The sequence below is a fragment of the Cellulomonas sp. Marseille-Q8402 genome, assembly GCF_965119525.1.
The window spans coordinates 342,736-458,078 of sequence record NZ_CBCPLX010000002.1 but is presented as its reverse complement, the minus strand read 5'-3'; the positions used below and the strand labels follow the sequence as shown (position 1 = coordinate 458,078).

Annotated in this window: 98 protein-coding genes (2 of these 98 only partly in view); 31 read left to right on the top strand and 67 right to left on the bottom strand. The window is 73.9% G+C overall.

The window, feature by feature from the left end:
* Positions 1-326, top strand: the 3' end of a protein-coding gene (locus ACWPWW_RS13105) for a LacI family DNA-binding transcriptional regulator (RefSeq protein WP_454050809.1). 712 nt of this gene lie to the left of the window's left edge; 326 of the gene's 1,038 nt are visible here — the last part of the coding sequence; the start codon falls outside the window, past its left edge; it ends in the stop codon at positions 324-326.
* A 14-nt stretch (positions 327-340) separates the two neighbouring features.
* Here ACWPWW_RS13105 and ACWPWW_RS13100 read toward each other — a convergent pair whose 3' ends face one another.
* Genes ACWPWW_RS13100 through arfA form a run of 4 tightly spaced genes read right to left on the bottom strand, consistent with a single transcriptional unit; the run spans position 341 to position 4,798 of the window.
* Positions 341-1,327: a glycoside hydrolase family 88 protein gene (locus tag ACWPWW_RS13100; protein ID WP_454050808.1), complete on the bottom strand. Its 987-nt coding sequence runs from the start codon at positions 1,325-1,327 to the stop codon at positions 341-343.
* 43 nt (positions 1,328-1,370) lie between these two features.
* Complete coding sequence (locus ACWPWW_RS13095) at positions 1,371-2,162, bottom strand: phosphatase PAP2 family protein (protein WP_454050807.1); 792 nt, start codon at positions 2,160-2,162, stop codon at positions 1,371-1,373.
* Between the two features lie 43 nt (positions 2,163-2,205).
* Positions 2,206-3,297, bottom strand: a complete 1,092-nt coding sequence (locus ACWPWW_RS13090) for an arabinan endo-1,5-alpha-L-arabinosidase (RefSeq protein ID WP_454050806.1) — start codon at positions 3,295-3,297, stop codon at positions 2,206-2,208.
* The gene (gene arfA / locus ACWPWW_RS13085) at positions 3,290-4,798 is read right to left on the bottom strand and encodes an arabinosylfuranosidase ArfA (protein ID WP_454050805.1); all 1,509 of its coding nucleotides are present in this window, start codon (positions 4,796-4,798) and stop codon (positions 3,290-3,292) included. Before arfA ends, ACWPWW_RS13090 begins: the two co-directional genes overlap by 8 nt.
* A 293-nt stretch (positions 4,799-5,091) precedes the next feature.
* On the opposite strand from arfA, the gene ACWPWW_RS13080 reads away from it, so the two are divergent.
* The 5 genes from ACWPWW_RS13080 to ACWPWW_RS13060 all read left to right on the top strand — a co-directional run bounded on the left by ACWPWW_RS13080 (position 5,092) and on the right by ACWPWW_RS13060 (position 10,454).
* Positions 5,092-6,438: an ABC transporter substrate-binding protein gene (locus tag ACWPWW_RS13080; protein ID WP_454050804.1), complete on the top strand. Its 1,347-nt coding sequence runs from the start codon at positions 5,092-5,094 to the stop codon at positions 6,436-6,438.
* An 84-nt stretch (positions 6,439-6,522) separates the two neighbouring features.
* A complete protein-coding gene (locus tag ACWPWW_RS13075) occupies positions 6,523-7,530 on the top strand; it encodes a carbohydrate ABC transporter permease (RefSeq protein ID WP_454050803.1) in 1,008 nt (335 codons plus the stop codon).
* A 16-nt stretch (positions 7,531-7,546) separates the two neighbouring features.
* Positions 7,547-8,407, top strand: a complete 861-nt coding sequence (locus ACWPWW_RS13070) for a carbohydrate ABC transporter permease (RefSeq protein ID WP_454050802.1) — start codon at positions 7,547-7,549, stop codon at positions 8,405-8,407.
* Positions 8,404-9,777: an arabinan endo-1,5-alpha-L-arabinosidase gene (locus tag ACWPWW_RS13065; protein ID WP_454050801.1), complete on the top strand. Its 1,374-nt coding sequence runs from the start codon at positions 8,404-8,406 to the stop codon at positions 9,775-9,777. Before ACWPWW_RS13070 ends, ACWPWW_RS13065 begins: the two co-directional genes overlap by 4 nt.
* Positions 9,774-10,454, top strand: a complete 681-nt coding sequence (locus tag ACWPWW_RS13060; RefSeq protein ID WP_454050800.1) for a DUF624 domain-containing protein — start codon at positions 9,774-9,776, stop codon at positions 10,452-10,454. The genes ACWPWW_RS13065 and ACWPWW_RS13060 overlap by 4 nt, the downstream gene beginning before the upstream one ends.
* A 3-nt stretch (positions 10,455-10,457) precedes the next feature.
* Here ACWPWW_RS13060 and ACWPWW_RS13055 read toward each other — a convergent pair whose 3' ends face one another.
* The 9 genes from ACWPWW_RS13055 to ACWPWW_RS13015 form a co-directional block, all read right to left on the bottom strand.
* Positions 10,458-11,168 (bottom strand): NADPH-dependent F420 reductase, encoded by a 711-nt coding sequence (locus ACWPWW_RS13055; RefSeq protein WP_454050799.1) that lies wholly within the window; start codon positions 11,166-11,168, stop codon positions 10,458-10,460.
* Positions 11,165-12,211, bottom strand: coding sequence for an LLM class flavin-dependent oxidoreductase (locus ACWPWW_RS13050; RefSeq protein ID WP_454050798.1), 1,047 nt, complete (start codon positions 12,209-12,211; stop codon positions 11,165-11,167). The genes ACWPWW_RS13055 and ACWPWW_RS13050 overlap by 4 nt, the downstream gene beginning before the upstream one ends.
* A gap of 80 nt (positions 12,212-12,291) precedes the next feature.
* Positions 12,292-13,335 (bottom strand): LacI family DNA-binding transcriptional regulator, encoded by a 1,044-nt coding sequence (locus ACWPWW_RS13045; RefSeq protein WP_454051815.1) that lies wholly within the window; start codon positions 13,333-13,335, stop codon positions 12,292-12,294.
* A gap of 149 nt (positions 13,336-13,484) precedes the next feature.
* Complete coding sequence (locus tag ACWPWW_RS13040) at positions 13,485-14,411, bottom strand: carbohydrate ABC transporter permease (protein WP_454050797.1); 927 nt, start codon at positions 14,409-14,411, stop codon at positions 13,485-13,487.
* Positions 14,401-15,372 carry a carbohydrate ABC transporter permease gene (locus ACWPWW_RS13035; RefSeq protein WP_454050796.1) on the bottom strand — a complete coding sequence of 324 codons (972 nt, stop codon included), beginning with the start codon at positions 15,370-15,372 and terminating at the stop codon, positions 14,401-14,403. Before ACWPWW_RS13035 ends, ACWPWW_RS13040 begins: the two co-directional genes overlap by 11 nt.
* A 16-nt stretch (positions 15,373-15,388) precedes the next feature.
* On the bottom strand, positions 15,389-16,666 hold the full coding sequence (locus ACWPWW_RS13030; RefSeq protein ID WP_454050795.1) for an extracellular solute-binding protein: 1,278 nt from the start codon (positions 16,664-16,666) through the stop codon (positions 15,389-15,391).
* 798 nt (positions 16,667-17,464) lie between these two features.
* The gene (locus tag ACWPWW_RS13025) at positions 17,465-17,563 is read right to left on the bottom strand and encodes a 30S ribosomal protein bS22 (RefSeq protein ID WP_003792170.1); all 99 of its coding nucleotides are present in this window, start codon (positions 17,561-17,563) and stop codon (positions 17,465-17,467) included.
* 215 nt (positions 17,564-17,778) lie between these two features.
* Entirely contained in the window at positions 17,779-18,024 is a 246-nt protein-coding gene (locus tag ACWPWW_RS13020; protein WP_454050794.1) for a helix-turn-helix domain-containing protein, read from the bottom strand.
* Positions 18,025-18,234: 210 nt separating this feature from the next.
* Positions 18,235-19,416 (bottom strand): acetoin utilization protein AcuC, encoded by a 1,182-nt coding sequence (locus ACWPWW_RS13015; RefSeq protein WP_454050793.1) that lies wholly within the window; start codon positions 19,414-19,416, stop codon positions 18,235-18,237.
* A 131-nt stretch (positions 19,417-19,547) separates the two neighbouring features.
* On the opposite strand from ACWPWW_RS13015, the gene ACWPWW_RS13010 reads away from it, so the two are divergent.
* The 5 genes from ACWPWW_RS13010 to ACWPWW_RS12990 all read left to right on the top strand — a co-directional run bounded on the left by ACWPWW_RS13010 (position 19,548) and on the right by ACWPWW_RS12990 (position 25,230).
* Positions 19,548-20,924, top strand: coding sequence for a TrkH family potassium uptake protein (locus tag ACWPWW_RS13010; RefSeq protein ID WP_454050792.1), 1,377 nt, complete (start codon positions 19,548-19,550; stop codon positions 20,922-20,924).
* A 133-nt stretch (positions 20,925-21,057) separates the two neighbouring features.
* Positions 21,058-21,693, top strand: coding sequence for a potassium channel family protein (locus ACWPWW_RS13005; protein ID WP_454051814.1), 636 nt, complete (start codon positions 21,058-21,060; stop codon positions 21,691-21,693).
* Complete coding sequence (locus ACWPWW_RS13000) at positions 21,690-22,871, top strand: ROK family protein (RefSeq protein WP_454050791.1); 1,182 nt, start codon at positions 21,690-21,692, stop codon at positions 22,869-22,871. Before ACWPWW_RS13005 ends, ACWPWW_RS13000 begins: the two co-directional genes overlap by 4 nt.
* 50 nt (positions 22,872-22,921) lie before the next feature.
* The gene (locus ACWPWW_RS12995; protein WP_454050790.1) at positions 22,922-24,154 is read left to right on the top strand and encodes a PP2C family protein-serine/threonine phosphatase; all 1,233 of its coding nucleotides are present in this window, start codon (positions 22,922-22,924) and stop codon (positions 24,152-24,154) included.
* 47 nt (positions 24,155-24,201) lie between these two features.
* Positions 24,202-25,230, top strand: a complete 1,029-nt coding sequence (locus tag ACWPWW_RS12990; protein WP_454050789.1) for a magnesium and cobalt transport protein CorA — start codon at positions 24,202-24,204, stop codon at positions 25,228-25,230.
* An 82-nt stretch (positions 25,231-25,312) separates the two neighbouring features.
* Here ACWPWW_RS12990 and mmsB read toward each other — a convergent pair whose 3' ends face one another.
* The 18 genes from mmsB to ACWPWW_RS12900 form a co-directional block, all read right to left on the bottom strand.
* Positions 25,313-26,494: a multiple monosaccharide ABC transporter permease gene (mmsB, locus tag ACWPWW_RS12985; protein ID WP_454050788.1), complete on the bottom strand. Its 1,182-nt coding sequence runs from the start codon at positions 26,492-26,494 to the stop codon at positions 25,313-25,315.
* Positions 26,491-28,029: a multiple monosaccharide ABC transporter ATP-binding protein gene (gene mmsA, locus ACWPWW_RS12980; RefSeq protein ID WP_454050787.1), complete on the bottom strand. Its 1,539-nt coding sequence runs from the start codon at positions 28,027-28,029 to the stop codon at positions 26,491-26,493. The genes mmsB and mmsA overlap by 4 nt, the downstream gene beginning before the upstream one ends.
* 105 nt (positions 28,030-28,134) lie before the next feature.
* Positions 28,135-29,274 carry a multiple monosaccharide ABC transporter substrate-binding protein gene (chvE, locus tag ACWPWW_RS12975; RefSeq protein ID WP_454051813.1) on the bottom strand — a complete coding sequence of 380 codons (1,140 nt, stop codon included), beginning with the start codon at positions 29,272-29,274 and terminating at the stop codon, positions 28,135-28,137.
* A gap of 414 nt (positions 29,275-29,688) precedes the next feature.
* Positions 29,689-31,197: an L-arabinose isomerase gene (gene araA, locus ACWPWW_RS12970; protein WP_454050786.1), complete on the bottom strand. Its 1,509-nt coding sequence runs from the start codon at positions 31,195-31,197 to the stop codon at positions 29,689-29,691.
* Positions 31,194-31,955, bottom strand: coding sequence for an L-ribulose-5-phosphate 4-epimerase (locus tag ACWPWW_RS12965; RefSeq protein ID WP_454050785.1), 762 nt, complete (start codon positions 31,953-31,955; stop codon positions 31,194-31,196). Before ACWPWW_RS12965 ends, araA begins: the two co-directional genes overlap by 4 nt.
* 38 nt (positions 31,956-31,993) lie before the next feature.
* Positions 31,994-33,613 (bottom strand): xylulokinase, encoded by a 1,620-nt coding sequence (locus ACWPWW_RS12960; RefSeq protein ID WP_454050784.1) that lies wholly within the window; start codon positions 33,611-33,613, stop codon positions 31,994-31,996.
* Between the two features lie 270 nt (positions 33,614-33,883).
* Complete coding sequence (locus ACWPWW_RS12955; RefSeq protein ID WP_454050783.1) at positions 33,884-34,909, bottom strand: LacI family DNA-binding transcriptional regulator; 1,026 nt, start codon at positions 34,907-34,909, stop codon at positions 33,884-33,886.
* A gap of 8 nt (positions 34,910-34,917) precedes the next feature.
* A complete protein-coding gene (proC, locus tag ACWPWW_RS12950) occupies positions 34,918-35,769 on the bottom strand; it encodes a pyrroline-5-carboxylate reductase (protein ID WP_454050782.1) in 852 nt (283 codons plus the stop codon).
* A 61-nt stretch (positions 35,770-35,830) separates the two neighbouring features.
* Entirely contained in the window at positions 35,831-36,163 is a 333-nt protein-coding gene (locus ACWPWW_RS12945; RefSeq protein WP_454050781.1) for a YnfA family protein, read from the bottom strand.
* 87 nt (positions 36,164-36,250) lie between these two features.
* The gene (locus tag ACWPWW_RS12940) at positions 36,251-38,401 is read right to left on the bottom strand and encodes an HlyD family efflux transporter periplasmic adaptor subunit (protein WP_454050780.1); all 2,151 of its coding nucleotides are present in this window, start codon (positions 38,399-38,401) and stop codon (positions 36,251-36,253) included.
* Positions 38,394-39,269, bottom strand: a complete 876-nt coding sequence (locus tag ACWPWW_RS12935) for a hypothetical protein (protein ID WP_454050779.1) — start codon at positions 39,267-39,269, stop codon at positions 38,394-38,396. The genes ACWPWW_RS12940 and ACWPWW_RS12935 overlap by 8 nt, the downstream gene beginning before the upstream one ends.
* A 38-nt stretch (positions 39,270-39,307) precedes the next feature.
* Positions 39,308-40,540: an ABC transporter permease gene (locus tag ACWPWW_RS12930; RefSeq protein ID WP_454050778.1), complete on the bottom strand. Its 1,233-nt coding sequence runs from the start codon at positions 40,538-40,540 to the stop codon at positions 39,308-39,310.
* Positions 40,537-41,274: an ABC transporter ATP-binding protein gene (locus ACWPWW_RS12925; protein WP_454050777.1), complete on the bottom strand. Its 738-nt coding sequence runs from the start codon at positions 41,272-41,274 to the stop codon at positions 40,537-40,539. Before ACWPWW_RS12925 ends, ACWPWW_RS12930 begins: the two co-directional genes overlap by 4 nt.
* On the bottom strand, positions 41,267-42,520 hold the full coding sequence (locus ACWPWW_RS12920; RefSeq protein WP_454050776.1) for an efflux RND transporter periplasmic adaptor subunit: 1,254 nt from the start codon (positions 42,518-42,520) through the stop codon (positions 41,267-41,269). The genes ACWPWW_RS12925 and ACWPWW_RS12920 overlap by 8 nt, the downstream gene beginning before the upstream one ends.
* 151 nt (positions 42,521-42,671) lie before the next feature.
* Entirely contained in the window at positions 42,672-44,228 is a 1,557-nt protein-coding gene (locus ACWPWW_RS12915) for a DUF7059 domain-containing protein (RefSeq protein WP_454050775.1), read from the bottom strand.
* 133 nt (positions 44,229-44,361) lie between these two features.
* A complete protein-coding gene (locus ACWPWW_RS12910; protein ID WP_454050774.1) occupies positions 44,362-45,018 on the bottom strand; it encodes a histidine phosphatase family protein in 657 nt (218 codons plus the stop codon).
* Between the two features lie 4 nt (positions 45,019-45,022).
* Complete coding sequence (locus ACWPWW_RS12905) at positions 45,023-45,475, bottom strand: hypothetical protein (protein ID WP_454050773.1); 453 nt, start codon at positions 45,473-45,475, stop codon at positions 45,023-45,025.
* Between the two features lie 56 nt (positions 45,476-45,531).
* Positions 45,532-47,826, bottom strand: a complete 2,295-nt coding sequence (locus tag ACWPWW_RS12900; protein WP_454050772.1) for a sodium-translocating pyrophosphatase — start codon at positions 47,824-47,826, stop codon at positions 45,532-45,534.
* A gap of 435 nt (positions 47,827-48,261) precedes the next feature.
* Between ACWPWW_RS12900 and ACWPWW_RS12895 the strand changes: the two genes are divergently transcribed.
* The 4 genes from ACWPWW_RS12895 to ACWPWW_RS12880 all read left to right on the top strand — a co-directional run bounded on the left by ACWPWW_RS12895 (position 48,262) and on the right by ACWPWW_RS12880 (position 52,368).
* Positions 48,262-48,798, top strand: a complete 537-nt coding sequence (locus ACWPWW_RS12895; protein ID WP_454050771.1) for a SigE family RNA polymerase sigma factor — start codon at positions 48,262-48,264, stop codon at positions 48,796-48,798.
* Positions 48,795-50,351: an outer membrane protein assembly factor BamB family protein gene (locus ACWPWW_RS12890; protein ID WP_454050770.1), complete on the top strand. Its 1,557-nt coding sequence runs from the start codon at positions 48,795-48,797 to the stop codon at positions 50,349-50,351. The genes ACWPWW_RS12895 and ACWPWW_RS12890 overlap by 4 nt, the downstream gene beginning before the upstream one ends.
* An 89-nt stretch (positions 50,352-50,440) precedes the next feature.
* A complete protein-coding gene (locus tag ACWPWW_RS12885) occupies positions 50,441-50,974 on the top strand; it encodes a sigma-70 family RNA polymerase sigma factor (RefSeq protein ID WP_454050769.1) in 534 nt (177 codons plus the stop codon).
* On the top strand, positions 50,971-52,368 hold the full coding sequence (locus tag ACWPWW_RS12880; RefSeq protein ID WP_454050768.1) for a hypothetical protein: 1,398 nt from the start codon (positions 50,971-50,973) through the stop codon (positions 52,366-52,368). The genes ACWPWW_RS12885 and ACWPWW_RS12880 overlap by 4 nt, the downstream gene beginning before the upstream one ends.
* 79 nt (positions 52,369-52,447) lie before the next feature.
* Here the strand turns inward: ACWPWW_RS12880 and ACWPWW_RS12875 are convergent, their stop codons facing one another.
* The 5 genes from ACWPWW_RS12875 to ACWPWW_RS12855 all read right to left on the bottom strand — a co-directional run bounded on the left by ACWPWW_RS12875 (position 52,448) and on the right by ACWPWW_RS12855 (position 58,056).
* A complete protein-coding gene (locus ACWPWW_RS12875; protein WP_454050767.1) occupies positions 52,448-52,783 on the bottom strand; it encodes an STAS domain-containing protein in 336 nt (111 codons plus the stop codon).
* 76 nt (positions 52,784-52,859) lie between these two features.
* Positions 52,860-53,579 carry an anaerobic ribonucleoside-triphosphate reductase activating protein gene (locus ACWPWW_RS12870; RefSeq protein ID WP_454050766.1) on the bottom strand — a complete coding sequence of 240 codons (720 nt, stop codon included), beginning with the start codon at positions 53,577-53,579 and terminating at the stop codon, positions 52,860-52,862.
* A gap of 10 nt (positions 53,580-53,589) precedes the next feature.
* Positions 53,590-55,407, bottom strand: coding sequence for a ribonucleoside triphosphate reductase (locus ACWPWW_RS12865; RefSeq protein ID WP_454050765.1), 1,818 nt, complete (start codon positions 55,405-55,407; stop codon positions 53,590-53,592).
* Positions 55,408-55,652: 245 nt separating this feature from the next.
* Entirely contained in the window at positions 55,653-57,272 is a 1,620-nt protein-coding gene (locus ACWPWW_RS12860) for a 5-oxoprolinase subunit B/C family protein (RefSeq protein ID WP_454050764.1), read from the bottom strand.
* A gap of 10 nt (positions 57,273-57,282) precedes the next feature.
* Complete coding sequence (locus ACWPWW_RS12855) at positions 57,283-58,056, bottom strand: LamB/YcsF family protein (protein ID WP_454050763.1); 774 nt, start codon at positions 58,054-58,056, stop codon at positions 57,283-57,285.
* 115 nt (positions 58,057-58,171) lie between these two features.
* On the opposite strand from ACWPWW_RS12855, the gene ACWPWW_RS12850 reads away from it, so the two are divergent.
* Positions 58,172-60,796 (top strand): DEAD/DEAH box helicase, encoded by a 2,625-nt coding sequence (locus tag ACWPWW_RS12850; RefSeq protein ID WP_454050762.1) that lies wholly within the window; start codon positions 58,172-58,174, stop codon positions 60,794-60,796.
* A 79-nt stretch (positions 60,797-60,875) separates the two neighbouring features.
* Here ACWPWW_RS12850 and ACWPWW_RS12845 read toward each other — a convergent pair whose 3' ends face one another.
* From ACWPWW_RS12845 to ACWPWW_RS12815, 7 genes are all read right to left on the bottom strand, one after another.
* Complete coding sequence (locus tag ACWPWW_RS12845) at positions 60,876-61,307, bottom strand: Rv3654c family TadE-like protein (protein WP_454050761.1); 432 nt, start codon at positions 61,305-61,307, stop codon at positions 60,876-60,878.
* A gap of 2 nt (positions 61,308-61,309) precedes the next feature.
* Positions 61,310-61,627, bottom strand: a complete 318-nt coding sequence (locus ACWPWW_RS12840; protein WP_454050760.1) for a TadE family type IV pilus minor pilin — start codon at positions 61,625-61,627, stop codon at positions 61,310-61,312.
* Positions 61,628-61,725: 98 nt separating this feature from the next.
* Positions 61,726-61,941, bottom strand: coding sequence for a DUF4244 domain-containing protein (locus ACWPWW_RS12835; RefSeq protein ID WP_454050759.1), 216 nt, complete (start codon positions 61,939-61,941; stop codon positions 61,726-61,728).
* Positions 61,942-62,173: 232 nt separating this feature from the next.
* Entirely contained in the window at positions 62,174-62,734 is a 561-nt protein-coding gene (locus tag ACWPWW_RS12830) for a type II secretion system F family protein (RefSeq protein ID WP_454050758.1), read from the bottom strand.
* Positions 62,727-63,278 carry a type II secretion system F family protein gene (locus ACWPWW_RS12825; protein WP_454050757.1) on the bottom strand — a complete coding sequence of 184 codons (552 nt, stop codon included), beginning with the start codon at positions 63,276-63,278 and terminating at the stop codon, positions 62,727-62,729. The genes ACWPWW_RS12830 and ACWPWW_RS12825 overlap by 8 nt, the downstream gene beginning before the upstream one ends.
* Positions 63,279-63,526: 248 nt before the next feature.
* A complete protein-coding gene (locus ACWPWW_RS12820) occupies positions 63,527-64,711 on the bottom strand; it encodes a TadA family conjugal transfer-associated ATPase (protein ID WP_454050756.1) in 1,185 nt (394 codons plus the stop codon).
* Positions 64,708-65,430: a pilus assembly protein FlpE gene (locus ACWPWW_RS12815; protein ID WP_454050755.1), complete on the bottom strand. Its 723-nt coding sequence runs from the start codon at positions 65,428-65,430 to the stop codon at positions 64,708-64,710. The genes ACWPWW_RS12820 and ACWPWW_RS12815 overlap by 4 nt, the downstream gene beginning before the upstream one ends.
* Before the next feature lie 170 nt (positions 65,431-65,600).
* On the opposite strand from ACWPWW_RS12815, the gene ACWPWW_RS12810 reads away from it, so the two are divergent.
* A complete protein-coding gene (locus ACWPWW_RS12810) occupies positions 65,601-66,464 on the top strand; it encodes an HAD family hydrolase (protein WP_454050754.1) in 864 nt (287 codons plus the stop codon).
* Positions 66,465-66,742: 278 nt separating this feature from the next.
* Here the strand turns inward: ACWPWW_RS12810 and ACWPWW_RS12805 are convergent, their stop codons facing one another.
* Positions 66,743-67,618 carry a Fic family protein gene (locus ACWPWW_RS12805; RefSeq protein ID WP_454050753.1) on the bottom strand — a complete coding sequence of 292 codons (876 nt, stop codon included), beginning with the start codon at positions 67,616-67,618 and terminating at the stop codon, positions 66,743-66,745.
* Between the two features lie 76 nt (positions 67,619-67,694).
* On the opposite strand from ACWPWW_RS12805, the gene ACWPWW_RS12800 reads away from it, so the two are divergent.
* The 6 genes from ACWPWW_RS12800 to ACWPWW_RS12775 all read left to right on the top strand — a co-directional run bounded on the left by ACWPWW_RS12800 (position 67,695) and on the right by ACWPWW_RS12775 (position 75,297).
* Positions 67,695-69,137 (top strand): malic enzyme-like NAD(P)-binding protein, encoded by a 1,443-nt coding sequence (locus ACWPWW_RS12800; protein ID WP_454050752.1) that lies wholly within the window; start codon positions 67,695-67,697, stop codon positions 69,135-69,137.
* A gap of 30 nt (positions 69,138-69,167) precedes the next feature.
* Positions 69,168-70,292, top strand: coding sequence for a 23S rRNA (uracil(747)-C(5))-methyltransferase RlmC (gene rlmC, locus ACWPWW_RS12795; RefSeq protein WP_454050751.1), 1,125 nt, complete (start codon positions 69,168-69,170; stop codon positions 70,290-70,292).
* 51 nt (positions 70,293-70,343) lie between these two features.
* A complete protein-coding gene (locus tag ACWPWW_RS12790) occupies positions 70,344-71,237 on the top strand; it encodes a formate/nitrite transporter family protein (protein ID WP_454050750.1) in 894 nt (297 codons plus the stop codon).
* Positions 71,238-71,834: 597 nt separating this feature from the next.
* Positions 71,835-72,761: a hypothetical protein gene (locus tag ACWPWW_RS12785; RefSeq protein ID WP_454050749.1), complete on the top strand. Its 927-nt coding sequence runs from the start codon at positions 71,835-71,837 to the stop codon at positions 72,759-72,761.
* Between the two features lie 121 nt (positions 72,762-72,882).
* Positions 72,883-74,904, top strand: a complete 2,022-nt coding sequence (acs, locus tag ACWPWW_RS12780; RefSeq protein ID WP_454050748.1) for an acetate--CoA ligase — start codon at positions 72,883-72,885, stop codon at positions 74,902-74,904.
* Positions 74,905-74,958: 54 nt separating this feature from the next.
* Positions 74,959-75,297 (top strand): hypothetical protein, encoded by a 339-nt coding sequence (locus tag ACWPWW_RS12775; protein WP_454050747.1) that lies wholly within the window; start codon positions 74,959-74,961, stop codon positions 75,295-75,297.
* Between the two features lie 78 nt (positions 75,298-75,375).
* Here the strand turns inward: ACWPWW_RS12775 and ACWPWW_RS12770 are convergent, their stop codons facing one another.
* From ACWPWW_RS12770 to ACWPWW_RS12755, 4 genes are read right to left on the bottom strand one after another with little or no spacing between them, the layout of a single operon-like run.
* A complete protein-coding gene (locus ACWPWW_RS12770) occupies positions 75,376-76,560 on the bottom strand; it encodes a glycoside hydrolase family 1 protein (RefSeq protein ID WP_454050746.1) in 1,185 nt (394 codons plus the stop codon).
* Positions 76,561-76,601: 41 nt separating this feature from the next.
* Positions 76,602-77,501: a carbohydrate ABC transporter permease gene (locus ACWPWW_RS12765; RefSeq protein WP_454050745.1), complete on the bottom strand. Its 900-nt coding sequence runs from the start codon at positions 77,499-77,501 to the stop codon at positions 76,602-76,604.
* 12 nt (positions 77,502-77,513) lie between these two features.
* Complete coding sequence (locus tag ACWPWW_RS12760) at positions 77,514-78,470, bottom strand: carbohydrate ABC transporter permease (protein WP_454050744.1); 957 nt, start codon at positions 78,468-78,470, stop codon at positions 77,514-77,516.
* Positions 78,471-78,474: 4 nt separating this feature from the next.
* Positions 78,475-79,749 carry an extracellular solute-binding protein gene (locus ACWPWW_RS12755; protein WP_454050743.1) on the bottom strand — a complete coding sequence of 425 codons (1,275 nt, stop codon included), beginning with the start codon at positions 79,747-79,749 and terminating at the stop codon, positions 78,475-78,477.
* 137 nt (positions 79,750-79,886) lie between these two features.
* Here ACWPWW_RS12755 and ACWPWW_RS12750 point away from each other — a divergent pair, with 137 nt between their 5' ends.
* The gene (locus ACWPWW_RS12750; RefSeq protein ID WP_454050742.1) at positions 79,887-80,966 is read left to right on the top strand and encodes a LacI family DNA-binding transcriptional regulator; all 1,080 of its coding nucleotides are present in this window, start codon (positions 79,887-79,889) and stop codon (positions 80,964-80,966) included.
* Between the two features lie 7 nt (positions 80,967-80,973).
* Here ACWPWW_RS12750 and ACWPWW_RS12745 read toward each other — a convergent pair whose 3' ends face one another.
* Positions 80,974-82,359: an NAD(P)-binding domain-containing protein gene (locus ACWPWW_RS12745; protein ID WP_454050741.1), complete on the bottom strand. Its 1,386-nt coding sequence runs from the start codon at positions 82,357-82,359 to the stop codon at positions 80,974-80,976.
* 26 nt (positions 82,360-82,385) lie between these two features.
* On the opposite strand from ACWPWW_RS12745, the gene mshD reads away from it, so the two are divergent.
* Genes mshD through ACWPWW_RS12725 form a run of 4 tightly spaced genes read left to right on the top strand, consistent with a single transcriptional unit; the run spans position 82,386 to position 87,330 of the window.
* On the top strand, positions 82,386-83,291 hold the full coding sequence (gene mshD / locus ACWPWW_RS12740) for a mycothiol synthase (RefSeq protein ID WP_454050740.1): 906 nt from the start codon (positions 82,386-82,388) through the stop codon (positions 83,289-83,291).
* A gap of 32 nt (positions 83,292-83,323) precedes the next feature.
* A complete protein-coding gene (locus ACWPWW_RS12735) occupies positions 83,324-83,761 on the top strand; it encodes a VOC family protein (RefSeq protein ID WP_454050739.1) in 438 nt (145 codons plus the stop codon).
* A 57-nt stretch (positions 83,762-83,818) separates the two neighbouring features.
* The gene (locus ACWPWW_RS12730) at positions 83,819-86,362 is read left to right on the top strand and encodes an RNA degradosome polyphosphate kinase (protein ID WP_454050738.1); all 2,544 of its coding nucleotides are present in this window, start codon (positions 83,819-83,821) and stop codon (positions 86,360-86,362) included.
* On the top strand, positions 86,359-87,330 hold the full coding sequence (locus ACWPWW_RS12725; protein ID WP_454050737.1) for an NUDIX domain-containing protein: 972 nt from the start codon (positions 86,359-86,361) through the stop codon (positions 87,328-87,330). Before ACWPWW_RS12730 ends, ACWPWW_RS12725 begins: the two co-directional genes overlap by 4 nt.
* 42 nt (positions 87,331-87,372) lie before the next feature.
* Here ACWPWW_RS12725 and ACWPWW_RS12720 read toward each other — a convergent pair whose 3' ends face one another.
* The 3 genes from ACWPWW_RS12720 to ACWPWW_RS12710 form a co-directional block, all read right to left on the bottom strand.
* A complete protein-coding gene (locus ACWPWW_RS12720; RefSeq protein WP_454050736.1) occupies positions 87,373-88,377 on the bottom strand; it encodes an anion permease in 1,005 nt (334 codons plus the stop codon).
* A gap of 6 nt (positions 88,378-88,383) precedes the next feature.
* The gene (locus ACWPWW_RS12715; protein WP_454050735.1) at positions 88,384-89,004 is read right to left on the bottom strand and encodes a DUF47 domain-containing protein; all 621 of its coding nucleotides are present in this window, start codon (positions 89,002-89,004) and stop codon (positions 88,384-88,386) included.
* A 342-nt stretch (positions 89,005-89,346) separates the two neighbouring features.
* Positions 89,347-89,952 (bottom strand): hypothetical protein, encoded by a 606-nt coding sequence (locus ACWPWW_RS12710; RefSeq protein WP_454051812.1) that lies wholly within the window; start codon positions 89,950-89,952, stop codon positions 89,347-89,349.
* A gap of 270 nt (positions 89,953-90,222) precedes the next feature.
* On the opposite strand from ACWPWW_RS12710, the gene ACWPWW_RS12705 reads away from it, so the two are divergent.
* Together ACWPWW_RS12705 and ACWPWW_RS12700 are read left to right on the top strand one after the other, a co-directional pair.
* Positions 90,223-91,680, top strand: a complete 1,458-nt coding sequence (locus ACWPWW_RS12705; protein ID WP_454050734.1) for a sugar porter family MFS transporter — start codon at positions 90,223-90,225, stop codon at positions 91,678-91,680.
* A 148-nt stretch (positions 91,681-91,828) separates the two neighbouring features.
* On the top strand, positions 91,829-92,587 hold the full coding sequence (locus ACWPWW_RS12700; RefSeq protein WP_454050733.1) for an ABC transporter ATP-binding protein: 759 nt from the start codon (positions 91,829-91,831) through the stop codon (positions 92,585-92,587).
* A gap of 623 nt (positions 92,588-93,210) precedes the next feature.
* On the opposite strand, the gene ACWPWW_RS12695 is transcribed toward ACWPWW_RS12700, so the two are convergent.
* The 15 genes from ACWPWW_RS12695 to ACWPWW_RS12625 all read right to left on the bottom strand — a co-directional run bounded on the left by ACWPWW_RS12695 (position 93,211) and on the right by ACWPWW_RS12625 (position 114,500).
* Positions 93,211-93,945: a hypothetical protein gene (locus ACWPWW_RS12695; protein WP_454050732.1), complete on the bottom strand. Its 735-nt coding sequence runs from the start codon at positions 93,943-93,945 to the stop codon at positions 93,211-93,213.
* 182 nt (positions 93,946-94,127) lie between these two features.
* A complete protein-coding gene (locus ACWPWW_RS12690) occupies positions 94,128-94,862 on the bottom strand; it encodes a hypothetical protein (protein WP_454050731.1) in 735 nt (244 codons plus the stop codon).
* Between the two features lie 182 nt (positions 94,863-95,044).
* The gene (locus ACWPWW_RS12685; protein WP_454050730.1) at positions 95,045-95,956 is read right to left on the bottom strand and encodes a hypothetical protein; all 912 of its coding nucleotides are present in this window, start codon (positions 95,954-95,956) and stop codon (positions 95,045-95,047) included.
* Positions 95,953-98,028, bottom strand: coding sequence for a hypothetical protein (locus ACWPWW_RS12680; protein ID WP_454050729.1), 2,076 nt, complete (start codon positions 98,026-98,028; stop codon positions 95,953-95,955). The genes ACWPWW_RS12685 and ACWPWW_RS12680 overlap by 4 nt, the downstream gene beginning before the upstream one ends.
* Positions 98,029-98,216: 188 nt before the next feature.
* The gene (locus ACWPWW_RS12675) at positions 98,217-98,483 is read right to left on the bottom strand and encodes a hypothetical protein (protein ID WP_454050728.1); all 267 of its coding nucleotides are present in this window, start codon (positions 98,481-98,483) and stop codon (positions 98,217-98,219) included.
* Positions 98,484-98,662: 179 nt separating this feature from the next.
* Entirely contained in the window at positions 98,663-98,971 is a 309-nt protein-coding gene (locus tag ACWPWW_RS12670) for a WXG100 family type VII secretion target (RefSeq protein ID WP_454050727.1), read from the bottom strand.
* 64 nt (positions 98,972-99,035) lie between these two features.
* Entirely contained in the window at positions 99,036-103,547 is a 4,512-nt protein-coding gene (gene essC / locus ACWPWW_RS12665) for a type VII secretion protein EssC (protein ID WP_454050726.1), read from the bottom strand.
* Positions 103,548-103,550: 3 nt separating this feature from the next.
* Positions 103,551-104,852: a type VII secretion protein EssB gene (gene essB, locus ACWPWW_RS12660; RefSeq protein ID WP_454050725.1), complete on the bottom strand. Its 1,302-nt coding sequence runs from the start codon at positions 104,850-104,852 to the stop codon at positions 103,551-103,553.
* Entirely contained in the window at positions 104,845-105,099 is a 255-nt protein-coding gene (locus ACWPWW_RS12655; protein ID WP_454050724.1) for an EsaB/YukD family protein, read from the bottom strand. Before ACWPWW_RS12655 ends, essB begins: the two co-directional genes overlap by 8 nt.
* Positions 105,078-105,575: a hypothetical protein gene (locus tag ACWPWW_RS12650; protein WP_454050723.1), complete on the bottom strand. Its 498-nt coding sequence runs from the start codon at positions 105,573-105,575 to the stop codon at positions 105,078-105,080. Before ACWPWW_RS12650 ends, ACWPWW_RS12655 begins: the two co-directional genes overlap by 22 nt.
* The gene (esaA, locus tag ACWPWW_RS12645; RefSeq protein ID WP_454050722.1) at positions 105,572-108,412 is read right to left on the bottom strand and encodes a type VII secretion protein EsaA; all 2,841 of its coding nucleotides are present in this window, start codon (positions 108,410-108,412) and stop codon (positions 105,572-105,574) included. The genes ACWPWW_RS12650 and esaA overlap by 4 nt, the downstream gene beginning before the upstream one ends.
* 565 nt (positions 108,413-108,977) lie before the next feature.
* Positions 108,978-109,688, bottom strand: a complete 711-nt coding sequence (locus ACWPWW_RS12640; RefSeq protein ID WP_454050721.1) for an alpha/beta fold hydrolase — start codon at positions 109,686-109,688, stop codon at positions 108,978-108,980.
* Positions 109,689-109,729: 41 nt separating this feature from the next.
* A complete protein-coding gene (locus ACWPWW_RS12635; RefSeq protein ID WP_454050720.1) occupies positions 109,730-110,761 on the bottom strand; it encodes a LacI family DNA-binding transcriptional regulator in 1,032 nt (343 codons plus the stop codon).
* A gap of 144 nt (positions 110,762-110,905) precedes the next feature.
* Positions 110,906-113,488 carry an ATP-dependent Clp protease ATP-binding subunit gene (locus tag ACWPWW_RS12630; protein ID WP_454050719.1) on the bottom strand — a complete coding sequence of 861 codons (2,583 nt, stop codon included), beginning with the start codon at positions 113,486-113,488 and terminating at the stop codon, positions 110,906-110,908.
* A gap of 202 nt (positions 113,489-113,690) precedes the next feature.
* Positions 113,691-114,500 carry a hypothetical protein gene (locus ACWPWW_RS12625; RefSeq protein WP_454050718.1) on the bottom strand — a complete coding sequence of 270 codons (810 nt, stop codon included), beginning with the start codon at positions 114,498-114,500 and terminating at the stop codon, positions 113,691-113,693.
* 231 nt (positions 114,501-114,731) lie between these two features.
* Here ACWPWW_RS12625 and ACWPWW_RS12620 point away from each other — a divergent pair, with 231 nt between their 5' ends.
* Positions 114,732-115,343, top strand: the 5' portion of a protein-coding gene (locus ACWPWW_RS12620) for a Cof-type HAD-IIB family hydrolase (RefSeq protein WP_454050717.1). The gene runs 261 nt beyond the window's last position; the window shows 612 of its 873 coding nt (coding positions 1-612); it begins with the start codon at positions 114,732-114,734; its stop codon lies beyond the right edge, outside the window.

The following is a 115,343-nucleotide window of genomic DNA, read 5'->3' as shown; positions in this document are numbered from 1 at the left end:
GGCTGCTCGGGCTGCCGCAGCCGCCCACCGCGGTCGTGGCGTTCTCCGACGAGGTCGCCTACGGGGCGCTGCGCACCCTGCGCCGCGCCGGGATCGACGTGCCGCGGACGGTCTCGCTGGTCGGGATCGACGACCAGGCGGTGTCGGACATGTTCGACCTGACCACCGTGCACCAGCCCGTTACCGAGCAGGGACGCACGGCCGCCCGGCTCGTGCGCGAGGCGCTGGACGGCTCGGGCGACGGCCGCACGCACATCACGCTCCCGACGCACCTCGTGGTGCGCGGCACCAGCGGCCCGGCGGAGAGCGCGCGCCGCGGGTCGTGACCCCGGGGGGGCGCTCAGCCCGCCGGCACCCGCCGGGCTGCCGCGGTCGCCAGCAGGTGGAACGCCTGCGCCTCCGCGGAGCGACCGGGGCGGTCGAACCCCGGCGCGCCGCAGACCTCCTCGACGACGCCCGACGGGCTCACGTGCGCCCGCGCCACGGCGAGCAGGTCGCGGCCGACCTCGGCGTACTGCGGGGGCAGCCACCCCTCGGCCACGCCGGTCAGGGCGGTGTACGCGAGCATCTGCCCGGCGTTGACCTCGGGGAACGTCGTCGGGTCGTCCAGGACGTCGTGGAACAGCCCGTCGGCGCGCCGGTGGACCAGGCAGGCGTCGACGAGCTCGCGCGCGGCCGCCGCGGCGCGACCGGCGAACCCCCGGTCCGCGACGCCGTGCACCGCCATCAGGTGCAGCGCCCGGGCGAGCGCCGCGGCGACCCACCCGTTGCCCGTGCCCCACCGGACACCGTGCGACAGCGCGCCCGCGTCCTCGTCCCAGATGTGCGCGTACAGCCCGGTGCCCGGGTCCCGCAGCCGGCGCGCGTGCCCGTCCAGCTGCCGCTCGGCCTCGTCGACGCGCCCCGCCAGCACGAGCAGCGGCACCGTCATGTAGACGGTGTCCACCCACACCGTGCGCTCGCCGACCAGGTGGAACACCGTGCCGTCGTCGGCGCGCGGCGCGCCCTCGGTGATCCAGCGCACCAGCCGGTCGAACGCCCGCGCCAGCTCCGCGTCCGCGAGCCGGGTCGCCGCCTCGTGGACGGCCTCGCCGACGGCGCCGGTGTTGACGGCGCTGGGGTGGCCCTCGACCTCGGCGAGGCGGCCCTCCGGCGTGGCGTGCAGCACCGCGTCCCGGGCGACGACCTCGGCCAGGTCCAGGAGCCCGAGGTCGAGGAAGGCCTGCCCCGCGACCCCCTGCTCCCAGGACCGGCGCTGCATCGCGAGCAGCGCCCCGAGCACGCGCTGCTCCGCGCGCGCCGCGGGCGCTCCGGTGAGATCCGTCATGGCTGCTCCCTCCGTCAGGTGCTCGGGCTGCTCGGCGGACCCGTCAGCCCGCGGGCGTGGCGCCGGCGTCGTCGCCCCCGGCGCCGGCCGTCATCCGCGCGGCCCGCACCGCGCGGCGCCGGTCCACGACCACCACGACCCCCAGCACGGCCACCGCGAGCGCGAACCCGGCGGTGACGTCCGTGAGGAAGTGGTAGCCCAGGTACAGGCGGCTGCCGGCGACCAGCGCGATCCCGACGCCGACGCCGACCGCCCACAGCACGAGCGAGCGCACGTGCGGGCTGCGGATCCAGATCAGGTACCCCGCCGTCAGCAGGAACGTCGCGGTGCCCACGGTGTGGCCCGACGGGAACGAGTACGTCGACTCCGACCCCGGCACGGTCATGGTGTCCAGCGGCGGCCGGGGGCGGGCCACGGCGGACTTGATCGCCACGGAGACCAGCGTGGAGAGCAGCATCGCCCCGGCGAGCAGCGCCGGCTGCCACCACGAGCGCGAGACCAGCCCCCACACCAGGCACGCGAGGACGACGACCACGGGCAGCACGCTCGGCCCGGTGACCGCCGAGACGGCAGACAGGAACGTCGTCATCGCGGGCCCGCGCGCGGCGACCAGCCAGTCCAGCACCGGCAGGTCGGCCTCGGCCAGGTCGTCGCCCTCGGCCACCGCGTCGTGCACGACGAGGAAGGTCACGGTGCCGAGCACGACGAGCAGGATCCCGAGGACGACCGCAGCGCGCGAGGTCGGGTCCCGCACCTCGTGCCGCCGGCCCCACACGGCACGCAGCGACCGCGTGGCGGTGGGGACGACCTGCCGGAACCAGGGATCGGGGGGCACCGGCCGATCCTCGCAGGAGCGGCGGGACGACGCCCGGCGACGGTCAGCCGTCCTGCTCCTCCCGCGTCGTGAGCACCGGCCAGCCGTCGGCGTCCCACGCGAGCTCGCGCAGCGCGAGGGTGGGCGTGCCGCCGGTCGCGGCGTCGTAGAAGTGGAACGCCAGCACCCCGCCCGACACGCTCTGGCCACCGGGGCCGACCATCTCCCCGGTGGTCCGGAGCAGCACGTCCCCGCCGTCGACGAGCAGGTCCGTGCCGTCGCGGGTCACGTACGGCCCGGTGACGTCGCGGGAGCGGCCGACGGCGATCCTGTAGGTCGAGTCGGTGCCCTGGCAGCAGGCGTCCTGCGAGACGAGCAGGTAGTACCAGCCGTCGTGCGGGACGACGGAGGGGGCCTCGATCGCGTGCGGGCTGCCGAGCCGGCTGGCCACACCCACGGGCGCAGCACCGGCGACGGGCAGGCCGTCGGGCCAGGCGAGCTCGACCACCTGGATGCCCGACCAGTACGACCCGAAGGTCATCCAGGGGGTGCCGTCGGCGTCCTCGACGATGCCGGGGTCGATGGCGTTGTAGTCGTCGGCGGGCTCGGACCGCCACACCTCGCCGCGGTCGGTCCACGCGTAGTCCGGGTCGTCCGGGTCGAGGGTCGGGCTGGTCCGCAGGCCGATCACGGACCGGTTGGAGCCGAAGGTCGACGCCGCGTAGTAGAGGTACCAGGTGCCGTCGTGCTGGTAGAGCTCCGGCGCCCAGTAGTTCACGACCCCGGGCACGGCCTCCTGCGCCCAGCGGGGCGAGTCGGACGGGCCCCACGCGGTGCCGAGGTACTCCCAGGTGGCGCCGCGGTCGGTGGAGCGGCGGACCTGGACGGCGCCGGCGTTCTCCCGCTCGTCGCCGGTGGAGTAGACGTACCAGGGGTCGTCGCCGTCCCCGACGACGAGCGCGGGGTCGTGCACGGTGACGTCCCCGGCCACCGGCAGCGCGGTGGCCGCGGGGACGTCACCGGCACGCGCCCGCACCGCGATCGCGGCGCCCCCTGCGGCCACGAGCGCGGCCGCCACCGCCGCCGCGACCAGGGCGGCACGGCGACGGGCGGGAGCGGGACCGCGGCGGCGGGCGGGAGCGGCGGCGTCAGGCACCGAGCCGGACCACGTTCCACGACACGGGCGGGACCCGCACGGTGAGCCGGCCGCCGTCGATCGCGGCGGTGTCGTTGGCCCGGGGCAGGACCGCGGTGTCGTCGTCCGCCGTGGCCGACCAGGTGTGGTCGGGGTTCGACAGGCTCGTCGCCTCGAGGACGCGCAGACCCGGGATGGAGCGGGTGTCGACCTCGAGCGTGACGGTCTCGGTGGTCGACCGGTTCACGGCGAACAGCGCGACGGCCCCGGTCTCGGGGTCGCGGGTGGCGACGGCGTCGACGATCGCGGCGTCGCCGAACTTCGCGGTCTCGTAGGTCGGGGCCTCGACGGCGACCTGGAGCACCTCGCCGCTGGCGTACCGCGACGCCTGCGCGAACGGGTGGAACGTGGTCTGCCGCCAGATGCGGCCGCCGGGCTCGGTCATGATCGGCGCGATCACGTTGACCAGCTGGGCCAGCGAGGCGGAGTGCACGCGGTCGGTGTGGCGCAGCAGCGAGATGAGCATGCTGCCGACGACGACGGCGTCCGCGACGTTGTACCTGTCCTCCAGCAGGACCGGCGCGACGGGCCAGTCGTCGCCCGACGGCGGGACCGACTCGGCGCGCTTCTGGTACCAGACGTTCCACTCGTCGAACGAGACGTGGATCCGCTTGGCGACCTTCTTGTGGGCGCGGACGCCGTCGGCGACGGCGGTGACGGAGTCGATGAAGTGGTCCATGTCGACGGCGGACGCGAGGAACGAGCCGAGGTCGCCGTCCTCCTCCGCGTAGTAGGCGTGCGCCGAGATCATGTCGACGTGCTCGTAGGTCTCGGAGAGCACGGTCTGCTCCCACTGGCCGAACGTCGGGATCGGGACGCCGGAGGACCCGCAGGCCACGAGCTCGAGGTCGGGCTGGATCATCCGCATGGCGCGGGCGGTCTCGGCGGCGAGCCGGCCGTACTCGTGGGCGGTCTTGTGGCCGATCTGCCAGGGGCCGTCCATCTCGTTGCCGAGGCACCACATGCGGATGCCGTACGGGTCGGCGGCGCCGTTGGCGCGGCGCAGGTCGGACAGCGCGGTGCCGCCGCGGACGTTGCAGTACTCGAGCAGGTCGAGCGCCTCCTGGACGCCGCGGGTGCCGAGGTTCACGGCCATCATCGGCTCGGTCCCCGACGCCCGGGTCCAGCGCATGAACTCGTCGACGCCGACCAGGTTGGGCTCGGTCGAGTGCCAGGCGAGGTCGAGGCGGCGCGGGCGCTGGTCGCGGGGGCCGATGCCGTCCTCCCAGCGGTAGCCGGAGACGAAGTTGCCGCCGGGGTAGCGGACCGTGGAGACGCCGAGCTCCCGGGTCAGCTCGATGACGTCGCCGCGGAAGCCGTCGGCGTCGGCGGACGGGTGCTCGGGGTCGTGGATGCCGGTGTAGACGCAGCGGCCGAGGTGCTCGACGAACGCCCCGAAGGTGCGACGGCGGACCGGTCCGACGCGGAACGCCGGGTCGATGGTCAGGGTGACGGTGGACATGCGGCGCAGCTCCCTCGCTGGTTCTACATCGTTGTAGGCGCATCGTGCCCAACCGGGCGCCGACGCGTCAACCACCGTACGGGACGCCCCGCGGACCGCTCGACGACCCGCTCCGCAGGCCGTGACCAAACCGTTGCTTGACCAGTCGCAATCGGGCGTGCCAGTCTCTGCAACGTTGTAGTGCAACGATGTAGAGCACGAGGTCAGCGCCGACCCAGCACCCCGGACCGCCAGCGACGGCGGGTCCGCAGGCGCCCGCGACCTCACCGATCCGATGTGGAGGCAATGGCGCAATGACCACGAAGACTCTCCGGGCAGCGGCCCTCGCGCTCGCCGGCGCGCTCGCCCTGACGGCGTGCGGCTCCGGCGGCGGCGGCGAGGACAGCGGCAGCGACACCCTGACGTTCATGTTCCGCGGCGGCGCGGACGAGAAGGCCGCGTACCAGGCGGCCATCGACAAGTTCACCGAGGACACGGGCGTGGAGGTCGAGATGACCGTCACGGACGCCGACCAGTACGCCACCAAGCTCCAGGCCGCGGTGTCGGGCAACAAGGTCCCGGACGTCTTCTACATCGAGCAGGCCAACCTGCAGTCGTACGTCGCGTCGGGCGTCCTGATGGACATCACCCAGCAGGTCGAGGACGCCGGGGTGGACCTGGACAACATCTGGCCGTACGGCGTCGACTCCTACCGGTTCGACGGCACGCTCCAGGGCACCCCGGACGGCGCCCTCTACGGGCTGCCGAAGGACGTCGGCCCGTTCGCGTTCGGCTACAACAAGACGATGCTCGAGGCCGCGGGCATCCCGCTGCCCGACCCCGACGTGCCGCTCACGCTGGACGAGTTCCGCGCCGTGACGAAGCAGCTGACCCAGGACACCGACGGCGACGGCGCGCTCGACCAGTGGGGCACCGGACTGAACGTCCAGTGGAACCTGCAGTCGCTGGTGTGGAGCAACGGCGGCGACTGGACCAACGAGGACCGCACCGAGGTCACCGTGGACACCCCCGAGTTCGCCGAGGCGCTGCAGTACTTCGCCGACCTGACGAACGTCGACGGCGTCACCCCGAACGCCTCCGAGGCCGCCACGCTCGACACCTACCAGCGCTGGATGGCCGGCGACATCGGCTTCTTCCCGGTCGGCCCGTGGGACGTCAGCGTCTACAACGAGCTCGACTTCGACTACGACCTGATCCCCTGGCCTGCCGGCAGCACCGGCGAGTCGGCCACCTGGGTCGGCAGCCTCGGCATCGGGGTCTCGAGCACGACGTCGGACCCGGAGGCCGCGGTCCAGCTGGCCACGTACCTGTCGACCGACGCGGACGCGCAGCAGACGCTGGTCGACGCGAACATCCAGGTGCCGAACCTCGTCGACATGGCCGAGGAGTGGGCGGCCGCGCCGGACGCCGAGCCGGCCAACCGCCAGGAATTCCTGGACATCGTGCAGGACTACGGCCGCGCGATGCCGGCGTCGTTCACCTACGGCGCCCAGTGGTACGACGAGCTCTGGGTGAACATCCAGCCGGTGCTCGACGGCGAGCAGACCGCCGCCGACTACCTGGCCGAGGTGCAGCCGAAGATGCAGGCGCTCCTCGACGAGTCCAACACCAACGCCGAGATGGCGGGCGGCGGGGCCTGACCCTCGACCCCCCGCCCCGCTGCGCCGGGTCGCCGACCCACGGCGGCCCGGCGCGGCGGGGGCCCGTCGCGAAGGAGCACCGGCATGTCCCACACCGCCTCGACGACCGCGCCGACGGCCGTCCCCGCCGCCGCGACCGCGCTGCCCCCGGGCGGCCGCGGCAGCGGCACCGACCAGGAGCGCGCCGACCAGCAGCACGCCCGGCTCGCGATGAAGCGCCTGCACCGCACCGAGCACCGCTGGGCCGCGGTGTTCATCGCCGCCCCGGTGCTCGGGTTCCTGGTCTTCACCCTCTACCCGCTGGGCTACGCGCTGTACGCCTCGCTGACGCAGTGGAACGGGCTGACCGCGCCGCGGTTCACCGGCCTGGACAACTACGTGCGGCTGCTGGCCGACCCGTACTTCCGCCAGACGCTGGGGAACACCGCGTTCTACCTGATCGGCATCCCGATCGGCCTGGTGCTCGCGCTGCTGCTGGCCATCGCCCTGAACCGGAAGATCCCCGGCCAGACGGCGTTCCGCACCATCTACTACGTGCCGGTCATCTCGTCGCTGGCCGCGATCGCCATCGTCTGGCAGTTCGCCTACAACGGCGACTTCGGCCTCGTGAACCAGGTGCTCGCGTGGTTCGGGATCGACGGCCCGGACTGGCTGCAGAACACCGCGACCGTGAAGCCGGCGATCATCCTCATGGCGGTCTGGAAGGGCCTCGGGTACTCGATGCTGCTGTACCTGGCCGCGATCCAGTCGGTGCCGCGGTCGCTGTACGAGGCCGCGTCGCTCGACGGCGCCAACGGGTACCACCGGTTCCGGTTCATCACGCTGCCGATGGTGCGGCCCGTGACGTTCTTCCTCGTCGTCACGAACGTCATCGCGGGGTCGCAGATCTTCACCGAGATCAACATCATGACGCCGACCGGCGGACCGGAGTTCAGCTCCGCCTCGATCGTCTACTACATCGTCCGGCAGGCGTTCAAGTACCAGCAGATGGGCTACGCGACGGCGATGTCCGTGGTGCTCGGGCTGATCGTCTTCGTCATCACCCTCGTCCAGTTCCGCCTCAACCGGCGCAACTCGTTCAGCATCGACTGAAGGGGCTCCAGCAACCATGAGTCGCACGACGCCGATGAGCGCCACCTCGCAGAACCGCCTCGTGAACACGATCCTGTTCGTCGTCCTCGCGCTGGGCGCGGTGGTGATGATCGCCCCGCTGCTCTGGATGGTCACCACCGCGCTGAAGACCAAGGCCGACGTGTTCGCGCTGCCGCCCGTCTGGATCCCGGACCCCCCGCAGTGGGAGACGTTCACGCGGATGTGGTCGGAGGCGCCGATCCTCTCGGGCTTCCGGAACAGCATCGTCGTGGCGGGCACCGTGACCGTCGTGGGGTCGGTGACCTCGTCGCTGGCCGCGTTCGCGCTGGCGAAGATGCGCCTCCCGCACAAGAACGCCATCTTCATCGCCCTGCTGACCGGGCTGATGATCCCCTACCCGACGCTGATGATCCCGCAGTTCGTGATGTTCTCGAAGATCGGCTGGGTCGACACGCTGCTGCCGCTGATCGTCCCGCTGCTGTTCGGCAACATCATCATGATCTTCTTCCTGCGGCAGTACCTGTCCAGCGTCCCGGACTCCATGGTCGAGGCCGCGAAGATCGACGGGGCGTCCTACCTGCAGATCTTCCGGCGGATGGTGTTCCCGCTGATCCGGCCGGCCGTCGCCGCGCAGTTCATCCTCTGGTTCATGACCATCTGGAACGACTACCTGGCGCCGATCCTGTACCTGAACACCGAGTCCAAGCAGACGCTGCAGGTGGTCATCGCCAACCTCAACGTCGAGTACGCCACCCAGCGTGACTACCCGCTGATCATGGCGGCGTCGTTCGTGGCGCTGCTGCCGATCCTCGTGGTGTTCCTGCTGTTCCAGCGGCAGATCATCGAGTCGGTCGCGCTGACGGGGGCGAAGGGATGACGGCGACCTGGGGCGCCCGGCACGCCCACGACCCCACCGCGGTGCGGGACGACGACGGCGCGTACTGGCTGTTCTCCACCGACGCGTACGCCGACGGCCCGCTGCCCCGCGCCGGGGTGCAGGTGCGCCGGTCCCGGGACCTCGTCGACTGGGACTTCCACGGCTGGGCGCTGGACGGCGTGCCGGCGGACGCGGCGGCCTGGTCCGGGGCGGACGGCCTGTGGGCGCCCGACGTGGTGCGGGTCCCGGCGGCCGTCGACGTGCCGGCGGACGCGCGCTGGCGGATGTACTACTCCGCGTCGACGTTCGGCTCGCGCACCTCGGCGATCGGCCTGGCGACGGCCCCGCACCCGGCCGGCCCGTGGCGCGACCGCGGGCTCGTGGTGACCAGCCGGCACGAGGTGGACGGCCCGAACGCCATCGACGCGAACGCCGTCGTCGACGCCGCGGGCCGGCACTGGATGGTCTACGGGTCGTTCTTCGGCGGCATCCACGCCCTCGAGCTCGAGCCCGCGACCGGGTTCGTGCGCGGCTCGGGCGACCGCCCGACGGCCGGGCCGGGCGCGCTGCTCGCGCGGCGCCCGCGGTCGGTCGACGGCGCGGTCGAGGGCGCGTTCGTGCTGGACCGACCCGGCGGCGGGTACGTCCTGCTGACGTCCTACGGCTCGCTCTTCGACACGTACCACCTGCGGGTGGCCGCGGGACCGGCGGTGACCGGGCCGTTCCGGGACGCCACCGGGCGCCTGGCGACCGACGAGTCCGGCGACCCGGACGCCGTCGGCACCACCGTGCTCGCCGGGCACCGGTTCACCGGCGGACCGGGCCGGCTCGCGCCCGGGCACGCGGCGGTGCTGACCGAGCCCGCCCCGGCGCACGAGGGCGGGGTGCGGCACCTGCTCGTGCACCACGTCCGGGACGCGGACGACCCGACCCAGCACGAGGTCCAGGTCCGTCGCCTGGTGTGGACCGCGGACGGCTGGCCGCTGGTGTCCCCGCAGCCGTGGGCGGGGGCGCGCGAGTCCGTCGACCCCGCCGGCTGGCCGGTGACGGCCGAACAGCTCGCGGGCGAGTGGGAGGTGGTCGTGCTCGCGCGCGGCGCCGCTCTCACGCCGTCCGTCCGGCGCACCGTCGCCGCCGCCGAGCTGGCCGGTGCGGCCGCGCACGGCGGCGGACGGTTCACGTGGAACCGGCCGGACGGCGGGGTGGTGCAGGCCGTGGCCTTCCCCTCCTGGGACGCGGTGCGGGACCGGCCGGCCCTGTCGTGCGCGGTGCTGGACGGCACGACCGGCGTCGTGACGGTGGGCACCCGCGTCGACGTCCGGGTCGACGTCCGCGCCGTCGTCCCCGAGCAGGCCGGGGCCGGGCGGTGAGCGCGACCACCGCCTGCGTCCCCGTGCACGACGGCGGCGAGGACGTCCCGGGCTGGGCCGGCGCGGTGATGCGCTGGCTCCGGGTCTCCGCGGAGCTGGTCGCGGTCAACCTGCTCGCGCTGCTCGGCACGCTGCTCGGGCTGGTGCTGCTCGGCGCGCTGCCGGCGCTCGCCGCCGCGGGCTCCGTCCTGGCCGCGAGGGCCGCGGGCGACCCGCCCGAGTCGGTGTGGCGGGCGTTCTGGTCCGCCTACCGGGCGGGTTTCCGGCGGCTGAACCGGCTCGGCGCGCCGCTGCTGGTGGCCGTCGTGCTGCTGGTCGCGGACGCGCTCGCGCTCCCCGGGCTCGCCGCGGCGACCGGCTCGACCGGACCGGCCGCCGTGGCCGGCGCCGCGCTGCTGCTGCTCGGCGCGGCGGTGCTGGTGCTCGGGGCGTGGTTCTTCCCCGTCGTGCGCCGGTACGACGAGCCGTTCGGCCGGACGTGGCGGTTCCTCGTCCTCGCGCCGCTGACGTCGCCGGGCACGACGCTCGCCGTGCTGGTGACGCTCGGCGCGCTCGGCCTGGTGGGCTGGCACGTGACCGTGCTGGTGCCCCTGGCCGGGGTCGCCGGCGCGCTGCTGCTCACCGGCGTAGTCGTCGACCGGCGGCTGGACCGGATCGACGCGACGGTCGGGGGCTGACGCTCAGCCGGCCCGGACCCCCGCCGCCGCGCGTGCCGTCGCGACCACCTGGCCCCGGCTCGACCCCGGGAACCGGTCGACCATCGCCCGCAGCTCGGCCGCGGCGACGTTCGCGCCGAACGCCTCGGCGTGGGGCTGCAGGCTGACGCTCGCCTCGAGCGACCCGGCGTCGACGGCATCGAACCCGAGCGCGTCCACCAGCGCCGCGACCTGCGCGACGGCGTCCGCGTCGTCCCCCGCCACCGCGACGGCACGCCGGTCCGGGTGGCCGGCGGGGCGCGGGCCCTCGTCGAGGTCGTGGTAGCCCATGTGGTTGAACGCCTTGACCACCCGGGCCCCGGGCAGCGCGGCCGCGACGAGCACGCTGGTCGCCACCGCCGGGTCGGCGAGGTCGGGGCGCTCGCCGTCGGCCTCCCACCAGTAGTTCATCGCGTCGACGACGACCTTCCCCGCGAGCGCCGCAGCCGGGACGTCGGGCAGCCGGCCGAGCGGGATCGCGAGCACCACCAGGTCGGCACGCGCCGCGACGTCGGCCGCGGTGGTCGCGGTCGCCCCGGGCACCAGCACCTCGACGATCATCCGGATCCGCTCCGGGTCGCCCGAGCCGGCGACCAGCACGTCGTACCCCGACGCGACGGCGAGCCGGGCCAGCACCGTGCCCAGCTTGCCCGCGCCGAGGACGCCGACGGTCCGCACCGTCCCGGCCGCGCTCACGCCACGGCCCCGGCGTCGTCGGCCAGCAGGTCGCGCACCATCGGCGCCACCCGGGTGCCGAACAGCTCCACGGCGCGCAGCCGGGCGCTGCTGCGGTGCGGGCCCGAGCTGTAGATGAGGTCGAACCGGCTGACGTCCAGCGCGCGCACCGAGGCGGCGATCTTCCGGGCGACCGTCTCCGGCGACCCGATGTAGAGCGAGCCGTCCTCGATCTCGTGGTCGTACTCCGCGCGGCGCAGCGGGGGCCAGCCGCGGAGCGCGCCGATCGTGTCGCGCATCTGCTTGTAGGGGCCGAAGAACAGCTCCCGGGCCTGCTCGTCGGTGTCGGCGACGAATCCCGGCGAGTGCATGCCGACCCGGCCCGTCGGGGAGCCGAGCTGCTCGGTCGCGCGCCGGTACAGGTCGACGTACGGGCGGAACCGCTCGGGCTCGCCGCCGATGATCGCCAGCATCAGGGGCAGGCCGTAGCGCGCGGCCCGCACGACCGACTGCGGGGAGCCGCCGACGCCGACCCAGGTCTCGAGCCCGCCGGCGGTCTTCGGGTACACGTCGGCGGCGTCGAGCGCCGGGCGGGTCGTGCCGCTCCACGTCACCGGCCGCTCGGCGAGCAGCTGGTGGAACAGCTCGATCTTCTCCTCGAACAGCACGTCGTAGTCGGCCAGGTCGTAGCCGAACAGGGGGAACGACTCGGTGAACGACCCGCGGCCGAGGATCACCTGCGCGCGACCGCCGGACAGCGCGTCGACCGTGGCGAACCGCTGGAACACCCGCACCGGGTCGTCGGAGCTGAGCACGGTGACGCCGGACGCCAGGCGGATCCGCTCGGTCCGGGTCGCGATCCCGGCGAGCACGGTCTCCGGCGAGGAGATCGAGTACTCCGGCCGGTGGTGCTCCCCCAGCGCGATCACGTCGACGCCGGTCTGGTCGGCGAGCACCGCCTCCTCGACCACCTGGCGGATCGCGTCGGGGTGCGAGAGCGCACGGCCGGCGTCGTCGGTCGGCACGTCGCCGAAGGTGTCCAGGCCGAGCTGCAGGGCGGTCATGACGGGTCCTCCATGTCGTCGACGCACCGATCGTGCGTCACGTGTGGTTGAACCGTCAACCACCCCGCGCGATTCCCGCGTCAGGCGACGACGCTGCCCGCCCGCGCCGCCGGGGCCGCCGCCCGCGACGCGCCCGCGGTCGACTCCCGCACGACGACCTCGAAGTCCGTCACCACCTCGACGTGCTCGGCCGGGGCGGTGCCCGCGACGCGCGCCAGCAGCAGGTCCACGGCGGTGCGCGCGATGGTCTCCCGCCCGGGTGCGACCGACGACAGGGGCGGGGAGGCGTACGCGGCGTCCTCGATGTCGTCGAACCCGATCACCGCGACCTCGTCCGGCACCGCGACGCCGCGGTCGTGCAGCGCGTGCAGCGCACCGATGGCGAGCGCGTCGTTCAGCGCGAACACGGCGTCGAACGCGGTGCCGGCGTCGAGCATCCGCTCCATCGCCTCGGCGCCGGTCGCCCGGTGCCACAGCCCCGCCTCCCCCACCAGGGCCGGGTCGAGGGGCAGCCCGGCGTCCGCGAGCGCCTGCTCGTAGCCCCGCACCCGCAGGGCCGCGGAGCCGACGGTCTCGCCCTCGTGCGCGCCGATGACGGCGATCCGGCGCCGGCCCGAGTCGATCAGGTGCTGCGTGGCGGCGCGCGCCGCCTCCACGTTGCTCATGGTCACGTGGTCCGCGGGCCCGCCGAAGATGCGCTCGCCCAGCAGCACCATCGGGAAGTCGACGGCGAAGTGCTCGCGGTCCTCCGTGCCCAGCGCGAGCGGGGAGAAGATCAGCCCGTCGGTCAGGTGCCGCCGCTGCCCGGACAGCACCTCCAGCTCCCGCTCCCGCGAGGCGTTGGTCTGCTCGATCAGCACGATGACGCCGTGCCGCTCGGCCGCGCGGATCACGGAGTCCGCGAGCTCGGCGAAGTACGGCAGGCTCAGCTCGGGGACCGCCAGCCCGATCATCCCGGTGCGGCCCTGGCGCAGGTTCCGCGCCGAGATGTTCACCCGGTAGCCCAGCTGGGCGATGGCCGCCTCGACCCGCTCCTTGGTCTCCGGACGGATGTACGGGTACCCGTTGATGACGTTCGAGACCGTCTTGATGGAGACCCCCGCGATGGCCGCGACGTCGTGCATCGTCACGCCCGCCTGGCGCCGCTTCCCCGCCACCGCCGCCTCCTGTCCCCGCTGCTCGCCCGCGCTGCCCCTGTGATGGCCGACCGCGCCGCGACCCAGGGTAGGGCCGCGGCGCGGTCGGGTGGTGCCGTCCTGGTCGGGACGCGGGGTCAGCGCCCGCCGAGCCCGGTCGTGGCGACCGCCTTGACGATCTGCCGCTGGAACAGCATGAACAGCAGGATCAGCGGCAGGGCCGCGATGACCGCCGACGCCATGGTCTGCGCGTAGATGGTGCCGTAGGCGTTCTTCACCGTCGACAGCCCGACCGGCAGGGTCATGAGGTCCGGGTTGTTGGTGACGATGAACGGCCACAGGAAGTTGTTCCACGCGCCGATGAACACGAAGATCGCGACCGCCGACACGATGGGCCGGGAGATCGGCAGCACGATGGACCAGAAGGTCCGCCAGTGCCCCGCCCCGTCCACCCGTGCGGCGTCCTCGATCTCCTGCGGCACCTCCGCGAAGAACTTGCTGAAGATGTAGACCATCACCGGCGCCACCAGCTGGGGCAGGATCACGCCCTGGTAGGTGTCGACGAACCCGAGCGCCTCCATCTGCCGGAACAGCGGCACGATGAGGATCTGCCCGGGCACCGCGATCAGCGCGATGGTCGCCGCGAACATCACGTTCTTGCCCCGGAACCTCGTGCGGGCGAACCCGTACCCGGCCAGGGCGCAGACCGCCACGGTGAGGATCGTGACCGACGCGGCGATCAGCAGGGTGTTGGCCATCCAGCGCGGCACCTCGCCGCGCTCGAAGACCGAGCGGTAGTTCTCGAGCGTGAACCCGCCGTCCGGGAACCACTGCAGCGGCACCGACTGCGCCTGCGCCTCGGTCTTGAACGAGGTGTCGACGGCCCACAGCAGCGGCAGCAGCCACGACACGGCCATGACGACGAGCAGGACGATCGCGAGGACGGTCGCCACCTTGCTGCGGCCGAGCACGAGGAACCGGGTGCGGCGGTTCTCCTCGCGCCGCTCGGTGTAGGTGCGGCGGAACCCCCCGGTGGTGGGGGCCTCGACGGTGTCAACGGCCACGGCGCTGCTCCTTCCGGCGGGCGGTGGTCGCGACCTGGAACACCACGGCGACCACGATGATGAGCGCGAAGTAGATGTACGACATCGCCGAGGCGTAGCCCATGCGGTAGCCGGTGAACCCGGTGTCGTAGATGTACTGCAGGATCGGCCGGGTCACGCCGCCCGGGCCGCTGCCGCCGTTGAAGGCGATGAACATCTGGTCGAACACCTTCAGCGAGGCGAGCACCTGCAGCACGGTGACCAGCACCGTCGTCGCACGCACCTGCGGCAGCGTGATGGACCACAGCCGCCGGCCGGCACCGGCGCCGTCGAGCGCCGCGGCCTCGTACATCTGGTCCGGGATGGCCTGCAGCGCGGACAGGTACAGCAGGAAGTTGAACCCCACCGTCCACCACAGGGTCAGCAGGGCCATCGACCACATGGCCACGTTCTGGTCCGTCAGCCAGCCGACCTTGTCCAGGCCGAGGCGGTCGAGCCAGTAGTTGAAGAAGCCGATCTCCGGCTGGTAGAGCCAGACCCAGATCTGCACGACGACGGCGACGGGCAGCATGTACGGCGCGAAGAACGCCAGCCGCCAGACCCACTGGCCCGGCAGGCCCGTGTAGACCAGCAGGGCCATGACCAGGGCGACCACGACCAGCGGGATCGTGCTCATCAGGGTGAAGACGACGGTGTTGCCCAGGGTGGACCACATGGTGGCGTCGCCGAACGCCTCGGCGTAGTTGTCGAGGCCGACCCAGCCGCCGTTGCCCATCAGGGACTGCTCGGTGAAGCTCAGCCCGAGGCCCCAGAGCGTCGGCACGACCAGGAACAGCACGGCGACGACCAGGAACGGGATGATGAACGCCCAGCCGTTGCCCTCGCGGCTGCCGCGCCCGCGGCGGGTGCGGCCGGGGACGTCGGGGGTCCGCGGCGGGACCGAGGACGCCTGCGACTGGGACGGTGTGGTGACAGTGCTCATGGCTGCGATCCCTCCGTCACGCCGGCGGCTTGGTCTGGAGGGCGGCGTCGAGGCTGGCGATCAGCTTGTCGACGGCGTCCTCGGGGGAGGTCTTGTCCAGCCAGGCGCCCTGCAGCGCCTCGCCGACCCGGGCCTGGAAGTCCGACCCCGACCCGGTGAACCACGCCTGCGGGTCGAACACGGCCTGCTCGCTCGCCTCGGCGTAGTGCGACTGCGGGACCTTCTCCTGGTACTCCGCGGACTCGGTGACCTCGCGGTTGGCCGGGATGTGCCCGCCGTCGGACCACAGCAGCGACTTGTTCAGCATCGCCGCGACCGTGGCGTACGCGGCCTCGCGCTTCGCGGGGTCGACGTTCACCTGGTGCGGCAGCACGAACACGTGCGAGTCGCCGTACGTGGCCGGGGTGCCGAAGATGTTCGGCATCGGCATCGCGTCGACGTCCACCCCGGCCGTCAGGAACGACTGCAGCTCCCAGTTGCCGTTGAAGCACATGCCCACGCGGCCGGTGGAGAAGTTCGCCACCGCCGACGGGTAGTCGCTGTTCGCGATCGCGACCGTGTCGTCCAGCCACGACTGCACCCAGCTGACCGACTGCACCAGGGCGTCGCGGTCGACCTGCGCCGTCTCGCCCGGGTTCAGCACCACCTCGTTGCCGGTCTGCGCGTACAGGCCCCACAGCATGCGGGACATCTGCGCGCCGTCACCGGTGTACCCGTAGCCGACGCCCGCGTACCCCGTGACCTCCGCCATGGCCCGGCCGGCCTCGATGAAGCCGTCCGGGGAGTCGACCCCGACCAGCTTCCCGTCCGGACCCAGCAGGCCCGCCTGGTCGGCGAGCCCCTTGTCGAAGAACAGCAGGAACGCGTGGAAGTCGAGCGGCACCGCCCACAGCTCGCCGTCGATCGTCGCCCGCTCCCACAGCGCCGGCGGGAACATGTCCTCCGTGACCCCGTGCTCCGCGAGCAGGTCCAGGTCCCACGGGTCCAGGACCCCGCCCGGCACCCACCCGGCGACCCGGGTCAGGTGCATCACCGCGAGGTCCGGCGAGCGCCCGCCCACCGACGCCATCACGAGCTTCGTGTAGTACGGAGCGCCCCAGGTGAGCACCACGGGGTCGATGCCGACCGCCGGGTTCTCCTCCTGCACCTCCGTCATCATCTGCTGGAAGATGCCACCGTCACCGCCGGTGAACAGGTGCCAGAGCTGGATGCGGGTGCTCGCGGACGACGCCGCGGCATCGGTCGCGCACCCGCTCAACGCCCAGGCACCAGCCATCGCACCGGCCCCGGCCATCGCACCACGGAGCACGGACCTGCGGCTCAGCACCGCGTCGCCCGGACCCCCACGACCACCTGAGATCATCCTCGACCTCCCGCTCCTGCGGGTGCACGCACCCGGGTTTTCATCGTTGAAAAGCCGTTCGGCAGTGAATCAGCGTGCGGACATCTCCGTCAAGAGATGACAATCCGCCCACCCTCGGCGCGCCGCCCGCCGACACGCCGTGCGAGCGCTCCGATCCGCGCGATCACGCGCCCCGCGGCCACGGCTCGGACCGCCGAGCCCGCCGGTCCGGGACGCCGCCGTCCCGCAGACCGGACGCCCCCGCCGCCGCCGGGACGCCCGCGCGGGCCGCTGCGGGTGGCGAGGGGGGCGCGGGGGCGCCGGGGGGCGCGGAGCCGCCGCGGGGGGCGCGGCCCGGCGGGGGCGCCCTCTATGCCGGGGGCCGGGACGCCACCGAACCCGAGGTCGGGGGGCGGCGGAGGCGGCGTCGGGGCGCGCTCCTGCCGGTCGCGGCGCGGGGCCGGGCGGGCGCGGCCGGCTCGGGGGCGCGGCGGGCGCGGCGGGCTCAGCGGGCGCGGCGGGCGCGGCGGGCTCAGCGGGCGCGGCGGGGCGGGCGCCACCCGACGCCGAGGTCGTCACTTTCGCGCGAGGTCGTCACGTAGAAGTGACGACCTCGCGTAGAAGTGACGACCTCGGCGGGCGCGGGCGCGGGCGCGGGCGGCGCGGCGGCGCGGCGCGGCGGTGGGGACGGCGAAGGGCCCGGCACTCGGTGCCGGGCCCCTCGTCAGACGCCGCGCGGAGCGGCAGTCGTCACTTCTTGTTACGACGCTGGTGGCGCGTCTTGCGCAGCAGCTTGCGGTGCTTCTTCTTCGCCATGCGCTTGCGGCGCTTCTTGATGACGGAGCCCATGGGTCCTCACTCGCTTCCTGTTGGCGAGCGCGTGAGCGTCCGCCGGTTCGTGGTCGATCGACGCGCGGCACGACCAGGCCGGGGTGCCGGTCCGGTCATCCGGTCCAGCAGCCGCGGAACGCCCACGCACGGGAAAGTCCGCCCCTACCTTACGGGATGGACGCGGTCGTCCGCGACGCGCCGGTCCGCCCGTGCGCCGCGGGGCGTCCGGCGGGTCAGGACGAGAGCCGCCCGGCCCGCGGGCCCTCGTCGCCGTCGGCCCCGGTCTCGAGGTCCAGCCGCGCCGTGGACAGGTAGTGGTCGAGCGCGTCCTGGGGCACCCGGAACGACCTGCCGACGCGCACCGCCGGCATCTCGCCGGAGTGCAGGAGGCGGTACACGGTCATCTTCGAGACCCGCATGACCTCGGCTACCTCGGCCACGGTGAGGAACCGCACGCGCCCGGGCTGCTCGCTGGTCATGGCCGCTCTTCTCGTTCGTGCGCGCACGGACGGCGTGCGCGGGACTGGTGCGGGCACAGGTGCCGCGACGACACCTTAGAGCCTGCTGTGGCTGGTGTGAAAGGGGAGGCGCGTGGGACCACTCCGAGGGGTGCACCCACTCTCCCGCACGCACCTCGCGGGCGCCTCCGGTCGGCCCAGGACGGCGCGCGGGAACGGGGCCGCGGGCCGTCAGTCGTGCAGGGCGTCGAGGCCGAGCAGCGGGAACGCCGCGCCGCGGGTGGCGCGGATCGCGCGGTCGACGTCGTCCGCCGGGTCGAAGCCGTCGGCGAACGGCCGCCACACCAGGTCCGCGCCGTCGGACATGGTGCCGGGGCCGGCGCGGCCGTAGAGCTCGACCACCTGGGCGAGCCACTCCTCGGGCATCCGGGTGCCGGGGTCGAGGGGGTGGTGCACGGCGATCGCGAGCAGGTGGGTCCACGCACGCGGCACGACGTCGACCACGGCGTACCCGCCGCCGCCGAGCGCGAGCCAGCGGCCGCCGGCCACCTCGTGCGCGAGGTCGTGCAGCCAGGACGACGCGAGCCGCTCGGCGTCGACGGAGACGTCGAGGTTGGCGATGGGGTCCTCGACGTGCGCGTCGCAGCCGTGCTGGGTGACGAGCACCTCCGGGCCGAACGCGCGCAGCACGGGCGGGACGACGGCGTCGATGGCGCGCAGCCAGGCGGCGTCGCCGGTGTGCGACGGGAGCGCCAGGTTGACGGCGGTGCCGGGAGCGCCGGGACCGCCCGTCTCGTCGGGGAACCCGGTGCCGGGGAACAGGGTGGCGCCGCTCTCGTGCACGGACACGGTGAGCACGCGCGGGTCGTCCCAGAACGCCCGCTGCACGCCGTCGCCGTGGTGCGCGTCGATGTCGACGTACGCGACGCGCTCGGCGCCCGCGGCGAGCAGCGCCCGGATGGCGACGGCGGCGTCGTTGTACACGCAGAAGCCGGACGCGGCACCGGGCATGGCGTGGTGCATGCCGCCCGTGAGGTTCACGGCGTGCTCGACGCGGCCGTCCCAGACGGCGAGCGCGGCCTCCCGGCTGCCGGCGACGATGCGGGCGGCGGCCTCGTGCATGTGCGGGAAGACGGGGTCGTCCTCGGTGCCGATGCCGCGCGCGGGGTCGGCGGGGCCGCCGTCGGAGGCGCCCCGGACCGCCGCGACGTAGGCGGCGTCGTGCGCGGTCTCGATCTCGGCGTCGGTCGCGGGCTCGGCACCGACCACCTCGACGCCGGGCAGGTCGAGCAGCCCGAGCGACCGGGCCAGGCGGACCGTGAGGTCGAGCCGCAGCGGAGCCATGGGGTGACCGGGGCCGAAGTCGTACCCGAGCAGCTCGGGCGTCCACACCACGCGCACCCGGCCGGTCATGCCCACACCGTAGCCGCTCGGCGGCCGAGGTCCGGTCCCCGTGCCACAGTAGGTGCTCCCGCGCGCGAGCCGCGGGAGCACCTGCGGCGTCCGCCGCACGGTGCGCGAGGTCGAGCGGGGCGGGAGGGCCGATGGCACGGGGTCTCCCCGGTGTGTTCTGGTCCGGCCGCGAGATGATCGACCGCCTGGCCCGGCAGTCCCCGGCCCGCCTGGCGCTGACCGTGTTCGCGTCGGTGATCGCGGTGTTCACGGCCCTGCTGTCGATGCCGTGGGCGACGGCGTCGGGCGAGCGCGCCCCGTTCGTGGACGCCCTGTTCACGGCGACGTCGGCGGTCTGCGTCACCGGGCTGGTCACGGTGCCGACCGGGACCTACTGGTCCACCGCGGGCCAGGTCGCGATCCTGGTGGCGATCAAGATCGGCGGCCTGGGCGTGATGACGCTGGCGTCGATCCTCGGCCTGGCGGTGTCCCGCCGGATCGGCCTGACCCAGAAGCTGCTGGTCAGCTCGGAGACCAAGGAGACCCGGCTCGGCGAGGTCGGCTCGCTGGTCCGCACGGTCATCGTCACGTCGACGGCCCTCGAGGTCGCCATCGCGCTGGTGCTCATCCCCCGCCTGCGGATCGTCGGCGAGTCCTGGGGCGAGTCCGTCTGGCACGGCGTGTTCTACGCGATCTCGGCCTTCAACAACGCGGGGTTCATCCCGACCGAGGAGGGCCTCGAGCCGTTCGCCGACGACTGGTGGATGCTGCTGCCGATCATCATCGGCGTGTTCATCGGGTCGCTGGGGTTCCCGGTCATCCTCAACGTGGCGCGCGCCTGGCGCCGGCCGCGGCGGTGGAGCCTGCACTCCAAGCTCACGCTGACCACGTCGGCCGCTCTGGTGGTGTTCGGCTCCGTGGTCGTCGCCGCGTTCGAGTGGACCAACCCGCGCACGCTCGGCGGGCTCAACTGGAACGAGACCTTCCTCGCGGCGCTGTTCGCCGGCGTGATGCCGCGGTCGGGCGGGTTCTCGACGGTCGACGTCGGCGACATGCACGAGGGCACCTGGCTGCTGAACGACGCGCTGATGTTCGTCGGCGGCGGCTCGGCCTCCACGGCGGGCGGCATCAAGGTGACCACGCTCGCCGTGATGCTGCTGGCCATCGTCGCCGAGGCCCGCGGCGACCGGGACGTCGAGGCCTACGGCCGGCGCATCCCGCGCGAGGCCCTGCAGGTCGCGATCGCCGTCTCGCTGGTGAGCGCGACCATCGTCCTGGTGACCAGCCTGTTGCTGCTCGCGATCACCGGCGAGACGCTGGACGTCGTGCTGTTCGAGGTGATCTCGGCCTTCGCGACCGTGGGGCTGTCCACCGGGCTCACCCCGGAGCTGCCCGACGCGGGCAAGTACGTGCTCACCGTCCTGATGTTCATCGGCCGGACCGGCACGATGACGCTGGCCGCGGCCCTCGCGCTGCGCAGCCGTCGTCGGGTCATCCGGCTGCCCGAGGAGAGGCCGATCATTGGATGACCTGACCAGGACCGGCGCGCTCGGTCTGGGACCGCTGACCGGGAGCGACCGCAGGGGCGAGCGCAAGGGCGACCGCGACCGCCGCCCCGACGACGGCCCGCGCGGCGGCAAGGCCCCGCGGCGCGACGCCGGCATCCTCGTGATCGGCCTGGGCCGGTTCGGCTCGGCCATCGCCTCGACGCTCGACCGCCTCGGCCAGGACGTCCTCGCCGTGGAGCGCGACCCGGACCTGGTCGCCCAGTGGACCGGGCGCATCCCGCTGGTCGAGGCCGACTGCACCAACCCGGAGGCGCTCGAGCAGCTCGGCGCGCGGGACTTCTCGGTGGCCGTCGTCGGCGTCGGGTCGTACCTCGAGGCCTCCGTGCTGATCACGGGCAACCTGGTGGACATGGGGACGCCGCAGATCTGGGCGAAGGCGATCAGCACCGAGCACGCCCGCATCCTGCAGCGGATCGGCGCGCACCACGTGGTGCTCCCGGAGGCCGACGCGGGCTCGCGGGTGGCGCACCTGGTGTCCGGGAAGATGCTCGACTACATCGAGGTCGAGGACGGGTTCACGATCGTCAAGATGAAGCCGCCGCGCGAGACGCAGGGCTTCACCATCGGGCAGTCGAAGATCCGCGAGCGGTACGGCGTCACGGTGATCGGGGTGAAGAGCCCGGGCATCGACTTCGTCTACGCGACGCCGGAGACCCGGATCGGCGCGAACGACCTGCTCATCGTGTCGGGGCACGCGGAGCTGCTCGAGCGGTTCGCCGCGCGGCCGTGAGCACCGAGGTCCGCCGCCCCGGCGAGCCGCGCCCGCCGTCCCGCGCGCTGGTCCCGGGGGCGCGGGACAGCCGCGCGCTGCTGATCGACGCCCTGCGCCGCGCCGACGCCCTCACCCAGGTCGAGCTCGCGGCGGCCACCCAGCTGTCCCCGGGGACCGTGTCGGGAGCCGTCGCCGCGCTGGCCGCGGAAGGTCTGGTGCGGGTCGCCGTCACCACCCGGTCGGGGCGCCGCGCGCGCTCGGTGTCGCTGGCCACCCCGGCGCTGGCGGGCGTGCACTGCTACCTGGACGAGGTGCGGGTGGTCCTGGACCTCGGCGACGGCACCCGGGTCGAGGAGGTCGTGCCGCTGCCGGGCGGGCACCGGGCGGAGCACGCCGTCCGCCACGCCCGGGCTGCCCTGGGCCGGCTGCTGGAGGCGACCGGCACGGACCCCGCGTCGCTCGCGGCGGTCGGGGTCGGCGTGCCCGCGCCGGTCGAGGTGCGCACGGGCCGCGTGGCCGGGTCGGGCGTCCGCGACGGCTGGGGCGGGATGGTGGCGGCGCCCGCGCTGTTCGCCCCGGCGCCCGGCGTCCCGGTGGTGTTCGACAACGACGGCAACCTCGGCGCGCTGGCCGAGGCGCGGCTCGGCGCCGGGCGCGGCTGCGCCACCGTGGTGCACGTCGCCGTGAGCCAGGGGGTGTCGGGCGGGCTCGTCGTGAGCGGGGACGTCGTGCACGGCCGCACGGGGACCGCCGGCGAGCTCGGGCACCTGACCATCGACCCCAACGGCCCCGTCTGCTCGTGCGGCAACCGCGGGTGCCTGCAGGTCTACGCGGGTGCCACCGGGGTGCTGGACCTGCTGCAGGCCAGCCACGGGCCCGTGACCATCGCCGACGTGCTGCAGCTGGCGGCCGCCGGCGACCCGGGGTGCCGCCGGGTGCTGTCCGACGCCGGGCGGCACCTGGGCACGGCGATGGCCTCCGTGTGCACGGTGCTCGACCCCGACGTGCTCGTGGTCGGCGGCGCGCTGGCGGCGGCGGAGGACCTGCTGCTGGACCCGCTGCGCGAGGTGCTGGCCGAGCGGACCGCGGTGACGTCGGGCGCGGTCGTGGACGTGGTCGCCGGCCGGCTCGGCGCGGCCGCCCCGGCGCGCGGGGCGCTGCTGCTCGCGCGGGACGCGGTGCTCGCCGGGGCCTGAGGGCAGGTGAAGTTCCCCCCGCGCGGCTCATCTCCCGGGCCGGCGTGCCGATGATCACGCCTGAGGGCGACATCGGCCTCGGGAGCCGGATGCGGAGGTGGGGCGTGGCGGGTTCGCGGTCCCCGCGCACGGACGCGCCCGAGCCCGTGACGGCCGTCCCGCCCGACCTCCCGGTCCCCCGGGACGGCGCGGAGCCCGGTCCCGGTGCCGACGCGCTGCCCTGCTCCGTCACGCGCCGCCTGGCCGCGCTGGAGCGGCTGGGCGCCGTGAGCGCCGACCCCGAGCCCCGGTTCGACCGCGTCGTGCGCCTCGCCAAGCAGGTCTTCGACGTCCCGACGGCCACGGTGACGCTCGTCGAGGCCGGCGCCGACCACGGGGCGCTGCCGGTCGACGCCGCCGTGCTGGAGGACCGCGGACCGGACGCCCGGCTGCGGTTCTACGCCGAGCACCCGCTCGTCGACCCCGACGGCAGCCTGCGGGGCATGCTGTGCATCGCCGACACCCGCCCGCGGCAGTTCACCGCCGACCAGTCCGCGCTGCTGCGCGACCTCGCGCACTGGGTGGCGCAGGAGCTCGCGCTGGACGCGCGCCTCGGCCGGGCGCAGCAGCTGCAGCTGGGCCTGCTGCCCCACGAGACCCCGCAGGTCCGGGGCTACGAGCTCGCGGCGTCCTGCCTGCCCGGACCCGACGTGGGCGGCGACTTCTACGACTGGTACGCCGCCGACGACGGCGTCGTGCTCACCCTCGCGGACGTGACGGGCAGCGGCCCCGCCGCGGCGATCCTCGCCGCGGCGGTCCGGGCGCTGCTGCGCGGGTCGGCGTTCGGCGCGCCGGTCGACCGCGCCATGGTCGACGCCGGCGCGGTGCTGCAGGCCGACCCGTCGCGCTCCGGCCTGTCCGCCACGGCCTTCCACGCCCGCCTGGACCCCGCCACCGGCCGCCTGGAGTACGGGGACGCCGGCCACGGCCTGACGCTCGTGCTGCGCGCCGACGGCACCTGGGACCGGCTCGCCACGCTGGGACCGCCGCTCGGCGTCTCCGACGAGGCGACCCGCGCGCTGGCCGAGACCCACCTCGGCCCGGGCGACCTGCTGGTGGCGTTCAGCGACGGCGTCCTGGACCTGTTCGACGGCACCCCGCGCTGCCTGCCCCTGCTCGCCGGCGAGCTGCTGCACTGCCCGACCGCCGACGAGGCCGTCCAGCGGGTGCTGCGCCTGGCCGCCGCGGCCGACGCCCGCCGGGACGACATCACCGTGCTCGCCGTCCGCCGTGGGGGGGCCTGACCGGCCGTCGGGGCGCCCGGCAGGAGCCGCGAACCTAGAGTGTGGGCGTGACGGACGTGCAGCGGGTCGGGGCGGACGCGGTGATCGGCGACTGCGGCCTGTACACCGGGGGCGAGCGCGTGCCCGGCCGGGTGCCGCTGCAGGACGCCGCGCGCACCGCCCGGGACGCGGACGGGTACCTCTGGGTCGGCATGCGCGAGCCGACCGACGCGGACATCGCGGAGGTCGCCGCGCAGTTCCGGCTCCCGACGCTGGCCGTCGAGGACGCCGTGCACGCGCACCAGCGGCCCAAGCTCGAGGTGTACGACGACGTGGTGTTCGCCGTGCTCAAGCCGGTGCGGTACGTCGACCACGTCGAGGTCGTCGAGATCACCGAGATCGCGATGTTCCTGCGGCCGAACGCCGTCGTGTCGGTCCGGCACGGCGAGGGCGGCGTGCTGCGCCAGGTGCGGGCGGAGCTCGACGCGGGCGTGCCGCCGGAGCAGGACTTCGGTGCGGCGGGCGTGCTCTACCGGACGGCGGACCGCGTGGTCGACGCCTACGAGGTCGCGCTCGGGCACATCGAGCTGGACGTCGACGACATCGAGAGCCTGGTGTTCGGGGCCGGCGACGACGACCACTCCGAGCGCATCTACAAGCTCAAGCAGGAGGTCGCCGAGTTCCGGCGCGCCATGCTGCCGCTGCAGCGCCCGCTCGAGCGCCTGGCGGCCGGCGAGGTGCCGCACGTGCCTGCGGCCGCCGAGCCGTACTTCCGCGACGTGCACGACCACCTGCTCCGCGCCGTCGACGCCATCGAGGTGATCGACCGGCAGCTCACCGACGTGCTGCAGGCCAACACCGCCCGCGTCACGACCGGCCAGAGCCGGGTCGCGCTGCGGCAGAACGAGGACATGCGGAAGATCTCGGCCTGGGCCGCGATCGCGCTGCTGCCGACCGCCATCGCCGGCATCTACGGCATGAACTTCGAGCACATGCCGGAGCTCGGGACGCGGTACGGGTACTACGTGGTGCTGGCGGTGATCGTGGGCGGGTGCCTCGGCCTGCACCGGGCGTTCCGCCGCAACCGCTGGCTCTGACCCCTCCCCGCCCCGGGCCGGACGCGGCGAGGGCCGGGACGGAAGATCCGTCCCGGCCCTCGGCCGTGCGTACGAGCGGGGCTCAGCGAGCGACGCTCGCGCGGCGCTTGTTGAAGATGTCGAACGCGACGGCGAGCAGGAGCACGAGGCCCTTGACGATCTGCTGCACCGACTGGTCGACGCCCATCAGCTGCATGCCGTTGGACATGACGGCCATGATCAGGCCACCGACCATGGCGCCGGTCACGCGGCCGACACCACCGGTCGTCGACGCGCCGCCGATGAAGCAGGCGGCGATCGCGTCGAGCTCGAACATGTTGCCCGCGCTGGGCTGGGCGCCGTTGGACCGCGAGGAGTACACGGCACCGGCCACGGCGGCCAGGAAGCCCATGTTGACGAAGATCCAGAAGTTGACCTGCTTGACCTTCACGCCGGAGAGCTGGGCGGCGGAGAGGTTGCCACCGATCGCGTAGACGTGGCGGCCGAACACCGTGCGGGTGGTCACCGTGTTGTAGACGAGGATCAGCACGGCGAGGATGATCAGCACGATCGGCAGGCCGCGCGAGTGCGCCAGCTGCCAGGCGAAGGCCATGACGACGACGGCGATCAGCACCAGCTTCAGGACGAACAGCGGCAGCGCCTCGACCGACTGCTGGTAGCGGATGCGGCCCATGCGGGAGCGCCAGGCGCTGAACGCGTAGCCGAGGATCGCGATGGCCGCGATGATCAGCGTGAAGGCGTCGTACCCGTCACCGCCGAGCAGGCCGTTGATGAAGCCGCCGGCGACCTTCTGGTACGTCTGCGGGAACGGCGACAGCGAGATGTTGTCGAGCACCTGCAGCGTCAGTCCGCGGAACAGCAGCATGCCGGCCAGGGTGACGATGAACGCCGGGATGCCGACGTACGCGACCCAGAAGCCCTGCCAGGCGCCGACCACGAGGCCGACGGCCAGCGCGGCCAGGATGCCGAGCCACCACGGGTGGCCCTGCTGGATCACGACGACCGCGGACACCGCACCGGTCAGCGCCACCACGGACCCGACCGAGAGGTCGATGTGCCCGCCGATGATGACGATCACCATGCCGATCGCGAGGATCAGGATGTACGAGTACTGCAGGACGATGTTGGTGAGGTTGCCCGGGGAGAGCAGCACACCGTCCGTCAGGATGGCGAACAGTCCGATGATCGCGACGAACGCGATGTAGATACCACTTTGCCGCAGGTTCTTCGTGAAGATGTCCCGCAGGCCTGCAACAGCCGTCATCGAACCGTTTCCTTTTCCTTCGTCATGAGCTCCATGAGGCTCTCCGGGGTGGCGACCGCACGCTCCTGCACGCCGGTGATCCGGCCGAACGCGAGCGTGTAGATGCGGTCGCAGATCCCGAGGAGCTCAGGCAGCTCGGAGGAGATGACCACGACGGCCTTCCCCGCGTCCGCGAGCTTGTTGATGATGGTGTAGATCTCGTACTTCGCACCGACGTCGATGCCGCGGGTCGGCTCGTCCAGGATCAGGACCTCGGGGTCCGTGTAGATCCACTTGGACAGGACGACCTTCTGCTGGTTGCCGCCGGACAGCTTGCCCGTCAGCGCCATGACCGTCGGCGACTTGATGTTCATCGACCGCCGGTACTCCTCGGCGACCTTGATCTCCTCGTTGCCGTTGACCCAGCCGGCCTTCGACAGCTTGCCGAGCGCGGCCGCGGAGATGTTCTGCCGGATGTCCTCGATGAGGTTCAGGCCGTATGTCTTGCGGTCCTCGGTGGCGTACGCGAGACCGTGGTTGATGGCCTCGGACACCGAGCGGGTCTGGATCTCCTTGCCGTGCAGGAAGACCTTGCCCGAGATGTTGCGGCCGTAGGACCGGCCGAAGATGCTCATCGCGAGCTCGGTGCGCCCGGCGCCCATGAGGCCGGCGATGCCGATGATCTCCCCGGCGCGGACGTTGAACGAGGCGCCGTCGACGACGACGCGGCCCGGCTGCGTGGGGTGCTCCACGTGCCAGTCCTCGACCCGGAACACCTCCTCGCCGACGTGCGACTCGTGCGGCGGGTACCGGTGCTCGAGGTCGCGGCCGACCATGCCCTTGATGATCCGGTCCTGCGTGACCTTGTCCTCGACCATGTCGAGGGTCTCGATCGTCTTGCCGTCGCGGATGATCGTGGTGGAGTCGGCGATCTCGGCGATCTCGTTGAGCTTGTGCGAGATCATGATCGACGTGATGCCCTGGCCCTTGAGGTGCCGGAGCAGGTCGAGCAGGTGCTCGGAGTCGGAGTCGTTCAGCGCGGCCGTCGGCTCGTCCAGGATGAGCAGCTTCACCTTCTTGGAGAGCGCCTTGGCGATCTCGACGAGCTGCTGCTTCCCGACGCCGAGGGCGCCGATCGGGGTGGTCGGGTTCTCGTCCAGGCCCACCCGCGCGAGCAGCGCGGCGGCCTCGGAGTTGGCCCGGTTCCAGTCGATGAGCCCGCGGTGCGCGCGCTCGTTGCCGAGGAAGATGTTCTCCGCCACGGACAGGTACGGCACCAGCGCGAGCTCCTGGTGGATGATCACGATCCCCTTGTCCTCGGAGTCGTTGATCGAGCCGAACTCGACCTTCTCCCCGTCGAAGCGGATCTCACCGTCGTAGGTGCCGTGCGGGTAGACGCCCGACAGCACCTTCATGAGGGTGGACTTGCCGGCCCCGTTCTCCCCGCAGATCGCGTGGATCTCCCCCCGCGAGACGTTCAGGTTGACGTCCTGCAGAGCCTTGACCCCGGGAAAGGTCTTGGTGATGGAGTTCATTTCCAGGATGTGGTCGCTCATGCGGCCTCGACCGTCCTCGTTCGTCGGGCGTGGTTCGGGGCTCCGCGCAGGCCGGCCGGCACGTGGTGTGCCGGCCGGCCCGCGCGGCGCGAGGGGGTCAGGCGATCAGGCCTGGCCGCTCTCGACCTGCTCCTCGGTCCAGTAGCCCGAGTCGATCAGCAGGGACTGGATGTTGCTGGCGTAGACGATGTCCGACTCCAGCAGGTAGGACGGGACGACCTTGACGCCGTTGTCGTACGTCTCGGTGTCGTTCGCCTCGGGCTCCTCGCCCTCCAGGAAGGACTGGGCCGACACGACGGCCTGCTCCGCGAGCTTGCGGGTGTCCTTGAAGATCGTCGCGAACTGCACGCCGTCGTTGATGAGCTTGACGGAGGCGATCTCCGCGTCCTGGCCCGTGACGGGCGGCAGGCCGGCCTCGATCGAGTCGCCGTAGCCGGCGTTCTGCAGGGCGGTGATGATGCCGCGCGAGATGCCGTCGTAGGGCGACAGCACGCCGTCGACCTTCGAGCCGTCCGAGTACGTGGAGGTCAGGAGGTCCTCCATGCGCTTCTGGGCGGTCTCCTGGAGCCAGCGCAGCGTGGCGACCTGCTCGATGTCGGTCTGGCCCGACTTCACGACGAGGGTGCCCTCGTCGATGTACGGCTGCAGGGTGTCGATCGCGCCCTGGTAGAAGAAGTGCGCGTTGTTGTCGTCCAGCGAGCCGGCGAACAGCTCGATGTTGAACGGGCCCGTCGCGGTGCCCTCGGAGCCGTCCTCGTTGAGGAGGCCCAGGCCGACGAGCAGCGAGGTGGCCTGCTGGACACCCACGTTGTAGTTGTCGAACGTGACGTAGAAGTCGACGTTCTCGGTGCCGTTGATCAGGCGGTCGTAGGCGATGACCGGGATGCCGGCGTCCGCCGCGGCCTGGAGCTGGTTGGCCAGGGCCGTGCCGTCGATCGAGGCGACGATCAGCAGGTCGACGCCCTTCGTGATCATCTGGTCGATCTGCTGCGACTGCGTCGGGATGTCGTCCGCGGCGTACTGCAGGTCGACCGTGTAGCCGGCCTCCTCGAGCTGGCTCTTCACCGCGTTGCCGTCGGCGATCCAGCGCTCCGAGGTCTCGGTCGGCATCGCCACGCCGATCGTCTGCTCGCTGGGGTCGCCACCGCCGGTCTCCTCGGTGCCGCTGCCGGCGCCGCCGCCGGAGCACGCCGCCAGGCCGAGCGCGAGAACGCCGCCGAGCGCGACGATCTTGATGCTCTTCATGTCCTTCTCCTCCTCGAGAGGGTTGCTGACCTCGTCGTCTGCGGGCACGTCATGCGCCGTCGCCCGTCCTGCCCTGCGCCGCGCTGGCGGGGTCAGACCCCGTCGCCGGCGAGCACCTGCATACTGTCGCGGGCTTGAGTTCAAGAAGTCAAGCCAAAGGTTCGGGCGCCAGGTTGCAGATGGATAACGGCGTGCGAATGCGCTGGCCGCGGATACGTCGGTGCAGGTCAGGGCGGGTTTTCGACGTCCTGTGCGGCGCCTGGGACCGGTCAGGATCACCCGCCCGGCTCCCGAGCTTGAATTCGGAGCGCGAACCCAACTTCCCGATCGGGTGCTGGATGCCGCCCGGCACGACGACGGCCCGCCACCCCGGGTCGGGGTGGCGGGCCGTCGGGTCGATCGGCGCCCGGGGGCTCAGAACCCCTGCGCGATGCGGTAGTACACCTGGTTCCAGCGCACCTGGTCGCGGAAGCCGCGGCGGGTGGTGGACTCGTCGATCACCAGCAGCTCGGTCCCGGCGATGTCGGCGTAGATCTCGAACGCCTCGACGCCCGCGGCGGTCGACATCACCGTGTGGTGCGCGCCGCCGGCGGTCAGCCACGCCTCGGCCGAGGTGGCGAAGTCGGGACGGGGCTCCCAGACGGCACGGGCCACGGGTAGGTTCGGCAGCTCCTGCGTCGGGGGCACGACGTCGACGACGTTCGCGGTCATGCGGAACCGGTCGCGCATGTCGGCCAGCGACACCACGACGGCCTCGCCCGGGTCGGCGTCGAACACCATGCGGACCGGGTCCTCCTTGCCGCCGATGCCGAGGGGGTGGATCTCCACGCGCGGCTTCGACGTGGTCAGGGAGGGGCAGACCTCGAGCATGTGGGCGCCGAGGATCTTCTCGCCGCCGGGCGTGAGGTCGTAGGTGTAGTCCTCCATCAGCGACGCGCCGCCGGGCAGGCCCTCGCCCATGACCTTGGCCGCGCGGACCAGGACGGCGGTCTTCCAGTCGCCCTCGGCGCCGAAGCCGTAGCCCTTGGCCATGAGGCGCTGCACCGCGATGCCGGGCAGCTGGCGCAGGGCGCCGAGGTCCTCGAAGTTGGTGGTGAACGCCTTCGCGCCGACCGAGGTCAGGAAGGTCTCGAGCGCGATCTCCTGCCGGGCCGCGTAGCGCAGCGACTCGTGGCGGTCGCCGCCGCGGCGCAGCTCGGGCACCACGTCGTAGAGGTCCTCGTACTCGGCGACCAGCGCGTCCACGTCCGCGTCGGCGACCGCGTCGACGGCCGCGACCAGGTCGTTCACGCCCCAGGTGTTGACCGAGACGCCGAACCGCAGCTCGGCCTCGGTCTTGTCGCCCTCGGTGACGGCGACGTTGCGCATGTTGTCGCCGAACCGGACCAGCTTCAGCTCGTGGGTGGCGGCCCAGCCCGCTGCGGCACGCGCCCAGGTGCCGACCCGCTTCGCGACGGCCGGGTTGGACGCGTGGCCGACGACGGTCGTGCGGGCGACGCCCAGGCGGGACGCGATGTACGCGTACTCGCGGTCGCCGTGCGCGGCCTGGTTGAGGTTCATGAAGTCCATGTCGATGCTGTCCCAGGGCAGCTCGACGTTCGCCTGCGTGTGCAGGTGCAGCAGCGGCTTGCGCAGCTGGTCCAGGCCGGCGATCCACATCTTGGCCGGGCTGAAGGTGTGCATCCAGGTGATGACGCCCAGCACCCGGTCGTCCGAGTTCGCGTCGAGCATCGCCCGGCGGATCGAGACCGAGTCCTTCAGCACCGGCTTCCACACGATGCGCACCGGCACGTCGGACGCGGCGTCGAGCTGGCGCGCGACCTCCTGCGACTGCTCGGCGACCTGGCGGAGGGTGTCCTCGCCGTACAGGTCCTGGCTGCCGGTGAAGAACCAGACCTCGCGGTCGGCGTAGGGCTTGCTCATGCGTCCTGCTCCTTCGTGGTGGTGGCCGGGGCTCCTGCACTGGAGCTGCCCTGGCCGTAGACGTTCTGGTACCGGGCGTACAGCGAGTCGACCTGCTCCTGCGGGATGCGGGTGGGCTCGCCGAGCTGGCGGGAGATGTGCACGGTGCGCGCGACCTCCTCGACCATGACGGCGGCCTTGACCGCCGCCTTGGCGTCCTTGCCGATCGTGAACGGGCCGTGGTTGCGCATCAGCACGGCCGGGCTGCGCGACTCCCGCAGCGTCTCGACGATGCCGCGGCCGATCGAGTCGTCGCCGATCAGCGCGAACGGGCCGACCGGGATGTCGCCGCCGAACTCGTCGGCCATCATCGTCAGCACGCAGGGCACCGGCTCGGCGCGCGCCGCCCAGGCCGTCGCGTACGTCGAGTGCGTGTGCACCACGCCGCCGATCTCGGGCATGTGCGTGTAGACGTAGGCGTGCGCCGCCGTGTCCGAGGACGGGCTGCGCGTGCCGTCGACGAGGTTGCCGTCGAGGTCGCAGACGACCATCGACTCCGGCGTCAGCTCGTCGTAGGTCACGCCGGACGGCTTGATGACCAGGAGGTCGGCCGTCGACGGGCCTGCGGGGTCGACCTGCACGCGCTGCGACACGTTGCCGGCCGTCCACACGATCAGCTCCCAGCGCGGGAGCTCGGCGTGCAGCGTCGCCACCACCTCGCGGGTGCGGGCGACGGCGTCCTGCACGTGCTGCGGGTACTCGGCCAGGGTCGGGCTCATCGGGGTGCCTCCTGCGTCGGACGTGGTGCGGTGATCGGTCAGAGGGCCTGGACGGCGGCCTGCTCGACGGCCAGCCCGGCGCGGTAGCGCTCGAGGAACCCGGCGTAGCCCGCCACGTCCCCGGCGTCCGGGTCGACCACGTCGACCGCGGCGTCCGCGAACACGCGCTCGCCCAGATAGGTCGGCAGGTCCTGCTCGCCGGCGGCGCCGAGGTACGCGGCCAGCACGGCGATGCCCCAGGCGCCGCCCTCGGCCGCGGTCTCGCCGACGGCCACCGGGGCGTCGACCGCCGCCGCGAGCAGCCGCTGCGCGACGCCCGCCGTCTTGAACATGCCGCCGTGCGCGAACATCGCGTCGATCTCGACGCCCTCGCCGCGGAGCACCTGCATGCCGATGCTGAGCGTGCCGAACGCCGAGTAGATCTGGGTCCGCATGAAGTTGGCCAGGGTCAGGCGGCTGCCCGGGGTGCGCACGACCAGCGGGCGGCCCTCGTCCAGCCCGGTGATCGGCTCGCCCGACAGGTAGTTGTAGGCGAGCAGCCCGCCGCCGTCCGCGTCGCCCTCCAGCGCCGCGCGGAACAGGGTGCCGAACACGTCGTCGGCGGCCGCCGTGGCGCCGAGGCCGGTGGCGAACTCGCCGAACAGCCCCGCCCACGCGTTCAGCTCGCTGGCGCCGTTGTTGCAGTGCACCATCGCGACCAGGTCGCCGGCCGGCGTGGTGACGACGTCGAGCTCGTGGTGCACCCGGGCCAGCGGCTGCTCGAGCACGACCATCGCGAAGATCGAGGTGCCGGCGCTGACGTTGCCGGTGCGCGGCGCGACCGAGTTCGTCGCGACCATGCCGGTGCCGGCGTCGCCCTCCGGCGGGCAGAGCGGGATGCCGGCCTGCAGCGTGCCGGTCGGGTCGAGCAGCGCGGCGCCCTCGGCGGTCAGGGTGCCGGCCTCCTGGCCCGCGACCAGCACCTCCGGCAGCAGCGCCTCGAGCCGCAGGCCCGGCCGGCGGGTGGCGACGATCTCGTCGACCTGCGCCAGCATCGTCGCGTCGTAGCCGCGGGTGGCCGGGTCGATCGGGAACATGCCCGACGCGTCGCCCACGCCGAGGACCTTGCGGCCGGTGAGCTTCCAGTGCACGTAGCCCGCGAGCGTCGTCACGAAGTCGATCTGCGGCACGTGCGGCTCGTGGTCGAGGATCGCCTGGTACAGGTGGGCGACCGACCAGCGCAGCGGGATGTTGAAGCCGAGCTTGTCCGTGAGCTCGTGCGCGGCGCGGCCCGTGGAGGTGTTCCGCCAGGTGCGGAACGGCACGAGCAGCTCGCCCGCGGCGTCGAACGGCAGGTAGCCGTGCATCATCGCGGAGACCCCGAGGGCGCCGAACGTCGTCGGGCGGACGCCGTACCGCTGCTCGACGTCGGCCAGCAGCGTGCTGACGGACTCCTGCAGGCCCGCCCAGACCGCGTCGAGCGCGTACGTCCAGACGCCGTCGACCAGCTGGTTCTCCCACTCGTGGCTGCCCGTGGCGACCGGCTGGTGGTCCGGGCCGATCAGGCAGGCCTTGATCCGGGTCGACCCCAGCTCGATGCCCAGCGACGTCCGGCCCTCGGCGAGGGCCGCCCGCAGGTCGTCGTGGCGTGCGGTCGCGTCCTGCTGCTCCTGCGCCATTGCGTGCTCCGTCCTCGTCCGGGCTGCACTGCCCGGGGCCTGCGCTGCTGCCGGCGGCCGGCCGGCCGCGCCATCGTCTCAGATGTTAGCGCTCACATGGGCGGGGACCAAGCGCCCAGGCCACGCGCCCGCACCGTGCGCGGGCCCCGCACGCGCGCCCGGAGGTCGAGGGTGCAGAAACCACCGGACATACCGCCCGAACCGGCGGAGCTTGTGCACCCTGGACACGGCCGCGCGCGGGGAGGACGGCCGCGGGCGGGTCAGCGCGGGTCAGCGCGGGGCCGCGGTGCTGGCGCGGGCGACGAGGGTGGCGGGGAGGAGCGTGCGCGGGACGTCCTCCCCCGCGAGCGCGCGGACCAGCGCGTCGATCGCGGTGCGGCCGAGGGCGGCGAAGTCCTGGCGCACGGTGGTCAGCGGCGGCACGAAGTACGCCGCGCCGGCCTCGTCGTCGAACCCGACCACCGAGACGTCCTGCGGCACGCGCACCCCCCGCTCCCAGCACGCCCGCAGCAGCCCGAGCGCGAGCTGGTCGTTCGCGGCGAACACGGCCGTCGGCAGCCCGGCGTCCACCAGCCGCAGGCCCTCGCGGTAGCCGGACTCGGCGGACCAGTCGACCTCGACCGGCTCGGGAGCGGCGACCCCGGCGGCGGCGCAGGCCTCGCGCCAGCCCGCCAGGCGCTCGCGCGCGTCGAACCAGTCCTGCGGACCCGCGAGGTGCACGACCTCGCGGTGGCCCAGCTCCACCAGGTGCCGGGTGGCCGCACGCGCGCCCTCCCGCTGGTCGACGCCGACCGCGACGACGCCGCCCGCGCCGGGCTCGGGCTCCCCCGACGTCACCGTGACCACCGGCACCGGCGCGGCGAACGCCACCACGGCCTCGGCCACGTCGACCTGCGGCGCGATGATGACGATGCCCTCGACGGCCTGGTCCAGGAAGTGGTCGAGGACGCCGCGCATGGTGTGGGCGTCGAACGTGTCGATCGCCGCCACGCTGACGTAGTAGCCGCTCTCGCGGGCCGCGCTCTCCAGGCCGATCAGGGTGCTGGTCGGACCGTGGTGCACCGAGGAGGTGGTCACCACCCCGAGGGCACCCGACCGGCGGGTCACCAGGGCCCGGGCGGCGCTGTTCCGGCGGTAGCCCAGCTCGGCGATCGCGGCGAGCACCCGCTCCCGGGTCTCCGGGCGGACGCTGGGGTGGTCGTTGAGCACCCGCGACACCGTCTGGTGCGACACCCCCGCCAGCGCGGCGACGTCGCTCATCGCGGGCGGGCGCGGGGCGACGGGCGCGCCGGACATCCTCGGGCCTACCGGTCCTGCGCGGGCGCGGCGGGCAGCGCGGCGGCACCGAGCTCGCGCGACCGGTCGTACGCCGCCCTCGCGGCCGCGACGACGCCCGCCCGGACGCCGTGCGCGTCGAGCTGGGCCACGCCCGCGACCGTGGTCCCCCCGGGGGACGACACCCGCTCCCGCAGCACCACGGGGTGGTCGCCGGTCCCGGCGGCGAGTGCCGCGGAGCCCTCGACGGTCGCGACGGCCAGCCGCGTCGCGAGGTCGCGGGTGAGGCCGAGCAGCACGCCGGCCTCGGCCATGGCGTCGATCAGGTAGAAGGCGTACGCCGGCCCGGAGCCGGAGATCGCGGTCACCGCGTCCAGGTCCTTCTCCGGCACCCGCACGACCAGGCCGGTCGCGGCGAGGGCCTGCTCGACCAGGTCCAGGTGCTCGTCGGTGGCGTGGGTTCCCGGCGCGATCGCGCTCGCGCCCTTGCCAACCAGCGCGGGCGTGTTCGGCATGACGCGGACGACGGGGGTGCCCGCGGGCAGCGCCGCCTCGTAGACGGCGATCGGGACGCCGGCCGCGACGGACACCACGAGCGTGCCCGGCCGCACGGCGGGGGCGATCTCCGCCAGCACGTCGCCCACCACCTGCGGCTTCACCGCGATCAGCACGACGCCCGCGCCCTTGACCGCCTTCGGGTTCGGGTCCGCGGCGCGCACGCCGTACCGGCCCGACAGCTCCATGGCCCGCGCGGCGCTCCGCTCCGTCACGTCCACGTCGTCGGCCGTCCAGCCGGCGGCGAGCAGCGCGGTCACCAGCGCCTCACCCATCACGCCGCCGCCGAGGACCGCCGCGTGCGGTCGTGCCGTCGTGCCTGTCATGCGTGCTCCTCGGTGCGGGGTGGTGCGGTCGGCTGGCGTCGGCGAGCCTAGCCGGGGACGCTCACGCCGGGCGCGGCGCGTACATGATCAGCGCGACGCCGGCCAGGCACAGCAGCGCGCCCGCCACGTCCCAGCGGTCGGGCCGGAACCCGTCGACCACCATGCCCCACACGAGCGACCCCGCCACGAACACCCCGCCGTACGCCGCGAGGATCCGGCCGAAGTGGGCGTCGGGCTGCAGGGTGGCGACGAACCCGTAGAGCCCCAGGGCGATCACGCCCGCACCGATCCACGCCCAGCCGCGGTGCTCCCGCACGCCCTGCCAGACGAGCCACGCGCCGCCGATCTCGAGCAGCGCCGCGAGGGCGAACAGGACCACCGAGCGCAGGGGCATGGCGACCAGGGTGGCACGAGGGCGCCCGGCCCGGTCCGAGCAGGGGGATGCGGACCGGACCGGGCGCCGTCTCGGGGCCCGGGAGCCTCAGCTCCCGGGCGGGGTGCCGGGCATCTGGCCGCCGAAGCCGCCGCCGCCCGGGGCCATCATGCCGCTCCCGGACTGCTCCGTGGTGCCGTTCGCGCCACCCAGTCCGGACAACCCGGTGCTCGACTCCTCGTCCTCGCTCACCAGCGCCTGGCTCAGGTCGGCCAGCACCACCTCGTCGCCCGCGGACAGGCCCGAGACGATCTCGGTGAGCTCGGCCCCGACGGCACCGCGCTCGACCTCGACGTCCTCGACCGCGCCGTCCCGCAGCACCTGCACCGTGGCGGTGGAGCCGTCCAGGTGCACGGCCGACGACGGCACCGTCAGCGTGCCCTCGGCACCGGCCACGGCGATCGACACCTGCGCCGACGAGCCGTCGAACAGCGCGACGTCCGTCGCGTCCAGGGCCACGTCGACGGTGTACGTCGGGTCGGAGGACGTGGTGGAGGCGTTGAGGATCCCGACCCCGGTGACGGTGCCGGTCAGGTCCTCGTCGCTGCTGCGGACGGACACGGTGGCCTCCTGACCGACCTCGACCAGGTCGACCTGGCTCAGCGGGACGGTGGTGGACACCGTGTACCCGTCCTCGCCGAGGACGGTGATGACCGCCGACGTGGACGACCCCTCGACGGCGTCGCCAGCCGTGATCGACACCGCGGCGACGGTGCCCGCGACCGGGCTGGTCAGGTCGACCAGGTCGAGCTTGCTCTGCGCGAGGGCGAGCTCGGCTTCGGCCTGGTCGATCGCCGCCTGGTCGGCGAGCAGGTCCGCCGCGGTGGCGACGGTGGAGCCAGCCGCGGTGCCCGTGCTGCCCGCTGTCCCGGTGCCGCCCGCTGTCCCGGTGCCGCCCGCGGCGGCGGCGCTGCTCGTCGAGCCCGACGCGCTCGTGCCCGCCGGGGCAGCCGCGGCGCCGGTCGACGCGTCGGTCGAGGCCGGCGCGGACGAGGCCGACGCGGACGAGGCCGACGCGGACGAGGCGGGGTCGCTCCCGGCCGTCGTGCCCCCCGCGTCCGAGCCGGAGCCGGCCCCGGTGAACGCCTCCTGCGCGGCGGTCACCGCCGTGTCGAGCGCGGTGACCTGGTCCATCAGCGTGGTCTGCGCCTCGTCGACCGCCGTCTGCGCCGCGAGCACGGCGGTGATCGCGTCCTGGCAGGCGGTGAGGTCGTCGGTGGTGCTCGCCGCCCTGGTGAACGCCGCGCCGGTCACGACGGGGTCCGTGGCGGTGCCCTCGGCCGTCTCGGTCGTCGGCTCCGCGGCCGGGTCCGTCGCCGGGTCCGTGGTCGGCTCGGTCGCCGGGTCCGTCACCGGGTCCGTCGCCGGGTCCGTGGTCGGCTCGGTCACGGGTTCCTCGGCCGACCCGTCGTCGGCGCCGTCGTCGAGCACCGCCTGGCACGCCTCCTGCGCGGTCGCGGTCGCCGCGGTGGACGTCGCGAGCGCGGCCTGCGTGGTCTGGAACTGGGCGAGCAGCGCCTGCTGGGCGGCCCGCACCGCGGCGACCGCCTGGGTGACGGCCGGGTCGACCGTGGTGCCGCCGCCGGCGGAACCCGTGGACCCGGTCGCGGCGCCGTCGCCCTGCTCGGTCGAGCCGCCCGTGGACGACGTCCCGGACGTCGAGCCGCCGGCGCTCCCGGTCGCGGAGCCCGTGCTCGAGGAGCTGCTGCTGCTCGACGTGCTGCTGCTCGACGAGCTGCTGCTCGACGTCTGCGAGTCGATGTCGTCCTCCAGCTGCTGCTCGGCGTCGGCGACGGCCTGCTCGGCCTGCTCGACGGCGTCCTCCAGGGAGGCGGTGTCGAGCGTCGCGAGCACCTGGCCTGCGGTCACGGTGTCGCCCACGCCGACGTCGACGGTCGCGACGGTGCCGGCGACCGAGAACGCGCGGTCGTACCGGGTGGCCGACGCGACGGTGCCGGCGGCGTCGATGGTCTGGGCCACGGCGCCGACCTCGGCGGTGGCGGTCCGGTAGCCGGAGCCCGCGGAGCCGTTCACGGCGAGCGCCACGCCCCCGCCGACCAGGCTCAGCGCCACGGCCGCCGCCACGCCGCCGACCAGGAGCCGGCGGCGCCGTGCGCGGCGGCGGGCCACCGCCTTGGGCGACGGCGCCGAGGTCGCCCCGCCGCTGGTGCGCCGTCCGCGGCGCAGGCTGTCACGCATCGGCGTCCTCGCCCTCGGTCGTGCCTGCGGCGTCCTGCGCGCCCCCGGGCGGCGTGCCGCCCCGGCCGCCGAACCCGGTCGAGCAGCCGTCGTCGGTCGCGTCCGACAGCACGAGCGCGGTCGCGGCGACCTGTCCGGAGTCGTCGGTCTCGCCCTGCGCGGTGACGCAGCGGCCGACCACGACGGCGGTCGCGTCCGCGGCGACGGTGCTGGTGTACGTGGTGGCGTCGTCGACCGTCACCGTGAGGGTCTCGTCGCCGGACTCGACGGTGAGGGTGCTGCCGTCGACGGCCGTGACCAGGCCGGCGGTGATCGCGCCGAACCCGCCGCCGGGGCGCTCGCCGGAGCCGGCGCCGTCGGTGGGTGCGCCGTCGGGCATCTCCGGCAGGTCGGTCGGCGCCCCGTCCGGCATCTCCCCGCCCTCGGGCATCCCGCCGCCGAACCCGCCCGCGCACTCGCCGTCGGCCGCGGCGGTGATCGCGACCGAGGTCGCGGCGGTGGTGGCGCTGTCGTCGTCGGCGGCGGCGGACGTCGCGACCACGCACGCCCCGGCGGTCACGTCCGACAGCGCCGCGGCGACCGTCTGGGTGATCGTCGTGCCGGCGTCCCACGTCACGGCGGTCTGCCCGTCGGCGCCCTGCACCTGCAGCAGCGCGTCGGTGACGGCGGCGATCTCGCCGGTGACACCGCCACCGCCGGGCATCTCCCCCCGCTGCTGGGTGTCGGGCGCCTGGGTCGCGGCGGCGGACGTGCCGGCGGACTCGTCGGTCGCCGACGCGGTGCCGTCGCCGCTGGAGCACGCGGCCAGCAGCACGACGACGGCCGCGGCGGCGGGCAGCGCGAGCAGGCGGGGACGGGTGCGGGACATGACTCTCCTCGAGGGGGTGGGGCGGGGGCGCACGTGGCTCACTCCGAGCGCAGCGCGTCGATGGGCGCGAGCTTCGCGGCCCGGGTGGCGGGGTAGACCCCGAAGACGATGCCGATGGCGATCGCGACGGCCACGGAGCCGCCGACCGCCGCGCCGGACACGACGATCGAGGTGTCCAGCAGCCCGGGCAGGACAGCGGCGGCGACGATGCCGAGCACCGCGCCGAGCACGCCGCCGGCCAGGCCGAGCACGGCGGCCTCGACCAGGAACTGCCGGCGGATGGCCCACGGCGGGGCGCCGAGCGCCTTGCGCAGGCCGATCTCGCGGGTCCGCTCGGTGACGGACACCAGCATGATGTTCATGACCCCGATGCCGCCGACCAGCAGCGACAGCGCCGCGATCCCGGTGAGCAGGACGGTCAGCGTCCGGTACACCGAGGTGGCGGTGCTGACCAGGGAGTCCTGGCTGTCGATGGTGAAGTCGGCGCTGTCGGCGTCGGTGATGTCGTGCAGGTTGAGCAGCAGCGCCTGGGCCTCCTGGTACGCGGCGGACAGCTGGTCGGCCGACGCCGCCTGCACGTAGATGGTCGACACCGAGCTGCGGTCCAGGCCGCCCGACACGGTGTCCGCCGCCGTGGTCAGCGGGATCACCACCAGGTCGTCGAGGTCCGTGTCCGTGCTGGAGCCGGCCTCGTCGAGCACGCCGACGATCGTGAACGCCGTGTCCGCGATGGTGAGCTGCTGGCCGACCACGTTCGTGGTGCCGAACAGCTCGGTGGCGGTGGTCACGCCGATCACGGCGACCGTGGCGCCGGCGGTCTCGTCGTCCGCGGTGAAGAACTCGCCGGACGTGACGGTCCGCGACCGCACGTCGAGCCAGTCCTCGGTGGTGCCGACCACGCTGGAGGTCCAGTTGGTGTCGTTGGCCTCGACGGACAGCGACGACGACTTCTCCGCCGCGACGGCGCCGATGTCGGGGGCGTTCACGGAGGACGCGAGCGCCTCGGCGTCGGACCGGGTCAGGGTGGCGGCCGTGCCGAACCCGCCGCGCACGCCCTCGGAGTCGGTGGCCGAGCCGGGGCTGACGATCAGCAGGTTCGAGCCGAGCGCGCTGATCTGCTGGCTGACGTCCTTCTGCGTGCCGAGGCCGAGGCCGACGGTGAGGATCACCGCGGCGATCCCGATGAGGATGCCGAGCACCGTGAGCATCGAGCGCAGCTTGTGCCCTCGCACGGCGGCCCAGCCGGTGCGGAGCGTCTCGGACCAGGTCATCGGGGGTTCACCTCGTCCGACTGGATGAGGCCGTCCCGGACGAACACGATCCGCCGGGCGTGCTGGGCCACCTCGAGCTCGTGGGTGATGAGCACGATGGTGCGGCCCTGACCGTGCAGCTCGTCGAGCAGCGCCAGCACGTCCTCCGTCGACCGGGAGTCGAGGTTGCCCGTGGGCTCGTCCGCCAGGATCAGCGCGGGCTCGCCGACCAGCGCGCGGGCCACGGCCACGCGCTGCTGCTGGCCGCCGGACAGCTCGCCCGGCCGGTTGTCGAGCTTCTCGCCCAGCCCGACCCGCTCCAGGGCGGCGACCGCGCGCTCCCTGCGCTCCGCCGCCGGCACCCGGCCGTAGACCAGGGGCAGCTCGACGTTCCGCCACGCCGGCAGGGACGGCAGCAGGTGGAACTGCTGGAACACGAAGCCCAGCCGCCGGTTCCGGACGTCCGCGAGCTCGACCTCGTCCAGCTCGCCGACGTCCTCCCCCGCCAGGCGGTACGCGCCCTCGGTGACGACGTCCAGGCAGCCGACGATGTTCATCAGCGTGGACTTGCCGGAGCCCGACGGCCCCATGATCGCCACGTACTCGCCGGTGGTGATGGCGAGGTCGACGCCGCGGAGGGCCTCGAACTCGATGCTGCCGGTGCGGTAGGTCTTGCGGGCGCCGACCAGCTCGATGACCGGGTCGCCGGTCCCGCCCCGGGCGCCGGGCGCCCGGTCCAGCACGAGCTCAGCCATTGCTGCCACCCGGTGCCTGGCCGCCGCCGGGCAGCTGCGAGAAGTCCGGCATCTCACCGCTGCCGACGTCCGGCAGCTCGCCGCCGCCCGGGAGCTGCCGGTCGGTGGTGCCCTCCTCCGTGCCCGAGGCGCGCGGGCTGAACGTGGTGACCAGCACCTCGTCGCCCTCGGCCAGCCCGTCGGTGATCTCGACGGTGTTCCCGGACGTCTCGCCGACGGTGACCGCCGTGGTGACCGTCTCGCCGTCCGCACCCTCCTGCGTCACGACGGTCTGGCCGTCCACGGTGGTCACCGCGGCGCTCGGCACGGTCAGCACGTCGGTGCGGCGCTCGTAGATGATCGAGGCCTCCACCGACTCGCCGTCGTGCACGTCCTCGGGGCTGCCGGTCACGTCGACGACGACGGGGTAGGCGGCGACGCCGCCGGTGCTGCTGGACAGCAGCCCGATCTCGCCGACCGTGCCGTAGATCGTCTCGGTCGAGCTGTCCGTGGTCATCTCGACCTGGTCGCCGACCGCGATGAGCGCGACGTCGGTCTCGTCGACCGTGACGTCGACCTGCCAGGCGTCGGTGCCGATGATGGTGAAGGCCGCGGTGCTCGTGGTCGTGCTGGTGCTGGTGCTGGATCCGGCGCCCGACATGGTGTCACCGCTCGTCCCGCCCGACGAGGACCCGGAGCCGCTGACCGCGTCCCCGACCTCGATGCCGACGGCCGTGAGCAGGCCCGCGACCGGTGCCGTGAGCGTCGCGCCGGCCATGTCGGCCTCGGCGTCGTCGACGGCCGTCTGCGCGACGTCGACCTGGGCCGACAGGGCCGCGACCTGCGCGTCGGAGGCGTCCGAGCCGTCGGCCTCGTCCTGCGCGTCCGACAGCGACGCCTGCGCGGTCGCCAGCTCGGCCTTCGCCTGCAGCAGCGCGGCGTTCAGGTCGAGCGTGTCGACGGTCGCGAGCTGCTGCCCGGCCGCCACGGTGTCCCCGACGGCGACGTCCACCGACGTGACCGTGCCGCTGACGTCGAAGGCGACGTCCTCCTGCACGGTCGGCGTCAGGGTGCCGGTGGCGGTCACGGACTGCTCGATGGTCGACAGGCTCGCGGCGACCGCCGTGCTGGACGACTCCGGGGTGGCGGCCTGCGCCTGCTCCTCGCGGAACCCGAACCAGTACACCCCGGTCCCGGCGACCCCGACCAGCAGCACGACGGCCACCACCCGCACCCAGGGACGGGTGCGCCTCCACAGCCTCAGCATGTTCTCCCTCACGACGGTCCGGCCGCTCCGGTGGCCGTCCGCGGGGGTCGCGGCGGTGTCCGGGCTGGTCAGGACCGTAGGGAGGGAGGCTGGACCGCTCGTAGCACCGGCCTGTGCCCCACCTGTGGGCGCCGTCGTGGGGTGGGGGTGGTCAGGCGGGCAGGAGGAGCCCGTCGCGGACGAGGCCGCGGACCTCGGGGAGCACGTCCGCCGCCACGGCGGACGCGTCGACGTCGAGCAGCGCGCCGAGCGCCCCGACGATCTGCCCCACGGTCAGCTCGCCGTCGCACGCGCCGACCAGCCCGGCCAGCGCCGTCCCGGCCTGCACGGTCCGGCCGAGGCCGCCGCCCTGCCGGAGCAGCACGATCTGCGGGTCGACGTCGCCGGGCCGCAGGTAGCGCTCCTCGGTCACGTCGGCGGCGACGAGCAGCCGCTCGGCCGCGAGCGCCGCGTCGTCCCGGGCGCGCAGCCAGTCGTCGGCGGCGAGGCTCGCGCCGATCGCCGGGCCGAGCGGCTGCTGGACGGTGCCGGTGACCTCCTCGAGCCGGCGCAGCCGCCCGCCCGCGGCACCGTCCTGGGGCCGGCGCAGCACGACGATCCCGAAGCCGACGGCCTCGACGTCCCGGGACGCGAAGTCGTCGAGCCACGCCGTGTACCGGGCGCGCCACGCGTCGGGGTCGCGGTCGGGGGTGGTGCCGCCGTCGCGGATCCAGGTCTCGGCGTACTGCGCGGGGTCCTGCAGCTCGCGCTGGACGACCCAGCCGTCCAGGCCGGACGCGTCGAGCCAGGCGCCGACGCGCTCGTCCCAGCGCTCGCCGCGGCGCACCTCCCAGTTGCCCAGCAGCTGCGCCACGCCGCCGGGGGCGAGCACCGTGCCGACGGACGTCACGAGGTCGGACACGATGGCGTCGCCGGTGCGCCCCCCGTCGCGGTACTCGTAGGTCGGCACGTCCGCGGTCGCCCGCGGGGTGATGACGAACGGCGGGTTGCTCACCACCAGGTCGAACCGCTCGCCGGCCACGGGCTCCAGCATCGAGCCGAGCCGCAGCTCGAGCGGGCCGACCCCCGCGAGCGCCGCGTTGAACCGCGCGAAGCCGAGGGCGCGGGACGAGATGTCGGTGGCCACGACGGAGCCCGAGTGCCGGGACGCGTGCAGCGCCTGGATCCCGCAGCCGGTGCCGAGGTCCAGGGTGCGGCGGCTCGGCTCCCGCACGGTGACCTGCGCGAGCGTGGTCGACGCCCCGCCGACGCCGAGCACGTGGTCCGTCCGCAGCGCCCCGCCGGTGGCGAGCTCGCCCAGGTCGGACGCGATCCACCAGTCGACCGGCCCGGCCGCGTCGTCGGCCTCGTACGGGCGCAGGTCCACCCGGGCGCGCACGGCGTCGTCGCCAGCGGCACCCGCCGCCGCGACCAGGCCCAGCCGCTCCGCGCCGGCGACGCCGAGCGTCGGCAGCGCGCGGGCCAGGTCGGCGCCGTCGACGGGGACGCCCAGCACGAACGCCCGGACCAGCGCCGCGCGCGGGTCGCGGCCCCGCGTGGCGAGCAGCGCGGGCACCGGCTCCTCGCGGTGCAGGGCCGCCGACGCCACCGGGCCGAGCAGGTCCTCGACGCCGGGCACCGTGAAGCCGGCCGCGCCGAGGTCCGCGCGCAGCGCCTCGACGAGCGCGGGGTCGACGGTCAGGGCCTCGGACGCACGCGTGTTCTCCACCCGCCCATCCTCCCCGATCCCCGGTCGGCCGCCCGCGAGGTCGTCACCACCGCACGAGGTCGTCCCGCACGACTGACGACCTCGTGCAGGACCGACGACCTCGGCGGGGGCGGGGGTCAGACGGGGGCGGGGGTCAGACGGGGAGCGGCTCGCCGCCGGGGCCGTCACCGGCGGCGGGCGTCGCGTGCGGCACGGTCTCGTCCTGCCAGCGCGTGGCGGACCAGCCGGCGACGCCGTCCGACTCGAGCGTGACGACGCCGGTGTTGTCGAGCGCGCGCCGGCCCGCCGTCGCCGGGTCGAGGTTGGCCGCGCGGGTGAGCGTCCAGAGCCGGATCATCGCGCCGTGGCTGACCACGGCGACCGTGCCGGCGCCCGAGCCCAGCAGCTCCTCGACCACGGCGTCGAACCGGTCGAGCGTCGCCTGCCCCGACTCGCCGCCGGGCATCACGGCGTCGAGGTCGCCCGACGCCCACGCCACCACGGTCCCCAGGTAGCGCTCGACCGACCGCGGGTCGGTGCGCATCTCCAGGTCGCCGGCCAGCACCTCGCGCAGGCCCTCGCGGACCTGCACCTCCAGCCCGTGCGGGCGGGCGACCTCCGCCGCGGTCTCCCGCGCCCGGTCGAGCGTCGAGGCGTAGACCGCGTCGAGCGGCTCGGCGGCCAGCACGTCCCCGACCGCGCGCGCCTGGCGGCGGCCCTCGGCGGTGAGCGGCGCCCCGGGTGCGGCGGTGTCGAGCGCGGAGACGAGGTTGGACGAGGTCTGGCCGTGCCGGACGAGGTGCAGCCGCATCGGGTCAGGCGTCGCAGTTCTCGGTGATGAAGGTGCTGAGGTTGTCCCCCGCCGTCGACAGGTCCTCCGAGTCCGCGGTCTCGGCGAACTCCTGCAGCGCGGCGGTGAACGCCTCCTGGTCCGTCGCGTCGATGTCCTGCAGCGCGTCGTCCAGGTCGCCGAACGTGCGGGTGAACACCGCCCAGTCGTCCTCGATCTCCGCCGGCGCCTCGACGGACTCGAAACCCTCGCGGGCGTCCGAGATCGCCTGCGCGAACGCCTCCGGGTCCGAGCCGAGCGACCCCGCGGCGTCGACCTCGGCGATCGCGTCCTCGCCCTGGTCGCAGAACGCCTGGACGTCGTCGCCGCCGCCGGAGCACGCCGCGAGCGGCACGACCAGGGCGGCGACGGCGAGCCCGGCCCAGGCGTGGCGGCGGACGGACGGGCGGGCGGGGCGCGCGGCGCGCCGGGGGCTCATGCCGACCACCCTGCCGGACGGGCGGCCGGGCGGCGCGACGGGCGCCCGCGCCGACCTCATGCCGGTAACGACACCTCGCGCTCGAGCCGCGCCTCCTCGTCCACCCGGGCCGCGCGCAGCCGGGACACCAGGACCGCGCCGAACGCGATCAGGGCCGCCGCGACCGCGATCACCAGGCGCAGCACCTGGTTCGCGTCGTCGCCGATGCTGACCGAGACCACGGCCGGCGCGATCAGCAGCGCCACCAGGTTCATCACCTTGATCAGCGGGTTGATCGCCGGGCCGGCCGTGTCCTTGAACGGGTCGCCGACGGTGTCGCCGATGACGACCGCCGCGTGCGCCGCCGAGCCCTTGCCGCCGTACCGGCCGTCCTCCACCAGCTTCTTCGCGTTGTCCCACGCGCCGCCGGAGTTGGCCAGGAACACCGCCATCAGCACGCCGGTCCCGATGGCCCCGGCCAGGAACCCGGCGAGCGGGCCGATCCCCAGCCCGAACCCGACGGCCACCGGCGCGGACGCGGCCAGCAGGCCCGGGGTCGCGAGCTCGCGGAGCGAGTCGCGGGTGCAGATGTCCACGACCTTCCCGTACTCCGGGCGCTCGGCGCCGGTCATGATGCCGGGGTGGTCGCGGAACTGCCGCCGCACCTCGAACACGATCGCGCCGGCCGCGCGGGTCACCGCGTCGATGGCCAGGCCCGAGAACAGGAACACCGTCGCGCCGCCGAGGATCACCCCGACCAGCGTGACCGGGCTGATCACCTGGTAGTCCGTCATCGCCAGCACGATGTCCCCGGGCACCTCGCTCAGCGTCAGCCGGGACACCGCCCCCGCGACCGCGTCGGCGTAGGAGCCGAACAGCGCCGTCGCCGCGAGGACCGCGGTGGCGATCGCGATGCCCTTGGTCACGGCCTTCGTCGTGTTCCCGACGGCGTCCAGGTCGGTGAGGATCTGCGCGCCCTCCTCGCTGACGTCGCCCGACATCTCCGCGATCCCCTGCGCGTTGTCGCTGACGGGGCCGAACGTGTCCATCGCGACGATGACGCCGACCGTCGTCAGGAGCCCGCAGCCCGCGAGCGCCACCAGGAACAGCGACAGCGCGATCGAGCCGCCCGCCAGCAGGAACACCCCGCAGATCGCCGCCGCGATGATGCCCGCCGTGTACACCGCGGACTCGAACCCGACCCCGATGCCGGACAGCACCACCGTCGCCGCGCCCGTCTGCGAGGTCCGCGCCACGTGGATCGTCGGCTTCGACGTCGTGCCCGTGAAGTAGCCGGTCACCCACAGGATGAGCCCCGCCAGCACCACGCCGATCGCCACCGCGCCCGCCGCCACCAGCCGCGGGTCGCCGTCGTCGGCACCGAGCCCGGCCGTCCCGCCCAGTGCCTCGAACGACGACGGCAGGTACACGAACGCCGCCACCGCGGCCAGCACCGCGCCCGCGACCGCCGCGACCGCGAACCCGCGGTTGATCGCCGTCAGGCCGCTCTCCTCGCCGCGCACCCGTGTGACCAGCACCCCGAGCGCGGCGACCACCGCGCCGATCGCCGTGACGATCAGCGGGAACACCAGCCCCTGCTCCCCGTACGCCGCCCGGCCGAGGATCAGCGCCGCCACCAGCGTCACGGCGTACGACTCGAACAGGTCGGCCGCCATGCCCGCGCAGTCGCCGACGTTGTCGCCCACGTTGTCCGCGATCGTCGCCGCGTTGCGCGGGTCGTCCTCGGGGATGCCCTGCTCGACCTTGCCGACCAGGTCCGCGCCGACGTCCGCGGCCTTGGTGAAGATGCCGCCGCCGACCCGCATGAACATCGCCAGCAGCGCCGCCCCGAACCCGAAGCCCTCCAGCACCGCCGGCGCCTCGCCCCGGTACAGCAGCACCACCGCGGCGGCGCCGAGCAGACCCAGCCCGACCACCGACATCCCGACCACGCCGCCGGTGCGCAGCGCGATCCGCGCGCCCTCGGCCCGGCCGCCCGGCAGCGAGGCCGCCGCCGCGACCCGGACGTTCGCCCGGGTCGCGAGCCACATGCCCAGGTACCCGATCGACGCCGAGAACGCGGCCCCGACCAGGAAGAACACCGACCGCCCGACCTTCACGCCCGCGTCGCCCGGCAGCAGGAACAGCAGGGCGAACACGATCACCGCGAACAGCACGAGCGTGCGCAGCTGCCGGGCGAGGTACGCCGACGCGCCCTCCTGGATCGCGGCGGCGATCGCCCGCATCGACACGGACCCCTCGTCGGCCGCGAGGACCTGGCGTCTGAGGACCACCGCCACGACCAGCGCCGCGACCGCCACGACGGCGATCACGGCGACGACCGCGATGCTTCCGGACCCGAGCTCGACCATGCATCCTCCTCGGACGCGGGACGCACCCCCAGCCGGGGATGCCACCCAGACGCACGCCGCTCCGTTGCCGCGTGAAGCCGCCACTGTAGCCAGAGATGCCCGATCCGGGAGGACGAGCACGACGGCAGTTTCCGCGAGCCCGCTGCTCCGTCCGGGCCGGAAGCCGGTCGCTGCCGACCCGGGTGCCGCCCGTCGGCCCGGACCCCGCTCTCGCTGTGCCGCCGCCGCGGGAGAGGCCGCACCGTCCACCGCGCTCTCCCGGTCGCTCGCGGAGAGCTCGGCCACGCGGCCGTCGTGCGCAACCGCCCGGCGGTCGCTGCGCCGTCCGGGTGAACCCGCCTCCCCGCCCAACGTTCCGCACCCGGTCTGCGTCCCACCTCACGACAGGATCACCGCGGCCGACCCCCTGGGGACGCCGACGACGAGGGGGACCACGTGGCGTGGGAGGACCAGGTGACGCAGTTCGTCACCGAACGCGGCCCGGCGCTGGTCGGGTACGCCCGGCTGCTGACCGGAGACCACGACAGCGCGCAGGACCTGGTCCAGGACGCGTTGGCGAAGGCGTGGTCGCGGTGGCGGGCGGGCGCCGACATCGAGTCGCTCGAGGGGTACGTCCGCCGGGCGGTGCTCACCACCTACCTGGACCAGTACCGGCGCCGCCGGCTCTGGCAGGGGCGCGCGCACCTGTTCGTCGCGCCGGACGCGGCACCGGAGCAGACGTCGGCCTCCGAGACCGCGACGGACCTCGCGTCGGCCCTGCGGCACCTCCCGCCACGGGAGCGCGCGTGCGTCGTGCTGCGGTTCTACGACGACCTGACGGTCGCCGGCATCGCCGCGCGGCTCGGGGTCTCGGACGGTGCCGTCAAGCGGTACCTGTCCGACGGCACCAAGCGCCTCGGGGCGCTCATGGGTGAGGTGCACCCGGCGGCGGAGACCGTCGAGGTGCGGGCGACGAAGGAGGAGCGGCGATGAACGAGCACGACCTGCACTCCGCGTTCGGGGACCTCGCCCGGCGAGGGGCCGACGCGCAGGCGGACCGGCTGCGCCACGGCGCGGGGCTGTCCGCAGCCGAGATCACCCGGCGCGCCGGCCGGACCCGGCGGCTGCGCACGACGGCGACCGCCGTCACCGGTGTCGCGGCCGTGGCCGGTCTCGTGCTGGCCGGCTCGGCGCTCGCGGAGCGGCCCGACCCGCAGCCCGCGGACACGCCGACGATCACGCACCCGACGCCGGCGCCCACGTCGACGCCCGCACCGAGCGACGCACCGACGACCACGGCGCCCGACCCGGTCACGGACCCGGCGACCTCGGAGACATCCGGCATGCTCCGGCCGTACCCGACGGCCCCCTCCGTGGCGTGGACCGCGTCGGTCGACACCTGGTGGACCGCGTCCGAGCCGGGCCAGATCCCCGTGCTCGGCGACGTCGCCGCGACCTCGCACCTCTACACGGGGCCGAGGGCACTCGGTGCCGCCGGTGCGTGGCTGCTCGCCATCGGCGCCCCGCCGTTCGACGAGCACCTCGTCGGTGTCGACGCGATGACCGGTGGCGCGCGCTGGACCTGGTTGAGCAGCGGTCCGGACCGGGTGCTCAGCTGCGCCGGCGTCCACGACGGGCTCCTCGTCTGCCAGGGCGTGGAGAACGACGCGCCCGTCGTCCAGCTCCGGGATCCGGCCTCGGGCGCGGTCGTCCGGACGGTCGCGCCGGGTGGGAACGGCATCGCGGTCGCCGGCGGTGCGGTCGTCGTCCACAGCGCCGTCGGCGCCGCCGGGACGGACGTCGACGTCCGCGTGTACGACCTCGCCTCCGGGGAGCTGCGGTCGGCGATCACGCTGCCCGGGTACATCGATCCCGACACACCGGAGGGCGACCTCGTCGTGTGGCCGGAGACGGCGGGCTCGCTCGTGCTGCTGCACGGGGTCACGTACGAGCTGGCCCTGGACACGCGCACCGGCGCGGTGCTCGCGCAGGGGATGCGGCCGGCCGGTGTCCGAGCCGACGGGTGGGTCTTCGCCACCGCCCCGGACGGCACCGCGCACGGCATCGGGTCGAACGGTGCGGATGTGCCCCTGCCGGGGGCGGCCGCCGGCACGCCGGGGGTGTGGGCGCCGGACGCCGGCCTGGACGTGCCGCTGCTGACCTGGTCGGATTCCGGTGACGGCCGAGCCGACGTCGTCAGCGCCGTGGACTCCGGCTCCGGCGACATCCTGTGGTCGGTCCCGGGGACCAGCGTCGTCCAGGCGGTCGTCGGGCGGACCGCGGTGCTGCGCGGCGACGACGACCTGGTCGGCGTCGACGTGCGCACGGGCGCCGAGCTGTGGCGCACCGCGGCGAGCGACGCCGTCGGCTTCGACGGGCAGCGCCTGGTCCTCGCCGTCGTCGGCGGCGGCCTGCGGGCACTCGCTGCGGACGACGGCGCCGAGGCGTGGTCGCTCGAGCTCGACCCCGGGCAGAGCGCGCTGGCGGTCGACGGGACGCTGCTGCTGCACGGGGACGACCTCTCGGTCAGTGCGCTCGTGCCCTGACGGGTTCGGGCACGGCCCCCAACGTTCTCGCCCGCCCACGCGTCTGGGAGGCAGGACGATGAGAGCACGACCGTGGGCGGGGTGAGGGCGTGGCCTGGGAGCGCGAGCTCGAGGACTTCGTGCGGGAGCGGGGCTCCGCGCTGGTGGGGTACGCGTACCTGCTGGCCGGCGACCTCGCCGCCGCCGAGGACCTCGTGCAGGAGGGGCTCGTCCGCACGTGGACGCGCCGGCGGACCGGTGCGGACGTCGCGTGGCTGGAGGCGTACGTGCGCCGGTGCATCCTGCACGCGTTCGTGGACGGCACGCGACGCGCCCGGCGGTGGCGGGAAGCCGTGCCCCTGGTGGCCGTCGCCGAGCACGCCCGCGACGGCCACGCCGCCGCCGACGACCGCAGCGCGGTGCTCGGCGCCCTGGCCCACCTGAGCCCGCGGCAGCGCGCGTGCGTCGTGCTCCGGTTCTACGAGGACCTCCCGGTCCAGGACATCGCGGACCGGCTGCAGATCAGCACCGGCGGGGTCAAGCGGTACCTGCACGACGCCAACGGCGTGCTCGCCCCGCTGCTCGGCCCCCAGGCGGGTCTCACCGCCGAGGACATCCCGACCACGAAGGGCCGTGACCGATGAACCGGGACCTGGACTCCGCCCTCCGCGACCTGGCCAGCGGGGCCGCGGCCGCGCACCGCACCCGTGTGGACGCGGAGGCGGGCCTGCTGCTCGATCCGACGGTCCGCCGCGTGCGCCGCCGCCGCGTGGTGCGCGGTGCGCTGGCGACGACCGGCACCGCCGCGGTGCTGACGGGCCTGGTGCTCGGCGGGCTCGCGCTCGGCCGGGAGCCCGCCCCGCAGCCTGCCGGGCCGACGCCGTCGCCGTCGGTCTCGACACCGGACCCGACGCCCACCCCGACGCCGAGCGTGACGCCGGCCCCGCCGCCGGCGGCGCTCGGCCCGGTGCTCCCGACCGGCGATCCCGCGCTGCCGTTCGGCGCCTGCGGCTCGCTCGCGGGCGCGGCCCCGGCCACGCCGGTCGACCCGGCGTTCCTCACCGAGATCGAGGTCGGGTCCCCGGACGTGCCGGCCGGAGGCAGCCTGGAGGTGCGCGGCCTGGTGCACCGGCCGTCCGACCCCGCCACGGCGACCTATTACACGGCGGTCCCGTCCTCCGGTCCGCGGCTCGCGGTCCTGCGGGACGGCGTCGTGGTGGGGACCGGCCTGCTGGGCGGCGACGCCTCCTGGGAGCTCCGCAACGGGTACCTGGGCGAGGCGCGCTGGTCCGCCGACTGGCTCCCGCTCGCCGTGTGCGGCCCCGACGGCCAGCCCGGCGTCTCCGCGGGCGCGCCCCTGCCCGCCGGTGCCTACCAGGTCGTGCCCTGGGCCGACGTCGTCGACCTCGGGACGTCCGACGAGGGCCTGGTCACCGACGGCGGCGACCTCGTCGACGGTGCGCAGGCCGTCGACGGCCGCGGCACCCGCGTCACCGCGCTGGGCGCACCGGTCGACTTCACGGTGTCGGGCACGGCGGACACGGTGGCCGCACCCCCCGGGTCCGGTGGCACGCCCACGATCCCCGCCGGTGGCGCGGGGCCGCTGTGCACGGGTGCAGCCCCTGCGGGCGCGTCGACCGGTCCGCTCCGCCTGGACAACCCGTTCACCGGCGGCGTCGTCTCGCCCGGCGACCTGGCCGACCTGACCACGGACCTGACCTACACCGGCGAGGGCCGGCTGGGGTTCCGGGCCGTGCCCCTGTGGGTGCTGGTCACCCAGGGCGGCCTCGTGGTGGGCTCGAGCCCGTACCCGTACGAGGCGGACTGGCGGCCACTGCTCGCCACCGGCACGGCGGCACCGCTCACGCCGCTCTCCGGCGAGCTCACCACCTGCGACACCGGCGAGCCGCTGCCTGCCGGGACCTACGAGCTGTGGCTGAGCGTCCAGGTGCTGCCCGACGGGACGCCGCCGGACGCCGACGGCACCTGGACCTGGTCGACCGTCGTCAGCGAGCCCGCGACGCTGGTCGTCCCGTGACCCTGCCCGCACCACGTTCTCGCCCCGTCGCGCAGCTCGTGGGGCAGTACTGCCCTGAGCGGTGACGAGCGACGGACCGTCAGCCCTCCGCGCGGTCAGCCAGCGCCTCGTCCACGGTCTCCCGGATGGTGAACACCTGGGTGAGCGCGGTGATGCGGAACACCTTGAGCAGGCGCTCGGAGTCGATGACCAGCTGCAGCCGGCCGTCGAGCCCGCGGACCCGCTTGAGCACGCCCACGAGGAGACCGAGGCCGGTGGAGTCCATGAACCGCACCTCGGTCAGGTTCACGACCAGGTCGACGTGGCCCTGGTCGACGAGCGCGGTCAGCTTCTCCCGCAGCGCGGGCGCCGTGTACACGTCGATCTCGCCCGTGACATCGACGACCGTCCGGCCCTCGACCGTCCTGCTGGCCACACTCACGTCCACCTGGGCTCCCCTCGCACTGGGAGCATTCAAACAGACGGCGCACGCGCGGGCGTGCCGGTCACCCTCACGCGTGTCTGCCGGTGGCGGCCGCGAGCGCCGCGCGGTACTCGTCGGTCGTCCCGTCGGGTCGCACCCGTTGCAGCACGTGGTCCCGCACACCGAGGTCCGCGAGCGTCGCCGAGAGGCCGGCGACGTCGTCGGGGCTCAGCACCGTGGGGTCGACGGTCGTGCGGACCTGGACGTCGACGCCGGACTCCAGGACGAGCCGCAGGGAGGCGAACGCCTGGTCGGCCGCGGTCGTCGGGCCTCCCGTGCGGGTGATCGCCCGGTACAGGTGCGCGGGGGCCTTCACGTCCAGCCCCACCCAGTCGACGTGCGGGAGCAGCGCGGCCAGCCGCTTCGGGTAGGCGCCGCCCGTGTGCAGGCCGACGCCGAAGCCGGCCGCGCGCACCTCGCGCACGGCGTCGAGCAGCGCGACCTGCCGGGTCGGCTCGCCGCCGGAGAAGACGACGCCGTCGAGCAGCCCGACGCGGCGCGCCAGCAGCGCCCGCACCCGCCCCCACGGGACGACCCCGGGGGTGCGGGGGTCGAGGATCGCCACGTTGTGGCAGTAGGTGCAGCGCCACGGGCACCCCTGCAGGAAGGCGGTCGCGACGAGCCTGCCGGGCCAGTCGACCGTCGAGACGGGGACCAGGCCGGCGATCTCCAGGTCGTCGGCGCCGGCGCGCCGACGACCCGCGACCGGGCGGGCCGGGGTCGCCGGCCCGCCCGTCACGGTGCCCATCCGGCGGACCTCAGACCGTTGCCGGCTCGAGGAACGACGTGCGCTCGGCGTGCTCGCCCCGCTTGCCGATGTTGAACGAGCTGACCGGGCGGAAGTAGCCCATGACCCGGGTCCAGACCTCGCAGTCGACGGGCGCGGCGGCCGGTCCGCGCTCGGTCGCGCACCGGTCGCACGTCCAGTGCTCGCCGGCCAGGTAGCCGTGGTGCGGGCAGATGGAGAACGTCGGCGTGATCGTCAGGTACGGCAGCCGGAACCGGGTCAGCGCGCGCTTCACCAGCTGCTTGCACGCCTCGCCGCTCGAGACCCGCTCGGCCATGTACAGGTGCAGCACGGTGCCGCCGGTGTACTTGCGCTGCAGCTCGTCCTGCCGCTCGAGCGCCTCGAACGGGTCGTCGGTGAAGCCGACCGGCAGCTGCGAGGAGTTCGTGTAGTACGGGTTCTCCGACGTGCCGGCCTGCAGGATCTCCGGCCAGCGCTTCCGGTCCTCCTTGGCGAACCGGTACGTGGTGCCCTCCGCCGGCGTCGCCTCGAGGTTGTACAGGTGCCCGGTCGACTCCTGGACCTCGACCATGCGGGCGCGCACGTGGTCGAGCAGCCGCACCGTCATCGCGTGCCCCTCCTCGGACGTCAGGTCGTGCACGTCGGAGGTGAAGTTCCGGACCATCTCGTTCAGCCCGTTCACGCCGATGGTCGAGAAGTGGTTGTCGAGCGTGCCGAGGTACCGCTTGGTGTACGGGAAGAGGCCCTCGTCGATGTACTTCTGGATGACCTGGCGCTTGAGCTCCAGCGACGTCACGGCGAGGTCGATCAGGTGGTCCAGCTCGCGCAGCAGGATCGCCTCGTCGCCGCGGTACAGGTGGCCGAGTCGCGCGCAGTTGATGGTGACGACCCCGAGCGACCCGGTCTGCTCCGCCGAGCCGAACAGCCCGTTGCCGCGCTTGAGCAGCTCCCGCAGGTCCAGCTGCAGCCGGCAGCACATGGACCGGACGTCGCCGGGGTTCATGTCGGAGTTGATGAAGTTCTGGAAGTACGGCAGCCCGTACTTGGCGGTCATGGCGAACAGCAGGTCGGCGTTCTCCGACTCCCAGGGGAAGTCCTTCGTGATGTTGTACGTCGGGATCGGGAAGGTGAAGACCCGCCCGGACGCGTCGCCCTCCGTCATGACCTCCATGTAGGCCCGGTTGAGCATGTCCATCTCGGTCTGCAGGTCGCCGTAGGTGAAGTCGACGGGCTCGCCGGCCACGAACGGCACGTCGTCGCGCAGGTCGTCGGGGCAGGTCCAGTCGAACGTGAGGTTGGTGAACGGCGTCTGCGTGCCCCACCGCGACGGCACGTTGAGGTTGTAGACGAGCTCCTGGATGCCCTGCCGGACCTGCGTGTACGTGAGGCCGTCGAGCCGCACGTAGGGCGCCATGTACGTGTCGAACGAGCTGAACGCCTGGGCGCCCGCCCACTCGTTCTGCATCGTGCCGAGGAAGTTCACGATCTGGCCGATCGCCGAGGAGAAGTGCTTCGGCGGGGTCGCCTCGACCTTGCCCGGCACGCCGTTCAGGCCCTCCTGGAGCAGCGTGCGCAGCGACCAGCCCGCGCAGTAGCCGCTCAGCATGTCGAGGTCGTGGATGTGCAGGTCGCCGTCCCGGTGCGCCCGGCCGACGGCCTCCGGGTAGACGTGGCTCAGCCAGTAGTTGGCGACGACCTTCCCCGCGGTGTTGAGGATCAGGCCACCCAGCGAGTACCCCTGGTTCGCGTTGGCGTTGACCCGCCAGTCGCTGCGCTGGAGGTACTCGTCGATGGAGGAGCCGACCTCGACGACGGGCGAGTGATCCATGGGGGCATGCCTTTCCGGTGCGGGTGGTGTCGCCGCCCGCCCCGGCACGTCGGCACTACATGTGGTGGTGCGACGGCCGTGCGGCAACAAGATGTGACAGTTCTATGCCGGTGGCTGGACGACTCCGGGGACCTTCGTCCCGGCCTCGGGCGTGGGCCCGGGCGGCGGCGGTCGGGGTCGCCGCGAACTCCCCCGGACGCGCGGCGTGTCGCTGCGGCGCGGGTCGCGGCGGGCCGCGGGGGTCGTCAGGCGCGAGCGCCGGCCGGCGCGAAGGTCACCGCGTCCCCCGGCCTGAGCTGGGCGGCCCGGTCACGGGAACCCGGCTCGACCACGGCGAGCACGGGGTAGCCGCCGGTGACCGGGTGGTCGGCGCCGAACACCACGGGGCGCCCGTCCGGGGGCACCTGCACGGACCCGGGCACGAGCGGCTCCGAGGGCAGCTCGCCACGCTCGAGCCGGCGCACGGGCGGACCGTCGAGCCGCACCGCGACCCGGTTGCTCGCGGGTGTCACGGTGTACGTGGCCGCGCAGAACCGGTCGAGAGCGTCCGGCGGGAACCAGTCCGCGCGCGGTCCCGGGCGCACGTGCAGCACCGCCGGGTCGTCCCAGGCGCGCGGCGGGTCGGCCCACGGCTGCGCGGCCTCGACCACCCGCCTCCCCACGAGCAGGACGTCGCCGGCCCGCAGCGGGGCCGGGCCGATCCCGGACAGCTGGTCTGCCGACCGCGACCCGAGCACCGGGGCGACGTCGATCCCGCCGCGCACCGCGACGGTGACCCGCAGGCCGCGGGTCGCGTGGCCCGTGCGCAGCACGCCGCCCGGCGGGACGCGCGTGGCGGCGTGCGGGGCGACCGGCGTGCCGCCGACCCACGCCGGCACCTCGGCACCGGCCAGCGCCACGACGCCGCCCCGGGGGAACCGCAGCTCGACGCCGCCGAGCAGCACCTCGAGCACGGCCGCGTCCGGGGCGTTGCCGACCAGGCGGTTCGCGAGGCGGAGCGCGCCGAGGTCGGCGGCGCCGGACCGGCCGACGCCGACGGCGGCGAGGCCGGGGCGGCCGCGGTCCTGCAGGAGGGCGAGGACGCCGGGCGCGAGGACCTCGACGGTGGGGGCGTCGGGGGCCGGCTCGGTGCGGCCGGGGGTCGGCGGCAGTGCGGCGGGGCGTGGCACATCCGCCCCGACCGGCGCGAACCGCACCCGCGTCCCGGGCGGCAGCAGCGCCGGCGGGTCGCGGTCCACGTCGAACAGCGGCACGTCGCACGTGCCGAGCAGCATCCACCCGCCGGGGGTCGCCGCCGGGTAGACCGCGGCGAACTCACCCGCGACGGCGACCGACCCGGCCGGGACCCGCTCGCGCGGGGACGCGCGCCGCGGCACGTGCAGCGCCGGGTCGAGCCCGGTCAGGTACGCGAACCCGGGCATGAAGCCGCCGAACGCGACCGTGTACGTCGCGGCGGCGTGCCGGCGGACCACCTCGGCCTCGTCGAGCCCGGACAGCCGCGCCACCTCCGCGAGGTCCGCACCGTCGTAGCGGACCGGCAGGACGACGGGCTCGGCGACGGGCCCGGCGGCCGGCTCGGCACCGGGCTCGGCGCCGGGCTCGCCGTCGCCGGGCTCGCCGTCGGTCGGGCCGTCGTCGGGGTGCGGGACCGCACGCTCGGCGCACGCGGTGAGCACGCCGACCGCCGACTGCGCCTCCGCCGCCGTGGCGAACCGCACCAGCAGCGTGCGGGCCGCCGGGACGACGTCGACCGTGCCGGTCAGCGGCTCGGCGCGGAGCGTGTCGTCCAGCGCACGCACCGCGCCGAGCCCGGGCAGGTCCGCGAGCAGCGCGTCCGTCCCGTACGGCACGACGCGGACGGTCACGTGCGAGCCCTCACGCCGCGACGGGCCGCAGCGACACGCCCGCGGACTCGAGCGCCGCCCGGACCGCACGCGCCACCGGGACGGCGCCCGGGGTGTCGGAGTGCACGCAGAGCGAGGCGGCCTCGACGGCCACGTCGCCCCCGTCGACGCTCGCGACGACCCCGTCCCGCGCCATCCGCACCGCCCGCTCGGCGGCCTCGTCGGGGTCGGTGACCAGCGCACCGGGTCGTGTGCGCGGCACGAGGGTGCCGTCGGCCAGGTAGCCGCGGTCCACGAACGCCTCGGTCACCGTCCGGAGGCCGGCCTCGCGCGCCAGCCGCAGCACGGCCGACCCGGGCAGCCCCACCACCGCGAGCCCCGGGTCCACCCCGAGCACGCCCGCCACGACGGCCGCGGCCTGCTCCTCGTCGGCGACGATCCGGTTGTAGAGGGCGCCGTGCGGCTTCACGTAGCGGACGCGCCCGCCGACGGTCCGGGCGACGGCCTGCAGGGCACCGACCTGGTACGCCACCTCGGCCGCGAGCACGCCCGGCGGGACGTCCAGGCGCCGCCGGCCGAAGCCCGCCAGGTCGCGGTACCCGACGTGCGCGCCGACGGCCACGCCGCGGGCGACCGCGGTGGCGCAGCGCGCCGCCATGATGGCTGGGTCTCCCGCGTGGAAGCCGCACGCGACGTTGGCGCTGGTGACCACCGCGAGCAGGGCGTCGTCCGTGCCCGGCTCCCCGAGCGTCCAGTCGCCGTAGCCCTCGCCGAGGTCGCAGTTCAGGTCGATGTGCGTCGCCACCCGCCCATCCTGCCGCCCCGCGCCGGCCGTGCGCCGCCCCGTGCGCGGTCCCGCGTGCCGTCCGGGCGTGCGACGCCCGTACGACGGACCGCCGCGCAGGGGCGAGGATGGTGCCGTGGTCGGGACCGGTGAGCTGCTGGACGTGCTGCTCGCCGGAGGGCGGCGGGCGGACCGGCTGACGCACGTCCGGCACCTGCCGGCGCGACCCGGGGTCCAGGCCGACTGGCCGGAGTGGGCCGACCCGGACCTCGTGGCCGGGTACCGCTCGCTGGGCGTCGAGCGTCCCTGGCGGCACCAGGCCGACGCCGCCGACGCCGCCTGGTCCGGCCGGCACACCGTGCTGTCGACGTCGACGGGGTCCGGGAAGTCGCTCGCGTTCTGGCTGCCGTCGCTGACCGCCGTCCGCGCCGACGCCGCGGCCCGCACGCTCGACCCCGGCCGCATCGAGTCGGTCACCCGCCGCGGGTCGGTGCTGTACCTCTGCCCCACCAAGGCGCTCGCCGCCGACCAGCGGCACGCCCTGGACCGCGTGCTGCACGCGGCGCGGCTGCGCGACCTGCGGGTCTCGACCTGCGACGGCGACACCTCCCAGGAGGAGCGCCGCTGGGTTCAGGAGCACGCCGACGTCGTCCTCACGAACCCCGACTTCCTGCACTTCGCCCTGCTCCCCCAGCACCGCCGGTGGGCCCGTCTGCTCGGGTCGCTGCGGTACGTCGTCCTGGACGAGTGCCACGCGTTCCGCGGGGTGTTCGGCGCGCACGTCGCCGCGGTCCTGCGCCGGCTGCGGCGCGTGGCCGGCGTGTACGGCGCCGACCCGGTGTTCCTCCTGGCGTCCGCCACCACCGCGGAGCCGGCCGTGAGCGCCGCCCGGCTCATCGGGGTCACCCCCGGCGAGGTGGTCTCGGTCGACGACGACGCCTCCCCTGCGGGACGCAAGACGGTGGCGCTCTGGCAGCCTCCCGAGGTCGCCCCCGCCGAAGGTCCGTGGAGCGGGTTGCTGCCCGAGGACGACCCGTGGGCGCTGCCGCTCGACGAGCCGCCGGTGGACGTCGACCGCGCGGCCCCGGACGACCGGGGCGCGGCCGCCGAGGACGAGCCGGCCGCCGACGGGACGTCCGAGGCCGGTGCGGTCGTGGACCCGAGCGCCCGCACCGCCGCGCCCGCGCCGGGACCGGACGCCGGCTCCGTCGGCCCGGCGCGCGAGGGCTCGGGCCCGCTGGGCACCGGCGAGGACCTGGTCGCGGACGACCCCGACCGCCCCCGCCGATCGGCGACGGCCGAGGTCGCCGACCTGCTCGCCGACCTCACCGCCGCCGGGGCCCGCACGCTCGCGTTCACCCGGTCCCGCCGCGCCGCCGAGTCGGTCGCCACCGTGACGCGGGAGCACCTGCGGGAGGTCGACCCCGAGCTCGCCGCCGGCGTCGCCGCCTACCGGGGCGGGTACCTGCCCGAGGAGCGCCGCGCGCTCGAGGACGCGATCCGGACCGGCCGCCTGCGCGCGCTGGCCACGACGAACGCGCTCGAGCTCGGCGTCGACATCTCCGGGCTGGACGCCGTGGTGATCGCGGGCTGGCCCGGAACCCGGGTCTCCCTCTGGCAGCAGGCCGGACGGGCGGGACGGGCCGGGGCCGACGGCCTCGTGGTGCTCGTCGCGCGGGAGGACCCGCTCGACACGTTCCTGGTGCACCACCCGGAGGCCGCGCTGGACGCACCGGTCGAGGCGACGGTGTTCGACCCGAGCAACCCGTACGTCCTCGCCCCGCACCTCTGCGCCGCCGCGGCCGAGACGCCGATCCGCACCGAGGAGCTCGACCTCTTCGGCCCCGGCACCCGGGAGCTGCTGGACGTCCTGGTCGCACGCGGCGCACTGCGGCGCCGGCCGTCGGGCTGGTACTGGACGCACGCGGAGCAGGCCGCCCGGCTCACCGACCTGCGGGGCACCGGCGGCGACCCGGTCCGCGTCGTCGAGTCGACCACCGGCCGCCTGCTCGGCACGGTGGACTCGGCGGCCGCGGACTCCACCGTGCACCGCGGCGCGGTCTACGTGCACCAGGGGGCGACCTACGTCGTGGACGACCTGCACCTCGATGACGGCGTCGCCCTGGTGGACCGCCGCGACGTCGACTACGGCACCTGGGCGCGGTGGGTGACGACGACCGAGATCCGCTCCACCACCGCCGAGCGCCGCTGGGGCCCGGTCACCTGGGGGTTCGGCGCCGTGGACGTCACCACCCAGGTGCTGAGCTTCCAGCGCAAGCGCATCCCCGACATGGAGGTGCTGGGCTCCGAGCTGCTCGAGCTCCCCGCCCGGACCCTGCCGACCACCGCCGTCTGGTGGACGGCACCGGCCGAGGTCCTCGAGCAGGCGGGCATCACCGTCGAGACCGCGCCCGGCGCCCTGCACGCCGCCGAGCACGCCTCGATCGGGCTGCTGCCGCTCCTGGCCACCTGCGACCGGTGGGACCTCGGCGGTGTCTCGACCGCCCTGCACGTCGACACGGAGCAGGCCACCGTCTTCGTCCACGACGCCTACCCGGGCGGTGCGGGGTTCGCCGAGCGCGGGTACGCCCTCGGCGCGACGTGGCTCCGCGCCACCCGCCAGGCGATCGCCACGTGCCCGTGCCGGACCGGGTGCCCGGCGTGCGTGCAGTCGCCGAAGTGCGGCAACGGCAACAACCCGCTGGAGAAGGCCGCGGCCGTGCGCCTGCTCGACGCCGTCCTCGCGCACGCACCGGCCTGAGCCCGCCGCCGGCATCCCGGCCAGGCCGCCGGCATCCCGGCCAGGCCGCCAGGCCCCGGGCGAGCACATCCGCCGCGCGTCATCCGGGGCCCGCCCGGCGGGGCCCGGCGCTGGCCCGCGCGGTCGCGTCACCCACGGGCGCCGCGGCCGTCGACCGCACCGCGACCACCCCGCCACCCTCGACGGTGCACGACGCGAGCACCGCGCCGTTCCGCTCGACGACGTCCCGCGCGACCGCGCAGGGACCGGCCCGCCCGCGCAGCAGGTGCTCGGCGGCCGCGAGCGCCCCGAGGTCGGCCGCCGCCTGCGCCCGGGAGCGGGCGACCTGCGCCCCCACGAGCATCCCGAGGGCACCGGTCAGGAGCACCGTGACCGCCACGACGACGAGGACCAGCACCGACCCCGACCCACGGTCCGACCCCCACCGGGAGGCCGACCCGCGCCCGGCGTCCGACCCCCACGGGCGGCCCGACCCCGGCCGGCGTCCTCCGTCGGCCGGGCGCCGCGGCACGCTCACGGCTCCGCCCGCGCCGTCGCGGAGGCGTGCACGACGAGCCCGCCGACGAGCGGCAGCGACGGCCCGACGGTCCCGTCGACCGTCACCACCACCCAGCCGTCGTCCCGCCCCACCGCGACCCGCACCCCGTCACCGGCCACCCGGCGCGCGGCGGCGGACACGGCGGTGTCGTCCTCCCCGAGAGCGGCCACCCGCGCCCCGGCCCGGGCGGCGTCGGCGCACCGCAGCTGCGTGGCGGCGCCGGCGGTGAGCGCGACCACGACCCCGACCAGCAGCGCGACCACCGGCAGCAGCACCGCGAACTCGGCGGTCACGGAGCCCCGGTCCCCTGCCGGGATCCGGTCCCCCACCGGGATCCGCGCCCGCACGCGGTCCCCCCGGTGCGCCGCCCGCACACGTTCCTCCGCACCGTTCACACCGACAGCGCGCCCCGGACCAGGGACGTGAGGGTCTCGCGGATCTCGGCGCTGCGGAGGATGACCACGAGCAGGCCCGCGAAGCCGACAGCCGCGATCATCACGATGGCGTACTCCGCCGTGGCCATCCCGGCGTCCCGGGTGACCCCGGCGAACCGGCCCCGGACCCTGTGCGCGAGGCGGCCTGCCCGCGCCGCGACCCCACGCCTCACGCGGCTCCTCGTGAACCCGTGCGCGCGCCGCGCCGCGGTCCGGCCCGTCGATCCCTGGTGCATGTCGTGCCTCCTGTCGTCCGTCGTCAGCCGCTCACCGGCCGACCACCCGACCCTGTCGCGGTCGCGGTGCACGGCAGGCGACGGTGAGGTCCCACCTGGGGACGCCGCGCACGAGCAGCAGCTGTGGACGACCCGGCACCCGCCCGGCGAGCGGTTGGCCGGCGGGCCGTCACCCGAGCAGGCTGCGGCCGAGCGAGACGAGGACAGGCACCAGCCCGACGAGCACGAACGCGGGGAGGAAGCACAGCCCCAGCGGGAGCACGAGGCGTACCCCGAGCCGGGCGGCGGCCTCCCGGCCGGCCCGGTCCCGGCGACGGCGCAGCTCGGCGACGACGGTCCGCAGCGGCGGGCCGGGTGCCGCCCCGGTGCGCCAGGCGGCCGCGAGCCCGTCGAGGGTGCCGCCCAGCGCGGGGGCGTGCGCCCAGGCCGTCTCCCAGGGCGCGCCGAGCAGCAGGGCCGCCCCGGCCCGCGTGAGCTGGGAACCGGTACGGCCGCCGAGCACCGTCCCGACGGCGTCGAGGGCGCCCGGGACGCTGGCGCCGGACTCCACGGCGACGGCGATCAGCTCCACGACGGTGACCACGTCGGACGGGCCGGTCCCGTCGGCGTCCGGCGACCCGGTCCGGACGGCCGCACGGCTGGGACCGCCGTCGGAGGAAGGTCGGCGCGCGATGGGCCGCAGGAGCAGCAGGGAGCCGGCGACCAGGAGCGGGAGCAGCACCTCACCCACCGGGGCCGTCTCCTCCGGCCAGGCGGGCGCGCGCGACCATCCGCCCCACCCAGAGCCGCCCCAGGACCGTGAGCGTCCCGCCGGCGACCCCGGCCGTGGTGCCGAGTCCCCCGCGCAGGAGCACGCCGAGGGGATCCGCACCGAGCAGCGTGCCCAGTGCGACTCCGAGGGCAGGCAGCCAGGTGAGCAGGGTCGTGGTCTGCTGCGGCCCCGCGAGCGCCGCGCGGACCGCCGTCTCCGCGTCGGCGTCCGCGGTCAGGGACCGGACGCACCCGTCCAGCACCCCGGCGAGCGGCGCACCGAGCCGGGCGGCGAGCCGGGTCGCGGCGAGCACACCCGTCACGCGGCGGCGGAGCTGCTCGGCGGCATCGGCTCGCAGCCGCGGCGCACCGCGCGGGCGCGCACCCGGGGCGGCACCGCTCACGGCCGCCACCACGTCCAGCACCCGCGGTACGCCGTCCGGGCCGGCAGCGACGCCGAGGACCGTCCGCCACGCCTCCGCCGGCGACTGCCCCGCGCGCACCTCGGCCGCGACCGCCGTCACCGCGGCGCAGAGGGCCGCGGTCGGGTCGGGTCGCCCCCGGCGGCCGAGCAGCCGCCGGCCCCTGCCCGGCCCGTCGGACCCCGCGACGCCCTCCGCCCCCGGACGCGAGGGGTGCGACCGGGCCGGCCGTGCCGACCGGGCCGATCGGGCCGATCGGGCCGATCGGGCCGACCGCGCGGCCGCCCCGGATCGCCCCGAGAGCAGCACGACCGCCGCGACGAGGACCCCGATCAGCGCCCCCTCCCCCATCACGCGCCGGTGCTCGGCCCCGACACCGCGACCCCCGCGCGCTCGGCCAGCGCCGGCCACCCCGGGCCGGTCTCGACGCGGCCGTCCGCGGCGACCGCCAGCGCGGTGCGGACGACGAGCCCGTCGCGCCCGCCGCGGACCACGCCCGCGATCTCGGCGACCCGCCGTGCGCCGCGGTCCCGGCGGAGGTGCACGACGGCGTCGAAGGCGCTCGCGGCCTGGGCGGTGAGCGCGGCACGCGACAGACCGGCGAGCGCGCCCAGCGCCTCGAGCCGGGCCGGGACGTCGGTGGCGGCGTTGGCGTGCACCGTGGTGCAGCCGCCGTCGTGCCCGGTGTTCAGCGCGCTCAGGACCTCCAGCACCTCGGCACCCCGGCACTCCCCGAGCACCACCCGGTCCGGTCGCATCCGCAGCGCCTCGCGCACCAGCTCGGCGAGGCCGACGCCGCCGGCGCCCTCGACGTTCGGGCGCCGGGCGAGCAGCCGGACGACGTGCGGGTGCCGGGGCGCGAGCTCCCCGGCCTCTTCCACGCAGACGATGCGCTCGCCGGGGTCGGCGAGGGAGAGCAGCGTGGACAGCAGCGTCGTCTTGCCGGTGCCGGTCGCCCCCGAGACCAGCAGGTTCGCGCGCGCCCGCACGAGGCCGCTCAGCACCCGGTCGACCCCGGGCGCCACGGTGCGCGACCGCACCAGGTCGTCCAGCGCGAAGGGCCGGTGCCGCACCACGCGCAGGGACAGCAGGGTGCAGCCGTCCGCCACCGGCGGCAGGACCGCGTGCAGGCGGGTGCCGTCCGGCAGCCGGGCGTCCGCGGCGGGGCGGGCGTCGTCCAGGCGCTGGCCGGCCGCGGCGGCCAGGCGCACGGCGAGGTCGCGCACCCCGCCCGCGTCGCCGAGGTCGACCGGGACCGGGGTCAGCCGGCCGGCGCGCTCCACCCAGACGTCGCGCGGCCCGTTGACCAGGACGTCGGTGACGTCGGGGTCGTCGAGGAACGGCTGCAGCGGGCCCGCGCCGACGATCTCCGCCCGCACCGCGCCGTCGAGCTCCGCGAGCGCGGTGCTGCCGAGCACCCGCCCGCTGTCGCGGAGCGCCGCGGACACCCGGTCGCCGGTCACGGGACCGCCCTCCTCCGCCAGCCGGCGACGCACGGTCGCCACCAGGCCGGCGAGCCCGGCGTCGTCCGTCACGTCAGCCGGCCCGCGAGCCGTGCGACCGCCCGCGCCGCTGCGGGCGGGAGCACCGGGCCGACGCCGCGGTCGAGCGCGCCGCCCAGGTCGCGGACCCGCGGCAGCGACGCCACGACCGGGACCCCGACGGCGGTCGCGATCTCCGCCGTCCCGAGGCCGCCGGGCGCCGGCCCGCGCGTGACCAGGCCGACGCGGCGGCCGGGCGTCACGAGCGCGTCGCGCAGCAGCCGGGCGCCGGCCACCGCCAGGACGTCCCGCGGGACCACCACCAGCACCGTCCCGCAGGCGTCGACCAGCGCGGCCGCGTCCCGTCCTCCGAGCACGGCCACCCGGTCCAGGTCGAGCACCACCGACCCGTGGGCCGCGGCGAGCGCCGTGAGCACGTCCGGGACGACGGCGGCGGGCGGCGGGCCGGGGCGCGCGTCGTCGGTCGGCAGCACGGCGGACCTCCGCCACCGCATGAGGTTGCCCGCGAGCAGGGCGGCGTCGACGGAGCCGAGGGCTCCTGTGAGGTCCGGCCAGCGCAGGCCGGGGTGGGCCTCGAGCCCGAGCACGGTGTCGACGGACGGGCCGGGGCCGGCGTCCACGAGCACCGTGCTGCCGTGGCGGGCGAGCTCGGCCGCGAGCGCCGCGGCCGTGACCGTGGCCCCGGCACCGCCCCGCGCGCCGACGACCCCGACCACGCCCGCCCCCGCCGAGGGCCGTTGCCTGCGTCCCATGCCGTCCTCCGCTCCGCCTGACCTGTGGTGCCCACCGGCCTGACGGTTCCCTGCCCGGCGCCTCCCGGCCGTGCCGCCGCGCACCGACCTGGGGACCACGCGCACCACCGCGGCCTGTGGTCGTCCCGGTGCGGCTGGATATCCTCGGTCTCCAGGAGGCCCACGTCCCGATGAGCGATACCGCCGCAGCACCCGACGGGCCCTCGGCGCGCCTGGTGCCCGCCGCCTTCTTCGACCTCGACAAGACGCTGATCGCGACGTCGGCCGCCACCGCGTTCGCCCGGCCGTTCCTCGCCGGGGGCCTGCTGAGCCGGCGGGCGATGCTCCGGTCGGCCGGGGCGCAGATCGCGTTCCTGCTCGGCAGCGCGACGGAGGGCCGGACGGAGCGGGTGCGCGCCCAGCTGTCGGCGATGGTCGCGGGCTGGGACGTCGAGCGGGTGTCCGCGATCGTGGCCGAGAGCCTGCACGCCTCGATCGACTCCGTCGTCTACGCCGAGGCCCTGGACCTCGTGGCGCAGCACCACGCCGCCGGCCACGACGTGGTGGTGGTCTCGGCGTCGAGCGCGGAGCTGGTGCAGCCGATCGCCGCGCTGGTCGGGGCGGACGAGGTGATCGCGAGCCGCATGGGGGTGGCGGACGGCCGGTACACGGGCGAGATCGCGTTCTACGCGTACGGACCGGCCAAGGCCGCCGCGATGCGCGAGCTCGCCGGGCGGCGCGGCTACGACCTGGCCGCGTCGTCGGCCTACACGGACTCCTCGACCGACCTGCCGATGCTGGAGGCGGTCGGGCACGGGTTCGTCGTCAACCCCGACCGGGTCCTGCGCCGGCTCGCGGAGCAGCGCGGCTGGACCCCGCTGGTGTTCCGGCGGCACGTGCGCGCGCGGGACCTCGGTCGCCGCGCGGCGGTCCGGCACCTCGCGGGGGCCGCTCCCCGGCGGGACCGGTTGCTGCTCGCCGGCGCGACGGTGCTGGTCGCCGCGGCGCTCGCGCAGGCCTGGCGGGTGGGTCGGCGGCGTCGAGAGACCCGGTGAGCAGGGTCCCCGCGTCCGGCATGCGGGCAGCCGTCCCGGCATCCGACACGGCGGTACGCAGCCACCTGGGACTTCGCCGCCCCCTCTTCTCCCCGTCCGCCGCCGGGGGTGTGATGGGCCGCACAACTGAAGGCCCGAGGGAACCCACGCGCGACCCGTCCACGTAGGACGCGTCGAACGGGCTCGACCCCGTCTCGACTGCAGCACATGTGCACGCCTGATACCCCTCGCGGTCGTCCGTTCGGCGACGGCGTCCCCCAGGGGCGCCGTTGTCCGTGTCAGCCGAGGCGACCGGCCAGCACCGCGTCGGCGACCGTGCGCCCCTCCGCCGCGCCCGCGACGACGGCGTCGCCCGCGCCGACCAGCCACGCCGCGACGCCCTCGGGCGTCCCGGTCGCGAACCGCGCGGCCGCCGCGAGGTACGGGTTCGGGCTCGCGGCCCACGCGACCTCCGGCGCCACGGCCCCGGTCGGGTCGAGCCCCCGGGCGCTGAGCACCAGCCGCGCCACCGCGCGGGCGACCACGCCGTTCCCGGCGACGAACGGCCGCAGCGCCAGCACCTCGCCGTGCACGACCGCGGCGACCAGCAGCGCGGGCGCGCGCGAGGCCGCGACGGTCCGGGTCAGCAGGGCGAGGCGCTCGGCGACGTCCGGCCCGTCCGGCGCGGGCCCGAGCCCGCCCAGGTCCTGGGCGGGCACACCCGCCGCCCGCACCCGGCCCAGGTCGGCCTCGGGCAGCCACCCGGCCCCGGCGGCGGTGTGCAGGCGGGCGAGCACCTGGCCGAGCGGCGGGAGCACCGGCTCCGACCGGCCGCCGAGGTCGGGCCGCCACGTCGCGGCCAGCACCGTCGCCCGCAGCGACCCGACCGCCAGCCGGGCGTCGGCGGCGTCGGGGGCGGCGCCTCCGGTGGCCACCCGGCGCAGCACGTCGAGGGGCACCCGCGCGCCGTCCACCGCCGCGCTGGCACGCGCGGCCCGCACGTCGGCCTCGGCCCGGACCTCGCGCCACCGGCGCCGGAACGCCTCGTGCCACCGCAGCTCCTCGCCGGCCGTGCGGGCGCGGTCGACGGCGGCGCGCACGCCCGGCAGGTCCAGCAGCGGGGCGAGCGGGTCCGCGGCCGGCGAGGGGGTCGCCGGAGGCACGAGGGGCAGCACGCGCCACACCCTACGAGCGGGCGACGCGCGGTGACCGGGTCGGGCGTGCCGTCGTGATCCGGGCCACACTGGGCACATGCCCTCGACGCCGAGCGTGTCCTCGTCCATCACCGCGCGCCTGCACGTGGAGGCCCGGCCGACGGCCGTCTCCGAGCTGACGTCCGCCATCGAGCAGACCGGGGGCATCGTCACCGCCCTCGACGTCACCGCCTCCGGGCACGAGCGGATCACCGTCGACGTGACCTGCGCGACGAGCGGCGAGGAGCACGCCGCGCAGATCGTCGACGCGCTGCGCGCGCTGCCCGGCGTCGACGTCGAGCGGGTCAGCGACCGCACGTTCCTCATGCACCTCGGCGGCAAGCTGTCCATCGAGTCGAAGGTCCCGCTGCGCAACCGCGACGACCTGTCGATGGCCTACACGCCGGGGGTCGCGCGGATCTGCGAGGCGATCGCGGCACGGCCCGACGACGCCCGCCGGCTGACGATCAAGCGCAACACCATCGCCGTGGTCACCGACGGGACCGCCGTGCTCGGGCTCGGCGACATCGGCCCGCTCGCCGCGCTCCCGGTGATGGAGGGCAAGGCCGCGCTGTTCAAGCGGTTCGCCGGCATCGACGCCTTCCCGCTCGCGCTGGACACCACGGACGTCGACGAGATCGTCGAGACCGTGGTGCGGGTCGCGCCCGTGTTCGCCGGCATCAACCTCGAGGACATCTCCGCGCCGCGCTGCTTCGAGGTCGAGCGGCGGCTGCGCGAGCGCCTGGACATCCCGGTGTTCCACGACGACCAGCACGGCACGGCGATCGTCGTCACGGCGGCGCTCACCAACGCGCTCAAGGTCGTCCGCAAGCAGATCGGCGCCGTCCGGGTGGTGCTGTCGGGCGCGGGGGCGGCGGGCACCGCGGTGCTCAAGCTGCTGATGGCCGCGGGGGTGCGGGACGTGGTGGTCGCCGACATCGACGGCATCGTGCACCCGGGCCGGCCCCTGGCCTCGCCCGAGCTCGAGTGGATCGCGGCGCACACCAACCCGCGCGGCGTCACCGGCGACCTGCGTGGCGCCCTGGCCGGCGCCGACGTCTTCATCGGGGTGAGCGCCCCGAACATCCTCACCGGCGCGGACATCGCCACCATGGCCCCGGATGCCGTGGTGTTCGCGATGGCCAACCCGCGGCCCGAGATCGACCCCGCCGAGGCCGCGCAGCACGCCGCCGTCGTCGGGACCGGGCGCAGCGACGTCGCGAACCAGATCAACAACGTGCTGGCGTTCCCCGGGGTGTTCCGGGGGCTGCTCGACGCGCGCTCGCACGTGATCACGGACGAGATGCTGCTGGCGGCGGCGATGGCGTTGGCGTCCGTCGTGTCGGACGACGAGCTCAACCCGGCCTACATCATCCCGAGCGTGTTCCACCCGGACGTCGCGTCGACGGTGGCGAGCGCGGTGGCGCGGGTCGCCGGCGCGGGCGACGACCCCCGCGCCGACACGGGTGCGGTGGCCGTGGTGCCGCTGCCCGCCCTCTGACGGCGGGCGGCCCGCCCGTAGGATCGTCGGGTGCAGTGCCACCACTACGACGCCGCGCGGTGTCGCTCCTGCACCCTGATCGAGCAGCCGTACGCCGACCAGCTCGCCGCCAAGCAGGAGCGGTGCCGCGACCTGCTCGCCGGCTTCGACGGCCTGGACTGGCTGCCACCGGTGGCGAGCGCGGAGTCCGGCTTCCGCAACAAGGCCAAGATGGCGGTGGGCGGCACGGTCGACGCCCCCACGCTCGGCATCCTCGACCCGGGCGGGGCGGGCGTGGACCTGCGGGACTGCGGCCTGTACCCCGCGACGCTACAGGCGGCGCTGCCCGTGCTCGCCGCGTTCGTGACCCGCGCGCGGCTCGTGCCGTACGACGTGCCGACGCGACGCGGCGAGCTCAAGTACGTCCTCGTCACCGAGTCGCCCGACGGCGACCTCATGGTGCGGTTCGTGCTGCGCTCGAGCGAGGCGCTCCCCCGGCTGCGCAAGCACCTGCCCTGGCTGCTGGCCGAGCTGCCCCGCGCGGTCGTCGTGTCCGCCAACCTGCTGCCCGAGCACAAGGCGGTCCTCGAGGGCGAGCAGGAGGTCGTGCTGACGGAGCGCGCCACGCTGCGGATGCGGGTGAACGACATCGACCTGCACCTGCGGCCGCAGAGCTTCTTCCAGACCAACACCGACGTCGCGGCGACGCTGTACCGGATCGGCCGCGAGTGGGTGGACGCCGCGGCACCGCGCTCGGTGTGGGACCTGTACTGCGGCGTCGGCGGCTTCGCCCTGCACGTCGCACGCCCGGGCCGGTCGGTCGTCGGCATCGAGACCAGCGTCGAGGCGATCGCCAGCGCCGAGCAGAGCCGGGACGACCTCGCGCTGCCCGACGTCCGGTTCGCCGCCGGCGACGCCACGACGTTCGCGCTCGGTGCCGCGGCGCCGCCGGACCTGGTGGTCGTCAACCCGCCGCGGCGCGGCATCGGACCGGCGCTGGCGGAGTGGCTGGAGGCGTCCGGCGTGCGGGACGTCGTCTACTCGAGCTGCAACGCCGCCTCGCTCGCCCGGGACCTTGCGGCGATGCCGTCCCTTCGGCCCCGGCGTGGCCGGCTGCTCGACATGTTCCCCCAGACCGGCCACTACGAGGTCGTCGTCGCGCTGTCCCGCGACTGAGCGTGGCTTTCGTCCCACGTCCGGCGTCCGGACGGCGGGCACGCTGGGCGCATGCTCAGCGTCGCCGAGGCCCTCGACTACCAGACGCACGCCGCCCGGACGAAGACCGACCTCGCCCGCCGCCCGGGCGTGTACCTGGTCAACACCATGCTGGCCGGGGCGTACATCGGCCTCGGCGTGGTGATCATGACGACCGCCGGCGGCCCGCTCGCCGACGCCGGGTCCGGGTTCACGCCGCTGGTGCAGGGCCTGGTCTTCGGCGTGGCGCTGACGATCGTCGTGGTCGCGGGCGGGGAGCTGGCCACCTCCGGGATGATGGTCTTCACCCAGGGCGCGATGCGCGGCGCCATCTCGTGGGCCCGGGCCGGGGCGACCCTGCTGGCCTGCCTCGCCGGCAACCTGCTGGGCGCGCTCGTGCTGGCCACGATCCTGCACCTGTCCGGGGCGCTCGGCCCGGACACGCCCGCGGGCCGCACGATCGCGTCGATGGTCGAGCACAAGGCGCACGAGTCCGGGACCGAGCTGTTCTTCCGGGGCGTGCTGTGCAACCTCCTGGTGTGCCTGGCGATCTGGTGCGCCGGGCGGCTGCAGGACGAGGTCGCGAAGATCCTCGTGATCTTCGCCTGCGTCATGGTCTTCATCACCTCGGGGTTCGAGCACGTCGTGGCCAACATGACGACGTTCTCGTTCGGCCTCCTCGGGGGGCTGCCCGGTGCGACCGTCGCCGAGTTCGCGCGCAACGTGCTGCTGGTGGGGCTCGGGAACCTCGTGGGCGGCGGGCTGCTGGTCGGCGCGGCCAACGCCGTCGCGGCCGCCCCGGCCCGCAGGACGGCGACGCCGGCCGCCCCCGCCGAGCCCGGCACCGCCGAGCCCGGCACCGCCGAGCCCGGCACCGCCCCGGAGCCGGGCACCACGGCGGTCCCGGCGCCGGTGCCCGCCCGCTGACGCGCGCCGGATCCGCGGCCGGATCGGACATCTCGGGCGCGCCGTGCGGCAGCCACCGGCCGTGCGCTCTACGGTCGGACGAGCAGGGACGTCGCCCCCGACGGCGGCGTCCCGCACCCGAACCCGTTGCGCGGGCGGCGCCACCGCTGCCCCGCGCCGCGCGAGCCGGCGACAAGGGAGCAGAGATGAGCAGCACCTCGGACCGCGAGCAGGACGACGCCGTGGCGTCGACCACGCCCGACACCGCGGAGCCCGCCGCCGCGCGACCCGCAGCCGACCGCGCGACGCCGGCCCCCGGCAGCGCCGAGCCGGCAGGCAGCACCACCACCTCCCCGCCCGCGAAGGCCACGGAGGCGGCGAAGGGCGCGCAGGCGACGCCCGGCACGGACCAGCCGGGCGACAGGTCCGGCGACAGGTCCGGCGACACGGCCCCCGCCACGGCCCCGACCACGGCCACCACGACGGCCCCGGACGGCGGCGCGCCGTGCAGGCGGGCCCCCGCCCGGCCGCGGGGGGGCCCCCCCCCCGCCCCCCCGCGCGGGGGCGCCGCGGCGGGGGGGGCCCCCCCCGCCGCTGCCGACACCGCCGCCCGCCCCGGTGGCGGCCGCCGCCCCGGCCACGGCCGTCGTGTCGGACGGCTCCGGCGCCCCGACCGCGCCGCTGCCGACGACCCCGGCGACCGGGGCCCGCCCGGCCGGTGCCACCGCCGCCCCGGCGAGCGCAGCCGCACCAGGAGCCGACGCGCCGGCCGAGCCCGCCGAGGTGCGCCGCACGAGCATCCGCGGGGCCGAGGCGCGCGCCGCCGCCGTGCTGACCGCGGGTACCCCGGTCGCCGGTGTCACCCCGGCCGCCGCCGACCCCGCCCCGGGCACCACGCTCCCGGGCACCGGCCCCTCCGACGCGTCCGTGCCCTACGGCGACCAGTCCGCACCGACGGCGCCGCGCCCGGCCGGGCCGGCGATCCCGGGGACGCAGGACACGGCGGAGGACGAGCGCGCCGCGTCGACCTCCGGCGGCCTGCGGTCGCGCCGCGCCGCCGCGCCTGCCCCCGACCGGCCGGAGCCCGCGCGCCGGCCGGGCGGCGGACCGGTCCGGCACCTGCTGGGCGTGCTGGTCGGCCTGGTCGTCGGCGCGATCGGCGTCTGGACGGTCCTGTTCGGGCAGTCGCGGGTGCTCGCCGCGCAGGCCCCGGGCTGGGACGCGTCGTACGACGCCCTCGGCGTGGTGCTGGTGACGGCGGGCGTGCTGGTGCTGGCGCTCGTGATCGCGCTGGGGCTGTGGACGCCGGCCGTCCCGGTGACCGCTGGTCTGGTGTCGACCGTCGTCGGCGTCGTGCTGCTGTACGTGCCGGCGACGACGCACGTCGACATCGTGCGCTGGTTCGCCACGGACGGCACCGAGTACTCGGTGGTCCGCGCCACCGTCACGGGGACCTCCGGCACGGTGTTCGTCGTCGGCGCGCTGCTGCTCGTGACCGGGCTCGTGCTGGGGGCGGCGCGCCGCCGCCGGCTGCCGCGCGCCTGAGCCGGCGGGCCCGCCACCACCGCATTCACGTCGCCTGGGACGAAAGTCCTACTACAGTGCCAGGAAGACGCGGCACCGAGTCGCGCCAGTCCGCACCGACGTCGTTGCGCTGGAGGCACACATGGCCCTCGACAACTCCGACCCGCTCGCCGCGCGACCCGAGGACGCCCCCGCGTCGCCGGGCCTGGAGAACCTCCTCACCGAGGACCGCCGGTTCCCGCCCGACGCGGCGTTCGCCGCGCAGGCCAACGCCCACGCCGAGCTCTACTCCTGGGCGAACGCGGCCCCGCTGGAGTTCTGGGCCGAGCAGGCCCGCTCGCTCCTCGACTGGGCCGAGCCGTTCCACGAGGTCCTCGACTGGTCCGGCGCACCGGTCGCGCGCTGGTTCGGCGACGGGAAGCTCAACGCGGCGTACAACGCCGTCGACCGGCACGTCGAGGCGGGGCACGGCGACCGGGTCGCCCTGCACTTCGAGGGCGAGCCCGGCGACACCCGCACCCTCACCTACGCCGACCTGCAGCGCGAGGTGTCGCGCGCGGCGAACGCGCTGACGGCGCTCGGCGTGCAGACCGGCGACCGGGTCGCGATCTACCTGCCGCTGATCCCGGAGGCCGTCATCGCGATGCTGGCGTGCGCGCGGATCGGCGCACCGCACTCCGTCGTGTTCGGCGGCTTCTCCGCGGAGGCGCTGCACACGCGGATCCTCGACGCCGACGCCCGGGTCGTCATCACCGCCGACGGCGGCTACCGCCGCGGCAGCGCGAGCGCGCTGAAGCCGACCGTCGACGAGGCGCTCGCCAAGGGCAGCGGCGACCTGGTCCGGAACGTCCTGGTCGTGCGCCGCACCGGCCAGGACGTCGCGTGGACGCCGAACCGTGACGTCTGGTGGCACGACGCGGTCGACGCCGCGAGCGACCAGCACACGCCGGTGCCGCTCGAGTCCGAGCACCCGCTGTTCATCCTCTACACGTCCGGGACCACGGGGAAGCCGAAGGGCATCTTCCACACGACGGGCGGCTACCTCACGCAGGCGGCGTGGACGCACCTCAACGTCTTCGACCTCAAGCCCGAGCGCGACGTCTACTGGTGCACGGCCGACGTCGGCTGGGTCACCGGGCACACCTACGTCGTCTACGGGCCCCTGGTCAACGGCGCGACGCAGGTCATCTACGAGGGCACGCCCGACACCCCGCACCGCGGCCGGTGGTGGGAGATCGTCCAGAAGTACGGCGTCTCCATCCTCTACACCGCGCCGACCGCGATCCGGACCTGCATGAAGTGGGGCGCCGACGTCCCGGCGCAGTTCGACCTGTCGAGCCTGCGGGTGCTGGGCTCGGTGGGCGAGCCGATCAACCCGGAGGCCTGGACCTGGTACCGCCGGGAGATCGGCGGCGACCGCACCCCCGTGGTCGACACCTGGTGGCAGACCGAGACCGGCGCCATCATGATCAGCCCGCTGCCCGGCGTCACGACCGCGAAGCCCGGCTCCGCGCAGACGCCGCTGCCCGGCATCGCGGCGGACGTCGTCGACGACGACGCGCAGCCCGTGCCGGACGGGCACGGCGGCTACCTGGTGCTGACGGAGCCGTGGCCGGCGATGCTCCGCGGCATCTGGGGCGACGACAAGCGGTTCACCGACACGTACTGGTCCCGGTTCCGCGGCATCTACTTCGCGGGGGACGGCGCCAAGAAGGACGAGGACGGGGACATCTGGCTGCTCGGCCGGGTCGACGACGTGATGAACGTGTCCGGCCACCGGCTGTCGACGACCGAGATCGAGTCCGCGCTGGTCTCGCACCCGTCCGTCGCCGAGGCCGCCGTGGTGGGCGCCCACGACGACACCACCGGGCAGGCCGTCGTCGCGTTCGTGATCCTGCGGGGCGACGCCGCGGCCGCGCCGGACCGCTCGCCCGAGGACGTGGCGACGGAGCTCCGCGCGCACGTGGCGCAGCAGATCGGCCCGATCGCCAAGCCCCGGACGATCCTCGTCGTCCCCGAGCTGCCGAAGACCCGGTCCGGGAAGATCATGCGCCGCCTGCTGCGCGACGTCGCCGAGCACCGGCAGGTCGGGGACGCGACGACCCTCGCCGACGCGTCGGTGATGGACCTGATCCAGCAGGGGCTGGCGAAGCCGGCGGGCTGACGGTTCCGTCTAGCGCCCTAGCCGTCGGCCGGCAAGGGCACCAGCCGCTGGTGGATGGTGGCGGTCCCCGAGGTCGACGGGCTGACGCAGGCGCGTCGGCTGAGCGAGGCCGGCACGATGGCGCGCGAGCTCGTGGCGCTGGTCCTCGACGTCGAGCCCGACACGTTCGACCTGACGATCAGCATCGACAACGTGAGCGGCGTGGACGTGCAGGACCGCCTGGCCGAGATCGCGCGGGAGCGCGCCGAGGCGGCCGAGCTCGAGCGTCGCCTCGCGCAGCACACCCGCTCGCTCGCCCGGGAGCTCGCCGCGCTCGACGTGCCGCAGCGGGACATCGGCGCCGTCCTCGGGGTGTCGCACCAGCGCGCGAACCAGCTGCTGGCCACGTCCTGACCCGCACGCCGCGAGGGTCGGCGGTCGCGGCCCCGTGGGACGCACGACCACCGTCCCTCGCGGGCGGGCCGCCGGACGTCAGCGCGTCGGGTGCGCGAGCTCCCCCGTGCGCGCCACCCCGCCGAGCCAGTGCGCGCTCGGCTTCGGCGTCCGCTCGAACGTCTCGCGGTCCCAGCCGATCAGCCCGAACGTCGGCGCGAAGGACCCCCACTCGTAGTTGTCGAGCGCCGACCAGTGCAGGTACCCGCGGACGTCGATGCCGTCGGCCATGGCGCCGTGCAGGCCGACCAGGGCGTCGTGCGTGTAGTCGATCCGGCGGGCGTCGTCCTGGGTGGCCATGCCGTTCTCGGTGACGACGATCGGCACGCCGCCCGTGCGCTCCCACGCGTTGCGGACGCCGATGCCCAGCGCCGGGGGGAAGTACTCCCAGCCGGTGAGCGTGGTCTCGGTGCCCTCGGGCACGGGCAGCGGCCGGCCCTGCTGGTCGATGAAGGTGCGCAGGTACGCCTGCACGCCGATCCAGTCGTCGCCCTTGGCGGCGTCCAGGAAGATGTCCTCGCGCGGGTAGCCGTACGCCCGGGTGGCCTCCTCGGCGCCGGGTGCCGCGTGGTACGCCTGCGTGGCGACCGACCAGCCGGAGCGGACCTGCGGGAGCTGCGACAGCACGGCCCGGGACCGCCGGTGCGCGTCGATCAGCGCGTCGGTGATCTGCGGGTCGGGGGCGGGCAGGCGGGACGCCGTCATCTCGGTGCCCTCCTCGCCGCGGGTCATCGCGACCATGTTCGGCTCGTTGATGGTGCAGACCCACTCGACGTCGTCGCCGAGGACGGGCAGGGCGATCTCCGTGAACCGCTGGAACAGCTCGGGGGCCTCCGGGTTGCGCCAGCCGCCCAGCCGGGCGAACCAGCGCGGGTGCGTGAAGTGGTGCAGCGTGACCGACGGCGTCAGCCCGTGCTCGCGGCAGGTGTCGACCATGCGGCGGTAGTGCGCGAGCTCGGCCCGCGACACGAACCCCTGCTCGGGCTCGATGCGCGCCCACTCGATGCTGAACCGGTAGGTGTTCATCCCCAGCGACGCCAGCAGCGCGATGTCCTCGGGGTACCGGTGGTAGGAGTCGGCGGCGTCCCCCGAGGGCTCGGCCAGGTCCGTGCCCGGTGCGTGCTCGCGCACCCACCAGTCGGAGTTCACGTTGTTGCCCTCGATCTGGTGCGCGGCGGTGGCGGCGCCCCAGAGGAAGCCCTCGGGGAAGCGGCGGCTGGTCATGCGGGTCCTTCCGGTGGTGCGGGATCTCGGGTCGGGCGGGGTCACTTGAGGCCGGCGGTGGCCACGCCCTGGATGAAGTAGCGCTGCAGCGCGACGAAGAGCAGCAGGATCGGCGTGATGATCAGCACCGCCCCGGCGAGCAGCAGCCCGTAGTCGGTGGCCTGCTGGCCGGTGGAGTACAGCGACAGCGCGACGGGCAGCGTGTACATGTCCTGGCTCTGGGCGGCGACGAGCGGCCACAGGAAGTTGTTCCACGAGCCGAGGAACGTGAGGATGCCGAGCGTCGCGAGGGGCGGCCCGCACAGCGGCATCACCACCCGCGCGAAGATGCGCAGCTCCCCGGCGCCGTCGATCCGGGCGGCCTCCATCAGCGGCTCGGGGATGCCGAGCATGAACTGCCGCATGAGGAACACCCCGAGCGGCTGGGTGAGGAACGGCAGGATCAGCGCCGGGTAGGTGTTGAGCAGCCCGAGCGACGTGACCTGGACGAACAGCGGCACGAACGTCACGACGCCGGGCACCATCAGCATGACCATGACCAGGGCGAACAGGGCCTTCTTGCCCGGGAAGTCCATCTTGGCGAGCGCGTAGCCGACCATCGAGCAGAACAGCAGGTTGCCCAGCACGGTCACGACGGCGACGATCAGCGAGTTGGTGAAGAACTGCCCGAAGCCCAGGTCGGTGAACCAGCGCCCGAAGTTCGCGAAGGTCGGGTCCTCCGGCCAGATGGTCGGCGGCTTGGTGAGGATCTCGCGCTGGGTCTTCACCGAGCCGAGGGCCATCCAGACGAACGGCAGCAGCCACAGGGCCACGCCGACGACGAGGACGGTGTAGGTCAGCGCGCGGCCGGTGGTGAGCCGGCGGCGTCGCCGGGGCGGCGTGGCCGGCCGGGCGAGCGCGTCGACGGCCGGGTGCGCGGACGGCGGAGTGACGGCGGACATGGCGGACCCCTCTCAGTCCTGCGACCGCAGCAGCCGGAACTGCAGCAGGCTCATGAGCGCGATGGCCAGGAACAGCACGTAGGACGCCGCGGAGGCGAACCCGTACTTGCCGAACCCGAACTGCTCGAACGTGTAGAACGCCGTCGACAGCGTGGAGTCGAGCGGTCCGCCCTGGGTCATCACGAAGGCCTCCTCGAAGAACTGCAGGTAGCCGACGGAGATGAGCACCGCGCCGAGCAGCAGCGTCGGGCGCAGCAGCGGCAGCGTGACGCTGCGGAACCGGCGCCACGGGCCGGCGCCGTCCATGACGGCGGCCTCCTGCACCTCCGCGGGCACGGCCTGCAGCCCGGCCAGGAAGATCACCATGAGCGTGCCGACGTTGCGCCACACGGCCATGAGGATCAGCGACGGCAGCGCCCAGGTGGTCGAGTTCAGCCAGTTCGGCCCCTCGATCCCGATCCAGCCGAGGGCCGTGTTGAGCAGGCCGTCGGGCTGCAGGATGTACCGCCAGACGACGGACACCGCGACGATGCTCGTGACCACCGGGGCGTAGAACCCCACGCGGAACGCGGCACGGAACCGGCCGATGCCGGAGTTGAGCGCGACGGCCAGCGCGAGGGCGACCGCCATCGTCACCGGGATGCCGACGACGACGAACGTCGCGGTCACGCCGAGCGACGTCAGGAACCGCGGGTCGCCGAACAGGTCGACGTACTGCTGCAGCCCCACGAAGTTCACGGCGAACGGCGTGCGCACGTCCCGCGAGGTGAAGTCCGTGAACGACATCGCGAACGACGACACCAGCGGCACGAGCATGAAGAAGCCGAACACCAGGACGAACGGCGCGGCGAACAGCCAGGCGACGTAGCCCTGCCGGCGGCGGCGGGCGGCGGCCGGCCCGCGGGGGGCCGGGGCCGGACGGCCGGAGCTGTCGGCCCCGACCGTCCGCGTGGCGGCTGCGGTCGACATGAGATCAGCCCATGCCGATCGACGTCGCCTGCTGCTGCAGGTCGGCCAGGGCCTCCTCGGGCGCGAGGCCGCTGACGGTCATCCGCTCCAGGACGGAGTCGGCGGCCGCGTTGACCTGCACCCAGGTGGTGGTCACCGGCGGGGCGACGGTGTCCTCGAGCTGCTCGCCGAACACCGCGAGCTTCGGGTCCTCGGTCAGCGCCGGGTCCTCCCACGCGGACTGCTGCGACGGCAGGTCACCGGTGATGCCGTACCACTCGACCTGCACCTCGGGCTGCGTCAGCCAGTCGACGAGCTTCCACGCGGCGTCGGCGTTGTCGGAGTCCTGGAACACGACCAGGTTCGACCCGCCGGCGAACGACGTCGAGGTGTCGCCGGCCGGGATGCGCGCCGTCGCGTACTTGTCCTCGAAGCCCTCGCCGCCCAGCGTCGCGAGCTGGCCCATCATGAACGGGCCGTCGATGAGCATCGGGGTGGTGCCGGCGACGAACTCGGCCTCCTGGGCGCCGGCCGTGCGGTCGGCCTGCGGGTTCGCGACGCCGTCGGTGAAGAACGACTGGTAGTACTCGTACGACTCCACCATCTCCGGGGTGTCGAGCGTCCACTCGGTCATGTCCTCGTCCGTGAGGCTCGCGCCGTTCGACCACGGCGCCCAGAGCGAGCCCTGGAACGAGTCGTTGCCCGCGGACTGCAGCCGGATGCCGTAGTCGGCGCCGGCCTTGTCCTGCATGTCGGCGGCCATCTGCTTGAGCTCGTCCTGCGTGGCGGGCGCCTCGGTCCAGCCGGCCTGCTCGGCCAGGTCGGTCCGGTAGTAGAGCACCCGGGTGTCGACGTACCAGGGCACGCCGACGGCGGTGCCGGCCAGCTCGGTGGTGGCCAGCGGTCCCGCGAACATGCCGCTGGTGTCGATGCCGTCGGGGACGGGCGCGAACGCGTCGCCGAACTCGGCCATCCAGGTGGTGCCCATCATCGCGAGGTCCGGCGTGGTGCCGGCGGCGATCGCGGTCTGGAACTTGTCGCGGGCGGCGTCCCACGGGATCGGCACGACCTCGACGTCGACGTCGGGGTTGGCCTCGGTGAAGGTCTGGACGAAGTCGGGCAGCGCCTCGCCCTCGGCGCCCATCGCCCAGATCGTCAGCTCGCCGCTGGCCTCGCCGGCGGTGAGGGTCGCGGCGTCGGTGCCGGCGGCGCCGCCGGTGTCGTCGGCGCGGCCGCAGGCGGCCAGCGCGGTCAGGGCGAGCGCGGCGGTCAGGGCGACGCGCGCAGCAGGACGGATCATGGTGCGTTCCTCCTCGAACGGACAAGCTGCTTCTATGCGCTTAGATCGTGTCCTGAGTTAAGCGCATAGACTCGCGTCCTGCAAGAGCCCGTCCTGCGGGACCCCTACGATCGGCAGTCGCCCGAGGAGGTGAGCACGTGCCGCGTCGACCGACCGTCTACGACGTCGCCGAGCGCGCCGGCGTGTCCATCGCCACGGTGTCCTTCACGTTCCGGCAGCCGGAGCGGGTGCGCGAGACGACCCGGGCGGCCGTGCTGGTGGCGGCGCGCGAGCTCGGTTACGTGCCGAGCGCCAACGCGCGCGGGCTGGCGAAGGGCCGCACGGGTGCGCTCGGGCTGTACTCGTTCGACCTCATGCTGGCCGGACCGCAGCAGGGCGCGGACGCGCCGGCCGAGGACGCCGAGATCACCGACGACCGCGACGCCGACCCGCGCGCCTTCCCGCTCTACGTCGACGAGGTGCAGCGCGGCTTCGAGCTCGAGTGCCGGCAGCGCAGCCAGGCCCTGCTGCTGAGCAGCGGCACCGGCTCGGGCGCGTCCGTCACCGACGTCGCCGGGCGCGTGGACGGGCTGGCGGTCTTCCCCGGGCCGACCCCCGTGGACACCCTGGAGCACGTCGCCCGCCGGATCCCCGTCGTCGCGTTCAGCATGCCGCCGGTCGCCGACGGCCTGCACCACGTCACCGTCGACAACCGTGCCGGCATGCGCGACCTCGTCGAGCACCTGGTCCGCGACCACGGCGCGTCCGACCTCGGGTTCGTCGGCCGGCTCAGCACGCCCGACTACGCCGAGCGGTTCGCGGGCTTCCGCGATGCGCTGGCCGCGCTCGGGATGCCGGCGCCCGCCGAGCCGCTCGACCCGACCGACCTGGCCGAGCCGCACCGGTTCGAGGTCGTCACCGACCTGCTCGCGGCGGACCGGCTGCCCCGGGCGCTCGTCTGCGCGAGCGACCAGCTGGCCCTCGCGGTCCTCGACGTGCTCGCCGCCCGCGGCGTCCCGGTGCCCGAGCGGGTGCTCGTGACCGGGTTCGACGGGATCCTGGCCGGCCGGCTCGCGCGTCCGACCCTCACCACCGTGCGGCAGCCGATGGCGGCGATGGGCCGGCTGGCGGTGCAGGTCCTGGTCCGGCACGCCACCTCGCCCGCGGAGCAGCCGGAGTCGCACCGCCTGCCCGTCCGCGTGGTGCGCCGCGAGAGCTGCGGCTGCCCGCCGGCCTGACCCGTCGTCAGACGCCGAGCAGGCGCCGCACCTGGCGGACCGCGGCGCGGCCCGCGCGGTTGGCGCCGACCGTGCTGGCGCTGGGGCCGTACCCGACCAGCTGCACCCGCGGGTCGGCGACCACGCGGGTGCCGTCCATGACGATGCCGCCGCCCGCGTCCCGCAGCCCGAGCGGGCGCAGGTGGTCCAGCGCCGCGCGGAAGCCGGTGGCCCAGAGCACGACGTCGGCCGCGACGTGCTCCGGCCCGGCCACCCAGCCGTCGGCCGGCGGGTGCTGCGCGACCGCGGGGTCCCACCGCGCACCGTCCGGCACGAGCCGGGCGAACACCGGCCGCGCCACCAGCACGCCGTCGGCGATGCCCGCGCGGTACTCGTCGGTCAGCGGCAGGCCCGTCGCCGCCACGATGCTCTGCGGCGGCAGGCCCGCGCGGGTGCGCGCGTCGACCCGTGCCACCGCGTCGCGCCCCAGCTCCGGGCTGAACTCGTCGTCCCGCCAGTCCGGCGGGCGGCGGGTCACCCAGGTGGTCGCCGCCGCGACGGGGTGGATCGCCAGCAGGTGCTGCACCGCCGAGATCCCGCCGCCCACGACGAGCACCCGGCGGCCCGCGAAGTCCTCCGCCGCCCGGTAGTCGTGCGTGTGCAGCTGCGTCCCGGCGAACGCCACCGCCCCGGGGTACGTCGGCCAGAACGGGCGGGTCCAGGTGCCCGTGGCGTTGACCACGGCGCGCGCGTGCCAGGTGCGGACCGCCCGGCGCCGGGCCGGGCGCCCGGCCGCGGACGGCCGCAGGTCCTGCGGCTCGACCGGTGCCGGCACCGGACGCCACGGCCCGGCCCCGCCGCCGAGACCGTCGTCGGGCCCCGGACGGGTCGCCGCGGACGTCGCGGCCTCGCGCGCCCGGGCCGCGGCCGACGGGTCCGCCACGTCCGGGTCCGCCACCGGCCGCTCCACCGTCTCGACCGCGAGCAGCCGCTCCGGACCGCCGGCGTCCCGCACGGCCCGCACCTGGACGGCGCGCCGCACCGGCAGGCCGAGGTCGTGCTCGTACTCGCCGAAGTACCGGGTCAGGGCGCTGCTGGCGGGCTCGTCGGCGTCGAAGCGCGGCAGCGGGCGTCCCGGCAGCTCGTAGACGCCGTTGACCGTCCGCATCGTCAGGCCGGGCCAGCGCTCGCGCCACGCACCACCCGGGCCGGCCGACGCGTCCAGCACGACGTACGTGGGACCCGGCCCCGGGGCGGTCCGGTCGGCAGGCCGGAACCCCGACCGCGCCAGGTGCGCCGCCACGGCCAGGCCCGCCTGGCCCGCGCCGACGACGACGACGTCCGCGAAGTCGGTCGGGGTCAGGTCGGGCACGCCCCGTCCAACGCCGCGCACGCGGCTCTCGTTCCCCGTCATCCGCTCCACGATGGTGGGATGGGGCCGTGCCCGCGACTCCAGCCCCCGTCCTCAGCACCGGCCCGCTCGACGTGCCGGCCGCCGACGCCGTCCGCCGTCTGGCCGCCGACGCCGCGACCCACGACGGCGTCGCCCCGCTGTCGGAGCAGCCGCTGCTGTGGCTGACCGGCGGCGGCACCGGCGTCGTGCACCTGCGGGTCCCCGGTTCCGGCGACGGCCTCGCCGGGTACGCGCAGGTCGACGTCCGCGACCCCGCACTCGCCACCGCCGAGGTCGTGGTCGCCCCGGCGCACCGGCGGCGCGGCACCGGCTCAGCCCTGCTGGCCGCGGCGCTCGACGCGGTCCGGGCCCGTGGCGGGAGCACCGTGGACGTCTGGGCGCACGGCGACGTCGCGCCGGCGCGGGAGCTCGCCGCCGCACGCCGCCTGCCCGCCGTGCGCGAGCTGTGGCAGATGGCCTTGGATCCCCTGGTCGTGCCGGAGGCCGCACCGCTGCCCGAGGGCGTGGCGGTGCGGGCGTTCGTGCCGGGCCAGGACGAGGACGCGTGGGTCGCGGTGAACGCCCGCGCCTTCGCGCAGCACCCGGAGCAGGGCCGTCTCACCCGTGCCGACCTCGAGGCGCGCGCCGCGGAGCCGTGGTTCGACCCCGCCGGCCTGCTGCTCGCCGAGCGCGACGGCCGGCTGCTCGGCTTCGGCTGGACCAAGGTCGCCGACCCGGACGAGGGCGAGGTGTACGCGCTCGGCGTCGACCCGGACGCGCAGGGGCAGCGGCTCGGGCCGGCGCTCACCGCGCGGATGCTCGCGCACCTGGCCGGGCGCGGGGTCCGCCGCGTGGTCCTGTACACCGAGGGCGACAACGCCCCGGCGATCCGCGTCTACCGCGCGGCCGGGTTCGCGCGGTCGGCGCTGGACGTGGTCTACCGGGTCTCCTGACCCGGGCGCCCGGCCTTGGTAGCGTGCCGGGCATGCCCATCCGGCTCGAGAACGTCGGCATCGCCGTCCGCGACCTCGACGCGACGATCGCCTTTTTCACCGACCTCGGGCTGACCGTCGTCGGCCGCGACACGGTCAGCGGGGAGTGGACCGACACGGCCGTCGGCCTCGACGGCAACCACGCCCGGATCGCCATGCTGGAGACGCCGGACGGCCACGGGCGCCTGGAGCTGTTCGAGTACCTCCACCCCGAGGCGATCGAGACCGAGCCCACCCGGCCCCACGAGATCGGCATGCACCGCGTCGCCTTCTCGGTGGACGACCTCGACGAGGCCCTGGCGATCGCGGCACGGCACGGGTGCCACCCGCTGCGCGGCGTGGCGACCTACCAGGACGTGTACCGGCTGACCTACGTCCGCGGCCCCAGCGGCATCCTCGTGATGCTCGCGGAGGACCTCCGACGGGGCTGACGGAGAACGACACCCGGCCGCCGCGTGCCGTTCAACCCCTCGTGCCACCATGTGGGGATGAGTGACGCCACCTCCTCCGACGGTCCTGCGCGCGGCCGCTCCCGCCGGGCCGCCGCCAGCTCGTCGAGCACGTCGAGCGCCTCGACGGACGGCCGGACCGCCACGAGCACCAGCCGGGCTCCGCGGTCGCGCAGCACCCGCAGCCGGGCCGCCGCAGCGGACGGCGCCGGCTCGGCCGCCACGTCCGGCGCGACCACCGCGCCGACGCCCGCCACGACCGCGCCGACCGCGCGCACGCGCCCCCTGGCGCCGGAGCTCGCCGCGCACATCGCCGAGCACATCGCCCCGCTGCCGTCGACGGAGGAGGGCGGTGCCCGGCCCGACGGCCGCGGCGCTGCCCGGGACCTGTCCGACCTCTCCGACCTGCCCGACCTGCCCGCCGACCGGTTCCTCGACCGCGAGCTCAGCTGGCTGGCGTTCAACGAGCGCGTGCTGCAGCTGGCCGAGGACCCGGGCCAGCCGCTCCTGGAGCGCGTGCGGTACCTCGCGATCTTCGCGTCCAACCTGGACGAGTTCTTCATGGTCCGCGTCGCCGGCCTCAAGCGCCGCATCGCCACCGGGCTCGCCGTGACCGCCGCGTCCGGCATGAGCCCCCGCCGCGTCCTCGACGCGATCAGCGTGCGCGCCCACGAGCTGGCCGCGCGGCACGCCCAGGTGTTCGCCGAGCAGGTCCAGCCGGAGCTGGCCGGCCAGGGCATCACGCTGGTCCGCTGGGAGGAGCTGGGCGAGGCCGAGCAGGACCGGCTGCGCAAGTTCTTCCGCAAGCAGATCTTCCCGGTGCTGACCCCGCTGGCCGTCGACCCGGCGCACCCGTTCCCGTACATCTCGGGCCTGTCGCTCAACCTGGCCGTCGTCGTCGCGAACCCGACGACCGGCAAGGAGCACTTCGCCCGCGTGAAGGTGCCGCCGCTGCTGCCCCGGTACATCGCCGTCGACGCGCGTGGCCGGCCGAGCGCCGCGCCGTCGCAGGCCCCCACGGACCGCGCGCCGATGTCGTTCGTGCCGGTCGAGGACGTCATCTCCCAGCACCTGGACCAGCTGTTCCCCGGCATGGAGGTGCGCGAGCACCACACCTTCCGCGTCACCCGCAACGAGGACGTGGAGGTCGAGGAGGACGACGCCGAGAACCTCCTCCAGGCCATGGAGAAGGAGCTGCTGCGCCGCAAGTTCGGCCCGCCCGTGCGCCTGGAGATCGCCGACAGCATCAGCCCGCGCATCCGGCAGCTGCTGGTCCGCGAGCTGGGCGTCGCCGAGGAGGAGGTGTACGAGCTGCCCGCGCCGCTCGACCACACCGGCCTCAACACGGTCGCCGACCTGGACCGCGCCGACCTGCAGTACCCCCGGTTCGTCCCGACCACGCACCGGTTCCTCGCCGAGGTCGAGAGCGCGAACCCCACGGACGTGTTCGCGGCCATCCGGGCCCGCGACATCCTGCTGCACCACCCGTACGACTCGTTCTCGACGTCCGTCCAGACGTTCCTCGAGCAGGCTGCCGCCGACCCCAAGGTCCTGGCGATCAAGCAGACGCTGTACCGGACGTCGGGCGACTCCCCCATCGTGGACGCGCTGATCGACGCCGCCGAGGCCGGCAAGCAGGTGCTGGCGCTGGTCGAGATCAAGGCGCGGTTCGACGAGCAGGCCAACATCGAGTGGGCCCGCAAGCTCGAGCAGGCGGGCGTGCACGTCGTCTACGGCATCGTCGGCCTCAAGACGCACGCGAAGCTGTCGCTGGTCGTGCGCCAGGAGTCCGACGGGCTGCGCCGGTACTGCCACGTCGGCACCGGCAACTACAACCCGAAGACGGCGCGGATCTACACCGACCTCGGCCTGCTGACGTGCGACCCCGACGTCGGGCAGGACCTGACCCGGCTGTTCAACCAGCTGTCCGGCTACGCCCCGAAGTCGCGGTTCCACCGGCTGCTGGTCGCGCCGCGCTCGGTGCGGTCCGGGCTGATCGAGCGGATCGACCGCGAGGCCGCGGCGGCGCGCGAGGGCCGGCCGTCCTGGATCAAGCTCAAGGTGAACTCGATGGTCGACGAGGAGACCATCGACGCCCTGTACCGCGCCTCGCAGGCCGGGGTGCCGATCGACCTGGTCGTCCGCGGCATCTGCGCCCTCCGGCCGGGGGTGCCCGGGCTGTCCGAGACGGTGCGCGTCCGGTCGATCCTCGGGCGGTTCCTGGAGCACTCGCGGGTGTTCGCCTTCGCCGCCGACGCCGGGGTCTCCCCGGAGGTCGCCGACGCCGGGCGCGACGACGCGGGCGACCGGCTGCCCGGGCCCGAGGTGTACATCGGGTCGGCCGACCTCATGCACCGCAACCTCGACCGCCGCGTCGAGGCCCTCGTGCGCCTGTCCGACCCCGACCAGGTCGCCGACCTCGTGCAGCTCCTGGACGAGTCCCTGGACGACGGGACGTCGTCGTGGCACCTCGGCGCGGACGGTGCGTGGACGCGGCACGCGGCGGGACCGGACGGCCCGCTGCGTGACCTGCAGTCGATGCTGATCTACCGCCAGCGCCGTCGGCTGGGCGCCGCGCGGTGACGGCGACGGTCGTCCAGGCCGCCGGCGCCCTGGTCTGGCGGGTCCGCCAGGGGCGCCTGCAGGTCGTGCTCGTCCACCGGCCCCGGTACAAGGACTGGTCGTGGCCGAAGGGCAAGCTCGAGCCCGGTGAGCACGTGACCACCGCCGCGGTGCGCGAGGTCGAGGAGGAGGTCGGGCTGGAGGTCGTGCTCGGCCGCCCGCTGCCCGGCCTCGAGTACGACCTCGCCGACGGCCGGCGCAAGCGCGTGCACTACTGGGCCGCCCAGGTCGCCGGCCGGCCCGACCGGCCGGCCGTGCAGGCGCGTCCGCCCGCCACGCACGCGTCCAAGGACGAGATCGACACCGTGCGCTGGATGGACGTCGACGTCGCGCGCCGCCGCCTGACGCGTACCGACGACCGCGCACCGCTCGACGCGCTGGTCGAGGCGTACGAGGCGGGCCGGCTCGACACGCGCGCGTTCGTCGTCGTCCGGCACGGGCGCGCCCGCAAGCGCGCGTCCTGGTCCGGCGAGGAGGGGACGCGGCCCCTGACGGACGTCGGACGGCTGCAGGCCCGCGCGCTGGTCCCCGTGCTGTCGGCGTTCGGGGTGGCCGACGTGGTCACCAGCCCGTGGCTGCGCTGCTGCGCGACGGTCGGGCCCTACGCGGCGGCCGCCGGCATCGAGTCCGTGCAGCACGAGCCGCTGACCGAGGCCCAGCACCAGGACTCCCCGGAGAAGACCGCGGACGTCGTCGCCGCAGTGCTCCGGTCCGGGTCCGACGTCGCGCTCTGCACGCACCGGCCGGTGCTGCCCACCGTGCTGGAGGTCGTCGGCGCGCACGCACGCGGCCGGGTCCGCGCCGCCCTGCCCGCGGAGAACCCCTACCTGCGGCCGGGCCAGGCGCTCGTCTGCCACGTCGTCCGCACCGGTGCCGGTGACGACGCCGTCCGCGTCGAGGCGGTCGAGCTGCACACGCCGCTCGCCTGACCCGGCGTCGGCGGCGGGCTCAGCCCGGCGTCCGCGGCGGGCTCAGCCCAGGAAGACGCTCAGCACCAGGTAGACCCCGGCGGCGACGAGCGCGGCGGCGGGGATCGTCAGCACCCAGGCGACGCCGATGTTCTTCGCGACGCCCCACCGCACGGCCGACAGCCGCTTGGTCGCGCCCACGCCCATGATCGCCGAGGTGATCGTGTGCGTCGTCGACACCGGCGCGTGCAGCCAGTACGCGTTGAGGTACAGGACGATCGCGGACACCGACTCGGCGACGAAGCCGCGCGCCGGGTCCAGCTCGATGATCTTGCGGCCGAGCGTGCGCATGATGCGCCACCCGCCGGAGTAGGTGCCGAGCGAGATGGCGGTGGCCGCGGCCAGCTTGACCCACAGCGGGATCTGGTCGTTGTCGTCGTGGAACCCGCCGGCGATCAGCGCCAGCACGATCACGCCCATGGTCTTCTGCGCGTCCTGCAGGCCGTGCCCGAGCGCCATCGCCGCGGCCGAGGCCGTCTGCGCGAGCCGGAACCGGCGCTGCGCGGGGGCCGGGGACGCCCGGCGCACCAGCCAGAGCACGCCGACCATCACGAGGAACGCCACCCCGAAGCCCACCAGCGGCGACAGGACCATCGGGAGCACGACCTTGTCGAGGATCGCGTCCCAGTGCACGGTGACGCGCGAGGCGACGCCGACCCCGGCCAGCCCGCCGATGAGCGCGTGCGTCGACGACGACGGCAGGCCCAGCCACCAGGTGATGAGGTTCCAGGTGATCGCGCCGATCAGCGCCGACAGCACGATGACCAGGCCCTCGTGCGAGGAGACGTCGTCGATGCTGATGATGTCGTGCGCGATGGTCGTCGCGACGTGCGTGCCGAGCAGCGCGCCGACCAGGTTGAACACCGCCGCCATGATCAGCGCGGCACGCGGCGTCAGCGCGCGCGTCGACACCGAGGTGGCGATGGCGTTGGCGGCGTCGTGGAAGCCGTTGGTGTAGTCGAAGCCGAGTGCGAACGCGACCACGACCACGACGAGCGCGAGTTCCACCGGTGCTCAGGACTCCTTGAGCGCGATGGTCTCGACCATGTTCGCGACCTTCTCGAACGCGTCCGCGGCGTCCTCGAGCTTCTCGACGACCTCCTTCAGCTTCATCAGCTGGATCGCGTCGGTGATCTCGTCGAACATCTGGGCGAGGAGCTTGCGGTGCGTCTTGTCGGCCTGGTTCTCGAGGCGGTTGACCTCGATCCAGTACTCCGACAGCGAGTCCATCGACCGCAGCCGCGGCATGGCCTCGGCGGTCAGCTCGGCCGACCGCTGCAGCACCTGCACCTGGTCGGAGACCCGCGCCGGCAGCTCGTCCAGCTTGTACAGGACGATGAGGTCGGCGGCCTCCTCCATGAAGTCCATGCAGTCGTCCAGCGCGGAGGCCAGGCCGTAGATGTCGTCCCGGTCGAACGGCGTCACGAACGTCTGGTTGAGCCGCCGCATGATCGTGTGCGTCGCCTCGTCGGCGAGGTGCTCGACCTCGTTGATCTGCTTCGCGATCGCCTTGCGGGCGGAGCGGTCGGCCCCGAGCAGCTCGGCCAGCAGGTTCGCGCCGGTGACGAGGTGCGCCGCGGACGCGGCCAGGAGGTCGAAGAACGAGGTGTCGCGCGGGGTGAGGCGCAGGCGCACGGGAGGCTCCGGGGAGAGGGTGCTCTTGTCAGGCACAGGCTAGGGCAGCCGCCGGGTGAACTCACAACCGCGACGGTGAACCCGGGGTGAACGCACAGCATCTCCCACCTGACGGCCGGGTACGCGGGACGCACGGTGCCGACGTCGGTGGACCGGAGGGGGATGACGACGCCGGACCGGGAGCGCCTCTCGGCGCGGGGCCGCTCGAAGCGGCTCGAATTGGAGCCCGGGGCTACCGCGGCCCGGCGTCGCAGTCGAGTTTACGCGCCCCGCGCCGTCGTGGCACGGGCGGGCGCCGTGAGGATCGCCACGGGCCCGGCGGGAACACGCCGGCGCCGGGACTCACTCGAGCGAGCCCGACCGCCACAGGTGCGCCGCCTGCTCCAGCTCCTCCGCGGTGCGGACCAGGGAGCCCGCGCTCCGGGTCAGCCGCGCCGACGAGTCGTCCGGGGCCCGGTCCAGGTGGTCCGCGTCGAACGCCGCGCCGGTCGCGAGCACCCGGCAGAACGCCGCGCCGCGCTCCAGGGCGACCGCGAGGTCCCCCGTCCACACCCCCGACAGCACGGCGTCCAGCACCTCGCGCAGCTCCTCCGGCCCGGGCGGGCTGACCACGCCGACCACCACGTGGTGCACCGGCGCCGCCTCGAGCCCCAGGCGGTACCGGTCGGCCAGCGTCCGCGGGTCGCGCCGGACCCACTCGCGCAGCACGTAGAGCCGCCACATCGTGCCCGGCAGCGTCGTGGCCGGGCTGTCCGCCCACAGCGCCGCGACGACGTCCAGCCCCTCGGTCTCCACCAGGCGCACCAGGCGCTCGACGAGCGCGGGGTCGTCCCCGCCCGCCGCCCGGCCGCCGTGCACGATCGCCGAGGCCGTCGTGTGCGCCACCTGCGAGCGCAGCGCCGGGTCCATGTCGCCGGGGAGCTGGTCCGCGTCGCGCGGGTCGAGCATCGCCGGGCGGCGGAAGCGGGGTCGCGAGGAGCCGTGGTCCGAAGTCACGGAGCGATTCTGCGCCCGATCGTGACGCTCGTCGCGTACGGGCCCCTCGGCGCGCGCTGACCTGCGGTCCGGCGTTACGCTCCCCGCCGCACCTCGTCCCCGGCCCTCCGGGTGCGCGAAGTGCCGTGCGGGTGAAAGGTGGGTACGCCTTCGACCGGCGCCCGACGACGTGCTCCGGTTGCTGGCCGTTCCCGCAGGGAGAGCAGGAGCTAGGAGAGCGACATGGCCAGCAGCAGCACCGGACCGGCGACGGGGAAGCACCCGTCGCACAACAAGGCGATCGGCCTCGCCGTCGCCGCCGCGGTCGGGGGGTTCCTCTTCGGGTTCGACTCCTCCGTCATCAACGGCGCCGTCGACGCGATCCAGGGCCAGTTCGACCTCGGGGCGACCCTCACCGGGTTCGCCGTCGCCGTCGCACTGCTCGGCTGCGCGTTCGGTGCCTGGGCCGGCGGCAAGCTGGCCGACCACTGGGGCCGCACCAAGGTGATGGTGCTCGGCGCCGTCCTGTTCTTCGTGTCCTCGATCCTGTCGGCGATCGCGTTCAGCGTCTGGGACCTGATCATCTGGCGCATCCTCGCCGGCGTCGGCATCGGCATCGCCTCGGTGATCGCCCCCGCCTACATCGCGGAGATCGCCCCCGCCGCGCTGCGTGGCCGCCTCGGCTCGCTGCAGCAGCTCGCGATCACCCTCGGCATCTTCGCCGCCCTGCTCTCCGACCAGCTGCTGCAGGAGGCCGCGGGCGGTGCCGGCGAGGTGCTCTGGCTGGGCTGGGAGGCCTGGCGCTGGATGTTCCTGGTCGCCGTCGTCCCCGCCGCGGTCTACGGCATCCTCGCGCTGCGGATCCCCGAGTCCCCGCGCTACCTGGTGGCGCAGGGCCGCCGCGACGAGGCGGTCGAGATCCTGCAGAGCGTGCTCGGCCCGGACGAGGACGCCCGCGAGCGCGTCGCCCAGATCGAGAAGACCATCGAGAAGGACAAGGCCCTCGAGGAGCAGGCCACCCTGCGCGGCCCCCGGTTCGGGCTCCTGCCCGTGGTGTGGGTCGGCATCCTGCTGTCGGTCTTCCAGCAGTTCGTCGGCATCAACGTGATCTTCTACTACTCGACCACGCTGTGGCAGGCCGTCGGCTTCGACGAGAGCCAGTCGTTCCTGGTGTCGACCATCACCTCCGTCACCAACGTCGCCGTCACGTTCATCGCGATCGCGCTCATCGACAAGGTCGGCCGCCGGCCGATCCTGCTCACCGGCTCCGCCGGCATGACGCTCTCGCTCGCCATCATGGCCATCGCCTTCACCCAGGCGTCCGGCTCGGGCGAGGACGTCTCCCTGCCGTCGCCGTGGGGCCCGATCGCCCTGGTCGCCGCCAACGCGTTCGTCGTGTTCTTCGGCGCCTCGTGGGGCCCGCTGGTCTGGGTGCTGCTCGGCGAGATGTTCCCGAACCGGATCCGCGCCGCCGCCCTCGGCGTGGCCGCCGCCGCGCAGTGGATCGCGAACTTCCTCATCACCGTGTCGTTCCCGCCGATGCTCGACGCGTTCGGCGCCACCGGCCCGTACCTGATGTACGCCATCTTCGCGGGCCTGTCGTTCTTCTTCGTGCTCGGGAAGGTGCCCGAGACCAAGGGCGTCGAGCTCGAGGACATGGAGGGGCTGCCGCCCGCGCGCCAGCGCAAGGCGCGCGCCTGACCCCCCGGTTTGCCCTCGACCGAGCCCCTCGCGGAAACTTCGCGGGGGGCTCGGCCGTTGTCACGGCTGCCGGTCATTCGCTCGAAGGGACCACCGTGGGAACGCCGTACCAGCACCTGCCCGCCACCGAGGGGCCGGAGGTGACCCGATGAGCGCCCTCGCCGCGCACGACGTCTGGGCCGGCTACGGCGGCGCACCCGTGCTCTCCGGGGTCAGCCTCTCCGTCGCCCCCGGCGAGACCGTCGGCATCATCGGCCGGTCCGGGATCGGCAAGTCCACCCTGGTCGAGGTGCTGCTCGGCCGGCACAAGGCGACGCAGGGCCGCGCGTCCTACGGCGGCCGCCCCGTCGCGAAGATGTCCCGGAAGGAGACCAAGACCTTCCGGTCCCTGGTCCGCGCCGTGCACCAGAACGGCATGGTCGGCGTCGACTCCCGGACCACCGTCGAGAAGGTCGTCGCCGCCACCCTGAACGACGCCCGCAAGGCCGGCCGCGCCAGCGGGCAGGAGCCCGCCGAGGTGCTCGCCCGCGTCGGGCTCGAGCCCCGCTACCTCACCCGCACGCTCCACACGCTCTCCGGCGGGGAGAAGCAGCGGCTCGCCCTCGCCGACGCGCTGGCGTCGCGCCCCGAGATCCTCGTCCTCGACGAGCCCGCCACCGCCCTCGACCCCGCGTTGCGCGAGGCCGTCGCCGACCAGCTCGTCGAGCTGGCGGACGCCGGCGTCGGGCTGCTCGTCGTGTCCCACGACCTGCGGATGGTCGACCGGCTGACCTCCACGGTGCACGTGCTGGCCGAGGGGCGGATCGTGGAATCGGGGCCGCTGGGGACGCTGCTGGCGTCGCCGCAGCACGAGGACACGCGCGGGTTGGCGGAGGCGTACCCGGAGGCGGTGGGGGCTTTTCGCTGAGCGGCGATGCCGGCGCACCTCGCTGCGCCAGCGGTCGAACGATGCGGCTCCACTCGTCCGCTGCCCGAGGTCGGCGAGGGCGATCGAAGTCGAGCGGCGGGCGCAGGAACGGGCCCATGAGCCACCGGCACGTGACGGTAGGCGTGATTCTCAGCTCCGACGACTCGCCAGCACCGCCGCGTTCCCCGCCAAGGACGCCGAGTCAGAGGACGTCATCACCGAACCCGACGCACCGCAGTACTGAACCAGCACCACACCGATCCGACCCAGCTGCTCGCACACCCCACCAGACAGGGACCGGGTCGCTGAGTCCAGGCGCCCGCTCGCCGTCCGCACCGCCTCCATGTCCCCGGATCCCGGGTCCGACTCGGTCCAGCTCATGCTCCGACCTGCCTCCCCCGATTCGGTCACGGACGATGTCGTCCCCGCTCGAGATGGGTCGCCGGACGATGGTGCCTGGAACGGCACCGTTGGCGTCCGGCCATTTCCAGGACGGCGACGCGTCTGACGCATGATTGCCGTAGAATCGTTCGATGAAATGTTCTCGGCCGAAGTTCGCGAACGGCTGATAGTCCGGCTCGACGATGTCGGCGTTGTGCAAACCACGGACCTCTGGCCGGGGGTTATCTACCCACCGCCTGCTCAGCCAGATCCCGCAGCTCGTCATAGTCGCCGGTCAGCTCGTCGAGATACTCCTCCAGGTCCTCAGCATCCTCGACATCCTCGAGGCCGAGCCCGGAGTCCACCCCTGCAGGCTCGGTCCACGCATCAGTCGGCAGCTCAGCAAGTCGCACAGGCTGAGGGTCGAACAATCCGTAATGCACATCCGAGATCGTGCAATCCCGCTTCGCGGGGCTTGCTCGGTAGTCCTCGTGGACGCTGACGTACCGAATGTGACCGTCCTCGCCGCGGACCATCTCCCAGACCATGCGATAGCCCTCCGTGTTGCCCATGACCTCGTCCGGAGAGTCCCCCTCGTCCCAACTCAGGCCGATGAACGTGCAGACGAACACCTCCGCCCCGTCACCATCCTCGTTCGGCACGACATCGAGCACCTCGAACGGCACCGGCCCCGGATACACCGGCACAGTGCCGAATTCGCGCCCCTGCAACCGCCAGCCCTCCAGATCTCCCTGCAGATAGTCGACGCCGTCCGGCGTGGCCAGGAGGGCCAGGTCCGCGCGGCCCTCGACCCGCCCACTGTTAAACGCAGCAGCATTCACCAGGCTGAACTCGCGCAGCGCCTGCACCCACGGGTCATCTGCCCACTCACCGTGGTCCGGCAACCCCCGCGGCCACACCACCGCCGGAATCGGCAGGTCACCCGCTCGGGCCTCCTGCCGCACCAGCTGGGACACCGCCTCATGCGCCGCCCGGGCACGAACATGCAACACACCCCCCACCACGACCAACACCCCCACCACCGACCACACCCGCAACCACCACCGACGCCGACGCCGCTCCACAGCACGACGCCGCTCTCCCAACGACAACCCGGCATCCAACCCCGGCAAGGAATCCACGGAGCTCTGGCCGGGGGTCATCTACCCACCGCCTGCTCAGCCAGATCCCGCAGCTCGTCATAGTCGCCGGTCAGCTCATCGAGATACTCCTCCAGGTCCTCAGCATCCTCGATATCCTCAAGGCCGAGCCCGGAGTCCACCCCGGCAGGCTCGGTCCACACATCAGTCGGCAGGTCAGCAAGTCGCACAGGCTGAGGGTCGAACAATCCGTAATGCACATCCGAGATCGTGCAATCCCGCTTCGCGGGGCTTGCTCGGTAGTCCTCGTGGACGCTGACGTACCGAATGTGACCGTCCTCGCCGCGGACCATCTCCCAGACCATGCGATAGCCCTCCGTGTTGCCCATGACCTCGTCCGGAGAGTCCCCCTCGTCCCAACTCAGGCCGATGAACGTGCAGACGAACACCTCCGCCCCGTCACCATCCTCGTTCGGCACGACATCGAGCACCTCGAACGGCACCGGCCCCGGATACACCGGCACAGTGCCGAATTCGCGCCCCTGCAACCGCCAGCCCTCCAGATCTCCCTGCAGATAGTCGACGCCGTCCGGCGTGGCCAGGAGGGCCAGGTCCGCGCGGCCCTCGACCCGCCCACTGTTAAACGCAGCAGCATTCACCAGGCTGAACTCGCGCAGCGCCTGCACCCACGGGTCATCTGCCCACTCACCGTGGTCCGGCAACCCCCGCGGCCACACCACCGCCGGAATCGGCAGGTCACCCGCTCGGGCCTCCTGCCGCACCAGCTGGGACACCGCCTCATGCGCCGCCCGGGCACGAACATGCAACACACCCCCCACCACGACCAACACCCCCACCACCGACCACACCCGCAACCACCACCGACGCCGACGCCGCTCCACAGCACGACGCCGCTCTCCCAACGACAACCCGGCATCCAACCCCGGCAAGGAATCCACGGAGCTCTGGCCGGGGGTCATCTACCCACCGCCTGCTCAGCCAGATCCCGCAGCTCGTCATAGTCGCCGGTCAGCTCATCGAGATACTCCTCCAGGTCCTCAGCATCCTCGATATCCTCAAGGCCGAGCCCGGAGTCCACCCCGGCAGGCTCGGTCCACACATCAGTCGGCAGGTCAGCAAGTCGCACAGGCTGAGGGTCGAACAACCCGTAATGCACATCCGAGATCGTGCAATCCTGCTCCACGGGGCTTGTTCTATCGTCCCCGTGAACGCTGACGTACCGAATGTGACCGTCCTCGCCACGGACCATCTCCCAGACCTCGCGATAGCCCTCCGTGTTGCCCATGACCTCGTCCGGAGAATCCCCCTCGTCCCAACTCAGGCCGACGAACGTGCAGACGAACACCTCCGCCCCGTCACCATCCTCGTTCGGCACGACATCGAGCACCTCGAACGGCACCGGCCCCGGATACACCGGCACGTCGTCCCCGAAGGATCTCGCCTGCGACCGCCAGCCCTCCAGATCTCTCTGCAGATAGTCGACGCCGTCCGGCGTGGCCAGGAGAGCCAGGTCCGCGCGGCCCTCGACCCGCCCACTGTTAAACGCAGCAGCATTCACCAGGCTGAGCTCGCGCAGCGCCTGCACCCACGGGTCATCTGCCCACTCACCATGGTCCGGCAACCCCCGCGGCCATACCACCACCGGGATCGACGGGTCACCCGCTCGGGCCTCCTGCCGCACCAACTGGGACACCGCCTCATGCGCCGCCCGGGCACGAACATGCAGCACACCCCCCACCACGACCAACACCCCCACCACCGACCACACCCGCAACCACCACCGACGCCGACGCCGCTCCACAGCACGACGCCGCTCTCCCAACGACGACCCGGGCGCGAGGACCAGAGCGTCGCGGTCGCCGCTCATTTGCCGGCCGCCTGAGTCCTGGCCAGCTCCCAGAGGGCCGCGTAGTCGGCCGTCAGCGACTCGGGACTCTCGTCCACGTGCCGGGTCAGCTCAGTGACCGGACCACCCTCGGCGTCCCTGAACACCACGATCCAATCCGCCAGGAACTTCTCGAGAGACTCACGGGTGCCGGGCACGTGCGAACCCTCACCACCCCCCTGCCAGGTCTCGTGCAACGCCCGGGCGGTCGCACCCTCGGCCAACCACCGCTCGATGGCCTCGGCCGAATTGGACCGTGCAGTACTCGTGGTCTGGTCAACGGCGGTGTCCGCCGCCCACCGGGCAAACGTCTCACCCAGCGCCTTGCCGCCCTGCTCGGCCAGCCAGTCCGCAGCCTTCCCACTGCCCGGGACCGGCACCAGATCGATCAGGGTGCACGCATCGCCGACGAGGTCGCTCACGCGTTCGGCGGCCCGGTCCGTGATCCCCTCGACCGACCCCACCAAGGCGCCGTCGAGGAGTGCCTGCATATCGGCCACCACACCCAACCCGGAGTCCGGGTCGAACCCCGGCGTCGTCAACGCAGCGTGAAGCAACGCCTCCTGAGCACGCCGCACCCCGACCCCCAGCACCCATGAACCCTCCACGGACGAGGCCGCCAGCCCGAACAACATCGCGATCTGCTTCCGGTTCAACAGAGGAATCGGCCGCATCTCCTCTCTGGCGGTGCCGTCATCGGCCCACACGAAGATCTCGTAGCTCTCGGACAGCTTCCCTCCCCCGCTGGGGTTCTTGCTGACGTCGTGGGCGAGCAGCGTCATCATCTGCCCCAGCGCGGTCGCCAGATGCACCTGTGCCTCGACCGACCAGTTCTCCGGCAACGCCCCCGGGTTCGCGAACAGACCACGACCGAACGCGGTGTTGGCCCTCGCGAGGCGCTCCCAGGTCTGCTCGTCGTACCGCGCCACGTCCAACGGCCCGCCCGGCTGCCGCTGCAGCCCGGACCACAACGCAGACACCCCGAGATACCCGTCGGCGTGCCAGTCGTGCTGACCGACCCAGTACTCGATCCGCGGAGCGGTGTTATCGTCCGCGCCCTCCATCAGCCAGTCCAGCGCAGCCTCCGGGTACTTCCCCAGGGTCTCCAACACCCCCGACATCGGCTCGGTCCCACGTCCGGACCGGTCCGGGTACAGCAGGTTCGCCAACACGTGACCGTCCGACGGATACCACAGCGGCAAAACGCCGTTGAGTCGCACGTGGGTGTCGATGTGGTCCGCCATCGCGACCGTGAAGTTCTCGCCCATCGGCGCGGTGTCCGCAGAGCTGAACAAGAACCCGACCGCCCCCGGCCACCGCTCGTGGTCGGTCATCTGCTCGGTGAACCGCCGCGCCTGCCCGGGCGTCCAGCTCGCCGACGCGAGCGACATCGCCGACAGCAAGCCCTCGGCATGCCGCCGCGCGACATCCTCACTGACCTCACCCGCATAGACCTGCTCGGACAACATGTCCACCAGGGCGACCGTCCCCGAACCACCCAACGACCGGAAGAACCCGCTCAGGACCTCCTCGTCCCCACCCCAGGCATCCAACAACCGCATCAAGTCGTCCATCGAGGCGTTCCCGTCGAGCACATCACGCGCCAACGACTCCAGAACCTGCTGCGTCGCCGCCCCACCCACCATGTCCGGACTCGTCATTCCGGCAGCGATGCTCGCCTTCCCGATCGCCGCCCAGTCACCGATCTCGACCGAGCCCAGCGCCTCACACACCACGCCATCCGCCGCGACCCGCCGGTCGACCAACTCGGCCATCGCCCGATCCGCCGCACCCACCTCGAGCCTCGCGGACTCCTGCGCCTGCTGACGCTGACGCGCCTGACGCTGCAACTCCCTGTGCGTGAACACCGTCCCCTTCGGCAGAGTCGGCGGGGCCGACAGCAACAACGCACGCGCCAGGCCCTCGGCCGCGTCCTGGCGCTGGCGACGCACCAGCACCGCCTCCTCAGCGATCTCCTCCACCAGGTTCGCGTACCGGGCAAGCGCACTACTGCCCGAGGCCACCGCCTCGATCAACCCCCCGAGGCCGCGCACGCACGACTCCCCCGACGCCCGCCATGCATCACCAGCCACGCCCGCCCACGCAGCATCCGTCAACGTGCCCGTGTGCGACCGCACATCGAAATGTGCATCCGACAGCGACCGCACGGCATTGTCTAGCACCCGGCCCGCCGACCGGTGCCCCTCCACATCCCCGGCACCCGGGTCATCCGCCGTCCACCTCATGCCGACCCCACCAACAAACCTCGATCGGCCTCGACAAACGCCTCCGCCGCACCCACGGCATCCTGGCCCAGGGCATAAACCGCCGTCGCCGCACCCACGAGGCAATGACCCAACGACGTCAAAAAGTCGTGCACGGACTCATCCACCACCGTGCTACCAGCCGACTCGCCCGGAACCCGCACTGGATCCGGAACACCCTGCGCCACCGACCTCAGCCGCGCCCCGGTGTCCGACACCACCGCAACCTCGACCACCACGCTCATGCCCTGCTCCCCACCCCGCGGCACGACCCACCATCACCCGAGCCCTCCCGCCGGTCTTCGCCAACAACCACCGTCATCTCTCCTGCACCTTCCACCCACACTCGCTTCTCGCACACGGGCCGGTCACGGTGTCGGCGACCCCGGGCGCACGGACGCCCCGGGCCGCCGACACCAACGGGTCAGCCCCGGATCTTCGACGCGATCTCCGCGTCGGTGTCCTCGATGATCCGAGCGACGCTGATCAACTGCTCGTTGATCGACTGCAGCAGCTCGGCGAACTCCTTGATCTTCGGAGACAGCTCGTTGAACTGCTCCTCGAAGCTCTCGAACGCGCTACCGTCCCAGTTATCACTGATCACGGACTGCTCATTTGTCAGCGTGGTCAGGATCTCGTCGATCTGCTCCGAGCCGGACGTGTACTTCGTTGCCGATCCCCGCAGGTCTTCCGGGGTGAGCTTGATCGTGGCCATGAGCTCTCTCCATTCCATTTTTTCAGCCCCCAGGTCCGGGGGCATGTGCTCGAACCCGGTGGGCTCGAATTCTCGATCATCCTCACGGCGACGCCGGGAGTTTGACGCGTACCGCCTTCCCGTCCGCGACGATGTAGGCCTCGCTCTCGCCGAGCTCCGGCTCCTTGTACGGCACGTTCGTGGCCTTCAGGACCGACTGGTCGGAGATCTTGCCGACGACCAAGCCGGCGGTGACCTTCTTGGCGGCCTTCGCGACGTCATCCGGCCCCTTGCCGGCCGTCGCGAGCGTCCCGCCCATGACGACCGGCATCGCATGCCGCGGCCCTTCGGCCATCAGCCGAACCAGGTCGGCCGCCCGCTCCTTGCCGAGCTGCGCATGCACGGTGCCGGCATCACCGACGACGACCAGAGCGCGGTCGAGCGTGCGCGCGTGGTCTGCCATCGTCGGCCGAGCGGGCGAGGCCAGAGCCGCCTCGTAGTGCTGCTGACGTGCGGCGAACTCGGCCAGCGCCGCATCGAGGACCGCCTCCGCATCCATGTCGGCACCTTCGACCCCCGCCTCCCGGACCAACGCCCGCAGGTTCCCGGCCTGGTCGTCAAGGACGAATGCCCCGCCGGGGAACGCTCCGGCACCCGTCCGCCAGAGCTGCGACAACGCACTGCCGACGGACTCGCCGTCGCCACACAGGACGAGGGCCTGCCTGTGCTTGGTCGGATCGATGCCCGCGGGCGCGACCGTGTCGAAGCCCAGTCCGATCGGGATCACCCCGGCGGTGACGAGCCGGGCGGTCTCGGGACGTGCGAGGAAGTCGTCCAGCTCCAGCGTCTCCGGGATCACCGGGATGACCTCGGGCCGGGCGCCCTGCCAGTGCGCGTCCATCTCGCTGGCCTCAGCCTGGATGGTCTCGATGACCTCGAGCATCTCCTCGCCTCGGGCAGGAAGCGCCGCCTGGAAGATCTCCGGCTGCTCGACCCGCACCAGCCCGCGCCCCGGCAGGTCGTCGATCTGCAACGTGGTCCGTCCGACGATCGCGCGGGGCTGGGAGTCGTCGTTCATCTTGAGCGCGATCTGCGTCTTGATGTTCGAGGTGAGGTTGCTGCGCAGACTCGCGTGGCGGCCTGCCGAGAGCACGAGGTGAATACCCAGGCCGGCGCCCTCTCGGGCGACTCCATACATCAGCGCGGTCAGCGAGTCCTCGTCGCCCGACTCCTTGAGCCCTTCGAACCCGTCGACCACCAGCAGCAGGTGGGGTAGCACCTGACCCGACGCCCGCTCGTACATCTCGAGGTTCGCCACCGAGTAGCCGCTCAGCAGCTGCTTCCGCCGCTTGATCTCCGACTCGATCCGATCGAGGAACTTCCCCGTCTTCTGGTCGTCGTCGATCGTCACCGTGTCCGCCACGTGCGGTAGCCCGCGCAGCGGCAGCAACCCGTTCGTCCCGAAGTCCAGCAGGTAGACGTGCAAGTGCTCCGGGTTGTGCGTGCGGGCCAGGTCCATCACGAGGGTCTGCAGGAACGTCGACTTCCCGTACCCAGGGCTGGCGAACAGGGCGAGGTGACCGTCGCCGGACAGGTTCAGCCGCAGCGTCTGCTGCGCCTGCATGCTCGGCACGTCAACCATGCCGATGACGGGACGCATCCCCGTCTTGGGCTCGCGCCACGCCTCGGTCCACTCGCCAGGATGCAGGTCGGACACATACATCCGCTCTGCCAACGGCGGCAGCCACGGCCGCGGCAGCGGCTCGATCGCCGCCGCCACCGCCGTGGCCGCGACCCCCTGCACGATCGCCTCGAGCTCGGTCGGGATCTGCTTGACCTCGTCCGCCCCGTCGAGCCCGGACAGGTCGGAGTTCAGGATCTCGTACTGCCCCAGGTCGTTGATCGCATAGATCGTGTGGTCCTCCTGGCGGTTGTCCTCCTTCTCCGGCTCGTAGTCGGCCCCGCTCCACGCGCTCTGGAACAGCTCGTAGATCTCGTTGTTGCCCACCTGCAGGTAGGCCCGCCCGGGCAGCGTGATCTCCGCGGCGTCCGGGGTCTTGATGATCTCCATCGAGTCCGACCGGTCCGCGACCTTCAGGGCGAGCTTGAACTTCGAGTTCGACCAGATCTGGTCGTTCACCACACCCGACGGCTTCTGCGTCGCCAGGATCAGGTGGATCCCGAGCGAACGGCCGATGCGGGCGGTCGAGATCAGCTCGTCCATGAACTCCGGCTGCTCGGACTTCAGCTCCGCGAACTCGTCGGAGATCAAGAACAGGTGCGGCATCGGCTCGGCCGCGTCACCGTTCTTGACCAGCTTCTGGTACTGGTTGATGTGGTTGACGTTGTTCTCCGAGAACACCCGCTGCCGCCGCTTCAGCTCGGCGTTGATCGACACCAGCGCCCGCATGCTCTGCGCGCCGTCCAGGTTGGTGATCGTCCCGAGCAGGTGCGGCAGGTCGGCGAACAGGTTCGCCATGCCGCCGCCCTTGTAGTCGATCAGCAGGAACGCGACGTCGTGCGGGTGGAAGTTGACCGCCAGGCTCAGGATGTAGCTCTGGATGATCTCGGACTTCCCCGACCCCGTGGTCCCGGCGACCAGCCCGTGCGGCCCGTGCGCCTTCTCGTGCAGGTCGAGCTTCACCACGTCGCCGGCACCGCGCAGACCCAACGGCACCCCCAGGGTCCGGTGCGGAGAGTTCTGCCCCCACCGGCCCATGACCCCGAGGTCCTCGAACCGCTCCACCTCGTAGAGCTCGAGGAACGTCACGGACTCCGGGATGCTGCTCTTCAGGTCCTGCAGGTGGTTCAGCGCACCGACCGTCCGGGGCAGGAGCTCCTTGTCGAACCCGTCGGGGAAGTGGTCCGGGACGAACGGGGTGTTCTTGAGCTCGCCCTGCTCCAGGACCAGCACGCCGGTGTCCCGGTCGCGGATGTCGATGACGGTGGTGATCGAGTCGGGCAGGCTCGACATCGTCTCCTGGACGACGACGACGCTGCACCCGAGGTCGCGGGGGTCCGCGCGCAGGAACTCCATGACCACGTGGTCCATCACCAGGGTCTCGTCCAGGATCACCACGACGTAGTGCGGAGCGAACGAGGTGCTCTGACCCCCGCGCGTCTCGCTGAGCGCGTTCTGCCGGGCCTTGAGGATCTGGTTCAGGCTGGACAGCACCTGGTCGCGCGAGCGCTGGTCGTAGACGAAACCTCGCACGTTCATGTTCTGCAGGCTCGAGTGCCGGTACCAGCGCATCCAGGACCAGTCGTCGTGCTCCGACTCCGGGAACACCACGATGAGCTGCAGGTCGTGGTAGCTGTGGAAGAACGCCAGCTGGTTGACCAGGAGCTGGAGCTGCTCGACGACCAGCCGGCGGGGGCCGACGTACCCGACGGGCCCGTGCACCAGGTCCGCGGCGATCGGCAGCCGGTCCAGCGTCGCCGAGCTCTCGCACAGCTGCCGCGCGAGCTCGTCGAGCTCCGTGCCCTGGGCGACCCGGTCGCGGTCGGCGTAGTGGATCGTGCGCGACGGCTCGGCCGTGCCCAGCCCCAGGCGGTAGCACAGGAAGTCGAACTGCGTCGCCGTCTTCTCGAAGACCCGCGGGCTGTAGGCCGCGGCCAGGTCGGCCAGGGTCGCGACGTCGGGGTAGTGGTACTCCGCGCCGCGGCGCTGGGAGTCCCCGGCCGCGTGGATGTCGATCGAGCGTTGCACCAGGTGCGCCCGGTGGACCGACTCCTCGGCCACCCGCTGCGCCTCGCTCTTGCGACGCTCCTTGAAGAAGCCGCTGACGGAGAAGAACAGCGTCACGACCGACGTGGTCCCCGACGCGATGACCATCAGCGGGTTGCCGTTCAGGAACGCCATCGTCGCGGTGACCGCGAGCATCAGCACCGGCGGGATGATCAGCTTCGCCAGCTGACCGGTGCGGTTGTCCTCCCGGGCCGGCACGGCGTTCACCACGATGGTGCCCTCCGGCGGCCGGTGGACGATCCGCGGCGAACGCCGCACGTCCGGATACCCGTCCGGCGGCACCCGCACCGAGTACGCCTTGCGCGGCAGACCGGCGCGCGCGACCAGGTGGTCGTTGACGTGCAGCTCCCGGTCGAAGACGATCAGGTCATGGGCACCGAAGCCCAGGTGGTCCCCGTCGCGCACGACGGTCCGGCCCGGTCCCTGCCGCACGTTGTTGACGAACAGCTCGCTCCCGGCGACCGACACGAGCCAGCGACCGCCGTCCGCACGCCGGGCGGACAGCGAGAGCGCCGGGTCGGCCGTGGTCACCGACGCCCCGGGCTGGGGGCCGACCAGGAACTCGTCGCGGCCGCCCAGGTCGTAGACCGACCGCTGGCTCGCGGGCACGACCTGGACCTCGATGCGGTTGCCGGCCACCTCCAGGCCCGTCCACCCCGGGCCTGCCCATCCGGTGACCGTCTCGCCACCGGCACGCACCGTCACCGCCTGGTCGTCGAGGTGCACCGTCACCGACGGCGCCGTGACCGCCGGCGGCAGGTGGACGTCGCTGCCGGGCTCCCGGCCGAGGCTGAGGGTCTGCCCGGTGCGGATGCGTGACCGGAACCTGATGCCGTCGATCACCACAGCCACGTCGTTCCCGGACACGGTCTAGGCCTCCGGGGTGGCCGACGGGGCCGGATCGTCCGATGCAGGGTCCGCGCCCGGGTCCTCGGCGGTGGCCGATCCCGGGTCGCCCTCGGCGCGCGACTCCGCGTCACCCTCGCCGGTCGACTCGGGGTCCCCCTCGGCGATCGCCGTCGACCGCAGCTCGACGTACTTGTCGTACTCGGACTGCAGCTCCTCGAGCGTGGACTCCCGCTCCGTGCCGGACAGGCTGTTGTCCGCCCTGACCTGCTCCTGCCGTAGCGTCAGCGCGTACAGGATCAGGTCGACGTCGTCGAGCTTCTTGGCCCCGTCGAGCGCATCGTCGAGGTCTCCCCGGCCGATCTGCACCCAGTAGGTCAGGAACTCGCGCTCCGAGTTCAGCGACATGCTGTTCTCGATCGCGGTCTGCTGGTCCCCGCTCAGGTTGGTGCCGCGCAGGTAGCTGTAGGCGAGCGCGTAGCGCTGGGTCAGCGGGAGCCGGTCCTCGTCGACGGGGCGGAGGGTCTCGATGACGCCGTCGTAGTCCAGCGCGACGAACCGGGTGTCGGCCTCGAGCATCAGCGCGTCGAACGGTGCCCGGACGAAGGCGGAGTAGCCGGCCAGGGCCCCCGCGGCGACCGCCAGCAGCCCCAGCCAGATCGCGGAGTGCTTGAACACCGCGTGCGACCGGCGCCCGACCCGCACGAGCCGTTCGGCGTCGGTGGCCGTCGTCTCGTCGTAGAGGCCGGCCAGGTAGCCCGTGAGCTCAGCCACCGAGGCGGCGCCCGTGACCGCCTTCTCGAAGTCGTTCGACCGCTTGAGTGCCATCGCACCGTCGAGGACCTGGGTGAACGACGTCTTCGGGTCGAAGGTCGCCAGGACCAGGGCCTGGTACTGCCGGAGGAAGTGCTGGGCGTCCATCCCCTGCGGCGGCATGAGGCCGCCCAGCCCGCGATAGGCGAGCCGGGGGCGGAGGTTGCGGTCGACCACCAGGTTGTCCGGGTGCAGGAGCACGGCATAGCCGCGGTCGACCAGCTCCGCGCACGCGCCCACGTTCAGCAGCGCCCGCAGCTTGTCCGCCCGCGGGCGCCGCGTCACCTCGGCCCAGTCGGCGATCCCGTCGCCGGGCGTCAGGTGCAGGGTGATGCTGTCGTCGTCGCAGGTCACCCGGCAGGGCAGCAGCGCGTCGTGGGCGTGTGCCAGCAGGTCGAGCTCGGCCGTGTCGCGCACCGGCGCCAGGGACCGGCGCAGCACCAGCGTCCACTCGTCCCCGCCGGTGTCGATGACGTACGGCATCCCCTCGAACTCGAACCGGATCTCAGCCATCGGATCCACCTGCGATCAGCTCGACGACATCACCGGTCGTCACCGGGTGCAGTGCCACCACGTCCTCCTCGGTCAGCAGCAGCCCTTTGGCGAGGATGCGCAGTTGGTACTTGCCCAGCCCGGACTCGATGCCGGGCAGGATCGTCGAGAGCTCCCCGACCAGTCGGTGCACGCTGATCCGGGTGGGGATCCGGAGATCCTGGCGACGGCCCGCGGCCACGAAGGTCACGTTGATGTGGCTGTCCACGGCTCCTCATCTCCTGTTGTGCGAAGGGCGAACGACGACCCGCAGCCCACGACGAGCAGCACGCCGAGACCGATCAGCACCCACCCGCCCGGGGACTGCGCCTCGGCGTCCAGGTCCGGTGCGTCCCGGGCCGCCGGGGTGCCCGGGTAGGCGTCGGCGACGAACAGCTCGGTCGTCGACCCCGACACCTGGTACGGCGCCACCGGGATCACGAACAGGGAGTCCGTCACGACGCTCCGGGCGCCGCGACGCGCCTCCTGGGCGGTGGTGATCGCCTCGGAGTCGCGGGGGGCGAACAGCATCGAGCTCGACTCGGCGCCGACCACGTCGGCCTGCTCGGCCCGCTCCAGGCGCCTGACCTGGAGCTCCAGGTCGTTGGTCCCGGGCGTGTCCCTGTCGTCCGCCCAGGCCGCCCCCGACACCGCGGCCAGACCCGCGACGACGAGGCCCACGGTGACGGCTCGTCTCGCCCTCATGCCGGCACCGGTCGCCGCCGGCGCGGGGCCAGCCTGCGCAGGTCCTCCTGCACCAGCAGGTTGAGCACGACCGCGAGGACGACCCACACCAGGAGCCGGCCGAGGACCTCGATGCCGCCGGCGTTCTGGCCGAGGACGTCGCGCAGCACCCCCTCCGCGTGGGACAGCGGGTTGACCTTGGCCATGACTCCGGAGACCCCCGACGTCGCAGGGGTGCCGATGGCATCGGAGACGAACACATAGCCGACCAGCAGGACGACGCACAGCCCGACACCGACGCGACCCCACTGCTCGACCAACCAGTGGGCGAGCAGGGTCATCCCCAGGCTGATCAGCGTGACCGCCACGCCCCAGACCGCCCAGGACTCCCGCGGCACAGCCAGTCCGGCACCACTCGCCCAGGCCAGTCCGACGCCCAGGACCGCGCCGGCCGCCGAGGAGATCCCCAGCGTGCGGGCGTTCGACCGGAACCACGGAGCGCGCCCCCGGGCGAAGGCCGACCGCTGCCGAGCCACCCACGTGACGTTCGCCAGCAGGTGTGCGGCCATGAAGCACACGGCGAAGGTGATGAGTACCCACGGGAACGGCCGGGTGACGTCCGCGGAGGCGACCGGCTCACGCTGGGTGGGCACCACCGGCTCGACCAGGAACCGCATCAGCCGCTCGTTCAGCACGCCGGAGCTGTGCGCGTTCGGCAGGACGCCGGCGAACGAGTCGGCGAAGGCCCGCGAGCTGTCGACCTGACCCGTCAGCGCGCCGGTCAGGTCGACGCTGCGCTGGTCGAGGTCGGCGGCGTCGCCGAGCAGCCCCTCGACCTCGACGCGGAGCCCCTCGAGCAGTGTCGTGATCTGCGCCGCCTGCTCGGCGCCCGCCTGGGCCGAGAGCGCGAGGGACTCGCTGGATGCCGCGAGGCCCTGCGCCTCTCCCACGATCGTCCGCGTCATCGCGTCGGACTCGGCGACCGAGCGGGCGGCCGGGCCCTCCTCCTCGACGACCTGCTGCATCGACGTGCGCAGCCCGGCCAGCGAGTCGAGCTGCCCGGTGATGTCGACCGCGAGCTGCTGCGTGGCCGCGTGGAGCTGTCCGGAGGTGGAGGCGATCTGGCTCGTGCCGTCCCGCAGCCGATCGACCAGCCCCGCGGAACCCACGAGGTGCGTGCGCTCGGCCGCGACCTGCCGCTCCACCGATGCGATGAGGACCGCGTCGACCGCGGTCGTCACGTCGACGTCCGGGGGCAGGCCGCACGAGGTACGGCACTCGTCGGCGAACTCGACCAGCTCGACCGCGCGCTCGAACGCGTCGGTGATCCGCGTGACCTCGGCACCATAGGCGGCCGCGGCCCCAGTCAGACTCCTGACCTTCTGATCCAGCGTCGGAGGGACCTGGGCAGCGCCCAGTTCCGGTTCGGGTTCCGGGACCGGTTCGGGCTCGGGCTCGACGAACGCCGACTGCGCCGCCAGGAGGTCGTGGACCCGCTCGTCGAGCCCGCCGCCGATGATCTCCGAGCCGTTCGGGACCCCGAGGTAGCCCTCCCACGCCTCGATCGTCGCGAGCCCGTCCGAGATCTTCTGCGCCGCGTCGTCGAACTGCCCACCCGCGTGACCGAACACGTTCTCCTCGATCGCCCACTTCAGGTCCCACCCGTTGCGGTAGGGCAGCACGTCGATCTGGTCCTCGACCGCCTGGCGCAGCACGGCCGCCATCTCCGGCCCGGGGGCCGGCCCCGTGCCGGCGTCCTCGGCGTAGACCAGCACCTCGGCCAGGGTGAGGACGCCGTCCCGGTCGTCCCTGTCGAGCAGGTCTCGGACCTCCGCGGCGTACGCCGCGAGCGCGTCCTGAGCACCCAGGCCGTCCAGGTGCTCCAGCCGCGCGGCGATCCAGGTCTCCACCTCCGTGGTCACCGCTTCGAGCTCGGTGACCGCCGCCGCGTGGGTGGGCTGCTCCGAGTCGACGTCGAACTGCGCGGTGAGCGCGTCACCGGTCGCGACCAGATCGTCGTACAGCTGCTGGATCTCGTCGCTGAGCAGGCGGGAGTCCATGGCCATCAGCGACTCGAGGAAGGTGCCGTACGTGAGAGCGCCGGCCTCGCGCTCGGTGATCAGCTCCGCCAACGACGTCCCGTGCTCACCGTGACCCTCCGTCGAGTCCACGAGGTCGCTGCCGAGGCCGTCCAGGCCGGTCGCCAGGCTGCCGTTCGCTTCGACGGAGCCATCGATGCTCTGGGTGAGCGCCGAGAGGTCGACACCGAAGGCTCGCGTCGCGGGGTCCACCTCGTCCACGAACACCCCGGCGTTCGCCGCCTCGGTCTCGACGACGAGCTGCACGTTGTCCTGCGCCTGGCGCAGGTTCCCGAGGATCGACGCGACGTACATGTCGACCAGCTGCTCGTTGAGGTGCGCGACGATCTCCCGTCCCCGCTCGTCCGCGACGGCCTCGACGCGGACGTTGCCGCCGCCGTTCACCTGGTACGTGACGCCGATCGGGCTCGGGTCGGCGGACCCGAGGTCCAGCAGCTTCTCCGAGAACTCGGCCGGGATGATCACCATGAGGTGGAAGTCCCCGTAGGCCAGCCCGTGCTCCGCGACCCCCCGGCTGACGACGTGCCACGCGGCCGAGGTGTCGCTCTCTATCTGCGTGACGTAGCCGCGCCCGAGGTTCAGCTGCTCACCGCCGGCGTCGAGCCCCCGGTCCTCGTTGACCAGCGCCACGTCGAGCGCGACGGGCTGGGTGGACCTCTCCCTGACCTCGGCCACCCCGCGCTGGTACTCCCCGTTGAGCGGGAGCAGGACCAGCGCGACCAGCGATACCGCGACGGCCCCGGCCGTCAGCACCCGCACGGAGCGTGCTCGATGCGTTGTCCCCCTGCTCACAGAACACCTCCGCCGGCATGACACCGGCTCGTCGGACGCCTCCCCCCGGATGCGTGGTTCCCCGTGCAGCGGGCGGACCGGTCGGCGCGATGCCGACGTGGTCCTGTGTGCGGAGCGACAGGCTCCGCCATTTCCGGCGACCACGGCCCGCATCCCGATACGGCGAACGCAGAACTCGAAACTAGTCCCACGCTCGTGTGCCGTGTCAAATTTCTGCTACCACGCAGATCATCACGGACAAATTGCCCGCGCTGTCCATCATTCCAGAACGGCACATTTCATGCCGAACCGCGCCGGCGGGTGGCCGCGGTCCGGCGCAGGCGTCCTGTCGCAGGTCCGACGCGCGCCGCGCACGGGGTGGCGCACGGCCCGCGGCTCCAGGCGGCGGCTCGCGGACCTCGAGGCGGTCAGATGTCGACGGTGCCGGCTCGGCCGGAGAAACGCAGCCGCCACACGAGGACGCCAGTTGTCCGCATATGTCCGCCGGGGACCACGCCAATACGCCGGACAATGCACGCCCGGCGCCGCCACGTCACACCGCGGCGAGGAACTCCCGCACCCGCCCGGCGAACGCCGCCGGGTCCGACACCGGCAGCCCGTGGTCCGCTCCCGGCACCAGCACGCACTCGCCCGCGGGCAGGTGCGCGGCGATCGCCTCGGTGTGGGTGCGACGGACCACGTCGTGCTCCCCCGCCGCGACGAGCACCGGCACCGCGATCCGCGCGAGCGCGCGCAGCGGGATCCGCGGCTGGTGCACCATCAGGTCCGTGATCTCCGCCCGGGCACGCATCGCGGGGTCGGTGATCCCCTGCGCCCGCTCGCGCAGCCACTGCGCCGTGACCTCGGCCCGGACCCGGGCCGTCAGGCCGGCGGGCACGGTGTTGGCGCCGTAGACGACGAGCGCGCGGACCGCCTCCGGGTGCCGCAGCGCCAGCATCAGGGCGACGTTGCCGCCGTCCGAGTACCCGACGACGGCCACCGGCTCGCCGTCGCCGCCGACGTCACCGACCAGGACGGCGGCGACGTCGTCGGCCATGCGGGCGATGGTCAGCGGGCCGTCGCCACGCGGAGACCGGCCGTGCCCGCGGGCGTCGACGGACAGCACGCGGAAGTCGTCGGCGAGCAGCGCGGCGACGGGGGCGAGGGACGCGGAGTCCTCGCCGTTGCCGTGCAGGAGGACGACGGTGGGGCCGCTCCCGCGGACCTCGACGTGCAGGCCGGCGACGCGTGCGGGATCGGGCATGCTCCCGACCGTAGTACCCGGCAGCACCCTGCCCCGCCAGGTCAGCGGCCGGTGATCCCCGGCGTCGTCGCGGCCAGCAGGACCTCGCCGGTCACCGGCAGGTGCACCGGCTCGGCGGACGCGGGCAGCAGCGCCAGGCGGGTGGCCTCCGCGCCGATGTGCGCCAGCGGGAGGCGCACCGTGGTCAGCCCCGGAACGGCGTCGCGCAGGGCGGGGACGCCGTCGAACCCGGCGAGCCCCAGGTCGCCGGGCACGGAGACGCCGGCGTCGCGCGCCGCCGCCAGGGCGCCGAGAGCCATCACGTCGTTGACGGCGAACACGGCCTCGACGTCGCCCCTGTCCGCGAGCAGGCGGGTCATCGCCGCGTACCCGCCGTTCCGGTCCGGCTCGGCGCCCAGCAGCCGGTGGTCCGGCACGGGGCAGCCCAGCTCCGCGACGGCGTGCGCGAACCCGTCGCGGCGCTCGGTCGTCGACCAGTGACCGGCGGAGCCCCCGAGCACGGCGAACCGGCGGTAGCCCCGCCCGTGCAGCGCCCGGGCCAGGTCGGCCGCGCCCTCGCGGTCGCCCACGACCACGGTGTCGCCACCCAGGTCCGCGCGCCCGACGACGGCGACCGCCCCGCCGACCGCCCGGAACGAGTCGAGGGCCGCGCGCAGGGCCGCGTCGGTCGACGCGTCCCCGGCCGGTCCGCCGACCAGGACGACGCCGCGGGCACGGTGCCGCTCCATCGACGCGACGACCGCGACCTGCCGCAGCGGGTCGGCCCCGGTGGACGCGAGGGTGAGGGTCAGGCCGGCCGCCTCGGCGGCGGCAGCGACCCCGGCCGCGATCGCGGCGACGGCCGGGTCGGCGATGTCGTGCACCACCAGGCCGAGGGACGTCGTACGGCCGCGGGCCATCGCCTGGGCGATGCCGTCCGGCGAGTAGCGCAGCCGCTCGGCGGCGGTGTGCACGCGCTTGCGGAGGTCCTCGCCGACGGTCCGGTTCGCGCTGCCGTTGAGCGCGCGCGACGCGGTCGCCAGGGAGACGCCCGCCTCCCGGGCCACGTCGCTGAGCGTCACCTGTCCCGCCATCCGGCCACGGTAGGCGCCTTCCCTCGTGCACCCGCTCGGGCACCTGGGTGCCCGCACCCAGGTGGGGCGGGTGAAAGACGAGAGGGCCGGGCCGCACCTCGCGGTGCGACCCGGCCCTCTCGTGCCCTGGTGGGCGGTGCTGCGTCAGGCGGGCAGGAGGCCCGTGCCGCCGTCACCGGACGACGGCATCGGCGGTGCCGGCGGGACGTCCGTGCCCGAGCCGGGGGTGCCGGCCGAGCGGGCGCCCGCGGCGACCGGCTCCTTGGCGCGGGAGCCACGCTCCTCGCCGCGGAACACGAACTCGCCGAGCAGGCCCTCGCCGTGGGCGTCCACGACGATCTGCTGACCCGCGTGGAGCTCGCCGAACAGGATCTTCTCGGACAGCGCGTCCTCGATCTCCCGCTGGATCGCGCGGCGCAGCGGCCGGGCGCCCAGGACCGGGTCGTAGCCCTTCTCCGAGAGCAGCTTCTTGGCCGCCTCGGTGAGCTCGATGCCCATGTCCTTGTCGCGCAGACGGGAGTCGAGCTTCGCGATCATCAGGTCGACGATCTGGAAGATCTCCGGCTGCGAGAGCTGCGGGAACACGACCACGTCGTCGACGCGGTTGAGGAACTCCGGACGGAAGTGCGTCTTGAGCTCGTCGTTGACCTTGGACTTCATGCGCTCGTACGACGTCGACAGGTCGCCGCCGGCCTGGAAGCCGGTCTGGACGCCCTTGGCGATGTCCCGGGTGCCGAGGTTCGTGGTCATGATGATGACGGTGTTCTTGAAGTCGACCACCCGGCCCTGCGAGTCGGTCAGGCGACCGTCCTCGAGGATCTGCAGCAGCGAGTTGAAGATGTCCGCGTGCGCCTTCTCGACCTCGTCGAACAGCACGACCGAGAACGGCTTGCGCCGGACCTTCTCGGTGAGCTGGCCGCCCTCGTCGTAGCCGACGTAGCCGGGGGGCGAGCCGAACAGCCGCGACACGGTGTGCTTCTCCGAGAACTCGGACATGTCGAGCTGGATCAGCGCGTCCTCGTCACCGAACAGGAACTCCGCGAGCGCCTTGGCGAGCTCGGTCTTCCCGACGCCGGTGGGGCCGGCGAAGATGAACGAGCCACCGGGACGCTTCGGGTCCTTGAGCCCGGCACGGGTCCGGCGGATGGCCTGCGAGAGCGCCTTGATCGCCGACTCCTGGCCGACGACCCGCTTGTGCAGCTCGTCCTCCATGTGGAGCAGGCGGCTCGACTCCTCCTCCGTGAGCTTGAACACCGGGATCCCGGTGGCCAGCGCCAGCACTTCGGCGATGAGCTCCTCGTCGACCTCGGCGACCGCGTCCAGGTCGCCCGACTTCCAGGCCTTCTCCTTCTCCTGGCGCTTGAGGCCGAGCTGCTTCTCCTGGTCGCGCAGGCGCGCGGCCTTCTCGAAGTCCTGCTCGTCGATCGCCGACTCCTTGTCGCGACGCGTCTCGGAGATCTGCTCGTCGAGCTCACGCAGCTCCGGCGGCGCCGTCATGCGGCGGATGCGCAGGCGGGCACCGGCCTCGTCGACCAGGTCGATCGCCTTGTCCGGCAGGAACCGGTCGTTGACGTACCGGTCGGCCAGGGTGGCGGCGGCCACGAGGGCGCCGTCGGTGATGGAGACGCGGTGGTGCGCCTCGTACCGGTCGCGCAGGCCCTTGAGGATCTCGATGGCGTGCGTCAGGTTCGGCTCGGACACCTGGATCGGCTGGAACCGGCGCTCGAGGGCCGGGTCCTTCTCGACGTACTTGCGGTACTCGTCCAGGGTCGTGGCACCGACCGTCTGCAGCTCGCCACGGGCCAGCATCGGCTTGAGGATGCTCGCGGCGTCGATCGCGCCCTCGGCGGCACCCGCACCCACGAGGGTGTGGATCTCGTCGATGAACAGGATGATGTCGCCGCGGGTGCGGATCTCCTTGAGGACCTTCTTCAGGCGCTCCTCGAAGTCACCCCGGTACCGGGAGCCGGCGACCAGCGCGCCGAGGTCCAGCGTGTAGAGCTGCTTGTCCTTCAGCGTCTCCGGCACGTCGCCCCGGACGATGTCCTGGGCCAGGCCCTCGACGACGGCCGTCTTGCCGACGCCGGGCTCGCCGATCAGCACCGGGTTGTTCTTGGTGCGGCGGGACAGCACCTGCATGACCCGCTCGATCTCCTTCTCGCGCCCGATGACCGGGTCGAGCTTGCCCTCGCGGGCCGCCTGCGTCAGGTTGCGGCCGAACTGGTCGAGGACGGCCGAGCCCGAGGGCTGACCCTCCTGCGGACCGCCGGCGGCGACGGGCTCCTTGCCCTGGTACCCCGACAGCAGCTGGATGACCTGCTGGCGGACGCGGTTCAGGTCCGCGCCGAGCTTGCCGAGGACCTGGGCGGCGACGCCCTCGCCCTCGCGGATGAGGCCGAGCAGGATGTGCTCGGTCCCGATGTAGTTGTGGCCGAGCTGCAGGGCCTCCCGCAGCGACAGCTCCAGCACCTTCTTGGCGCGCGGCGTGAACGGGATGTGCCCGCTCGGGGCCTGCTGGCCCTCGCCGATGATCTCCTGCACCTGGGCGCGCACCGCGTCGAGCGAGATGTTCAGCGACTCGAGCGCCTTGGCCGCGACACCCTCCCCCTCGTGGATCAGGCCCAGGAGGATGTGCTCGGTGCCGATGTAGTTGTGGTTGAGCATCCGCGCCTCTTCCTGGGCGAGGACGACCACGCGACGGGCTCGGTCCGTGAATCTCTCGAACATGTGCACTCCTCACGAGCGGCGTGCTCGTCGGACGCGGTCGGGCTCTGTCTGCCCGTGCGCCACGCACGACGAGGCGGCGTTGTTCGATGCTAACGGCGGGGGTGCCCCGGGGCGTCCCGTGTTCGCCCCTGGCGTGACGGGGACGCGCAGAGCCCCCGGGGCCGCGGGCGCGGTCCCGGGGGCTCCGGTGCGGGTCCGCCGGTCAGAAGCCGGTGGTGATCTGGTCGGCCGGGGGCGCGGTGATCTCGACCGGCTCGCCCCAGCCGGTGAACGTCGCGTCGATCGAGCCCTCGGGCAGCTCGGAGAGCATGCGGCGCATCAGGTCGTCCCCGTCGACCCAGTACGTGTAGCTGAGCTCCGCCGGCACGGACGCCCCGCTCGCCAGCGCCTCCGGCTGCGAGGCCAGCGCGGCCTGGGTGTCGATGGTGACGGTGTACGGCTGGGCCAGCACGCCGCCGACCTCCTCCGGCTCCCCGGACTTCTCGACGGAGCGGATCGCGTCGCGCAGGCCGGCGAGCGCGCCGGTCGGGTCGAGCTGCCCGGCCATGCCCTCGAACTGCGCGGCCATCGGGTCGGAGGTGTCGGACGGGTCGACCTGGATGAACTTGCCGCCGGTGAGCTCCCCCATGCTCATGTAGACCATGCCGCCGACGACGCGCATGTCCATCTCCCCCACCTCGGGGACGGTCGTCACCATGCTCATCTCCTGCGCGCCGCCCTCGAGGTACCGGACGACGCCGGTCGCGTCGGTGGTGACGTCCATCGCCGTCGTCTGCATGGACAGCGACACGGAGCCCGCGGCCTGCGCGGCGGCGGTCACGCGGTCGACGAAGTCCTCCGCGGTGAGGTCGAGCTCGGCCGATGCGTCGACGGTCTCCTCCGCCGCCTCCGACCCCTCGGCAGCGGCGGCGGGACGGTCGGACTTGTCGCCCGTGTCGGACGAGCAGGCCGACAGGCCGAGGACGGCCGCCGTCGCGAGCGACAGGACGGCGGTGGCACGGGTGACGCGCATGGGTGGGACTCCTCCGGAAGGGTCGGGTGCCGCACGACGCGACGGCGCACGCGGGGGTGCGACGACAGCGCGCCGGCCCCCTGGCGGCGCCGGACCCGCGCGGGCGGTCTCGGCTCCCCGACGGTATCCCGCCGGTGACCTGCGTGTGCGCCGGGCAGGCGCCCGCTGGGTGCCCGCTGAGCGCGGGGTCACCCGCGCGGCCCGGCCCGGCGCCCCTGCGACACTGGGGCCGTGCTGCCCCCGACGACCACGACCGAACCCGTCCTCGACCCGCCCGTGCTGCCCGGCGCGGGCGACGTCCGCCTGATCGTGTCCGACATGGACGGGTCGCTGCTCGACGAGCGCGGCCGGGTGCCCGACGGCCTGTGGCCGCTGCTGGACGAGATGGACCGCCGCGGCATCACCTTCGTCCCGGCGAGCGGCCGCCAGTACGCCAACCTCCGCTCCCTGTTCGGCGACCGGGGCGCCGGGCTGGTCTACATCGCGGAGAACGGCGCGTACGTCGCGCAGCACGGCGCCGACCTGTCCACCGACCCGCTGCCGGAGGGCGAGGCGCCGGTCGTCATCCAGCGGGTGCGGGACCTCGCGGCCGCGGGCGGCGACGTCGGGATGGTGCTGTGCGGGCAGCGGGCCGGCTACATCGAGCGCGGCGACGGCGCGTTCGCCGAGCACGCCCGGCGGCACTACGCCTGGCTGGAGCAGGTGGACGACCTCACGGCCGTGGACGACGTGGTGCTGAAGATCGCGGTGTTCGACTTCGGCGCCGTCGAGGAGCGCACCGCGCCCGCCTTCGCGGACCTCGCCGGGCGGCTCCGCGTCGTGGTGTCCGGGCAGCACTGGCTG

Bases quoted from the DNA above. Each gene is read 5' to 3' on its own strand.
- acs (WP_454050748.1), top strand. From the start codon at position 72,883: ATGGCCCTCGACAACTCCGACCCGCTCGCCGCGCGACCCGAGGACGCC.
- ACWPWW_RS13080 (WP_454050804.1), top strand. From the start codon at position 5,092: ATGACCACGAAGACTCTCCGGGCAGCGGCCCTCGCGCTCGCCGGCGCG.
- ACWPWW_RS12880 (WP_454050768.1), top strand. From the start codon at position 50,971: ATGAACCGGGACCTGGACTCCGCCCTCCGCGACCTGGCCAGCGGGGCC.
- ACWPWW_RS12945 (WP_454050781.1), bottom strand. From the start codon at position 36,163: ATGCCCCTGCGCTCGGTGGTCCTGTTCGCCCTCGCGGCGCTGCTCGAG.
- essB (WP_454050725.1), bottom strand. From the start codon at position 104,852: ATGGCTGAGATCCGGTTCGAGTTCGAGGGGATGCCGTACGTCATCGAC.
- ACWPWW_RS12775 (WP_454050747.1), top strand. From the start codon at position 74,959: ATGGTGGCGGTCCCCGAGGTCGACGGGCTGACGCAGGCGCGTCGGCTG.
- ACWPWW_RS12735 (WP_454050739.1), top strand. From the start codon at position 83,324: ATGCCCATCCGGCTCGAGAACGTCGGCATCGCCGTCCGCGACCTCGAC.
- chvE (WP_454051813.1), bottom strand. From the start codon at position 29,274: ATGAAGAGCATCAAGATCGTCGCGCTCGGCGGCGTTCTCGCGCTCGGC.
- ACWPWW_RS13070 (WP_454050802.1), top strand. From the start codon at position 7,547: ATGAGTCGCACGACGCCGATGAGCGCCACCTCGCAGAACCGCCTCGTG.
- ACWPWW_RS12810 (WP_454050754.1), top strand. From the start codon at position 65,601: ATGAGCGATACCGCCGCAGCACCCGACGGGCCCTCGGCGCGCCTGGTG.
- ACWPWW_RS12635 (WP_454050720.1), bottom strand. From the start codon at position 110,761: ATGGCGGGACAGGTGACGCTCAGCGACGTGGCCCGGGAGGCGGGCGTC.
- ACWPWW_RS13030 (WP_454050795.1), bottom strand. From the start codon at position 16,666: ATGGCCGGGGCCGGTGCGATGGCTGGTGCCTGGGCGTTGAGCGGGTGC.
- ACWPWW_RS12905 (WP_454050773.1), bottom strand. From the start codon at position 45,475: ATGAGCCCCCGGCGCGCCGCGCGCCCCGCCCGCCCGTCCGTCCGCCGC.
- ACWPWW_RS12815 (WP_454050755.1), bottom strand. From the start codon at position 65,430: ATGGGACGCAGGCAACGGCCCTCGGCGGGGGCGGGCGTGGTCGGGGTC.
- ACWPWW_RS12730 (WP_454050738.1), top strand. From the start codon at position 83,819: ATGAGTGACGCCACCTCCTCCGACGGTCCTGCGCGCGGCCGCTCCCGC.
- araA (WP_454050786.1), bottom strand. From the start codon at position 31,197: ATGAGCAAGCCCTACGCCGACCGCGAGGTCTGGTTCTTCACCGGCAGC.
- ACWPWW_RS13015 (WP_454050793.1), bottom strand. From the start codon at position 19,416: ATGACCGGCCGGGTGCGCGTGGTGTGGACGCCCGAGCTGCTCGGGTAC.
- ACWPWW_RS12955 (WP_454050783.1), bottom strand. From the start codon at position 34,909: ATGTCCGGCGCGCCCGTCGCCCCGCGCCCGCCCGCGATGAGCGACGTC.
- ACWPWW_RS12995 (WP_454050790.1), top strand. From the start codon at position 22,922: ATGATCACGCCTGAGGGCGACATCGGCCTCGGGAGCCGGATGCGGAGG.
- ACWPWW_RS12675 (WP_454050728.1), bottom strand. From the start codon at position 98,483: ATGAGCGTGGTGGTCGAGGTTGCGGTGGTGTCGGACACCGGGGCGCGG.
- ACWPWW_RS12935 (WP_454050779.1), bottom strand. From the start codon at position 39,269: ATGTCCCGCACCCGTCCCCGCCTGCTCGCGCTGCCCGCCGCCGCGGCC.
- ACWPWW_RS12670 (WP_454050727.1), bottom strand. From the start codon at position 98,971: ATGGAATGGAGAGAGCTCATGGCCACGATCAAGCTCACCCCGGAAGAC.
- ACWPWW_RS12705 (WP_454050734.1), top strand. From the start codon at position 90,223: ATGGCCAGCAGCAGCACCGGACCGGCGACGGGGAAGCACCCGTCGCAC.
- arfA (WP_454050805.1), bottom strand. From the start codon at position 4,798: ATGTCCACCGTCACCCTGACCATCGACCCGGCGTTCCGCGTCGGACCG.
- ACWPWW_RS12745 (WP_454050741.1), bottom strand. From the start codon at position 82,359: ATGACGGGGAACGAGAGCCGCGTGCGCGGCGTTGGACGGGGCGTGCCC.
- ACWPWW_RS13010 (WP_454050792.1), top strand. From the start codon at position 19,548: ATGGCACGGGGTCTCCCCGGTGTGTTCTGGTCCGGCCGCGAGATGATC.
- proC (WP_454050782.1), bottom strand. From the start codon at position 35,769: ATGACAGGCACGACGGCACGACCGCACGCGGCGGTCCTCGGCGGCGGC.
- ACWPWW_RS12630 (WP_454050719.1), bottom strand. From the start codon at position 113,488: ATGTTCGAGAGATTCACGGACCGAGCCCGTCGCGTGGTCGTCCTCGCC.
- ACWPWW_RS12685 (WP_454050730.1), bottom strand. From the start codon at position 95,956: ATGAGCGGCGACCGCGACGCTCTGGTCCTCGCGCCCGGGTCGTCGTTG.
- ACWPWW_RS12770 (WP_454050746.1), bottom strand. From the start codon at position 76,560: ATGACCAGCCGCCGCTTCCCCGAGGGCTTCCTCTGGGGCGCCGCCACC.
- ACWPWW_RS13035 (WP_454050796.1), bottom strand. From the start codon at position 15,372: ATGAGCACTGTCACCACACCGTCCCAGTCGCAGGCGTCCTCGGTCCCG.
- ACWPWW_RS12760 (WP_454050744.1), bottom strand. From the start codon at position 78,470: ATGTCGACCGCAGCCGCCACGCGGACGGTCGGGGCCGACAGCTCCGGC.
- ACWPWW_RS12890 (WP_454050770.1), top strand. From the start codon at position 48,795: ATGAACGAGCACGACCTGCACTCCGCGTTCGGGGACCTCGCCCGGCGA.
- ACWPWW_RS12900 (WP_454050772.1), bottom strand. From the start codon at position 47,826: ATGGTCGAGCTCGGGTCCGGAAGCATCGCGGTCGTCGCCGTGATCGCC.
- ACWPWW_RS12640 (WP_454050721.1), bottom strand. From the start codon at position 109,688: ATGCCCGATCCCGCACGCGTCGCCGGCCTGCACGTCGAGGTCCGCGGG.
- ACWPWW_RS13075 (WP_454050803.1), top strand. From the start codon at position 6,523: ATGTCCCACACCGCCTCGACGACCGCGCCGACGGCCGTCCCCGCCGCC.
- ACWPWW_RS12865 (WP_454050765.1), bottom strand. From the start codon at position 55,407: ATGGATCACTCGCCCGTCGTCGAGGTCGGCTCCTCCATCGACGAGTAC.
- ACWPWW_RS12700 (WP_454050733.1), top strand. From the start codon at position 91,829: ATGAGCGCCCTCGCCGCGCACGACGTCTGGGCCGGCTACGGCGGCGCA.
- ACWPWW_RS12870 (WP_454050766.1), bottom strand. From the start codon at position 53,579: ATGGGCACCGTGACGGGCGGGCCGGCGACCCCGGCCCGCCCGGTCGCG.
- ACWPWW_RS12965 (WP_454050785.1), bottom strand. From the start codon at position 31,955: ATGAGCCCGACCCTGGCCGAGTACCCGCAGCACGTGCAGGACGCCGTC.
- ACWPWW_RS13050 (WP_454050798.1), bottom strand. From the start codon at position 12,211: ATGACCGCCCTGCAGCTCGGCCTGGACACCTTCGGCGACGTGCCGACC.
- ACWPWW_RS12925 (WP_454050777.1), bottom strand. From the start codon at position 41,274: ATGGCTGAGCTCGTGCTGGACCGGGCGCCCGGCGCCCGGGGCGGGACC.
- ACWPWW_RS13045 (WP_454051815.1), bottom strand. From the start codon at position 13,335: ATGCACGACGTCGCGGCCATCGCGGGGGTCTCCATCAAGACGGTCTCG.
- ACWPWW_RS12765 (WP_454050745.1), bottom strand. From the start codon at position 77,501: ATGTCCGCCGTCACTCCGCCGTCCGCGCACCCGGCCGTCGACGCGCTC.
- mmsA (WP_454050787.1), bottom strand. From the start codon at position 28,029: ATGAGCGACCACATCCTGGAAATGAACTCCATCACCAAGACCTTTCCC.
- ACWPWW_RS13020 (WP_454050794.1), bottom strand. From the start codon at position 18,024: ATGACCAGCGAGCAGCCCGGGCGCGTGCGGTTCCTCACCGTGGCCGAG.
- ACWPWW_RS13025 (WP_003792170.1), bottom strand. From the start codon at position 17,563: ATGGGCTCCGTCATCAAGAAGCGCCGCAAGCGCATGGCGAAGAAGAAG.
- ACWPWW_RS12960 (WP_454050784.1), bottom strand. From the start codon at position 33,613: ATGGCGCAGGAGCAGCAGGACGCGACCGCACGCCACGACGACCTGCGG.
- ACWPWW_RS12940 (WP_454050780.1), bottom strand. From the start codon at position 38,401: ATGCGTGACAGCCTGCGCCGCGGACGGCGCACCAGCGGCGGGGCGACC.
- ACWPWW_RS12920 (WP_454050776.1), bottom strand. From the start codon at position 42,520: ATGCTGAGGCTGTGGAGGCGCACCCGTCCCTGGGTGCGGGTGGTGGCC.
- ACWPWW_RS12710 (WP_454051812.1), bottom strand. From the start codon at position 89,952: ATGCTCGACCCGCGCGACGCGGACCAGCTCCCCGGCGACATGGACCCG.
- ACWPWW_RS12625 (WP_454050718.1), bottom strand. From the start codon at position 114,500: ATGCGCGTCACCCGTGCCACCGCCGTCCTGTCGCTCGCGACGGCGGCC.
- ACWPWW_RS12790 (WP_454050750.1), top strand. From the start codon at position 70,344: ATGCTCAGCGTCGCCGAGGCCCTCGACTACCAGACGCACGCCGCCCGG.
- mmsB (WP_454050788.1), bottom strand. From the start codon at position 26,494: ATGACGGCTGTTGCAGGCCTGCGGGACATCTTCACGAAGAACCTGCGG.
- ACWPWW_RS12910 (WP_454050774.1), bottom strand. From the start codon at position 45,018: ATGCGGCTGCACCTCGTCCGGCACGGCCAGACCTCGTCCAACCTCGTC.
- ACWPWW_RS12650 (WP_454050723.1), bottom strand. From the start codon at position 105,575: ATGAGGGCGAGACGAGCCGTCACCGTGGGCCTCGTCGTCGCGGGTCTG.
- ACWPWW_RS13065 (WP_454050801.1), top strand. From the start codon at position 8,404: ATGACGGCGACCTGGGGCGCCCGGCACGCCCACGACCCCACCGCGGTG.
- ACWPWW_RS13100 (WP_454050808.1), bottom strand. From the start codon at position 1,327: ATGACGGATCTCACCGGAGCGCCCGCGGCGCGCGCGGAGCAGCGCGTG.
- ACWPWW_RS12800 (WP_454050752.1), top strand. From the start codon at position 67,695: ATGCCCTCGACGCCGAGCGTGTCCTCGTCCATCACCGCGCGCCTGCAC.
- ACWPWW_RS12930 (WP_454050778.1), bottom strand. From the start codon at position 40,540: ATGACCTGGTCCGAGACGCTCCGCACCGGCTGGGCCGCCGTGCGAGGG.
- ACWPWW_RS12755 (WP_454050743.1), bottom strand. From the start codon at position 79,749: ATGATCCGTCCTGCTGCGCGCGTCGCCCTGACCGCCGCGCTCGCCCTG.